Source organism: Aeromicrobium panaciterrae, from assembly GCF_039537165.1.
Classification (GTDB): domain Bacteria; phylum Actinomycetota; class Actinomycetes; order Propionibacteriales; family Nocardioidaceae; genus Aeromicrobium; species Aeromicrobium panaciterrae.
On the sequence record NZ_BAAAZZ010000002.1, the window covers coordinates 1072904 to 1187220 of the forward strand.

The window sequence follows — 114317 nt, forward strand, 5'->3', positions numbered from 1 at the left end:
ACGTTCAACCGCCCCGAGCAGGGCAACTCGATCACACCTGACACGCCGATCGAGCTGGCACACGCCGTCGAGCGCGCCGACCTCGACCCGCGCGTGCACGTCATCGTGCTGAGCGGCCGGGGCAAGGGGTTTTGCGGTGGCTACGACCTCGCAGCCTCGGCCGAGAACCTCATGGACGGCGGTGTCATCTCCAGCGGTTCGGAGGGGACCGTGCTCGACCCAGTGGTCCAGATGACCAACCACGATCCGGCCGGCACGTGGGACCCGATGATCGACTTTGCGATGATGAGCCGCTTCACGCGCGGCTTCGCGAGCCTGCTGCACGCCGACAAGCCGACCGTCGCCAAGATCCACGGGTTCTGCGTCGCGGGCGGCACCGACATCGCACTGCACTGCGACCAGATCGTCATCGCCGCCGATGCCAAGATCGGCTACCCGCCCACCCGGGTGTGGGGCGTGCCGTCGGCCGGCATGTGGGCGCACCGGCTCGGCGACCAGAAGGCGAAGCGACTCCTGCTGACCGGCGACTGCCTCAGCGGTACCGAGGCGGCCGAGTGGGGCCTGGCGATCGAGGCGCCGTCACCGGAGGACCTCGACGAACGTACCGAGATCCTGGTGCAGCGCATCGCCGCGATGCCGCTCAACCAGCTGATGATGGTCAAGCTGGCGCTCAACTCCGCGCTGCTCGCCCAAGGCGTGCAGAACAGCCAGATGATCAGCACCGTGTTCGACGGCATCTCCCGGCACACCCGTGAGGGATATGCATTCCAGCAGCGGGCGGCGGAGGTCGGGTTCCGTGACGCCGTACGCGAGCGCGACGCCGCACCGTACGACGACTCCGGACCGTCCACCAACAAGGGTTAGTGCCGAGCCGTTCCGGCGCTCGCGGGCTGACCCTCACCGTCACATCCGTCACATCCGCCCCAACTTCCACTGCCGTTTGCCCACGCGCGGGCCTCCATACCCCTACCGTGATTTCAGGGAGCACGACCGATCACACGTTTGGGAGGACCTGTGAGCGATCAAATTGAAATTCGGCTGTTTGGCCGACTGTGGATCAGGCAGGGCAACGGGAGCGTTGTCCAGGCCTCACAGTGGGCCACCGGCAAGACCACCGACCTGTTGCGATTGCTCGCGCTCAGGGCTGACCAGATGGTCAGCACCGCGAGCCTGACCGACAAGCTGTGGCCCGAGGTGACACCCGCCAAAGCGGCTGCCAGCCTCCACACGGCGACGGCGCAGATCCGCAAGGTCCTGGGCAAGGACAGCATCACCCGGCATCTCAGCGGACTGCAGCTGCAGGGCTGCTGGGTCGACGCCGTCGCGCACCGGGGACTCAGTCTCGAGATCAGCAACGCCATGCGCTCGCGCGAGTTCGCCAGGGTCATCACGGCCGCCAAGCACGCCGAGGCGCTGTACGTCGACGACTTCCATGCCCACGACGACGAGAGCGACTGGGCCGGCGACATCCGCGACGAGCTGCGCAACCGGCGCAAGCTGATGCTGGTCGACGCCGCCGAGAGCGCGATCAAGCTCGGCTGGATGCGCGACGCGATCGAGATGTCGACCCTCGCCGTCGGCCTCGACTCTTTCTTCGAGCCGGCCCACCGTGCGCTGATGCGCGCGTACGCCGGAATCGGCGAGACCGACTCGGCGGCGCGTTCGTACGAGCGCTGCCGCCGCAACCTGACGAACGAGCTCGGCGCCTCGCCGTCCCCGCAGACCGAGGCGCTGCACCTGCGGCTCACCTCACAGCCCCCAGAGCTGTCGTCCTTCTCGACGTACGTCGGGCGTGAGCGAGCCGTCACCGAGCTCGCGGAGGCGATCCGCGACAGCGCCCGAGGCGACGGTGACACCGTGATCTGCCTGACGGGGATGCCCGGCTCGGGTCGCGAGGCGATGCTGCAGGCCGCCACGGATCGCGTGCCCCGCACTCACCTGCGTCCGGCCGGCAAGGCCACCAACCAGCCATCGGCACTCGCCGCTCGGCCCGCCGGACCCATCGACGTCGTGGTCATCGGCCCGGCCGACCAGTCACCGACGCGGGCGCTCACGAGCATCGCGAAGGCGCAAGCCGTGGTTCACCCCCGACAGGGCCGTGTCCGGGTGGTCATCACGACACCCGAGACCGCGGCGCTGCTGGTCGGCGACGATCGCCTGCCGCACATCTCGCACGTTGTCGAGTCGACTCCCCTCGAGGAGGACGATCTGACCCATCTTGCCCACACGATCCTGGCGGGCCAGCCGTCAACCGACCTGGTTGCGACGCTCAGGACCCGCAGCGAGGGCCTGGCCGGCGCCGCCGTCGGGATCCTCCGTACGTGGGTGTCGACCGGCCAGGTCATCTCGAGCGTGCGCGGTCTCGCCCTGGTGAGCGACTCGCTCACCTCCACCGTGCTGCCGTCCGCGTCAGCGGCGTTCCGCGTGCTCGCGGAGCGGCTCGAGCCGGTGGACATGGAGATCTGCCAGGTCATGGCGGTGCTGGACCGTCCGTCCACGGCAGCCCAGGTCATGGAGGGCCTGGTCGGCGAGCGGCGAACCGAGAGCCGGCGCCTCGAGGTCGAGGCGCGCCTGGATCACCTCTCGACCCGGGGCATCTTCACGCCGTCCGGCGACACGTACGCCTTCCGCGACCGGACGACGCTGGAGCTGTTCGAGCTGTGGCTGCGACCGTCGCTGCAGTCCAGGATCGAGGAGCGGATCGACGGGAAGAGCCAGGCCGTTCCGGTTGCCGTGGGGGGCTCCGAACGGGGCTGACTCCCGCGGTCAATCCTCTAGTGTGTCGCTCGTGAGCGACGCACAGATCGAGGAGCCGCGCGCCAAGCCTCGGTGGAAGTGGACCGACATCGTCATGGCGGTCCTGGTCGTGGTCGGGCTGTTCATCCTCGTGCGCCTTCTCGGAGACGTGGGGTTCACGACGATCTGGGACCAGCTCCGTTCCGCCGAGCCGGTGTGGCTGGTCCTCGGCCTGCTCGCAGCGCAGCTGATGTTCCTCACCCAGGCCGTCGTCCTCCGCGGCGCCTCCGCGGTGCAGATCCCCTGGAAGCCGGCCATCGCCCTGCAAGCAGCGCTCAAGGTCTTCGGCCTCACGCTGCCCGGATCGGCGAGCCGCGTGGCGACCGACGTGCAGTTCCTCGAGAACTACGACGTGAAGGCCCCCGAGGCGATCCTCACGGCGTCGATCGAGGAGGCCGCGCGCGGGATCTCGCGCATCATCCTGCTGCTTGCGGTGCTGCCGTTCGTCGACATCGAGCTCGACGGCGTGAGCGCGCCGTCGCTGCGTACGGTCCTGCTGGTCCTGGGGGGCATCGCCGTCGCCGCCGGTGTCGTGGCGTTCATCCCCCGCGCGCGTACCGTCGTCTCCGGGCTGGCGGCGCGGATCTGGACGAGCATCAAGATCCTCGGCGGCCAGCAGAAGCGCCAGATCGGCATCCTCGGCGGAGCACTCGCCACCGAGCTCGTCTATGCGCTGGCGCTCGGCTGCTTCGCCCAGGCGTACGACATCGGGCTGTCCCCCGTCGAGCTGATCGCGGTCAACACGGCCGGCTCGATGCTGGCAAGTGTCGTACCGTCGCCCGGCGGCATCGGCAGTGCCGAGGCCGCGCTGACCGGCTCGCTGGTGGCCCTCGGCGTACCGGCAGAAACGGCGTTCCCGATCGCGCTGACCCAGCGCCTGGGAACGCAGTACCTGCCTCCGTTGTGGGGTCTTGTGTGCCTGCAGTGGTTGCGCCGCAAGTCGCTGCTGTAGCTCACGACAGCGACGGCGGGACCTCCAGTGGAGGTCCCGCCGTCGCTGGTCCGGTCGGGTCCTGTCACATCGTGTTGACGATGAGGCCGATGTGGGTGAAGAAGTTCATCGCACCGAACAGGATGAAGACGACTCCGGTGACCGCCCACACGACTCCGGTGACCTTGACCGGCAGCGTGACCTTCGCGCTGACTGACTTGAAGCTGTTCACGACGAACGGGAACAGGACAGCACCCAGGCCGACGAGGGCGAACAGTCCGGACATGAAGATCGCCTCGACCAGCGGCCACTCGGCGAACTCACCGGAGATGGGCTCCTGCGGGGGCGCTGCGAACAGCTGGTACTTGACTCCTGCAACGGCAATGCCGAACAGTGCGAGGCCCAGACCACCGATGAACACCGAGATCGGCTGCGCGACCTTGGCAAGCGCGGCCAGCGGCTCCGGGCGGGTCAGCGCATCGGCTCCGCGACGCCACAGGTAGACCGATGCGGCGAGGAGAAGCACGCCGAAGCCCAGGCTGGTCTCGCCGAAGATGATGTTGTCGAACGGGAATCCGCCGGCAGCGAGCGGCCAGGTCAACGTCATGTGCAGACCCGTGGTCGTCAGGATTGCGCCGAGAACGCCGAATGCCAGCGCCCAGCCCTCTGCCGTCACCTCGGTGGGCTTGCTCATGACCTGCTTGACCAGGATGACGATGCCGAGCAGGCCAGCACCTGCGGCAATCGACATGATCGTGTTGTAGGTGGGCATGTTCGCCCAGTCGATCTTCAGCCCTTCCTGGGCCAGCTGCGATGTGTTCATGTCATACCTCATGTCAGGAAGCCGTTGTTGGCTTCACCTGAGTAAACATATACACGTGTATGGATTATTCCTCTGGCCACGAATATGATCGAGCCATGACACAACCTCCGGGCCGGAACACGACCCAGGTGCGCAGCACCGACCGGCAGAAGGCGCTCGCAGAGGCTGCCGCGAGACTCCTGATCCAGCACGGGCCGACCGCTGTCACCCATCGTCGGGTCGCCGCCGAGGCAAGCGTTCCCGCCGGGTCGGCCAACTACTACTTCCCGTCCAAGGCAGGGTTGTACGCGGCAGCCGTCCGCGGCGCCGAGACGATCCGACGTGACAGCGCCCATGCATTCGCGCAATCGATCCCGCAGCGCAACCGTGGCCCCGTCCAGACGGCAAGACTGCTGATCGAGACCTTCTACGCCCCAGGGCTGGATGCCGACCTCGTGACCGTCCGGCTGGAACCCATGCTGGCCGCGACCCGCGATCCACACCTGCGCGCCACCATGGCGGAGTTCCGCCCCAGCCATCTCGACGCCCTGCGCGTCGTAATACGGCGATCAGGCTGGCCTGCGATCGCCGACGGACCGGACATCGACCTTCTTGCCCAGATGATCGACGCGTCCCTGTTGTACGCCGGGCTCGCGGGCGAGAGTGATCCCGTCGACGCTGCAGCGAGGTCGGTGGGGCGACTGCTCGAGCTGGCGGCCGCCTGACCTCACTCCCAGGCGAAGCCGTCGAGGTCGGTGAACGGTCCGGCGTCGCTGCTGATCGCGATGCGGTGCGAGCCGCTTCCCTCGACGGGTACGCCGACGTCCTTCGCGAGCGCCTTGCGGCCGTAGAGTGCGAGCTTGACGTTCGTCGTCTCGAACTCGACGTACTTGCTGCCGAAGCTCTTGCCGACCTTCAGGCCCTGATCGGCGTAGAACTGCTTGGTCGCCTTCACGTCCTCGACGCCGAGCAGGAGCACGACATCGTCGATCTGCCGGGTGGCCGGACCGGTCTCCTTCTTGGACGACGAGGCGATCTTCCAGATCGTGCCGTCGGGTGCCCGGAGTGATCCGCCGTAGCCCCAGAAGCTCTTGGCGACGGGCTTGATCTCGGTGGCGCCGGCTTCGAGAGCGGAGGCGAAGAGGCTGTCGACCGTCGACGGTTGCCCGACGACGAGTGACAGCGTGTAGCCGCGGAACCCATCGCTGGGCTCGTCCGATGCCTGTCGAAGCTCGATCTGCTTGTCGACGTCGAAGGCGGCGGCGTAGAACGCCTTGGCGGCTGTGGTGTCAGGTACTTCGAGGGTGATGTGGTTGATGTTCGTCATGCCATCGACGGTATGCGCGCGTTGCCGTTTGCCGCTTCTCCAAAACTGATTGTTGCTCGGACACCGGCGCACCTTCATACAGCGAGGCGACCTGCGCCAACGTTGGGACTACGTGGTATTCCTGAGCGCCGACCTCGCCATCGCCCGACAGCGAGGAGTCGATCGTGATGCAGGGGTGCTGGGCGGCGAAGGCGCAGCGCGCCGGGCGTACGACGAGCGCTACATGGCAGCCTGCAGCATCTACCTCGACGAAGAGACCCCCGCCGAGCGCGCCGATCTGGTGATCGAGCACGACGATCCGGCCCATCCACGAATCAAGAACTAGGCAACGGGCAGAAGCCCCGCGGTCTCTTCTTCCGTGAAGATGCGGGACCGGATGATGAAGCGGTTGCCCGTGGGTCCCTCGATCGAGAACCCGGCGCCGCGACCGGGCACGACGTCGATCGTGATGTGGGTGTGCGACCAGTAGTTGAACTGTTCGCGGGATATCCAGACCGGAGCCACCTCGGGCCCTCCGTAGTCGAGATCCCCGAGATGTACGTCCTGGTGTCCCGTGAGGAACGTGCCCTGCGTGAAGCACATCGGTGCCGACCCGTCGCAGCAGCCACCCGACTGGTGAAACATCAGCGGCGTGTCGTGCGAGACCCGGAGGCTGCGGAGCAGGTCCGCAGCCTCCGGGGTGATCGCAACCCGTTCGACCATCAGAAGAAGCCGAGCTTGTTCTGGTCGTAGGACACCAGCAGGTTCTTGGTCTGCTGGTAGTGGTCGAGCATCATCTTGTGGTTCTCGCGGCCGATACCGGACGACTTGTAGCCACCGAACGCGGCGTGCGCCGGGTACTGGTGGTAGCAGTTGGTCCACACTCGACCGGCCTGGATGTCACGCCCGGCACGGTAGGCCGTGTTGGTGTCGCGCGACCAGACACCGGCGCCGAGTCCGTACAACGTGTCGTTGGCGATGTTGATCGCGTCGGCGTAGTCGTCGAAGCCCGTGACCGAGACGACCGGTCCGAAGATCTCCTCCTGGAAGATCCGCATCTTGTTGTTGCCCTGGAAGATCGTCGGAGCGACGTAGTAGCCGCCCGACAGGTCGCCGCCGAGGTCGACCCGCTCACCACCGGTGATGATGCGCGCACCTTCCTTCACGCCGATGTCGAAGTACGACAGGATCTTCTCGAGCTGGTCATTGCTGGCCTGCGCGCCGATCATGGTGTCGGTGTCGAGCGGATTGCCCTGCACGATGGCCTTGACCCGGTCCGTCGCGGCGGGCAGGAACTGCTCGAGGATCGAGTTCTGGATCAGTCCGCGGCTGGGGCACGTGCACACCTCACCCTGGTTGAGCGCGAACATCGCGAAGCCCTCCAGCGCCTTGTCGTAGAACGCGTCGTCCTTGGCGGCGACATCCTCGAAGAAGATGTTGGGACTCTTGCCACCGAGCTCCAACGTCGCGGGGATGAGGTTCTGGCTGGCGTACTGCGCGATCAGGCGTCCCGTCGTGGTCTCGCCCGTGAAGGCGATCTTGCGGATCCGGCTGCTCGAGGCGAGCGGAGCGCCGGCCTCCACACCGAACCCGTTGACGATGTTGACGACGCCGGGAGGGAGTAGGTCACCGACGAGCTCGATCAGCAGCATGATCGAGGCCGGCGTCTGCTCGGCCGGCTTGAGCACGACCGCGTTGCCGGCGGCCAGCGCCGGTGCGAGCTTCCACGTCGCCATGAGCAGCGGGAAGTTCCACGGGATGATCTGGCCGACGACGCCGAGCGGCTCCTGGAAGTGGTACGCCACCGTGTTCTCGTCGAGCTGCGACAGCGCACCCTCCTGGGCACGGATCGCACCCGCGAAGTAGCGGAAGTGGTCGACCACGAGGGGCAGGTCGGCGGCCATGCACTCGCGTACGGGCTTGCCGTTGTCCCAGGTCTCGCCGACGGCGAGCATCTCGAGGTTCTGCTCGATGCGGTCGGCGATCTGGTTGAGGATGTTGGCGCGCTCGGTCACCGAGGTCTTGCCCCAGGCGGGAGCGGCGGCGTGAGCCGCATCGAGTGCGGCGTCGATGTCCTCGGCGGTGCCGCGGGCGATCTCGGTGAACACCTTGCCGTTGACCGGCGAGACGTTCTCGAAGTACTGACCCTTGACCGGTGCGACGTACTCGCCGCCGATCCAGTGGTCGTAGCGGGGCTTGTAGGAAACGACGCTTCCCTCGGTTCCCGGCTGGGCGAAGACAGGCATGGGGCCCTCCTTGTGTGTCAGGTCCTGTGACCGTAGTCACAGCGACGTTGCACAAAGGTTGCTCAGCCGAGCTCGCGATCCAGGTGATCGACGTGGGCACTGACCTGGGCGAAGCGGGGTGACGTCGGAGGCAGCACCTCGAGCGTGCGCTGCCAGATCTCGAAGTCGTCGCGCCCGTAGGCGGTGTCGGCGAACGACAGCAACGCATCGGCGTGGTCGCTGGTGAGCAGGCAGGAACGTACGTACATGTGGAGCTCGTCGCGGAGACGCTCGATCCCTGGCGCCGTCGACGCGGGGAGGATCGGGCCGCGATAGGAGGCGACGGCACGACGCAGCTGGCCGCGGTCGAGGTCGTCGCGAACACGCGCGATGTCGGTCTCGATCTGGTTGTCGATCCGGTAGGGCCGTGAGCTCAGCTCGATCGGCCCGAGCGTCGATCGCAGACGGGACATCTCGGCGCGAATCGTGACCTGGGCCTGCTCGTCGTCGCTCAGTGCAACGCCCAGCTCGGCAGTGGTCAGCCCGTCGGGTGACTCGGCGAGGAGCAGGAGCAGCTCGCTGTGCCGGAGGCTGAGGCGCGTCGTGGTCGACCCGTGGCGCAGCACGGCGCCATGCACGCCGAGCACGTCGAGGGCCGGCAGCGACCATCCGCTCGAGATCGCGGTCGCCTGGTGGTTGGGGCTGAGTCGCTCGATGCGGAGCTCTGCCTCGACCGCCGCCACCGTGGCCCGTACGAGGGTGAGGCTCTGCGGCGTCGCGACCTCGGCGCCTCCCGTCAGGTCGAGCACACCGAGCACGGCACCCGTGTCGGGATCGTGGATCGGAGCCGCCGAGCAGCTCCACGGCGTCACCTGCCGTGCAAGGTGCTCGGCGCCGAAGATCTGCACGGGTTGGTCGAGGGCGAGGGCCGTTCCAGGAGCGTTGGTGCCGGCGCTGCCCTCGCTCCAGTCGGCGCCGGGCACGAAGTGCATCGACTCGGCGCGAGTCCGCAACGACGAAGAACCTTCGACCCACAAGAGCTGGCCGACGGCATCGCTGACCGCCACGAGCAGGCCGGCATCTGCGGCGCTCTCCACCAGCAGCCGGCGGATGACCGGCATACCGGCCGCCAGCGGGTGGGTGTCGCGGATCTCGGCCAGCGCTGCGTCGTCGAGCCGAATCGCCGCCATCGCCTGCTCGGGGTCGAGGCCGCCGTCGACGCTGCGTTGCCACGAGTCGAGCACGAGCTGGCGGAGGGCAGGGGCGGCCTGACCCGTGCTCACGAACTGGTCGTGAGCCTCGTTGAGATATCTCGACAACGACGCCGGGTCTGCGCCCGGCGGCATCGCGAGGTCTTTGCTGCCCGCCATTTCGCGAGTGTACGTCGCCTGCGGTGCCAGTGCTTTTTGCAACCCTCACTCCGCGAGGAGCGCAGCCAACCTCGTCGTGGTGTTCCAGTTGCGGATCGTGAGGCCCGGATAGCTCAGCGAGCTGACGATCTTGTTGACCCTGCTGCTGGACGCGCGGGCAGCGATCCGCCGGTGGTAGGACGCCCGCTTGCCGACGGTCACGGTGTCGACCTCCGGGTGGGTGACGATGTGGGGCTCGACCTGCGCGGCCGTCACCCCCATGTAGAAGAACACGTCGTAGCGGTAGGTGTCAGGATCGCTGCCGAAGCCCTCCGGCGCCTGGTCGATCACCTCGCCGTACGCCTCCTTGTCGAGCACCAGCACGCGCACGAGGTCAGAGTCGAGCGTGAACGCCTTGCCCAGACCGGCGTCGATGCGTTCGGCCACCTTGGTCGCCGGGAGACTGCTCTCGAGGATCACATTGCCGGACTGGATGTAGGTGCTGACCTCCTCGAAGTCGGCCGAGAGGTGCTTGCGCAGCTCGGCCATGGGAATCTTGTTGCGCCCGCCGACATTGATGCCGCGGAACAGCACGACGTACTTCATGGCTGCATCGTCGCGCACCCCACCGACACTCGTCGCGTTTGCCGACAGGTTTATGTTCAAGCTGTACGTCCCTTCGTTGCGAGGACTCACCATGAACAAGCGCACTCTCGGCAGCTCCGGACTCGAGGTCTCGGCACTCGGTCTCGGGTGCATGGGCATCAGCCAGGCGTTCGGCGCCTCACCGCCGCGCGACCAGATGATCGCGTTCTTGCGCGACGCGGTCGAGCACGGCGTGACGTTCTTCGACACCGCCGAGGTCTACGGCCCGTTCCACAACGAGGACCTGGTGGGCGAGGCACTCGAGCCCCTGCGCGACCAGGTCGTGCTCGCCACCAAGTTCGGCTTCGACATAGACGCCGACGGCAAGACGGTCGGCGTCAACAGCCAGCCCGACCACATCCGCGAGGTCGTCGACGCGTCGCTGAAGCGGCTGCGTACCGACACGATCGACCTGCTCTACCAGCACCGCGTCGATCCGGACGTGCCGATCGAGGACGTCGCGGGCACCGTCAAGGAGCTCATCGAGTCGGGCAAGGTGCGGCACTTCGGCATGTCCGAGGCCGGCGTCGACAACATTCGGCGAGCCCACGCCGTACAACCGGTCACCGCGTTGCAGAGCGAGTACTCGTTGTTCTGGCGTGAGCCCGAGGACGCGATCCTTCCCGCGATCGAGGAGCTCGGCATCGGCTTCGTCCCGTTCAGCCCGTTGGGACGCGGCTTCCTCACCGGCCAGATCACCTCCGCCGACAGCTTCGGAGAGGGCGACATCCGCGCCACACTCCCCCGCTTCGCACCGGAGGCCCTCCAGGCCAACCTCGCGATGGTCGACGTCATCAAGGCAGTCGCGGAGCGCAAGGGCCTCACCGTCGGGCAGGTCGCTTTGGCGTGGCTGCTCGCCCAGAAGCCATGGATCGTCCCGATCCCCGGCACGCGACGGATCGAGCGTCTCGACGAGAACCTCGGCGCGGCCGACGTACAGCTCAGCCCCGAGGAGCTGGCAGAGCTCGATGAGGGATCACGCAACGTCCAAGTGCAGGGCCATCGCTACAACGAGGCGATGGAGAAGATGGTCGACCGCTGAGAGCCTACGGCGCGGCGAACCCTGCCGCGGCGAGGACGGCCCGGCCCTTGGGACCGGCGACGAAGGCGACGAACGCCTGGGCGATGTCGCGGTTCGTGCTGCCCGCCAGCGTGGCGATCGGGTAGGTGTTGACGGCATGGGCGGATTCCGGGAACGTCACGCCGTGGACCTTGTCGCCGGCGGACTTCACGTCAGTGACGTAGACCAGTCCGGCGTCGGCCTCACCCGTGATGATCTTGCCGAGCACGTCGGTGACCGACTGCTCCTCGCTGACCGGCAAGATGACGATGCCGGCGGCCTTCTCGACCCGGGCAGCGGCCGAGCCGCACGGCACCTCGGCAGCGCACAGCACGACCTTGACGTCGGCGTCCGCGAGGTCGTCGATCGAGTCGACGCCGGCAGGGTTGCCCGCCGGTGTCGCGATCTCGAGCGTGTTCGTGGCGAAGTCGGTCGGCGTACCCGCGACGAGGTTGTCAGCAGTCGCCTTGTCCATGTTCGTGGTGTCGGCCGAGGCGAACACGTCTGCCGGTGCACCCTGCCGGATCTGGGCGACCAGGTCGGACGAGCCGGCAAAGCTGAACCTGATGCTGACCCCGTCGTTCGCGTCCTCGAACTGCTTGCCGATCTCCGTGAACGCGCCCTTGAGCGATGCGGCCGCGAACACCGTGATGGTTGTCGACGCGGCCTCGTCGCCTTTCGGGGCCGAGCTGCACGCCGTGAGCAGCGCTGCCGCCGCGATGGCGATGATGCGTTTCACGAACGCTCCACGAGGTCGGATGGCACCGCTGCGCGTGCGGCTTGTCGACGATGATAGCGCAGCATCTGCGGCGCATTTGGTGGGTTCACCCCGCGTCTGCAGGATCCGACGGGCCACTCACTGCGTGCCGGGGCGACCGAGCGTGATGAGCTCGGGCGCTGCCGGAGCTCCGCAGCATCCGCCCGTCGCGTCAGACGACTCGTCGAACAGGCCGGACCCGCCACATACGCCAGTCTCGGGCAGGGTGAGCTCGACTCGCGCGGCTGCCTCATGGTCGCCGGCGATCGCGGCTGTCACTGATCGAACCTGCTCGAATCCCGTGAGCGTCAGGAACGACGTCGCCCTGCCGTACGACTTCATGCCGACGAGATAGAAGCCGGTCTCGGGCTGGGCGAGCTCCTTCACGCCGTGTGGGTAGACGGTGCCGCACGAGTGCACGTTGGGGTCGATCAGCGGAGCGAGCTGTCGTGGCGCCTGGAGCACAGGATCCAGGTCGAGGCGAATCTCCGACAGGATCGAGAGGTCGGGGCGGAAACCCGTGAGGGCCACGACTTCGTCGACGTCCTCGACGACCTTCCCGTCGAACGACTCGACACGAAGTCGATCCTCGGCAAGGCGATCGATCCTGGCGGTGCGGAAGCCGTTGATCGTGGTGACCGGGCCCTCGGCGACAGCGGCCTGCGCCTGCTGTCCCAGAGCGCCGCGCTGGGGCAGCTCGTCCTGGCCGCTGCCGGCGAACGCCTCGCCCACGGTTGCCCGTCGGACCAGCCAGGTGATGCGCGTGCCCGGCTCCTGCTTGGCCAGCGCGGTGAGACCGATGAGCGCGCCCTTAGCGGATGCGCCGGTACCGGCGACCACGACGTGCTTGCCGGCGTATCGGGCGCGCACCTCGGTGTCACGCAGATCGGGGATGCGATAGCTGATGCGCTCGGATGCTTCGGCCTCTCCGATCGCGGCGAGTCCGTCGCCGCCGAGCGGGTTGGGGCCGGACCACGTACCGGATGCGTCGATGACGGCGCGAGCCTGCACGTGCTCCTCGCCACCGTCCGTGCGCACGTGCACCGTGAACGGTGCGTCGTCGCGGCCGGAGCTGACGAGCCTGTCGCGGCCCTGCTTGGCCACCGCGGTCACGGTCGTGCCGAAGCGGACTGAGTCCCCCAACGCGTCGGCGAGCGGCTGCAGGTAGGTGGACACCCAGTCGGCACCGGTCGGGAAGCGATCACGGTCGGGAGACGTCCAGCCGGTGTCGGTGAGGAGCTTGTCGGCGACCGGGTCGATGAGCTCAGACCACGGAGAGAACAGTCGTACGTGGCCCCACTCGCTCACCGCAGCGCCGGCCGCTTTGCCGGCCTCGAGCACCAGCACGTCCACGTCTCGGCTGCGGAGCTGGGCCGCAGCCGAGAGCCCGGTCGGACCCGCGCCGATCACGACGACGGGCAACGTGGCGTAGTGCGGTTCAGACATGGTGCTTCCCTTGGTGGCGATTGATTCACAAGCTTCGATGAATCCGACTGTACCCATAGATCGACAAATGTCAATGAATGGGTAGACTCGACCCATGGCAACCTCGCTGACCGTGCTCGAGTCTCCCGCCACCACGTGCTGCTCCCCCATCACCGGCGGCGCCATGAGCAGCGAAGATGCCACCGCCCTGGCTGCGAAGTTCAAGGCGATCGGTGACCCCACGCGTCTGCGGCTGCTGTCATTGGTCGCCGCACACGCCGATGGCGAGGCTTGCGTCTGCGACCTGAACGAGCCGCTTGATCTGTCGCAGCCGACGGTGTCGCACCACCTCAAGATCCTCGTCGACGCGGGCCTGCTGACGCGTACGAAGCGTGGGACCTGGTCCTACTACGCGATCGTTCCCGGCGCACTACCTGCCCTGGCAGACACGCTTCAGGTCTAGCGGTTCATCACGCGGAGGTCGGCTCGAGTGACGCGATCAGGGCTTCGACACGTTCCTTGATCTCGTCACGGATCGGGCGAACGGCGTCGATGCCCTGTCCCGCAGGGTCATCGAGGACCCAGTCCTCATACCGCTTGCCGGGGAAGTAGGGGCACTCGTCTCCGCAGCCCATCGTGATGACGACGTCGGAGGCGACGACGGCATCGTCGGTCAGCTTCTTGGGCTGCTCGCCGGCGATGTCGATGCCGACCTCTTTCATCGCTTCGACCGCGACCGGGTTGATCTGGTTGCCGGGCATGGACCCGGCAGATCGCACCTCGATCCGGCCGTGGCCGAGCGCCTCGAGGAATCCGGCTGCCATCTGGGAGCGGCCGGCGTTGTGGACGCACACGAACAGGACACTGGGGCGGTCAGGCATGTGGCTCTCCCTGGTGGGTGTGCGGCGTCGCCGCCTGAGCTGGGTAGAGCGCGACGACCAGCGCTGACCCGATTGCTGCGCCGACGATCTGCGCGACCACGAAGGCCGGGACCGAGCTCGGCGCGATGCCGGCAAAGGTGTCGCTGAACATGCGGCCGATCGACACAGCAGGGTTGGCGAACGACGTGGAGCTGGTGAACCAGTACGCGGCGCCGATGTAGGCAGCGACCGCAGGAGCGACCAGCGCCACGCGGTTGGTACGGACCAGGGCGAAGATCACCATCACCAGCCCGGCGGTGGCCACCACCTCTGCGAGCAGATGGTTCCAGGAGGCGCGCTCGTGCTCGGAGAAGCTGGTGCCGACGTCGAACATCGCGTTGGCGAGCAGGGCGCCCGCGATGCCGCCCGCCGACTGCACCACGACGTACGGTCCGATGTGACGCGCCGAGAAGCCCTCCGGATCGCGGCGGGACAGATACCAGTCTGCGACCGTCACGACGGGATTGAAGTGCGCGCCAGAGACCGGTCCGAGCATGACGATGAGGATCGCCAGTCCGAACACGGTTGCCGTGCTGTTTTGCAGCAGCTGGAGACCGATGTCGTCGGGTGAGAGCTGCGCCGCCGCAATGCCCGAGCCCACCACGACCGTCACCAGCAAGGCCGTTCCGAGGAACTCGGCGAGCAGTCGGCGAGCCAACGGCTGAGGTGCGATCGAGGCTGGGGCCGACTCGGTGGTGCTCACCCGACCATCTTGACTCGCCAACTTCACTCAGTCAAACTCGACTCAATGAATACTGACCGAACTAACCTCGCCGAACGCGCCGCACGTCACGCGGCGCTCGGCGACGTTGCGCGCCTCGCGGTGGTCGACGAGCTGGCGCTGGGGGACCGTTCACCCAGCGAGCTGCAGGCCCTGCTCAAGCTGCCGTCGAATCTGGTCTCGCACCACCTCAAGGTCCTGGAGGGCGCCGGCCTCGTGGCGCGACGCAGGTCGGAGGGGGATCGCCGCAGAACCTATCTGACCTTGGCCGACCCTTCCGTGCTCGACACTCTCCCCCGGACCGACATGTCGGCCAGGCGGGTGGTGTTCGTCTGCTCGGCGAACTCTGCCCGTTCACAGCTTGCGGCAGCCTTGTGGGCCAGGGCGAGCGGCCTTCCCGTCGCATCGGCAGGCACGCACCCCGCGGAGCAGATTGCCGAGGGCGCCCGGGCTGTCGCCGCTCGACGCTCACTCAAGCTCGTGTCGTCGACGCCGCACCAGTTCGACGACGTCACCGCTGACGGTGACTTCGTGGTCGCGGTGTGCGACAACGCCTACGAGGAGCTCGATGCGCCGATCGCCCTGCACTGGTCCATCCCCGACCCTGTGCCCCAAGGGAACGATGCCGCGTTCGACGACGCCTACGCCGAGCTCGACCGGCGTATCACGAACCTCGCTCCACGACTCAAAGCCTCCTGAACGCAGCACCTCGTACGCCAGAATCCGCTCGTGCAGATTCCCTCGGTGCCGCTGATCTCCACTTATGGGACGTCGCGTAACGCGGGATTCACTCTCAACGGTTCGAGTCGCCACACGGAGGATGGACCGACATTCGGGGGGCAGGACACTTCACTACCTCGGAACGTCCGCCGACGAGACTGCGTTGACCCGGTTGAACCAATGGGGGCGCGCGCTCTGCGGGGGAAGACCAATAATTCGTTGAGCCGCTTATCGGAATCGAACCGATGACCTTTTCATTACGAGTGACTGACTAGAGCATTTTTACCTGCGATTCCAGTCCCATTGATACCTCAGATTCCATCGATTCTCATCGCGGGGGTGCGCCGGGGGTGCGCGCCAGGGCGGCCTTCGCGGATCAGTCGCCCTGGTGTGTCAGCTCGGCTGAATCGCGCAATGGCAGTGGGATTTGAACTCGAAAATCGACCTTTCGCGACCTGTGGCGATCCGCGAATTCCCTGTCATTCCAATGAGCTCGCGTCGCATTGATGCGTCTGAATTCCGCTAGATCACGACAAAGTGTGCCAAAAGTGCCCATGGCGGAAGTGACTCGGAGCATCCAGGTGCAGGGCTACCGCTACAACGAATCCCGAAGTTGATCGACCGCTGACCATAGGGGTCAATCTTCGCGCTACCGGTAGCCAACGATTCCGTCGACGATGGAGAGATGGCGTGCAACAAGGGTCTCGGCGTCGAGTGGACCATCAGATCGATACCAGTTCGCGAGACCGACGCACAGCGACTGGATCGCCCGGCTGGCCTCAGCCGGGAATGGCGTCTCAAAGGCGCCGTCCGCGATGCCGCGGAGAATGATCTCGTCAAGCATGCACTGCAAGTCGGCTCGTTGAGCCAGGTACGCGGACCGCATGTCAGGCCCAAGACTGCCCAGCTCGCGTATCGAAACCAACACTCCCTTTTGTCGATGCATGTGGAACAGCAGCATCGACGTCACCATCGCATCCAACTGAGCCTTGGCGGTTTCCGATGCACTCGCTATCGCGGCTTTGGTGCGCCCCAAAAGCTCGTCCATGACAAGCATCATCAGGTCGAACAAGATGTGCTGCTTCGTGACGTAATGGTGGTACATCCCAGGGACAGACAGCATCGAACTTTTCGCCAACACACGAGTCGATGTCCCGTGATAGCCCGTCTCCGCGAACGCATCCAAGGCAGAGCGGAGGATCTTGGGCAACGCCTGCTCGTGATAGATCGTCCAGTCCTCAAAGACGTAGGACGAACTGTGAGCCTTGCTGGCAATCCGGTCCAGACCTTCACTCTGCAAATCGGCAGTAGGAAGCGGCCGGGCTCGTGCGTCAGATCCCATCAGACAGCTTCCAGGCCGAGGTGCCGGATTGCGGCCAGCGTGCACACGGACTCCGCGTGCACCGAAGTCGGAGACTGAGAGTGGAACATGCGCGAAAACTCCTGAGAGTACGGCTCGTACTACTCCCACGAGGGTCGACCAGTCGCTCGACGATGACAACGGTTTGGTCCCACTCAACGAGATTCGAAGAATCTGTGCTCACGACATTTGGCAGGCCGCCGTCGATGACGAGGTCGTGCCCGACGACATACGCCGAACGGTTCGAGCAGAGCCACAGAACCCAATCGACGATTTCCTCGAGTGTGGCAGCGCGGTCTGAAGGTTTGGGTTCGCCGCTATGAGCATGAGACATCAGGCGCGATGATTCACGTCGACGTCAAGAAGCTCGGCAACATTCCCCGTCGGCGGCGGCTGCGGTATGTCGGCCACCAGCAAGGCAAGAAGAACCGGGCAGGAACCCCAGGCACACCCCGCAACGCCCAGCACAATCCCAAGATGGGCACCGCGTTCGTTCACGCCGTCATCGACGACCACTCCAGAGTCGCCTATGCCAGAGATCCACGACGACGAAACAGCCGCCACGGCGATCGGCGTCCTCCGCCGAGCGGAGTCGTGGTTCGCCGCCGACTTCTTAGTCGTCATGGCCGGCCCAGCGCTTCGGACGACCCAGTTTCAAATCACATCTGGGAAGACGCGCCAGGACGTCCGAGGTGTCCATAACGGTGAACACTTCAGCCTAATCGGGATCACCGTGTTCACGAACAGCGTGAACGAGCGTGTGAGTCCCAAAGGTTGACGAAGCAGCGTCGATGAGGCTGCCGTCACACAATTGCTTGAATGCAGTCACGGCCTCTGGATCGCGCCATGCTGCGTGTGTGCCACGGAAGCCAGACTCGATGCGAACCAAGCAAGTTCGGGGTATTCCGATACTCGGCCAATCACACGTGGAGAAATGTCTCGCCGGGATCGCCGAGGAGACGGCCAACCTCGGCCAGCACGTTCGATCCCAGCTCACCATCTACTAGGCGGTGGTCGAATGACATTGCCAGCTGAGTGACCTTCCGCGGGACGATCTCACCCTCCACCACCCACGGCATCGCTCTGACGGCTCCAAAGGCAAGGATCGCGGACTCTCCAGGGTTGAGGATCGGGGTCCCCGCATCCACCCCAAGCGCCCCGATATTGGTGATTGTCAGCGTGCCTCCCGACATGTCCCGTGGCGGTGTCTTGCCGTCACGAGCGGTTTGGACGAGATCACCGAGCGAGTCTGCGAGCGTACGAAGGTCCATCTCGTGCGCATCCTTGATGTTGGGCACCATCAGACCACGAGGGGTTGCCGCTGCGATTCCGAGGTTGACGTAGTGCTTGAGTACGATCTCCTGCGCGTCCTCGTCCCAGGTCGCGTTGATGTCAGGGAAGCGTCGGGCGGCGAGCAGAAACGCTCGCGCGACGAAGACCAGCGGAGTGATACGCACTCCTGCCCACGCCCGGTCCGCCTTCAGCCGGCCGACCATTTCCATCGTGCGGGTGACGTCCACGGTCAACCATTCCGTCACGTGGGGCGCGGTGAAGGCCGAACTCGTGACCGCTGCCGCGGACACTTTGCGGACGCCCTTGATCGGTATCCGTGTCTCGCGTCCCGCGACCTCGCTCAACGGAGCTCCGGTTGCCGCCGCTTCGACGTCTTCCCTAGTGATCCTGGATCCGGGCCTCGTACGCACGCTCGACAGATCCACACCAAGCCGCTTGGCGAGAAGACGGATAGGCGGGGCCGCACTGATGGACGGCTCGTTGCCACCGACGGGCACGGCCCTCCGGTCGCGTGGCTTCAGACGAAGTCGACGATCTGCGGCGCGAGTCGGCCCCGTCCCAACTAGGACCAGCGGCTGTTTCGCGGGTTCGGCCGGCTCCGCCGGTGCTGCCTCGGGTGAGGGGGTATCAGGAACAGGTTCGGCGGCGATTGGCTCAGCATCCGCCTCGAGGATGCTGACGATCACGGTGCCGACATCGACCGTCGAGCCCTCATCTGCGTGTATCGCCGCAATCACTCCGGCTGCCGGCGATGGGAGCTCGACGACAGACTTAGCCGTCTCAATCTCGACCAGGGTGTCGTTGATCGCGACGGTATCTCCCACCTTCACGCTCCACGTGAGGATCTCGGCCTCCGTCAGCCCTTCACCCACATCGGGCAACAAGAACTCCATCACCGCTCCTCCGAAAAGCTGAGGCTGCGCTCAACAGCATGCAGCACGCGGTCGACGTCTGGCAGGAAGGCGTCCTCAACACTCGCCGGAGGGTAAGGCAGGTTGTAGGCCCCGACCCTGAGTACGGGCGCCTCCAGCTCAAAGAAGCACGACTCGGTGATCTCGGCTGCAATCTCAGCACCAATGCCCATGAACGTCGATGCCTCGTGGACCACGACCATGCGCCCCGAACGGGCGGCCACAGCGCGCAACGTCTCGGTGTCGAGGGGCGAGATGGAGCGGAGATCAACGACGCCCACCGAGTAGCCGTCCTCTTCCGCTGCGACGGACGCTGCCAGTGCGGTCGCGACCGTGGGGCCGTGTGCGACCAGGACGCAGTCCGACCCTTCCTTCAGGATCGCTGCCTGATGAAGCTGGCGATCGGCAACCGGCGAGACCTCACCCCTGTCCCAGTAGCGTCGCTTCGGCTCGTAGAAGACAACCGGATCGTCGGAGAGCACGGCCTGTTGGATCATGTGAAATGCGTCGTTCGGGTTGGAGCACGATACGACTCTCAGACCAGCGGTGTGCGCGAAGTATGCCTCGTTTGACTCGCTGTGATGCTCAACCGCCCCGATCCCGCCGCCGACCGGAATGCGGATGACCAAAGGAACGGACAGCGAACCTGCGGAGCGCGATCTGATCTTGGCGAGCTGGCTGACGATCTGATCGAATGCCGGGTAGACGAATCCGTCGAACTGGATCTCGCAGACCGGACGGTACCCGCGAAGGGCGAGCCCGATCGCCGTTCCGATGATGCCGGACTCCGCCAACGGTGTGTCGACCACGCGTGAGTCGCCGAAGTCCTTCTGCAGGCCGTCCGTCACCCGGAAAACCCCACCGAGGGCGCCGACGTCTTCGCCCATGACGATCACGCGATCGTCTGCTTCCATGGCCTTGCGCAGGCCCTCGGTGATTGCGGACCCCAATGTGAACGTCGTCATCAGAGATCTCCTCCGACCAACGCGGTGAACGCGGCATTCGCCGTCCGTTCCCGCTCGATGAGGGGGTGCGGTTCTGCGTACACATTTCCGAAGATCTCGGCGAGGGTCTGACCCGTCAATTGCTTGCAGGCTTCGCGAGTGCTGACAGCGAGCTCATCCGCCTCAAGCTCCAGTCCCGCGAAGAAGCTGTCGTCGACCACAGAGGTTCTGAGGAACACCTCGACCCGGGCCAGTGGGTCGCGAGCTGTCCACAAGTCGAACTCTTCTTCGCTTCGATAGCGCTTCGGATCATCTGAGCTGCTGTGCCCACCGAACCTGTACGTCTGGGCTTCGATCATGGCCGGCCCACCTCCGTCGCGGATGCGGCTGGCGGCAAGCCCGGTGATCGTATGAACGGCAAGAACATCGTTGCCGTCGACGTGATAGGGCTCCAGACCGAATCCGGCCGCTCGTACGTGCAGCGGGGTCTGCATCTGCGTGGACGTGGGGGTTGAGATGGCCCACTGGTTGTTCTGGCAGAAGAAGAGGACCGGCAAACGGCCGGCTGCTGCCCAGTTGAAGGCCTCGTTGACGTCGCCCTGGCTCGCGGCACCATCGCCGAAGTACGTTGCGACAACCTCGTCGCTGCCCTCGAGTACTGCGCCGGTTGCATAGCCCGTCGCATGCAAGGTCTGGGTCCCGAGGACCAGCGAATAGATGTGGAAGCGATGATCCGCAGGATTCCAGCCGGAGTGCGCCAGGCCCCGCCACTGCCTCATCAGATCGGCGGGCCTCACTCCACGGCACAGCGCCGCTGCATGCTCTCGATAGCTCGGAAAGACCATGTCGGAATCTCGGAGCGCTCTGATCGAACCCACCTGCGCCGCTTCTTGACCCCAGCTCATCAGCCACAGGCTCAACTCGCCCTGTCGCTGCAATGACAAGGCTTCACGGTCGAAGCGTCGCGCGAGGACCATGTCACGGTAGAGGCCGCGTACGAGATCAGAGTCCACACCGATCGACTTCCCTGCCGTGGTCAGGGAACCGTCGGGTGCGAGCATCTGAAACATCGGCTGGCCCTCACGATCGGTCTCATTGGGCAGCCACTTTTCGAGGTTGCTGCGATGCGTCTCGCTCATAGGAGCTCCTGGGGCACAGATGGATCTAACGTCGTACCAGGGGTTCGCACAGGCGGGTGGGATTGTGCAGCCGATCCCGCAGTGGGCACCACCGTGGGAGCCGACAGGCTGGGACCGTCCGGTAGGCGGGCATCGAATGCCTCGAAAAGCACCGCATCGAGAACGTCAACAAGGTTCTCAAACGTACGAAGGACCGTGGTGGCGTGTGCAGGCGTTGCCTTGAACGTCGCATGGAATACGCGACGTCCGTTGCTCGGCCTTGTCAGCTCGGCTTCGAGGACGTCGACCCCGCGGCGGTGAAGGACGGATGCGAAGGCAAGAAGGTCCGAACGGGAACCCTCCGGATCCAAGGCCACCGTGATCGCGAACAGGCTCGCCGAGGTCATTGGACTACTGCCTTCAGGCTCTGCCTGCCGGCAGCCAGACGCTTCTGAACGAGTCTCGTGGCTGAAACCCCAGTCGTCTCGTGCGTACGGTCAAACACCCCGCACAACTCGGCTTTTCGACTAATCACCTCGGTAGTCATGAGCCCTCCTTCATCGGTGATCGGATGGCCTTGTGGGCTGTGCCGATCTATCTGTGCCACCGGATTACGGTGGCAAACTGATTACCAAATCCTGATTGACCGACGACTACGGGTCAATAGTTTTGCGATCAATGTGACAAAATATCCTGATGAGACCGAACTTGACAGGCAGGAAGTGTCAGGATGACAAGCATCGATCAGCTTGACTTTGAGTTGCTGGCCAAGCTCACAGTCAATGCGAGGGCAGGCATCGCAGAGCTCGCAACGGATCTTGGCGTCAGCCGCAACACGATCCACATGCGTCTACGCCGCCTGCAGGAGACTGGCGTACTTATGGGCTTCCGTCCCGTCATCAATTTCTCCGCAGTCGGAATGCCCGTGCAAGCATTGGTCAGCCTCGAACTGGACCAACGTCGATTGGCCAACGTCGTCGAGGGACTTCGAGGCCTGCCGGAGGTGCTCGAGGTGAAGATCCAGGCGGGTCGCGAGGACCTCTTGGTCCATGTCGCGATCAGTTCGCTGGAGGCGCTGCAGGTCCTCACAGCAGCGATCGTGGACATCGAGGGAGTTCGAAAGACCACGTCGACGTTCTCCGTCGCGACACCGATCCCGTTTCGCGTTCAGCCGCTGCTTGACCACATCACGACAGGCACGGGCTGGGGGCGTTCCACGCCTGCCCCGACTGATCTGTAGCCGACCACTGACGGATAGCTCGAACTCAGCACTCCACGACATTGAGAGCGAGACCGCCGCGGGAGGTCTCTTTGTACTTGTCCTTCATGTCTGCGCCCGTGTCCCGCATCGTCTTGATCGCCATGTCGAGCGAGACATGGTGAACGCCATCTCCGCGGAGCGCCATGCGGGCGGCGGCAATGGCTTTGACAGCGGCGACGGCATTCCGCTCGATGCAGGGGATCTGAACCAATCCGCCGACGGGATCACAGGTGAGGCCCAAGTTGTGCTCGAGGCCGATTTCTGCGGCATTCTCAACCTGCTCGGGTGTGCCACCAAGAAGTTCGGCCAGTCCGGCAGCGGCCATGGCACACGCGGAGCCGACCTCGCCTTGGCACCCCACCTCCGCGCCACTGATTGACGCATTCCGCTTGAAGAGCATCCCGATTCCGCCCGCGACCAACAGAAACCTTGCCACGCCGTCGTCATCTGCGCCAGGAACGAAGTTTGAGTAGTAGTGAAGGACCGCTGGGATGATTCCCGCGGCACCGTTGGTGGGTGCAGTCACCACCCGCCCACCGGCGGCGTTCTCCTCATTCACCGCAAGCGCGTAGACAGTGACCCAGTCCATGACGTCCAACGGTTCAATAGCCCCAGAGAGCGACACCAAATCGTCATGGACGCGCTTCGCCCGACGACGAACGCGCAGAGCACCTGGCAAATCTCCTTCGTGCTCTAGGCCGTTCTGCACACACGACCGCATCGCCTGCCACACAGTCATGAGGCCGGAAATCAGCTCGGCTTCCGAACGATGCGCCTTTTCGTTCTCGAGAATCACATCGCTGATGCGGATGCCTGCACTGTTCGCTCGCTCGAGCAACTCCCCTGCGGTGGTGAAGGGCATGGGGTCGATTTCGGCGGATGGTTCGGCTAGCGAGGCGGCGTCGTCTTCATCGACCACAAACCCGCCGCCGACCGAGTAGTACCTATTCTCGGCAACGACTGAACGAGAGGCGTCGCGAGCGACAAACGTCATCGCGTTGGAGTGGTAGCCGAGTCGCTTGCGACGATGCAGCACTAGATCATCCTCGACTGAGAACGCAATGTTGTGTTCGCCCAACAGCGCGATCTTCCCGGTCTTTTCAACTTCGCGCATGATTCCAGGCGTCAGCGACGGGTCCAGCGTGCCTGCTTCGCGACCCATCAGGCCCAACACGATTGCCGCAATGCTTCCATGGCCTCGACCGGTTGCGCCGAGCGAGCCAAAGAGTTCGACCGTCACTGACTCGACGCTGGCGAGCTGTGCGGGCGCAAAGCTGCGAATGAATCGGTTGGCAGCGCTCATCGGCCCCACCGTGTGTGAGCTGGAGGGGCCAACGCCAATCTTGAACAGATCGAGAACGGACACAGTCATGTCAGGAACGGATGCGTCCGTTGGTCGGGTCGTACAGAGGCTTAAGTGAAACGGTCACGGAATGCGACGCTCCGCCAACGTTGACTTCGTACGCACCGTCGCGAACCCAATCCGGGGAGATGGGCTCTCCGCCCGATTCCCAGACGTAGGCCAATCCCACGCAGGCGCCCAGCGTTTCCCCCCAGGCTGCAGACGTGACCTGCCCGGCGGGGACCCCGTCACGAAGCACCAGTTCACCTCCCCACAGCATTGGCTCGGGGTCGTCGACCACGAATGAGACCAGTCGACGGCGCGGACCTTCAGCTCGCGTCTTCTCCAACGCCTCACGACCCAGGAAGTCGATGTCGGTCTTGAGCTTGCAGGCGAACAGCAGTCCCGCCTCGACAGGGCTAAAGTCTGGCGTCAACTCTCGACCGAAGGCTCGATAGCCCTTTTCGAGCCTCATTGACTCGATCGCGTAGTAGCCGCCTGTCGCAACTCCGAAATCTTCACCCGCCGTCAGCAGATCCTCATAGACTCCGACGGCAAACTCAGCCGGCACATACAGCTCCCAGCCCAGTTCTCCGACGTACGTGATGCGGGTCGCCCTGACGGTCGAGTATCCAATTGAGATCTCTCGACTGGTCGCAAAGGGGAATGCTTCATTGCTGAGGTCTGCGCGGGTCAGCTTCGCCAAGAGATCACGCGAGCGCGGACCCATCACCCCGAAGACGGCCAAGCTTGACGTCACATCGAACAGCACTGCATCCAGTCCCGGAGGAACGTTCTTGCGGATGTGGTCCTTGTCCCGCTCGGTGGTTGCGGCACTTGAGACGATCAGATATTCGTCGTGCGAAGTTCGGGTCACCGTCACGTCAGATTCGTACGTACCATGACTGTTCAGCATGCCGGTGTAGACCGAGCTGCCGACTTCGACGGCAACATCTGCCGTGCAGATCCACTGGAGCGCCGATTCGGCATCTGCACCCTTGAGCACGTACTTGGAGAACGAAGTCTGGTCGAATACGGTGACTGCGCTCCGCGTGTTTGATTGCTCTATCGCCGACCATTGAAGCCAGTTCTGCTTGCCCCATGAGTACTCGATGTCAGCCGACTGTCCGAGCGGCGCGAAGAAGTTCGCCCGCTCCCAGCCCATTCGGCTGCCAAAGTTGGCGTTTCTCTTCTCAAGAATGTGATGAACCGGTGACCGTCGAAATGGCCGCGCGGTCGACATCTCCCGGTTCGGCCAAGGAATCTCGTAGTGGAGTCCAAGGATTTCACTGACGCGATCGTGGAGCCAGTTGACATTGCCATTGAAACTGGCGAACCGCCGGATGTCCACGCTGGTGAGATCGCTGGAGGGCTCGCCGCCGACAATCCATTCAGCAAGTGCCCGTCCCGCTCCGCCTGCAGACGCAATTCCGACGGAGTTGAAGCCGGCGCCTACGAAGAAGTTCGCCAGCTCTGGCGCTTCCCCGAGGATGAATTGGTTGTCGGGAGTGAAGCTCTCTGGGCCGTTGTAGAACTTCCGCACACCCGTGTCGTTGAGGGCGGGAATGCGCAGGAGTGCGTTGTCCATGAGGATCGAGAAGTGGTCCCAGTCCTCTTCCAGGAGTGCGAACTCGAAGGGGTACGGAATCGAGTCCGGGGAGACCCAGGGCTTCGCGTTGGGCTCAAAGCCACCCACCACAAGCCCGCCAACCTCTTCCTTGAAGTAGGTGTAACCGTCGGGGTCGCGAAGGATCGGCAGATCCGTGTGCACGCCGGCGAACGGCTCTGTGACGATGTAGAAGTGCTCCGCTGAGTGCAGTGGGACGTTGACCCCAGCAAGTGCGCCAACCTGCTTGGCCCACTGGCCTGCGCAATTCACCACTACGTCTGCCTCTATATCGCCCTGGTCGGTCTTCACCCCATTCACACGGCCGCGATCAGATGTCACACCAATCACACGAATGCGCTCAAAGATCCGAGCACCCGCGAGCTTCGCCCCTCTGGCCAACGACGCTGTGAGGTCGGTGGGGTTGGCCTTGCCGTCGCCCGGCAACCAGATCCCGCCCACGATGTCTTCCACCTGCATGATCGGATACTTCTCTTGGGCCTCCTCGGCATTGAGCAGGGTGCATTCCATCCCGAAGGCGACTGCGGTCGCTGCGGTGCGGCGGAGCTGCGTCATCCGATCCTCCGTGCGAGCAACTGTCACTCCCCCGCACTGCTTGTAGCCGGTGGCGAGGCCGGACTCGCTCTCGAGTTGGGAGTAGAGCTCGCCTGAGTACTGCACCAGTCGAGTGCCGCTCTCGGAAGCACGGATCTGCCCCACCAATCCAGCCGCGTGCCACGTTGTGCCAGACGACAATTGGCCCTGCTCCAGCAGAACTACGTCCGTCCAACCCAGCTTGGTCAGGTGGTACGCCACACTGGTTCCGATGATGCCTCCACCGATGATCACCACCTGGGCGCGAGTCGGCAGCGGAGCAGAGCTGGCGGGTCGTTCTGAGTTCATGAGCGTTCCATTCGACGTTCGGGGCGGCCGGTCTAGTCCGAGACCAAGACATCACCGATAAGGCGATCAAGGTCGGGGCCGTTGAGGTGAGAAAGGGCAATGTCCATCCGCTCTTGACTCCACTCCCAGAAGTCGAAAGCGAGCGGGCTCACGGCATGTTGAATTGCGCCCCAGAGGGTCCAGCCGTATTGCCCCACGATTCCTTGGAGTCGGGCGCGAGCGAGCTTGGCGGCTGAAGGGCGCCCGAAGTAGGACGTCACCAAGAGCTCAAGCTGGTCCAAGTCGAGTCGGCACTCGCACCAGAGGTTGCCCAGCTCAAAACAGGGGTCGTTGTTGCCCGAGTACTCGTAGTCGATCAACCACAACTTGTCGCCGTCGTCGACGAAGTTTTCTGCAAGTAGGTCGTTGTTGCATGGCACTGTCGGCCCGGGGGTGGCCGAGAGCGCTACGCGAATCTTCTCTATCTTGGGGGCTTGCTCCAAGTAGCGCGGGGGGATCTTGAATCCGTTGCGCCGAACGGTTTCCCAGTAGCCCTGCTGTCGTTCGAACATATTGAAGTCGTTGACGAACCTCGGGCCCTCGTGCAGTCGCCTGCAGCTCTGCGCTGCTCGCTCGATGACCCCTGGCTTGCCGAAGTCTGAACGGCTCAAGGTCGAGCCTTCGATGAATCCGATTACGAGGATCCCGAGATCAGGTCGATATGCGAGCACAGGCGCACCCACTCCTGCTTCTTCGGCCGCAACGCTGTTGCGAAACTCAATGTCCCTGTCGATCTCCAGCGCTTCGGCATTCGTATCGCTGCAGCGCACCACGAACACTCCGTCCGGCGTCGACACCTTGAGATTTCGGTTCGTCAGCCCACCAGACAGTTCCTCGACGCGCCGAGGCGCGCCAGCCAGCACCGGAATCTCGTCGAACAACATGTTCAGTTGCTCGTCGGTGAGCGAGTGAGTGGTCATGCAACACCTAAGGACTGGATCTTGCCGGAAGGAGCGGGCCTGGCTTGGTCGAACGACTGCGACGACGCTGGCGCTACGTGGATCGACCTGCTCAGTGTCTACGTGGCGAATGATGCGGGTCGTCCAACCGGTCCCGCTGGGCGGTACCGCATCGCCCATCGCACCGGGCCGAGTCGATCTACGATCGAGCCGACCCCAATGCACCTCGCTGTCGCGATCATCAGGAGGATCCCGTGCCCCCCCGAGAAGGCATCCGCCTCGAGCACGTGCTTGATTCAGCTGTGAGCACATCTCTCGACGGGCAGCCAATCGTGCACGCCGTGATGAGCAAGTGGTCACAGCGACCGGCCAGGGGCATCATCTTCGACTTCAATGGCACGCTGTCCAATGACGAACCGATCCTTGAGCAGATCTTCACCGGCTTGTTTCGCGACCACCTCGGTTGGGCGATGTCGGCGCACGAGTACACCACTCGCCTTCTCGGCCGAAGCGACAGGGAAATCGTCGAGTTCGCAGTACGCGAACACGGCTCTGGGGAGGTCAGCTTGGTCGAGCGCCTCCTCACGCTCCGCAGCGAGAAATACCGGGAGATCGTGGCCACTGAGTCCCCCATCACGTCGGGAGTCCTCGACCTCGTGCGGCTCCTGCACAACGCTGCCGTCCCCATGGCGATCGTGACAGGCGCTCAGCGCGCAGACGTACGAGCTGTACTCGACAACTCCGAGGTCGGGGCGATGATCCCGGTTCTGGTTGCGGAGGAGGATGTCACCCGCGGGAAGCCCGATCCTGAAGGGTTCCTAATAGCTGCGGACCTCCTTGGGCTACAGCCGGCAGACCTTCTCGTCTTCGAAGATTCGATCCCAGGCGCCGCTGCTGCCGCCAACGCCAAAATGACTTGCATCGCTGTCTCTGACGGCCCCTCAGACGCCTTGACCTCCACGGTCGCCGCGCACGTCACCACGCTCGACAGTCGCATCCTCACCAATGTCGTCCTCTGAAACCAACCAGGAGCGCCAATGCCTGCCAACCTGCTGAATCAAGACCTCGACGAGCTCGACCCAGATGTGGCGCGGGCAATCCGCGACGAGGAGACTCGGCAGGAGTCAACTTTGGAGATGATCGCGTCCGAGAACTTTGCCCCGGCCGCTGTCATGCAAGCTCAGGGTTCGGTGTTGACCAACAAGTACGCGGAGGGATACCCGGGGCGTCGTTACTACGGCGGTTGCGAGAACGTCGACGTGATCGAGCGGCTTGCCATTGACCGGGCACTCGCTCTCTTTGGCGGTGAGGCCGCCAATGTGCAGCCTCACTCCGGCGCTCAAGCAAATGCTGCCGCCATGGCTGCTGTGCTTGAACCTGGCGACACGATCATGGGCCTTGCGCTGGCTCATGGAGGCCATCTCACCCACGGCATGCGCATCAATTTCTCGGGACGCTTGTACAACGTCGTTCCATACCATGTGGGGCAATCGGACCATCTGATCGACATGGCGGAGGTTGCCCAGCTTGCGGCCGAGCACAAGCCTCGCTTGATCATCGCCGGCTGGTCTGCCTATACACGCCACATCGATCTCGCTGGCTTCCGCAAGATCGCGGATGAGGTGGGTGCCTACCTCATGGTCGACATGGCGCATTTCGCTGGGTTGGTTGCTGCCGGGCTACACCCGAACCCCGTGCCGATCGCAGATGTCACGACTCTGACGACTCACAAGACGCTGGGCGGGCCGCGTGGCGGCGTAATTTTCAGCCGCCAGGAGCTTGCAAAGAAGATCAACAGCGCCGTATTTCCAGGACAACAAGGCGGACCGCTCGAGCATGTGATTGCTGCCAAAGCCGTTGCCTTCAAGGTGGCCGCCTCAGACGAGTTCCACGATCGCCAACGGCGCACTCTCGCTGGCGCGAAGCTCCTCGCTGAGCGGCTTACGGCGCCCGACATGCGAAGCGAGGGCATTGCGCTCGTAAGCGGTGGGACCGATGTACATCTCGTGCTCGTCGACCTCCGCGAATCAGAACTCGACGGACAGCAGGCCGAAGACCGCCTGCACCAGGTGGGCATCACCATCAATCGCAACGCGGTGCCCTTTGACCCGCGACCACCCATGGTTTCGTCTGGCCTCAGAATCGGTACACCGGCCCTGGCCACGCGCGGCTTTGGCAACGAAGAGTTCACCGAGGTCGCCGACATCATCGCCCAAGCGCTCAAGACCGATTTCGACACCGCACTTGCCGCTGCTCTCCGTGAGCGAGTGACGCAACTGTCGCTCCGCGTTCCACTTTACGGATAGACAACGTTACGGATAAAGAGGCGCGGGAACGCCAGCCCACCGACCACGGGCGTGCTGCAACCTGACGTCAACCGGAGTTCTGCATGGCCCCCGCACGGTCGCGTGCCAGGTCGAGTGCGATGTCGACGATCATATCCTCTTGACCGCCAACAAGCCGCCGGTTACCCACCTCAACCAAGATCGAGCGAACGTCAAGGTCGTAGCGATCAGCTGCGGCCTCGGCATGGCGCAGGAAACTGGAGTACACGCCAGAATATCCAAGAGTCAGAGTTTCCCTGTCGACTCGAACCGGGCGATCCTGCAACGGTCGGACCAGGTCGTCGGCGGCGTCCTGAAGCGCAAATAGGTCACATCTGTGCTCCCACCCTTGGAGCGTGGCGACCGCAATGAATGCTTCAATCGGGCAGTTGCCGGCTCCCGCGCCGTGGCCCGCGAGGGACGCATCGACACGAGTGACGCCCTCCTCGACTGCCACCACAGAGTTGGCCACGGACAGAGACAGGTTTTCGTGCGCGTGGATGCCCAGCTCGGTGGAAGGTTCGAGGACGTCTCGGTATGCGCGGACACGATCTCGGACTCCAGACATCGTGAGACGTCCGCCCGAGTCGGTGACATAGACGCAATGCGCACCATAGCTCTCCATCAGTTTTGCCTGTCCGGCAAGCGTTGCCGGCTCTGCCATATGACTCATCATCAGGAACCCCGAGACATCCATCCCGAGTTCGCGCGCAGTCTCAATGTGCTGAGCCGACACGTCTGCTTCGGTGCAGTGCGTCGCTACGCGGACAGAGCGAACACCCAGGGAGTAGGCATGTTTGAGTTCCGCGACCGTCCCAATCCCCGGAAGCAACAGCGTGGTGAGCCGGGCATGGGTGAGGTTCGCTGCGGCCGCCTCAATCCACTCCCAATCAGTGTGCGACCCCGGGCCGTAGTTCAGCGAACCGCCCGCTAGACCGTCGCCGTGCGCGACTTCGATCCCATCGACACCGGCAGCGTCGAGCGCAGCAACGATTCTTCCCACATCCATCGGCGAAATGCGGTGCCGAATTGCGTGCATACCGTCCCGAAGAGTGACGTCCTGGACAAAGAGCCGCTCGTTCATGCGCCTACCCCGATCCGGGAGTTACGGTCCGCGAGACGCTCGGCCACCCGAAGTGCCGCTGAGGTCATGATGTCGAGGTTTCCGGCATACGCGGGCAGGTAGTGCGAAGCGCCCTCAACCTCCAGAAACACCGAGACCTGATGCGTCACGCGAGTGCCGCCAGCCAGCGTATGGACAGGTTGATCCGGCGGAATCGGCACGATCTGAATCTCCTGCTTCAGGCGATAGCCCGGCACGTACTCGCCAACACTCCTCACCATGTCCTTGACGGATGTGCGGATCGCCTGTTCATCTGGATCGGCTACCAGCGCAAGCACGGTGTCGCGCATGATCATCGGCGGTTCAGCCGGGTTCAGGATGATGATCGCCTTGCCCTTGGCTGCTCCGCCTACAACTTCGATCGCATGTGACGTCGTCTCGGTGAACTCGTCGATGTTTGCCCGAGTGCCTGGTCCTGCCGACCTCGATGAGATTGACGCGACTATCTCGGCGTACACGACAGGCGTCACCTGGTTGATCGCGGCGACAATGGGAATCGTGGCCTGCCCGCCGCAGGTCACCATATTGAGGTTGTCGAGGGCGAGATGCTCCTCAAGATTCACAGCCGGGACCACGTACGGCCCAAGGGCTGCGGGGGTCAGGTCGACGAGGAGCTTCCCGTACGGCTCCAATGCGGCGGCGTTCAGTCGGTGCGCTCCCGCGGACGTGGCGTCCAGCACGATCTCGATCCTGTCGAAGTCGGGAAGTCGCTTCAGACCTTCAACGCCCTCCGCGGTCGTCGCCACGCTCAGACTCGCGGCGCGGGCCAGACCATCCGACTCAGGATCAATGCCGACCATCGCTGCGAGCTCCAGGGTCTGCGACAAACGGAGGATCTTGATCATCAGATCCGTGCCGATGTTGCCCGACCCAATGATCGCGACCTTCGTACGAGTCATGCTCGCCCCCCAGTGAAATGAGCCGACACCTGGCCGAGACCGGTGATTGAGGCAACGACGATCGCGGAGGGTCGGAGAGGCACCATCGGCCCAAGGGCCCCTGACAGAATGATCTGCCCAGCCTGCAGAGGATCCCCAACCTCACGCGCTGTGCGCGCCAGCCAGGCCAGCGCCGTCAGTGGGCTGCCGAGCGAGGCGGCGCCGTGTCCCGCGGACACGATTTCACCGTCGATCGACATCGTCATCTCTGCTGCAGCCGGGTCGAACCCGTCCAGCGGGACACGTTCCTCTCCCAGGACAAAAAGCCCACTCGACGCATTGTCGGCGACGGTGTCCGCGTAGCTGATGTTCCAGCTGTCGACCCGGCTGTCAACAATCTCGATCGCGGGCGACGCATACGCCACAGCGTCACGGACTTGATCCTCATCCAAGACCCCCGAGTCGAGGTCAGCTCCAAGAGTGAAGGCGATCTCTGCCTCGGCTTGCGGCTGCAGAAGAAGCCCGAACGGGATGAGGTCGAGGGCGCTGACGTTCATGTCGTCGAAGAGCACTCCGAAGTCTGGCTGGTCGACGCCGAGCTGTTGCTGGACCGCCGACGAAGTGAGGCCAATCTTGCGCCCGATCACCGTTGAGCCCGCGCGAAGACGTTCATCGGTCAACGCCTGCTGCACCCGGTACGCCATCGTTGCGTCAATCAGGTCCCGCACGGGAGCGCACGGCTGGCCGGTCTGGGCGGCAACGAGCAGGCGATGCGCGGCCAGCTCCACCGGGTCGGAAGTCAATGTTCTACTCATGAGACAAGCCTGTTGCGACGCAGCCGCCTGATCCAGCAATCGGTCCCGCCTAGCGGATTCGAGTCGAGTCAAACGTCCCTGAGTCAGCTGTGCCCGCTATCGGGCGCGGTGCGCTCGAACCGCTGGGCGGCGGCGCTGAGACTCGGGGCGGACTCGAGTAGTCGCTTGGTGTAGGGATGCTGAGGAGATGCGAGCACGTCGCGCGTCAAACCCTGTTCACAGACAAGACCGTTTTCAAGAACCAAGACGTTGTCGGCAATTGCGGCAACGACGCCCAAATCATGCGTGATGAAGAGCAGTCCGAGGCCCAGTCTGGTACGAAGTTCGTCAAGCAGCTCAAGCACGGCCGCCTGGACCGACACATCCAGAGCTGAGGTGATTTCGTCACAGACTAGGAGTTCTGGCTCGGCAGCAAGCGCTCGTGCGATCGAGACGCGTTGGCGTTCGCCACCTGACAGCTCACGTGGGTAGCGGCTGGCAACCCGAGCCGGCAATCGGACACTTTCAAGGAGGCGATGAATCTCAGAGTCTCGGAATTCACCTTTGACTCCTCGAAGTCGCTCAAGCGGACGTGCAAGAGCGGCCTGGACAGTCTGGCGCGGATTGAGCGCTTCGCTGGGGTTCTGGAAGATCATCTGTACGCGGCGCCGGTGGTCCAAAGAGCGTCGCGCCGCCGAGAAACTCAAAGGCTCACCATGAAGTTCGACGCTGCCGCTTGCCTGCGGATGCAAGCCGGCAATCGCTCGAGCGATAGTCGTCTTGCCCGATCCCGACTCTCCGACCAACGCGACACAGCTCCCGGCCTGGATCTCAAACGAGACGTCGCTGGCCGCCACAACTTCGCCCGCTCGCGAACCGTAGGAAGCCTTCAGGTTGGCGACCTTCAGCACGGGCGTCGCGTCGGTGGAAGCGAATGACTCCAGTGAGGGCGTCGGGCTAATAGGCGCCGATCCACTCGAGCGATCGTGCTCAAAACACCGAACCTCGTGCTTGGGTGCGACCAGAACCAGGTCCGGCAACGCCTCGTCGCAGGCATCCTGGCGAATAGGGCAACGTGGACTAAAAGCGCACCCGTCGTGTTGCTCACCAATCCCTGTGGCGATTCCCGCCATCGCATGCGGCAGCCCTGGGTCGAGGTGGTCAGGAATCGAGGCGATGAGACCCTTCGTGTAGGGGTGCACAGGCTTGTTCAGCACCTGTTCGGCCGTCCCAAGCTCAACGATACGTCCGGCATACATGACCGCGACGCGGTCCGCGAGTTGCGCGACAACGGACAGATCATGACTGACGTAGACCATGGCGATCCCGCGCTCATCGCGGAGCCGGTGGAGCTCCTCAAGCACCTTCGCTTGAGTCACCACATCAAGTCCAGTTGTCGGCTCGTCCAGTACGACGACGGGCGCACCGGACGAGAGCGACACTGCGATACACACTCGCTGCTGTTGCCCCCCGGAAAGCTGGTGCTTGTAACGCTTGCCGAACTCGGGCGTCGGAGGCAAACCAACTGTGCCCAGCATCGTCAGCGGATCAGTGGTTTCCGCCTGGCGAGTTTGATGGGCATCGATCATGTCGCGAATGGCTGAAGCGATCCGCAACGACGGGTTCAACGCCGTGCCCGGATTCTGTGGCACGTAGGTCACGAGTCGTCCACGAACTGAAGCTCCTCCGCCCGGCATATCGACCGACTGACCCTGGATGGAAATGACACCCGAGGACTGACGGAGGCCAGACTCAGTCCAGCCGAGCAGCGCCAATGCAGTGGTCGTCTTTCCCGAGCCTGACTCACCGACCAGACCCAGAATCTCCCCCCTCTGCAGGTCGAGACTCAGATCCAGGAGGACGTCGTGTCCTGAAGTTGTCTCTACGGAGAGATTGCGCACGGAAAGCAAAGTTTGGGTCATGCGGAGTTCCTTGACTGCCCGAGGCGCGCGACGTATCCGTCGCCGACCAGGTTGATCGCAATAGCCAGAACTCCAAGTAGGAGCCCTGGGCCAAACACGGACCAAAGGTTGCTAGACACCACAGCTCTGTTCTCAGAAACCATCAGCGCCCAATTTGCATCAGGAGGGGATGCACCCAGACCGAGGAAGTTCAAGCTCGCAACGAGCATCACGGCGGCACCGAATCTGATGCCGACGTCAGCGATCACGACCGGAAGGATGTTGGGAAAGATGTCTTTGCGAAGGATCTGGGCTGTGGGCTCTCCCCGCGCAACTGAAGCCTCGACAAACCCTCGAGTTGCGACGGTCTGCGTCGCCGTTCTCACAACTCGGATGACACCTGGGACGACGACAATCACAACTCCAATCACGATGACTGCTCGGCCCCGGCCAGCGGCACCCAAGAGCACCAAGAGCAGCAGGATCGGTGGGAACGAGAGAACGACATCTGTGATGCGCATGATCACTGGGTCGGCAACCGACTTGCTGAACCCGGCGTACATCCCGAGCGAAAGGCCGATCGCGTACGTGATTACCGTTGAGATGGCAGTCAGGATGAGCAGTCCTGCGCCTCCGTGGAGCATGCGACTCACTACATCCCGCCCAAGGAAGTCAGTGCCCAGCCAAGCGTCGACGCTGGGACGACTGCCGGGCAGTCCGATCGGTTCGTCGATCGTGTGTGGCGCAACTAGGGGACCGATGAAAGCGATGGCCAGAATCAGGCCTATCAGCACAAGGCCGACGACACCACGGGTACCGATTGCACCGTGAACCATCGAAAATCGCGAGCGTCGCCCCTCGACGTGTGCGCGCCGGCTCATCGTGTGGGCCTTACAGCGGGGACGAGTAGAACCACCAACATGTCAGCCGCAATGTTGATGAGTATGAAAGCTCCAGCCAAGGTGACGGCCACAGTCTGCACGACGGGGATGTCACGACTGCCCACTGCGCTCAGCAGGTACTGACCGACACCCGGGTAGTTGAATACTCCTTCGACGATGATGATCCCGCCGATGAGATATTGAACCGCCTGTGCCGTGATCTGAACGCTCGGCGCAACGGCGTTTCGGAGCACGTAGCGCCGAAGCACCTTGGCCCGCGGCAACCCGTTGAGCTGAGCGAGCGTCACGTAGTCCTCACGCGTGACCTCAATGACACCCGTACGAATCTGCCGGGCGGCGCCCGCCACCGTGACGCTCAGCAGGGTGATTATGGGGAGCGCGAGAATGTCGGGATGGGACAGAGCGCTCTCCCCAGGAGCGAGGAGTGAAACCGGAGGAAGCCAGTCCAACCATTGGAAGAAGACGAGCGTCACGACGGCACCAAACACGAACTCCGGAAGCGATCCGAGGAGAAGCGAGGTCGCAGAGGTGACGTGGTCGGCTGCCTTGCCCGCGTGGGTACCGGCAAGTGCTCCGAGAGCGACTGATAGCGGCACCAGAAGTATGAACGTGAGTCCTGCCAGGGTCAGACTATTTCCCAGAGCTGGCCCGAGCTGATGGCCAATGCTCGGGTCGGATCCTTGCACCACTGCCGCACTCGACTTGCCGAGATCGCCGGTCACAAGGCCGCCCAACCAGTCCATGTATCGAAGCGGTACAGGGCGGTCGAGGTTGAGTTCTTGTCGAATGGTTGCGACGCGTTCGGGAGTCGCATTCTTCCCCAGAGCAGCTGTGGCGACATCGCCGGGAAGTATGTTGCACGCAAGAAAGACGAGGATCGAGCACACGAGCAGTGTCAGTAAGCCTGCAACGATCCGTCGTAAGAACATGTGGAGGATCGGACGGTGCCGTGCCGGACGCCCCGGGATGGGCGTGTGTTCCGGTTTGATCTCAATGAGCGAAACCATGACGTATCACCCCCAGCCTTGACGAAGGCCACTGATGAGGTTGTCTAGATTTGTCTCCGCGCCGTGGGCTGCGTGCTTGTGCAACTCGCCAAATCGTCCTCGGTAGAACAGGAGCGGCGCGCCGCTGCCGACTTGTACCTCCTCGACCCGACCGACGACGAGCAGGTGGTCTCCAGCCTGGTGCACATCTTGGATCGTACAGTCGATCCATGCCAGGGATCCGTCGATCCGGGGTGAGCCCGTATGGCGCCCAACCCATTCGATTTCGGCAAACTTGTCGCCTCCCGATCGACCGAATGTTTGGCACACGTCGAATTGATCCGAGTGCAGAACATTAATCCCGAAGGCCCCTGACGATTGGATGTCGGCCCAGCTAGTAGAGCTGTGAGCAACAGCCACCGCCACCAGGGGTGGATCCAGAGACAGCGAGAAGAAGGACTGACATGCGAGCCCACGGGGCGCACCGTCATGCAGCCCTGTTACCACCACAACGCCACTCGCAAAGTGCCCGAGTGTCGCTCGGAACTTTTCGGCGGGCACCGTCATGAGCGTCATTAGCTCGTGGCCGATGCGCTTGACGCACGTCGTCCAGCCACTCGGCCCATTGCGAGCGCGTCTGCGATGTGAAATCCGCCGTCCTTGCACCAGCTGTAGGTCGAACTGATGTTTCCCGCTGCGTACAGCCCCCCAATGACCTGTCCGAAAGGATCGACGACCTCCGCGTGCTCATTGCGGCGAGGTCCGCCGTTTGTCCAGCCCAGCATCGGCCCCCACGTACACGCGTAGAACGGGCCCTCGCTAATCGGCAGAAGAGTCTCCGGCGATCGTCCGAACTGCTCGTCGCGCCCCTCCGCACAAGACCTGTTATAGCGCTCGATCGTCTCCTCAAGAGCCGTGGGATCGAGGCCGACAATTGTGGCCAGCTCCCGAATTGAGTCGGCCGTCTGAATCCAGCCCTTGTCGATTTCGACGCTATTGTCTTGGCTCCAGACGTAGCCCTCGACAAGCAGGTTGTAGCCGACCGGCCACAGATCTAGGTTGGGGCAGACTGGTCCGTGCTTTCGCGTGGCTTCATCAAAGATGAAGATCGACGGCTTCGTTGGGAACAGTTCGTAACTTCCACTGACTAGCGCTTGACCGTGGCCCATGTGCGGGACTTCATTTGCGAAGCGAGTACCGTCTCGGCCCACAAATACATAGCCAAGCCGCTGTGGGTCGAAGAGGAAGCCGCTGTCGAAATCGGGTACGCGAATACCAACTGCCGACATCATGTTGTCCATGTGCCATAGATCTGCGCCGGCCTTCATGGCCATCTTGATTCCGTCGCCGGTTCCTGCCTGACTCCCCCAGACCACCGGTTCTCCACCGATTCCGAGGTAGTCGCGGACCATCTCAGAGTTGTTCTCGAAACCACCGGTGGCGAGCACAACTCCGTTGCGAGCCCTTATGCGGAGAGTCTTGCCGTCGCGCTCGGCGACCAAACCGACGACGCGGCCACCGGGACTGGCCTGAATCAGCTCCACAGCCCTGGTCTCCATCAACACGTCGATTGGCCGATCATTCACAGCCTGCGCCAGGGAACGCCACAGGACTTCTCGCCCGAATGCACCGCCGATCCCGATGTACCCGACGTACCCGTCACTACCGGGAAGCTCCGGGTATTCCGGGCCAGGCGTTGACTGAACCGCAGTGGGTAGACCAAGGCTCTCGATCCACTCGGTGTTCTTCGAGGTCTCTTCCGCCCACACTTGGACGATCGGCTCGGGGAGGGGAAAGTCACCGCTCAAGGCCCGCAGGTATTCCGCGCTCTTCTCTGGGCTTGTCGAACTGAACCACACGCCGCCCGAGACGCGGAGATTGCCACCTTGACGATGCTCATCCATCTTTTCGAGGACGATCACGCTTGCGCCGAGGTCACTCGCCGTGATGGCAGCGCTGCAGCCTGCTCCGCCAAAGCCAACGACAAGCACATCGGTGACCAGGTCCCATTCCTCGTCAAACGCCTCATCACTGATCATGGGTGCTCCTTGGATTCGCTTCTGTTCGAGTTCGGCAGTCAGAGTGCATGCTGCGCAGACCCAGTCAGCTCGACACCCATGCTGACCCCAGTCCATGCTTGGTAGACCGGTCCTGCGATGTGCACGGCATGGTTCAGACCCGCGTGAATATCCCGCCAAAAGCGCTGGACCGGCTTGTCCAGACGAATGGCGTTTCCACCTGCACTGGCATAGAGCGTGTCGACAGCCCGCGCGGACCTCCACGCAGCTGCCACCTGATCACGCCGGGCATCGGCGCGCATGAGCAGGGAGGCTTCGGCATCTGTCGAGACCGTCTCGTAGATGCGGTGCATGTTGTCCAGCAGCTGGCTACGCGATGCAGAGATCTCAGCGGATGCTTCGCCGATAGCGGCCATCACATGGGGATCTTCCGAGGCCCGGGTCTGGAAGACGGTGACTCGCGAACGTTGGTAGTCCAAGGTTCCTGCCAGTGCGCCTTCTGCCATTCCGAGAACTGATGCGGTGATAGCGCTGGGGAACAATGCCATCCAAGGGAGCCGATACAGAGCGGACTTTCCCGCCCCGAGCTCGCCGGAAAACAGTTGCTCTTCATCAACGGTGCGGTGGGTCGGGATAAACGCATCCTTGACAACGAGATCCTTGCTTCCGGTTCCCTTGAGACCGGCAACCTGCCAAGAATCCTCGACGATTTCGTAGTCGGATCGGGGAAGGACGAAGTGCCCGCCGCGTGCCTCGGTCGTTGGGTTGCCGTCAGCGTCGACAAATATCCCTCCGAGTACGGCCCATTGACAATGATCCGTACCCGACGAGAAGGGCCATCGACCGTTGAAGATGTAACCGCCTTCCACTGGACGGGCTCGGCCCATTGGTGCATAAGGCGACGCGATCCAGGTATCCGGGTCCGTACCCCAGATTTCCTCCTGAACTCGAACGTCGAACAATGCAAGCTCCCACGGATGAACGCCCACGACACCAGACACCCAGCCGCTCGCACCGCACGACGATCCGAGTGCCATGACGGCCTCGAGGAATTCGCACGGATGCGCTTCAAGCCCACCGAACTGCTTGGGCTGGAGCATGCGGATCAGCCCAGAATCCTTGATCGCTTTCGCGGTGTCATCTGGCAGGCGCCCCAGGTCCTCAGCCTGACCGGCTCGCTCCTGGAAAAACCCTGCCGACTTCTCGATCGTCTCGAGCACCTCGTGACCCATGCCATATCCCTTCGCGGACCGCGGCCCGGAGCGGTTGCACCATCATCCGGCTGAGGACGTGACGGTAGGCCGGGATCATAGAATCGAACAGACGCCGGGTCCCGCTGTACGGAACCCACATCTTCTTGGAGCCAAATACAACCAACCGTCTGGTTGCGTTACTCTGCTCGTATGGCAACAGATGGTGAACGCCGCCTACTCGACGCTGCGATGACAGAATTCTCTGAGCGCGGCCTCGCCGGGGCTCGGGTGTCACGCATCTCCGAGCGCGCCGGTGCAAACAAGCAATTGATATATGCCTACTTCGGGGACAAGGATGGCCTGTTCGACGCGGCGTTGGAGAAGAACAATCTCGATCTCAACGCCGCTGCACCCTTGGACCCCCACGATTTGCCAGGATGGGTCGTCACCTTGTTCGACTACATCACTGCTCATCCAGAGGTGATGCGATTGACCCTCTGGCAGTTCCTTGAACGGCCCGAGAGCGTCAACGCAAACATCGAACGAGACTACGGACCATACTTGGAAGGTGTCGCCGAGGCTCAGAAGGCTGGCGAGCTCACCAACAGCATCTCTCCGCTTGATCTGATCGTCATACTCTCTGGGATGGCAACCTCGTGGTACTACGCATTTGCCACCGTGCGCTCTATCCCTGGCGACACGACCTGGAGTGATGAAACCCTCGACAGGCACCGCGCTGCTCTGCACGAAGCCGCTCGACTGTTGGTGACCAGGTCCTCCAACTAGGAGCCACAGCGACATTTCTGCGCCGCACCCGGCTACCTAACCAAACGGTTGACTGATCCTGAAGTGAGAGTTATCGTTCTCCAAACATCTGGTTGGTTACATCTTTGGAGGCGTGATGACAGCCTTACCGCTCGCACTGGACAGCCTGCCCGAACCGGATTTGGTTCGAGACCCCCTCGACCACCGCGATTCGGTTATCGTGCGAATCTCAGCGATCGTCGACGCCTTCGACCCGGCTACACCTGTCCTCTCTCTAGGCCGTCTGATGGAGCGAACCGCACTGCCCAAGTCCACCGTCTACCGCCTTACCGAGCAGTTGGTTGAACTCAGGTGGTTGGAGCGTTCGGCCTCTGGATACCGGCTTGGACTGAAGTTCTTCGAGATTGGCGGATTGGTCGGTGCGCGCAGCCGCCTCCGGACCAACGCGATGCCCCATCTGCAGACTCTGCGCGATCAGGTCGGCCAATCTGTGCACATGGGCGTTCTCGACAATCTGGATGTCGTCATCCTCGCGAAGATTTGGGGACTCGAGTCGACGATGCCCACATGGGACGGCGGTCGTATGCCGGCATATTGCACAGCCACGGGAAAGGTCCTGCTGGCTCACTCTTCCACCGCTGTCGTGGAAGCCGCGATTGCGCGTGGCCTCCCCCGTCGAACACAGGCCACGGTCGTACACCCTCTGGTGTTCAGAAACGGGCTCGAAAAGATTCGCAACGACGGCTTCGCCGTTGAATACGAGGAGAACGTTGCTGGGTTGTGCTGTGTAGCTGCGCCCATCCTCGATCATGCTGGCAACGTCGTGGCCGCTGTGTCGGTGAGCGGCTCCCTCTACTCGTTCGACCTGGTTCGAGCCACACCATTCGTTGTCCGCTGCGCGGCCGCCATCTCGGGTCACCCCTCACCGAAGAGACGATAGGGCCACGCCTTCTCTCACCGCCAAGGCCGCAAATGTCCGGTAGCGGTGCAAGGAATGGGCGCGCACGCCGAGCCGGGTCAGAATCGCGAACCCTGCGCCTCCGTTCGGAAACTGTGTACCGGCAAAGCGCAAAGCGACAACGGCGGTACCCCTAGAGACACGCGACGCTAGAGCACAACGGGAGCGCCATACTCGGTTGGCGCGCCCAGCCACTCGCGATTCGACAACGGCGTGGAGCCATCGATGTCGACCAGACCGAACTCAGCCCCGAGCTCAGCGCCCCAGAACGCAAGGCCAGATCGCTCCATCAGATGTGGATCTCTAGCAAGCGCGTCAATGACTCGGCCTGTGTACTCGGGGCTCTCGGAGTTCTCGTACATTGGTCCCATCGTCTCTGGATTCTCTTCCAGTTCGCGGAGCGCTCGCTCCGTTCTCAGAAGGCCCATCCAAATGACGACAGAGGCGATGTTGTGCGGCCGAAGCTCGACTGAGAAGTCGTGCGCCATCTTGTCCCCGCCCGCATGTGCCGCCCCATACGCGGGTCCGATCATGTACATCCGCCCTCCAGGGGCGGATGTCGTCACAATCAAGCCTGATCGTTGAGGAAGCATCAGTGGGACGGCATGATAGGCGGTCACGTAGTGCGATCGGAGTCCGACGTCTAGAACGTCAACCTGGTTAAGATCTTGGTTCCAGAAGCCTTCGACATCCGGCTTCTGATCCCTTAGAGCGAAGGCATTGTTGACGAGGATGTCAACATGCCCATGGTCACGCCGAACCCTTTCGAAGAGTTCGCGTACCTGTTCGTCATCGCGATGGTCACATACGACGGCAATTCCCTTACCGCCACGCTCCGTGATTTCGTCAGCCGTTGCCGTGACAGTTCCCGGCATGCCATCTTCACTCGAGCCTTCAGTGGCAGTGCGCCCAGTGACGTAGACGGTGGAACCCGGAGCGAGTGCGAGTGCGATGCCCTTGCCAGCTCCGCGACTGGCACCGGTGACGACGACTACTCGATCAGTGCTTGTGCTCATGAGTCCCCGCTACGCCGTCATTACTGGAGGAGCGTCGGGATACTCCACCGGTGAGCGATGCCCCCAGAAGCTTGGAGCTGTGATCTCGTACGTCGTCTCTTTCGACGGATCTTCGATGCGGATGCCCGAGTACCCAAATTCTGCGGCTGCCCCATCCGGTGTGCAGCAGTAGAAGGAGATCATGTGGTCGTTGGTGTGTCGACCGAGGCCCCACTGCATCTCGACGTTGTTGTCGACGCAGCGATCAAGGGCCCGACCCACATCATCGATCGTGGCCCCTTCGACCATGAAGTGCGCCATGTGTCCCGGGATCTCGTCTCCCCAGAGCCCGAGGGTGTGGTGGCGAGGATTGCAGCCGAAGAAGTACATCGGGACTATGCCGTCGTCGCCCAGGTCGACCTGCATGGTGTTGCGGCGGTGAAATCCCAAGAGCTCGCGGAAAAGGTGCTGAGACTTGGCGATGTCCTTGGACCCGATCACGATGTGTCCCATACCCATGTCACCCGTCACGAACCCACTCACCAGCGGGGTGACGACCGGAACGTGGTCCAGGATCGGTCCGTAGAAGAGTTCGATCGGTACGCCTGAGGGGTCGGTGAACCGGGCGAACCCGCTGACCTTCTTCTCGAGCGCCTCCTCGGGCGATCCTTGAGTTACCGGATAGCCGTTGCCATCGAGCTTCGCGCTCAACTCGGCAAGCTCCAGGTCGTCACCGACCTCAAAACCGATCGCGGTCAGAGTCGGCTCAGCGGCAGGACTGATCACCAAACGGTAGGGCCGATCGTCGGTACGGTAGTACATCGATTCCGGATCAGCGCCATCGACTGGCATGAAGCCGAAGACGTCGGTCGCAAACGTGCGCCACTCCTCGAACTTGTTGGTCGACCAGTGGATGTAGCCGAGTTGTCGAACGGGCATGCGAACTCCTTAGTTGATGTCAGCTGACTCGAAATGCGGCGATGAGTTGGACGCACTGCGCTGCGCCATATCGAGGACCGCAAGGTAGGCGAAGGCCGCCGATGAACCAATGGGGACCCCAGGGCCGAAGTAGAACTCGCCCGACCATGCGGCCATCGTGTTGCCGGCGGCGTACAGCCCAGGGATGACGTCACCAGAGAGGTCCTGAACACGGGCCTTCTCGTCGCAGACCAATCCACCCTTCGTCCCGAGGTCGCTGAGGACAACCTTTGCTGCGTAGAACGGTCCGGTACGAATCTGCTTGAGAGTTCCGTTGATGCTTTCGACCGGTGCAACGAAGAAGAGGTCGTACGGATCCTCACCGCGTTGGAAGTCCAGGTCGACCCCAACCTTGGCGAAGCCGTTAAACCGATCAACAGTCGCGACGAGCGCGTTGCTCGGCAAACCGATGAGCTGAGCCAACTCTTCAAGCGTGTCGGCCTTCGTGAGGTATCCGCCGTCGAACCAGGGCTCAAGGTCAACTCCCGGGTACAGCGCGTCGGGAGAGCCCGGAATCCCGTATGTGTCCAAGAGTTCCTGGTCGAACACAATATGAGAAGTGAGGTGCTCGACCCCGGTCGCTTGCCCCTTGAGCATTTCCCGTCCGAAGCGGTCATATGGCAGGCACTCGTTGGCGTAACGTTCGCCAGCTCCGTTGACAATCACGCCGCCGTGAAGACCTTGCAAGAAGGATGCACCGCCAGTCGGACCCAGCAAGCCGGGCGTCCACCAGGACTGGTCCATGAGGTCGGTCGCAGCGCCAATCGCAATTCCCGCACGAATACCGTCGCCTGTGTTGCCCGGTGCGCCAAGACTCCACTCGCCAGTCAGCGGCGCCTGGTATCGCTGCCGCATTTCCCGATCGCGGTCAAAGCCGCCACAGGCAAGCAGCACGCCATGCTCGGCGCGAATGAACACAGACTCACCGCCAGACTCGGCGCGGATCCCAACAACGCGCCCTTCTGCCAGCACCAGCTCCTCAAAGGCGAATCCACGACGCACGACAGCGTCGGTCTTCGTCAGCGCCTTGAGGAACCGCGCCACCATTGAGTGTCCCCAGATGAGAGGATCTGTAGGTGGCCACAACGGCTCTCGAACAGTGTCAACCAGGTCCGCCACCTCGACGGCAGCTTGTTCCTCTGGAAAAATCCCACGCCCGCGCGGCAGGCTTCCGGGAGTGTTGTAGTAGTCGGGGAATGGCATCCACCAGAAGTCGAGATCGGGATTCTGCATGAGCTCGGCGACCAGTTGCGGCCCGGCTTCGAGGTAGGCGTCCATCAGTGGCGAGGCGACGTCTCCCATCAGGCCGGCAAGATATTCACGTGCCAGATCAGGAGTGTCCGCGACGCCTGCGTTGATCTCAACCTCGTTGTTGGGGAACCACATACCTCCACCGGAGTACGCCGTGGTGCCGCCGTAGAGATCCGTCTTCTCGATGAGCGCTACGGAGAGTCCTCGCTTTGTCGCAGCAAGTGCGGCGACCAAGGCGCCCGCCCCTGATCCGACGACGACCACGTCGTACTCTTCGTCCCATTTCACGGTGTTGGGCGGCATGTGTCGTTCTCCTCGGTAGGCATATGCAGTCTCAGATGCGGTTCGACTCGAGGGCCACCATTGGGTGCCATTCGATGGAACCTGCGCAATTTCGCAGTCTTGGCCGAGGGCTATCCCAGGCCGCTGACGCGTCTCGCCAGACGCCATCCCTCAGGCGTGCGGCGGAACTCGTCGTCGTACGTACCCATTCCACCGGCTTCTTGGATGCCATCGGTCTTCTCATAGAAGTGCCAGTAGGAATGACTGCTCACCGTGTCCGGACCAGTGCGGACCAATGCAATGTTGGTGACGACGTGCCGTGAAAATGTCCCAGGTCCCGAAAGCCCAGCATTGCGCCGTTCGTGTGCGCCAGCGAGTAGGTCGGCGCGACCGCGTAAAGCGCGCACAGGAGGCTCGGTGTCCGCCGGCGGCTCCCATGATCCGTCCTCGGTGAACAGGTCCACGTACTCGTCCAGGTCGCCGGCGTCTGCGAGATGGGACAGTCGCGCCAGCAGGTTTCTGATCTCGAGCTGGTCTGCAACCCACCGCAAGTCAGTATCCATGCTTAGCTCCTCGGCCCGGGACGCTCTGAGCGCCAGACTGGCTCGGTGAATATGGAGCGGCTTCGTATCTGATGATGTATCCGCCGGGCATGAGCGCAAACCAAGGGAATGGCCTACTCCGACCAACGAAGGCGGCGGATCGGCTTATCGCGGCCGGCACGATGCCAGCCTTGGTCCTATGTTGTGCGTTGGCAAACATCGTTGGCTGCTCCCGGCAATCGTTGTGGTTGAGAGGCATTGATGATCTCCGCTCGCTGCGCTCTTCACTAAGGACTAGGTGCCGGTCAATGAAACTGACGTGGTCGCGGCGGAGGTGCGAGCCGTCCGCAGCAACACCACGAGGCCGACGAGAGCACACACGCCTGCAAGGGCGAAGCTCGTACGAAAACCAAGCGCCTGTGCCACTCCTCCCAGGAGCACCGCCCCAAGCAGGGCTCCGACATCGAAGGACATCGTGAACGTCCCGACGATCGACGATCGTTCAGCCTGGGCACTTGTTCCCAGAGCCAACGACATGAGCGCTGGGTACAGGAGTGCCGTGCCGGCCGAGAACACGACTACGCCCACGAGGAGTCCGACGTGGTTGCCTGAGATCCCGATGACGAGGAGGCCAATGGCGTCAAGGATGCTGGCAACCACTCCGCATCTCACGGGCCCCAACCGATCGGGAATTGACGAGCCTCCCAGACGGATCCCCAGAATCACCACGGAATACACGATGAACACCGTCTGGACCGGCGTCCCCACCTCGAGGGCGTACAGCGGAACAAGCGCAAAGAATCCTGCGATACCCATGTCGCACAGAGCCATCGCAGTACCAGGACCGACGGCCTTGCGATTCAACCTCGCGTGCTGCGTGCGAGCAACTGGCGCCCCGCTGGGATTGCGCGCCAACAAGCACACCGCGGCTGCCACGATCGCCACAAGTCCAGCAATGACGAAGGCGCGCCCGCGCCCCAGTTCGTCGGCAAGCGGAACGGCGAGGATCGGTCCCAATCCGGCACCCGCGAATACGGTGACCGAAAGAAGCGTGATTGCCGTCCCCCGGCGCTCAAGTGGTGCGAGATCGGTCACGAGAGTTGCTGCGCCGGTGAAGAACGCACCTTCTCCAGCACCCGTCATCAACCTCAGAGCAATCAGCACTGCTAGGTGATCAGCCGCTCCATACGCCAGAGTTGCGAGGCCGGCCAGCGCGGCCCCGCAAACCATCAGCCGACGACGTCCAATGATGTTGCCGAATCCTCCTGCCAGCGGACGAACGACCAAGGCAGCCAACGCTGGTGCACCGACAACAACGCCGACAAGGAGGGTGTTGGCGCCGAGGTCTGCGGCGGCAAAGACCGGCAACAGGGGAACAACAACTCCAACGTTGAAGAAGTACAGCGCGGCCCCCGTCAGCACCGCCACGAAAGGTACGGTCAGCAGCCTTCGGTCAGGCGCCACGCTGGGCCGACTCACCTCACAACTTCGCCTTCTCCGTCCGGTCCAGCGACGCCAGATGCCGGGCAGCAACGAACCCGAACGTCATGGCGGGGCCGATCGTGGCTCCGGGGCCCGCGTAGCTCCTGCCCATGACGGCCGACGTGCAGTTGCCCGTGGCATAGAGCCCGTCGATGGCAGTGCCGTCGGCTCGAAGGACACGCGCATGTTCGTCGCAGTCGAGGCCACCGTTGGTGCCCAGGTCGCCGGGGACAACCCTGAACGCATAGAACGGCGGCTTGCCAAGCGTTCCGAGGTTCGGATTCGGACTGTTGGTTGGGTCGCCGTAGTAGCGGTCGTACGCACTCTCACCACGCCCGAAGTCCACATCGTTCCCTGATCGAGCGAAGCCGTTGAATCTCTCAACCGTCGCATCCAAGGCGTCGGGGTCAAGATCCAGCTTCTTCGCCAGCTCCCGAAGGGTGGGGGCCATCACAACTGTCCCGTCGTCAATCCACTCTCTGGGGAGCCGACGCCTAGGAGGAGTCGCAATCATGGCGTATCGGTTGCGGAAGGTCTGGTCGAAGATGAGGTAGGCCGGAATATGACCGACTCCCGACCTGTGACCGTCGTACATCGCATCGACTGCCGTGACATACGGCGCCGACTCGTTGACGAAACGGGACGCTGCTGCGTTGACCATGATTGAGCCCGGAAGACCGCGCTCCGACAGGATGAAGAATGCCCCGTCGTTAGTGAGCACCGACGGGCCCCACCATGCACGATCCATGTGCGACGTCGTGGCGCCATGCTCGACTGCCACCCGGATGCCATCGCCGGTGTTGCCAGATGCGCCGGAAGTCCAGGCGGTGGTGATCGGCGCCTCTTGGTACTCGTCGCGCATGGATGCGTTGTGCTCGAAGCCTCCCGACGCGAGGATCACCCCGGACCGGGCGCGAATCTGCGAGATCTCTCCCTCGCGCTCGCACACCACACCGACTACCTTGCCGTTGTCGACGAGGAGGTCCTTGAGCGCGGTCCCCAGAAGCAGTGGGATGTCGGCGTCCATCATGGCTAGGCGCAAACGCGCGGTGCCCGCAGCGCCGAGAGCAAGCATGCGACGACCCCTCAGACGCCCGAACCAGCTTCGGATCGCGATCCGAACAGCCTGCCGCTTGCCACGCCAGGTACGTGCGATCAGCATCAAGTCCCTGTATTCCGCTGTCGTGATCCAAAGACCTCCGGGAGGTGTCAGGACATCCTCGCGATTGAGATGCGCCCCTTCAGCCTTGAGCGCACGAGCGTCGACTGGAACCGGCTCGATCGAGCGACCCTCAGGTCGTCCCCCGGGCTGCTCAGGCTGGTAGTCCGAGTAGCCCGGCACGCGTTGGAAGCGGACCCAGTGTGTGTGCTGCTCGAGAAATCCAATGACTTCAGGTCCGGCCCGCAGGAATGCCTCCCGACGCACCGAGGACGACGAGTCGCCCACGATTGCGTTCAGATATGAACGCGCGTCGTCTAGCGAGTCCTCGACACCTGCCCGCACATTCACCGGGTTATTGGGGATCCAGACGTTCCCGCCGGACAGCGCACTCGAGCCACCGAAATGATCTGCCTTCTCGATGACCAGCACACGCATCCCATGATGGCGAGCCACAAGCGCAGCAACCATGCCGCCAGCGCCCGACCCGACCACGACGACGTCGTAGAGATCGTCAGCAGGGATATCTCGGTCGTTGGCTTCTCTTGCCATTGGGATCAGAAGACGACGTACGACTTGAGAATGGTCTCGTGGATGAGCCACGTGCCTTGCCAACCCTTTTCGAAGAAGGCGCAGTCGCCGGCACCGACCTCGACCGACTCTCCACCGTCCCGGGTCACGGTCATACGTCCCGATGCCACGTAGATGAACTCGTGGGTCTCTAGGCTCCAGCGGGAGTCTCCTGGCGTGCAGGACCATACTCCGGACTCGATGTCATCAGCCGCCCACAGCACCTTCGAGTGTGTGGCCATGCCCTGAGAAAGTGCCTCGGGCAGTGGACCGGAGTCTTCAAGAACGACGTTCGATACATCAATGACCGGAGTGATCGGAACCGTAGTCATGGGTTTACCTTTCGGGTTGCAAGACGACGCTCGCGGGCTCGCGCGAACGACTCGTACGCTAGGTCTGGATGGACGGTCGAAGCCACGCATCGGGCCCATCCAGCGGCACACGTCTTAGCCCGCTGCGATCCCAACCCCGCACGCAGCCAGAAGTCGGGCTATGACCGATCTCCGGAAACACACCCTCAGGCTGCTCTGACGTCCTGAGCAGATGCCGGGCTTCCTCCAGCCAGGGAAATGGCCTCGACCGCCTCCGTCACCAGGTCGGCATTACTCTTCTGGCACCCAAATACTGCATCCTCAAGGCCCACTCTGACGTGACCTCCCAAAGAGACCACGTCAGGAATGAGCGGAGTGATGTCCCCACCGAGTGTCGCAACCATCCAGGGTGCGCCCGGGGCGAAGCGTGCAAGTTGAGCGAGGTATGCGTCAAGCCCGTAGCGAGCTACCGGAAACCCGAAGGTGAACTGTTCCGAGAACATGAACCTGTAGATCGGCTGGCGCAATGCCGGATAGCGCGCAGACACAGCCGCTGCCAGGCGGATGAATCCAGGCTCGTACAGCGCCATCGTGGGGTGTGCGCCGAACTTCTCGGCGATCGCAAACCCAGTGCGGATGTCACTCTCAACGTTCATGTAGACCATCCCGAGCTGATCGGCCCTGATGTCGTCCAACGTCGAGAAGTTGACCGATCCCGGATCGACAATCGCCCATTCGAGGTGACCCAGCTGCCCGAGGTGCGTCGCCGGTTCGTAGCGATAGGCACCGACGACTCCGACCTCCGATCCGGCTTGCGCCGCACTCGAAATGGTCGGGTAGATGATGACGTCCACCTCGGCTTTAATGCCCTCGATGATCTTCGCGTAAGTCGCCGGGTCGTCGTTCTGTACACCGGACTTCTCGTCGTACGCATGGATGTGGAGGATCGCCGCACCCGCCTGCGCTGCAGCGATGCCGTCCTCGATCGTCTCGTTGACACTCACCGGAATGCGGGGCTGAACTCGCTTCGTCCAAGCTCCGTTGAGTGCCGCTTCGATCCAGACCTTCGGATTCATCGGCGCCGAATCAGGCACCTTCGGCCGCGCGCCTGATGATCGGCAGAGTAAGCCTGCTCGCGTGGACGCCACCGCGATGGACCCGGTTGACGGCCACCACCATCTCCTCTTCGGACTCAGAGCTGATGACGCCGCCAGTGTTTGAATTCCGGTCATAGCGGGGGAAGTTGCTCGATGAGACCTCGAGGCGAATTTGGTGACCCGGCAGGAACACATTGGAGGTTGCGTTCAGATCTAGGACAACTTCGTATATCTCACCCGGCTCCATCATCTCGGGATCGGAAGCGCTATTGCGATAGCGCATCCGTTGAATTCCTTCGCACAAGATAATGGCCCGCCCATCAGGAAACACGTCCACGAGCTTGCCGGTGAAATCTGTGTCTGGCGCCGAGGAAGACACGTGCAACGTCAGCGAGATAGGACCGGTCGCTTCGACCGGCTCGGTCAGGACGGGAGTAGAAAACACGAGAACGTCGTCACGTGACTCGATCTCGGACTGATCGGCCGGACCGTTGATGCCGTCGTGCCCGATTTGAGCTGAGAACGGCATGATTGTGCCGCCGATAGTTTTCACAGGGCGGCGCGGGTCGTACAGATACGTGTCGACCGTCCCGTCGCCCAACGGCTCGACGGTGAGTCGACCATCGCCATCGGCGGTGTTGGCCGGACCCGTCCCGGTGAGGTAGTAGTCGGTGTACTGGGTGTCGGGCAGCGGCCAGTCCTGCTCCTCGCGCCATTGATCCAGACCCATCACGAAGATGCGAACGGGTGCCAACCCTTCGAGAGCATCTTCCTGTCCACGTAGCCAGCGGTTGAGGAACTTAAGCCTCGTTTCGTTCACTTCGGCGCTGGCGAAGGCGCCTGCCACGCCGAATTGCCTGTCTGCATGCATCCCGTCGTAGGAGCTGTGCGTCCATGGCCCAACGATCAGGCGCTGTCCGGAACGCGCGTCCGCCGAGCCACCGCGTTTGCGCATTTCCACGTACGAGTGCAGAACCTCGCCGATGAAGAAGTCGTACCACCCGCCGACATTGAGCGCTGGAATCGAGATAGCGTCGAACTTGTCGACCGCCTGCTCCTCCCAGAACGAGTCGTAGTCAGGACGCCCAACAACTTCAGCCGCCCACGGCAGGTACTTCTGAATCAGCGGCTGGTCTGCCACCGGTGAGACCCGAACCAGAGCCGCCGAGTCTGAGAGAAGAGCCCCCAACCCCGCCATGTCGTCCATGACGTCTTTAGGGGGATCCCCACCATCCTCACCGGGCTGAGCGGACTTGCGAACACATTCACCCATCGCCATGAGCGCTGACCAGTGCGCGACGGAATCGAGCGACATTGCGCCTCCTGGCGAATACCAAGGTGCACGGTGGAAGTCGCCACCCCCCATGAGCGGTGTGATCGCGCGCAGTCCCTCGACTCCGGTCGACGCAGCCGCCCATTGCGCGTAGGCACCATAGGAGCCCACGACCATGGCGACCGAGCCGTCACACCACTCCTGTTCAATCAGCCACCGGATGGTGTCCGCGCCATCACGGGCCTCGTCGACGAACGGCGTGAACTGCCCTTCAGACATGCCCGTACCCCTGCTGTCCTGAAGCACGTAGGCGTAGCCGGCGGCAAGGAGAGCCAGGTGGTCTGCTTCGGGTTCGGCGTAGTTGCCTTGGTGGGACTTCCCGTAGGGGCCACGACCAAGGAGAACGGGGAATGGCCCTGAGCCATCCGGCATCCAGACATCCATGGCGAGTGTCGTTCCATCGCTCATGGGGACCAAGACGTCCTGCTCGAACGTGAACTTCATGCAATCCTCCTGCGGTCAAACTCTCGCCAGCGTTGGCGGAGAGGCGGCGCCTTCAATTCTCTGTGGTAACGAAACCGGTGAACCCGATTCTCCAAATGCCGTCCACCTTCACGTAGCGGTCTGAATAGACTCCTTGTCCACGCATCGAGGTGTTGTCCCAGGGGTCATCCCAGTAGAAGTGGAGGTCCCAAGTCCCATGTGCGTGACCCGGGTCATCGATGGTGATAACACCATTGGTCGCGGCGTGGACTGCTCTGAGAGTCTCCAGCCCGCTGCGCAGATAGCCGATGATCGCGTCGCGACCGCGGTAATTGGTCGTGCCATCTTCATAAGAGACCACGGCGTCCTCAGCGAACACGTCTACGAGACCGAGCCAATCCTTGTCGTTCAGGCAGTCGATGTACCGCATCTTGAGCAGTCGGATCTTGTGGACCTCGATGTCAACGACGGTCGCCTCGTACTTCTGTGCATCCACATCATTGCGCTGATGTGCGCGCACAAAGTCGCCCGTACTCTCACCCATGGCCGATCAGCTCGGCAGATTGGCGGGTCAGGAACTCAACCACGAGACGTTCGAACTCCTGTTTGCGCTCGACCTGCGCCCAGTGGCCACACCGCGAGAATATGTGCAGCTCGGCATTTGCCATCTGTGCAAATGAGACGAAGGCGCCTTCCAGCCGCAGCATGTTGTCGTCGCGGCCCCACGTGATCAACGTTTCATTCTCAATTCGGTGCGCGCGCGTCCAAGGTGCAGTCTCGGTTGGATACTTCGAGAACGTCTCGAAGATCGCGAACGTGTTGGCCAGCACTCCGTCCGCGAGGGCACTCTCCAATCGTTCATCAACAAGGTCTTTGTCGATCACGTTGATGTCCGACACCATGGTCTCGACCCACGCGACCATGTTCTCGCGAGTCGGTTCGGCCATGAAGTCGCCAAGCCGGTGGCTACCCTCGGTGTCGGTCGGGTTAAACGTGTTGACCGCCAGACCGGCTGGCCCCATAAGGACCAGCCGATCCAGGCGTTCCGGGTATGCCAACGCGAACTCTGCGGCTGCATACCCGCCCATGGAGTTGCCGAGCAGGTTTGCACGTTCTATGCCCAGCTTGTCCATCAGCTCGACTGTCGCGTCAGCCGCAATTCTCGGATAGATCCTGTCGAGGTTTGGCATCGCGCTGCGGCCAAATCCCGGCATGTCCAGCAGTATCGTCCGAAAGTTCTCGGCAAATACTGGCAGGTTGCCCCGGAAGTTGGACCAGGCACTTACTCCTGGTCCAGACCCGTGCAGCAGGATGAACGGATCCCCCTGCCCAGCTTCGTGGTAGTGCAGCTGAAAGGCGGGGGTGTCCACCACTCGGCTTGTTGCTTCAAAGCTGGTACCAATCATTGCTGCGAGTCCTCTTCCTTGACGTTGCGAGATCTACTTGACAACCCAGCCGTCTTGGAACCGGAAGTTGTTCAGGCTGCCTGCCTTCGAAACCTTCAGACCGCGCACCTTGGAACTGACGGCGTCGAGGTTGTCGGCGTAGCCCCACACGATGTACGGCCCGCCGTCTGCCCAGGTTGTCTGGACGTCGTGCCACAACGTCGCAGCCTTGGATTCGTCTGTCTCAGCGATTGCTGCGGAGACGGCAGCGTCGCGTTCCGGAGTGCCCCATCCCGTTTCTGGATAGACCGCGTCCGTCGACAGCAAGCCACGGTAGCTCGCCTCAAGTGAGGGATAGGGCGTACTGTACGCGTTGCCAAACGGAGCATCGAAGTACTGCTCGGCGATGGCGGCCGTGCTGAGGTTGTCGACCGTGACCTTGACTCCAGCCGCTTTGGCTTGCTGGGCGAAGAGGGTGGCCGACTCAAGCGAGCCTGCGAACGCGTTGCTCGTGGTGAGCTTGATGGACAGGTCAGGAACGCCAGCGTCCTTCAACAGCGACTTCGCCTTGGCAACGTCGAGACCCTTCTTCAGGTCGCTTGCGTAGTACTTGGCGCCCGGTGCGAGCAGGTCGTTCGCAACAGTTCCATAGCCATTCAAGACTCCATCGATCATGCCCTTACGGTCGACCAGCAACTGGAGTGCCTGACGCACACGCTTGTCATCGAAGGGCTTCTTGTCTACACGCATCTTCAGGTACTGCGCCGCCACACCCGGTGATTGGATGACCTTGACCCCATTGGCTGCCTTGACGCTGTCTGCCTGGCTATAAGGGAGTTGCGGAAGGACATTGATCTGGCCGCTGCGCAGTGCGTTAACCTGCGCAACCACATCCGTGAAGCTCGAATCGATCACAAGCTTGTCGACATATGGCTTGCCCTTGTCCCAGTAGCTCTTGTTCGCCTCGAAGACGCTTCGACGTCCGGGAGTGAACGACTCGAATTTGAACGGGCCAGTCCCGATTGGGTGTTTTGTGAGTTGAGCATCCGTCGCACCGTTTGGGATCACGGCAGCGTTGTAGCTCGTGAGCAAGGCCGGGAAGAGTGCGTCAGGGTGCAGAAGCGGGACCTCGACCGAAAGATCGCCTAGTTTGCGGATGTTCTTGAAGTCGATGACCTTCGCCACGAGTCCACTGCCGTAGTTTTCGGGAGACCCAAGTTCCTTGAGCGTGTAGACCGCGTCGTCGGCAGTGAACGGCTTGCCGTCGTGCCAGACAACTCCCGCACGCAGCTTGAGGGTCCACACGCTCGCATCAGCGTTCGGCGTGGCCTCCGTTGCCAGGCCTGGAACCAACGTCTTAACGTCTGGGCCGATCTCGAAGAACCTGTCGTAGAGAGCCACCGTCCGCGCAATATCCGCAATGGCGGCAGTCGTCTTCGGGTTGACGGTGTCGAACGTCCCGACGCCAACCATTCCCACTGTGAGGGTGCCACCTCGAACCGGGGTCCCTCCGCCAGACGACGCTAGGTTCTCTTCCTTGCTGCCACCGCTGTCACTACTGCAGGCTGTAAGGAGCGTCGACACTACCGCTGCGACAACAACGAGCCGGCCTCGTCGAAGGAACCGTCGACGCTTCGACAATCCCTCGGCCCGAGAGTCAGGGGAGCTCAAGAGTGGGCTGTCATTCATGGCTGTTCTCCTAGTTCGGTAATGAACGGCGCGAACGGACTGTCGGATCCAGCGCCACGAACTGGCTCACTCGAGGCGGGAGGATCACAACGCGTCCCAACACAAACGCAAGAGCGGCCCACTGCCATCGAAGGGAAACGGTGATTCTGCGATTCACTCCGACTCCTTAGACGTGGACCGATGTCTGGCTGGGCTCGCAACTGGCGTGCGAACGCGGGACCTTTGATTGCTCGGAGAGTAGTGGTGTGTGTCACACGGGTGACAGACATGCGGTGCCGGTGGGCGGAACCGGCTCTGAAGGAAGGAGATGAGCCGCGCGCACTCCCGAGTTGCACTCACGTTCGTCTCATTGGTCGGCACCCGAAAGTTGAATACGAATGACGAGTGGCCGAAGACTTGCGTACCCGCCATCACGTCAGGAAGTACCCACGGAGTTCGGCATCCACGTCGAGCATGTGCAGGCGCGAAATGCCTCAGCCCTGGATCGCATCAAGATGACTAGCGATCTCTACAAGTTGAGGTAGCAGACATCACCTCGGAGGATTCATGACCGGCCAAATTCTCAACGGCAACAGCATGGACGACTACCCACTGACGTTGACCAGCATTGTCGACCGGGCCGAACGATTCCACGCGAATCGGGGAGTCATATCCCGTCGCCCTTCGGGCGACGTCAACAGGACGACATACGGCGAGGTCGCGGGACGCGCGCGCCGACTCGCACACGGTCTGGCCGCGCTCGGGGTGCGGGACGGTGACCCTGTCGCGACGATGCTGTGGAATCAGAGTGAGCATCTTGAGCTCTACTTCGCAGTCCCAGCGATGGGTGCGGTGCTGCATACCCTGAACCCCCGCCTGTTCCCCGAAGAACTGAGCTACATCGTCAATGACGCTCAGGACAACGTGATCATCGTTGATGAGTCGCTGTTGCCAGTCTTCGAGACCATTCGAGACAGTCGCGAGTTCGCACACGTTGTAGTCGTCAGTCATACCGGCGATATCCCGGCCGGAATGCTCGACTACGAGTCACTTGTCGCGAACAACGAGCCAATCGAGTGGCCAGTCCTTGGCGAAGGCCGTGCGGCGGCAATGTGCTACACGTCAGGCACGACAGGTCGGCCTAAGGGGGTCGTGTACTCACACCGCGCTCTCGTGCTTCATTCGCTTGTAGTCGCCCTCCCTGACCAATTCGCTGTGTCCGCTCGTGACACGATCCTGCCGGTCGTTCCGATGTTTCACGCCAATGCGTGGGGCCTCCCTTACGCCGCAGCGCTCGCTGGCGCTCAACTGGTGCTGCCAGGCCCGCAACTGGATTCCGAGAGTGTTCTCGACTTGTTAGCCGCTGAGCACGTCACCATGACAGCGGGGGTCCCGACTGTGTGGATGGGAGTCCTCTCGTCGCTCGACGCCGAACCAGACCGATGGGACCTCTCCGCACTGAATCGACTCATCGTAGGTGGGGCCGCTGTGCCGCGGTCCATGCTCGAAGGATTCGACAGGCACGAGCTGAGCATCGTCCAGGCTTGGGGCATGACCGAAACAGCTCCCCTGGGCTCGGTGTGCCGCGTGCCAGAAGATTTGGATCAAGCAAGCAACAGTGACAGGTACAACTATCGGATCAGGCAGGGCGTCGCTAGCCCACTCGTCGACATCCGCGCCCGCGACGACGAAGGCAACCTCATCGCTTGGGATGACACCGCAATGGGAGAGCTCGAGGTTCGCGGCCCCTGGGTCGCGGCAAGTTATCACCACGGACAGGGGGCGGCGAGCTTCACCGCCGACGGCTGGTTCAGCACTGGCGACGTGGTGCGAATCGACCCGCGTGGATGTATCCGGATCTGCGACCGGTCGAAAGACTTGGTGAAGTCTGGCGGCGAGTGGATTTCGTCAGTCGACCTGGAGAACCAGCTGGTGGCCCATCCGGACGTCGCCCAGGCGGCGGTCATCGCCGTGCCAGACGACCGTTGGGGTGAACGCCCGCTCGCAGTCGTGTCGCTGCACCCCGACGTCGATCCTTCTGTCGACAAGCTGCGAGATCACCTGGCCCAGGATTTTGCCAAATGGCAACTGCCGGATCGATTTGAGTTCGTCAGTGAAATTCCTAGCACAGCGACCGGGAAGGTCAAGAAGTCCGAACTGCGCAAGCGGTTCACCACCGAACCGTAAATATCCCGACCCCGCCCTATGCAACGAGCGGATCCCCGTCATCAGACAGGTCTGCCCACATTGCTCGAACGCAGGAGAAGTGCTGAATGACCGTGCTTACGGACAAGCTGTTGCCCACATTGGACTATCTGCTTGAAGAGTGGCTCGATCTCGGTTCATTGCTCACCCGGCACCGCTTTGCGGACCACGATCGGCAAGGAATCAACGCCCTGCTCCGAGCCTCGGCTGATATCGGAGCCAGACGGTTTGAGCCTGCGAACCGAGTCATCGACGACTACGAGCCTCAAATCGTGGACGGCAAGGTGGTTCTACCGCCCGAGACGCAGGCGGCATGGGACAGCGTCGTCGAGTTCGGCTTCCTGCTCGCCTCCCACGACGCCGAGCAAGGTGGGATGCAACTTCCGCGAATCGTCGACTTCGCCACCAAGGTGATCCTGGGTTCAGCGTCCATCGGCATAAGTCCGTCGATGCTCACCGAGGCCAACGCATCGCTTCTGCTCACCTACGGAAACGCGGCACAGCGGGACGTGTTCGCCCAGCGAGAACTACAAGGTCAGTGGTCCGGGACCATGTGCTTGTCTGAATCGCAGGCAGGCTCGTCGCTCTCCGACATCACGACCAAGGCAGTTCCCGACGGCCCGGATTCAGCCCAAGACCCTCTCGGCCCACGATACCGAGTCACCGGAAACAAGATGTGGATCAGCGCCGGGGACCATGAAATGACAGAGAACATCGTGCACCTCGTCCTCGCCAAGATCCCTGGGGAGGACGGGAATGTCGATCCAGGCACACGGAACATCTCACTCTTCGTCGTGCCGAAGTACCTTGTTGAGGTCGACGGAGCGTTGGGCGAGCGCAACGACATCGTCCTCGTTGGCCTCAATCACAAGCTCGGTTACCGAGGCATCCCGAACACCGCTCTGGCATTCGGTGACGGAACGTGGACACCGCGCGGGACAAAGGGCGCAGTCGGTTACTTGGTGGGCGAACCGGGCAACGGTTTGAAGCAGATGTTCCACATGATGAACGCTGCCCGCATCGAAATTGGCCTGAGCGCCGCCGCATTGGGATTTGCCGGTTTCGCTACTTCGCTTGACTACGCTAAGACGCGCCACCAAGGTCGGCACATCGGTCTGACCGGAAAGGACGCTCGCACGCCTCAAGTGGCGCTGTCAGAGCATGCTGACGTGAAAAGGATGCTTCTCGCGCAGAAGGCTTACGCCGAGGGCGGCATCGCACTCGGTCTCTATGCGGCTCGATTGCTCGACGACCAGGCCACCGGATCCCATGAGGAGGCTGCCGAGGCTGGCCACCTGCTCGCAATCCTCACCCCAGTAGTCAAGAGCTGGCCGAGCGAATGGTGCCTTGAGGCGAACAGCCTGGCGATCCAAGTCTTGGGCGGCGCCGGCTACACACGCGACTTCCCGGTTGAGCAGTATTGGCGTGACAACCGGTTGAACATGATTCACGAGGGTTCCCACGGCATTCAAGCGCTAGACCTTCTGGGGCGCAAAGTCCTTGAGAACGAAGGCGGCAGTCTCCGCCTGCTGGGAACACGAGTTGCGTCGACGGTCGAGAAGGCCCGTCTAGCCGGCTTCGCCGACCAAGCCGAGGCATTGAGCAGGGCATGGAGCATGGCCACAGAATCAGCCGCGGCTGCATGGAAGACCGGTGATCCTCAAGACGCGCTGCCAAACGCCACTCTCTACTTGCAAGGTTTCGGTCACGTGATTGTGGCTTGGGTGTGGCTCGACATAGCGATCGGAGCAATAGCCAGTTCGCATCCGGAGGCGCACGGGAAAGTCGCCGCAATGCGCTACTTCTTCAGGTTCGAAGTCCCGAAAGTGGGCGCGTGGTTTGATGTCGTGGCTGAGCAGGAGATCTTGTGCAGAGACCTTGACGCCAGCGTGCTCTGACCTAGCCACGCATCCGCTCATCAATCGCCAAACGGGATCCCCCGATGCCGTTGAATACGAACCCATTTCGGCGATCTGGCGGGTGGTCCCGCTGTCTGGCACTCAACGCTGTTGTGCGATGCACCGCCGTCCCTAGGTTTCATAGATCGAACACTGCAGCCGTCAAGTTCCAGATGTAACAGGAGATGCCGTCTCATGGATCTGAAAAATTGTGTGGCGCTAGTGACAGGTGCGAACCGAGGCTTGGGCAAGGCACTATGCGAAGCGCTCGCTGACGCTGGCGCGCGCACCGTCTACGCCGGTACTCGAGACCTCACGAATATTCGTGATCCCCGACTGGTGCCCACCTTGATCGACGTTACTGATCAACGACAGCTCACGGCCGCGAGAGACGCCTGCCCAGACGTGAACCTGGTCGTCAACAACGCCGGCATTTTCGGTGCGGGCTCCCTGCTCGAGGAAGATGCAGAGGAGTCACTACGCCGCCAAATCGAGGTCAACGTATTCGGTTCGCTTCGAGTCGCCCAGACCTTTGCACCGGTGATCGAACGCAATGGCGACGGCATGATCGTCAACATCTTGTCGACTGTGAGCTGGTACACCCCACCTGGGAGCCCCGCGTACGCGGCGAGCAAGCATGCAGCGCTGGCGGTAAGCGATGGTTTGCGCTCGGCATTGGCACCTCTCGGTGTTCGCGTAATGGGAGTACACGCCGGCCTCATCGATACCGAAATGGTCGCGGCGATGGATTTCCCTAAGGTGAGTGCGCGGAGCGTCGCCGATGCAGTGTTGCGGGGGATCGAGGCCGGACAAGACCTTGTCCTTGCCGACGACAAGGCGCGCGAAGTCTGGGACGCGATGCGCGTCGATCCCGAAGGTTTCAAGGCGGCGCTAGTGCCCACGATTCCGGCTTAGCGACAGCTCGAGCGTCCGCTAACAGACAGCCCGCCGGCCCAGCTAATCGGGGCGGCGGGCGGCGTGCAACTGGGTCAGGCCAACTCAAGTCAGGCTGTCGACGATTTCGCCAATTGCCCGTACGTGGTCCAGATCGGCGGCATCCCTGACCTGGAAATGGAGCCGATTGATGCCTAGATCGAGGAAAGGCTTGAGCCCTTCTCGAACCTGAGTGGGCGTGCCAACAAAGTGGGCCGTCTCGACATGCGCCGAGCCAGTCCCGAGAACGCCCGAGCGGCGCTGAATGTCAGCGTCGTTCGATCCCGTGCAAACGAGCACGGCAACGCTGCGCTCTAGGTCGGAGGCGGCGCGCCCCTGCGCAGCACACTCTTCCTCGACACGCTTGAACTGTGCTGCCGTCTCATCGACTGTCGAGAACGGCACGTTGCATTCGTCTGCGTAGCGCACGGCGTCCACAAATGTTTCCTGCGCGTCTGTTAGAGGCAGGATCAGGCGAGGGAATGGAAGGGTTGCATGGTCTCCCAAGCCGGCGTTTGCATCCAGCTTGTAGAAGTCCCCGTCGAAACTGAACGGATTTGCCGCTGAAGCATTCCAAATGCCCCTGAGGACGGCAATCTGCTCCACACGTCGCGCATAACGCTCCTCCGGAACGTCGGGCATCGTGAAACCAAACGCCTCAACCTCACGTTGGAACCATCCCGCGCCCAAGCCCAGCTCGAATCGGCCGCCACTCATCTGGTTGACCTGGGCCATGCTGACTGCGAGTAGAGACGGATGGCGAAAGGAAGGGTTGCTCATGATGACTGAGAGTCTGACCCGGTTGGTCTCCCTTGCAAGGGCGGCCATGGTGATCCACGCGTCGGTCGGACCAAGCGGAGCGACGGGACGTTCGTGCGGGAGGTAATGATCGGAGCGAGAGAAGATGGCGAAGTTTGAGTCCTCTACGGTCGCTGCAAGCGCCGCTATCTCGTCATACTGTGCACCTTCCGGCTCGATGTGAATTCCGAACTCCATTGGGACCTTCTCCTCGTTGGTGGTGGAAGCACAAGTCTTCGGGCTGAAGCCAGGTGAGGCCTACCACGTGGTGCCGAAGAGTGAGACTTGATGGCAGCGAGTCACTGCGACGTTCGTCGGCTAGCCCCACCAACTCTCAACGCGCTCCGGCACACTCGGCCGCCGCGACGCGACCATCAGGCAAGGCCCAAGTGCGACGCGCCATCTCGGTGCCACCTGCTGGCACGCGGACGCTGCGCTGCCGAGAATCACAGACTTACAGTGCGATTCAACCAACGGCGGGTATGAGCACCTCGGGTTCGCTGAGCGAGAGCATCGTTTAGCAGCGGGAGAGCCGCCGACAGTCGACCGAGTGGAGTGAACCGTGAGCGTCTTGACGAAACCTCAGCCTGGCCAGGCTGGTCCGAAAATTGACCGGCACGCCGATGCGTACCAGCACTGCATGGTCGGTATCCGCAAGTACTGGTCATCCGATCTGTACAAGCAGGTTCTGAAGGAGATTCGCGCTGACCGAACGGAATCCGAGATTGAGGCTTCGACTCCTGAACAGCTCGAGCGCGACTCGCAGAAGTACACGACGTATCAATACTTCTCATGGCTTGAGCACCAGCTTCAGCAGTACAAGTACCTCGGGCGGTACGGGGTCGTCACCGAGCTCTCAAAGCAAGCCCCTCAATTGGCCGAGCTGCTCGATTCTGCTGCATCTCGCTCGCCAGAGCGACTGAAGTTGAACCCCGACATCGTCCCGCCTACCTACTACACACGGGCGGACTTCCACCAGCATCCTGGTGGAATCTGGAGCGATGACTACGACGCGTTCGCATATGAGTTGGCGGCTGGTATCAGCGGTCAGGTCTACCCAACGCAGGACAGCGCAGGGACCAGCTACCGCAACTTGGCCAAGCTCTGCGAGGAGCGATACCACCCGAAAGACGTCTTGGACGTCGGGTGTGGATTCGGCCTGTCGGCCCTACCGTTCAAGAGCGAGACCGCCGCAACACGAGTGGTCGGATGCGACCTGAGCGCGCCGGCTCTGAAGCTGTCTCACATGCGCGCCCTCGAGGCCGAACTTGAGATCGAGTTCCGCCAGGACAGCGCTGAAGAACTCGCGACATTCCAGGACGCCGAGTTTGACCTCGTCAACTCTGTCGCCCTGTTCCACGAGATCCCGCAGAAAGCCGCCCGCAAATTCCTGCGCTCCGCCCATCGCGTTCTGAAGCCGGGCGGAAAGTTCGTCGTCGCCGATCTTTACCGGCAGCCGGGCGGATCGCTGACGCACATGTTCTATCTGGGTAGCTGCTCTCGCAACCGAGAGCCGTTCATGCGCTCATTCATCGCGCTGGACATGGTGGCCGAGCTGGAGGACGCAGGCTTCAAGGACGTCGAGATCGAGTGGTTCGACAGTGCAACCGCCGGCGCCCCTGTCCCCACAGGGATCAACGAGGGATCGCACCTCAACGGATGGTCGCTCATCACCGCAACGAAATGATCGACCGCGATCCCCAATTCAACCCGTATCACTTTCAGCTAGAGGAGGCGTAGATGTCGAACCGCCATCAGTACTTTTCGGACCCTGCTGTGGGCCGCATGATGGGAACCGTCATGGCTCTCAGCGGCGAGTTGTTCGTCGCTAAGGCGGAAATTGAGGTCTTGAAGCGTGCCCTCATAGCCCGCGGGGCCATCACAGATGGTGACCTCGACCAGGCAAGCGAGACTGAGGAAATCCACGACTTCCTCGTTGACGAGCGCAATCAGTACGCAGAGCATCTCTTCGAACCGATCCGTGTGCCAGACCTGTCAATGGAGCAGCACTGGGAGTTGTTCGGCGAGGGACATGACCCAGACGCCGCATCAGACTCCACTGATGGTTCGACACCAACGCTGGTCGAGAGCTAGGGTCCGTCTCCAACCACGTGCGCCCGTTTACTGGGACAGCAACGCGTCTCTGACCCGCGAATCGAAGGCACGAACGCGGGCAAGCCCCGCCTGTTCGCCAGACTTTGTCGGGCGCAGCCAACCGTGCTCAAGATCGACCAGTCCTGTGTATCCACGGCGCACTGCCTCGACTGCGACATCGACGAGCGGGAGGATGCCGGCGCCGGGCTCGACCCGACCCGGTTCGTTCGAGAGCTGTAACGACACGATGTGCTCAAAGTGTTCAGCCAACACGGCGAGCAAGTCTCCGTCCATCATCGACACGTGGGTCGTGTCGTAGATCAGCCCAACGTTGGGCTGATCTACGGCCTCGATGACGTCAACAGCAGCGGCGGTCGTGCGCAATAGGGAGCTCTGCATACGCACCATAGGTTCGATGCCGAGGGTGAGACCCTGATCCTGCGCGATGAGCGCGACGTCCCGCAGGTTCGCGACTAGATCGTCGCTCTGTCGCGCAGTGTCCGGGCGTGCAGCGTCCGCCGCGACGACAACCGCAAGGAGGGTCGAGCCCAGCGAAATCGCGATGTTCGAGGAGTCCACGATCGCCGCCGCGAGAGCAGAACGATTCCGTGTGGAGCGATCGGTCCAGATCGGGGACGCAGTCACGTCAAACGGCAGCGACGCGACGCAGCTGAAGCCGATTCCGGTTTCGACGAGAGCCCGTCGGACGGCTTCCCGCTCAAGCGGCGACTTGTCGATGACCCATGGGAAGAGCACGCCAGCCATACCCTCTTGGGCGGCAAAGCGGACGTGAGCTGCTGGTTCAGCCGTACCGAGAGTCTCGAGAAACTGAGGTCGGTCGTCTGGACCCGCGAATCCAATGTGTGTGGCATAGCGCAGGGCGGTCATGTGTGACTCCTCAGCGACACCAAAGTCATCCAAGTGGGCCCTGGAATGTGAGGTTGGGACTCGTGGGCGTCGTCGGGTCGATGTGCTCCGGCCAGCTGGAGGTGACCTGCCTGCGATCGCTGGCGGCCATGGGGATCCCGGACGATCCGACCTGCTCCATCTCGTGATAGATCTGCACGCAGTGCCCTTCGGGGTCGACAACATGCAGTGCGTAGTCAATCCCAGTGTGCACACCAGAAGGTAGCTCGATCACAGTGCAGCCCTCGGCAGTAAGGAAGTCCGCCGCATCGCGCAGCTGGCGGTACGAGCCGACCTGCAGTCCATAACCCATCAACGTCGTACGTGGATCGAGTCCTAGGGGCTCCCGCAATTCGACTGGCAGCAGGGTGATCGTGTGGTGCTCCGTGCCGGTGCGCAGATACACGACACGGTGGCCCAGACAATCGCTCTCCTCTGTCACCGCCATGCCCATCCGGTCACGGTAGAACGCGACGGAAGCATCAAGATCGGTCACGAAGAGGCTGATTGGCCCGGAGTTGACGACCTTGAATGGACGTGGGAGGAGCACCCCTCCGACGTTGTACTCCGCCGCCCGGACGTCGTCCCACACGTGCCCGGAATCCGTGTCGTCGCCCGCCGCAACAACCGAGCGAATCTCGTCCAGCTCAGATGGCTGCGGCAGCGCGGGTGCAGCGATGGATGCGTACTTTGCGAATGCCTTGGACTTGCTACGACGATCCCATCCGACTTGCTCCATCCCGTAGAACAGCTCAACGGTGTGCGCATCCGGATCGGTGAAATAGACCGCCCAGTTGCTGCCGGGTACGTCTCGTCCTACTCGCCATACCGGCGAACCCTCGTCGACGAGCATGGAGTTGGCATTCATGACCTCCTCCAGGCTCGAGACCTGGAAGCTGATCTGATTGACGGTGACTCCACGGTCGTAGTTGTCGCTGCGTCCCCTGGCGATCTCGGCGTCGATCAGGACCATCGCATGATGATCGGCGTTGTAGGTGAGGAATGTGCCGAACACGCTCCCGTCCTCACGGAACAAGTGATCGGTGACTCGGAACCCGAGAAGGTCGCCGTAGAAGCGGGTCATCTCGGCGGCGTCAGCGGCGTAGAGACCAAAATGGCCGAGGCGTCCGACATCGAACGGCCGCTCCCGTAGTACGCCACCAACGTCATAGACGGCCATGTCAGCTCCCCACCAGGAAGTCGATGGCCAGCTTGTTGAAGGCCTCGGGTTTTTCAAACTGCGGCCAATGGCTGACCTCGTGCATTTCGGCGATCACTGCGTTCGGCATCAGCTCTGCGATGGCCTGGCCGGTGCGCAGATAGTCGTCGGGGGCATCCACGTGGGCGATGATCAAGGTCGGTGCTGCAATGGCCGCCCACTCGTCGTTGGTCAGGAGATTGCGCTGCCTCACCTCGGGGTCGAACAGCGTCAGAGTGCGTTCCAACGGCGCGCTCGGCAAGCTGTATACCTGCTGGCGCACCGCGACGATGTCGTCAACGATGGAGTTCTGGTCGTAGAACAGGTGCTCAAGCATCGTTTGAATGTCTGACCACGACGGGGTGCCCTCTTGCGACACTTTGCGGCGCTGGTCAACTACAGAGGCTGCCGACTTCGGAAGCGGCAACAGCCCCGACGGCGAGTTGAGGACGAGCCTCTCGACGCGTTCCGGCGCCGTAAGAGCGAGACGGCAGGCGACCCAGCTGCCGAGAGAGACGCCGATGAAGCTGGCCCGTTCGACTCTGAGTACGTCGAGCACCGCCAGTGCATGCTCGACATAGTCCTTGATCTCGTATGGGCGATCCGGCTTGTCGGTGAATCCGCACCCGAGCATGTCGAAAGCTATGCAACGGAAATGCTCGGCCAACACGGGCAGGTTCGCGCTGAACGCCTCCCAGTGCCCACCCGTGCCGTGCAACATCACGAGCGGCGGGGCGTCCGGCGAGCCGAGTTCGACTACCCGGGTCCGAAGGCCGACTGCGTCGACGTAGTACTGCCGGAACTCAGTGCCCATCAGCTCCCGCCACACACTGCGGTAGGTTGCGCCAGGGTCTGGCACCTCCGTCGGTGTGGGCTCGATCGTCCATCCGGCGGGGAGTTTCATAGCGTCAGTTCCCTTCGAGGCCTGAACTGCACGTTCAGTTCCACCTTTTTGATATGCACCAACCATGCAGAGCACGCCGCGACGCGACAAGGGACGTGTCCCGACCAGCGGCACGCCGCGTCAACCCCCTCGTTTGTTCGGGTCCCGGTCAGCAGCACGTAGTCGTGGAAGGGCCACCCGCAGCGGTGAGATTGTGGCGCTCATACGACTATCGAGGAGTGGTGACATGAGGCTTGCTCGCATCGGAGCGCCGGGCGCTGAGGTACCTGTCGCATTCGGATCCGACGACCAGTGGCACGACGTCTCACGCGTGATCGATGACGTCCGACCGGACACCTTGATGACAGATTGGACGACTCACGACGTCACCGCCATGCCGGTCATCAACCCGGCCCGGTTCGGTCCCCCGGTGGCGTCAATCGGCAAGATCGTGTGCATTGGCCTGAACTACTCTGATCACGCTCGCGAGACCGGTGCAACTCCTCCCGCTGAGCCAATTGTGTTCCTGAAGGCACCGGACACGGTGGTGGGACCCAACGACGACGTGCTTATCCCGAAGACGTCAGTGAAGACTGATTGGGAGATCGAGTTGGCCGTCGTGATGGGCGGGCAGGCGCGCTATCTCGAGTCGCCGGCAGACGCCATGCAGCTCGTTGCGGGCTACACAATCAGCAACGACCTGTCGGAGCGAGCGTTCCAGCTCGAGCGTGGCGGCCAGTGGGACAAGGGCAAGAACTGCGAAACCTTCAACCCTCTCGGGCCCTGGTTTGTCACCGCAGATGAGATCGCCGATCCTCAGGAGCTCACGCTGCGCCTTTACGTGAACGGCACAATCCGACAGGAGGGATCGACGGCCGACATGATCTTCGGCATCGACTACCTGGTGTGGTACCTGAGCCAGTTCATGACGCTCTACCCAGGTGACATCATCAACACAGGGACGCCAGCCGGTGTCGCACTGGGTCAGGACGATGACGTCTTCCTGCGCCCCGGATACGTCATGGAACTTGAGATCGCAGGGTTGGGGACACAACGCCAGTCGTGTATCTCGGCCTGAGGCTTACAGGCCCAACCGACGGGTCGATTCCTCTCGCATTTCGTTAGTGCGGACCTTGCCCGCAACCGTCATAGGAAATCGTCTACCAGGCCGCTGATCCAGTTGGGCTGATCCTGGTCGAGCCTATGAAGCCTTCGGTGGTGTTCGCGGGATGACAGGCAGCGTCAGGTGTGTGGGGCGTTGGCTGTCATGGAATACCACTTGATTCGCGCTGACGGAGTCACCCGTCGTGTCATCGAAGTAGCGCGAGCCGGTATTCGGGTTGACATCGTAGACCGGGAAGCAACTGGAGGAGATCTCGAGACGTACCGAATGCCCAACTTGAAACACGTAGCTTGTCGAGGTGAGTTCGACCTTGAGGTGGTAGGTGGATCCTTCGACGAGTTGGGCGCCTCCAAGGTCGCTGACGCACGGTCGGACTATGCCCTGACATATGAAGACCGCCTCGCCAGTGGGAAACACGTCAACCAACTTGGCCGTGAAGTCGGTGTCAACCGCTGAGGACTGGATCCACAGGTCGACCGTTACTGGCCCAGTGACCTCTACCTCTTCAACCAGTGGCTGGCCGGTGTAGGTCAGCACGTCCGCGCGGTTCTCCACCTCCGTCTGGTCGTACGGTCCCGGACCTGGCAGGACCACGCCGGGAATCACTGCGCCGCCGATGGCCGGAACCGGATCGCTGGGATCGTAGACGTAGGTGTCAGCAGGCTCTACGTTTGGCGCTGTTGAATCCAGGCTGCCGCCAGCTCCTGAGGCATCTCCGGCGCTGTGGACATACAAGCGAGTCCAGTTTGTTCGGGCCAACGGCCACTCCCATTCATCCCTCCACACGTTGTCGCCCATCACGAAGATCCTGATTGGGGCTTCTTGATCGAGCGTCGAGGGAGCCTCGTCCTGTAGCCAGCGACTCTGGAACGACGCGATGTCTGGATGATCGAACATCTCCAGCTCAGGCGAGGCCGCGAGATGGCCATCCCATTGCGCGCTGGATAGTCCGTGTGCCCAAGGCCCCAAGATGAGGCGTTGAGCTTGGCGGTCTGCGGGAGTCGATGCGTGACTACTCCATCGTGAGTAGCGATCGATCGTTCCCTGAAGGAACTGGTCAAACCATCCGCTGATATGCAGGGCAGGGACGATCAGATCGTCGCGCTCAGCGGCGGATACCTCAGACCAGTACGGATGTCTTGCCGCGTGCGATTCCACCCACTTGCGCCACCACGGAGCGAAGGTTCGCATCGGTTCCAAGTCCTTGGCTGGGCCAGATTCCATCAGTGGGAGGAGCGCATCCCGGAACTGGTTCGTGAACTCCAGCAAGCCTTCATGCCACCCAACCTCGGCTGCTTGTCGATACATCTCATAGATGGCGTCAGTCGAATTGGTGTCCTCGCTTTGCTGTTCCTGCAGGTCGGGATCGGGCGCTTCGAGCGCTGCCGATTCGGCCTGGAGATCGACGGCAGCCTGAAACGCCCAGCCGAGACTTGATCCCAAAGAAAAAACTCCGGGCGCGGCGTATGGGAACCCGTCGACGAATGTTGTTCCAAATGCCGCAGGAACGATGCACTTCAGCGCTGGATGTCCTGAGAGCACGGCCGCTGTCTGGACTGACGCCTCGTATGAAATGCCGTACATGCCGACTTTTCCAGTGCACCAGTTCTGCTCTGTCAGCCACTCGATGGAGTCATAGCCATCCTCGACATCGTCTCGGAATGGTTCGAATTCCCCCTGTGAATCGAATCGTCCTCGGACGTACTGCACCGCCAAGGCGTAGCCCCGCTCGGCAATTGCCTTGTTGGGATTATTGAACGCGTCGACACCCATCCATTCCCAGGGATACGGGGTGCGGCGAAGCAACGCGGGATGCGGGCCGCCGTCGGGTAGGTAAAGACGCGTGTGAAGGGTGACGCCGTCGCGCATTGTGACGGTGACATCCTTGATTTCAATTTCGACCATGTGTCCTCATTGGCGTCGCCGTGCGGGGTGGCGAGTCGTCCGGATCCTCTGACCTTCGCCGTTGTGCTGTCCGGATCCTCGCGCTGAAGCGAGGGGGAGGCAACCCGCCATGTTCCACTCAACGAGACCCATGGCTTTCAGATTCTTAGAATCTCCGGCCTGATGAGTTGCGGCGAACTTGTTCGAAGGTCCGGCTCGTATCAGAACGGTGCGGGCGTGGGGCACCTTCGGACCATTTCACTGTCGCATGACAGGTCCTCGAGCTTCCGAACAACAGATGGCAAGGAGTTCTACATGCGTCTCCCCATGGCCCGCTGGCACAATCGCCCGAGCGTCTCGCTGTGGATTCGTGACAGCGTGCTCACGGTGACAAATTCTGGCCCTGCCCCGGTGGAGATAACAGAGCTACGGGTTGTTTCGGCCGAACAGCACGGCACGGAGTCGCAGTTCCCAGCTGGCGCCCTGTATCTCGAGCGCCCCCATTCGACCCTCGCAGCGTCAGGCGAACCGATTGTTCTGAACTGCGGAGACAGCCTCCATGGCGTGATCGGAGCAGAGATGATTCAGCGTCCCTCCAGCAGCGACAAGTCTGTCGATGTTCGAGCCACGGTCCGTTTGAAGAACCGTCCGTCTCCGCAGCTCAGCAATATCGCGTCATACAACGGCTGTGGTGTCATGCTCAAAACCCATGACGCCACGATTGCTGAGCGCGAACTGCGCGCGATTCTTTCCTTGCCAATCTAGAAGCTGGCGCAGGCGGCGCAGGCGGCGCAGGCGGTCAGCATCTCACAGCTATCAATACTGATTCACAGATCGCAACGACAAGACCCGCTGCGTGACGCTGCGCGCCAACGGCCGCCTCCACCACATCGGCGCCGACCGAACCCACGTCATCCTGCTCATCCACGACCTACACGTCCGCATCGTCAACGCCATCACCGGCGAACTCCTCCCGCGAACTCACCATCAACCCACACCGCGACTACCAAGCCCAATAGCAAAACTCCCGAACCTGCATTCAGCAGGTCCGGGAGTTTCCGATGTCCTGAGACATCACGGTCGTAGCGGGGACAGGATTGAACCTGTGACCTCTGGGTTGCGAGCCCGGCTGTCGCGCATCGCAGAACTAGTTCCATCGCATCAAGACGCTGCGTCGCTCGGCCCGTCGGACCTGGCTGGCTCAGCTCGCTGGATCGCTCCAGGCACGACCGTGTTGACGAGTCGCGCGATACCTCCAGCTAGGAAGCGACCGTCCAACGTGTCCGGGATCTTGTCCTCACTAAGCAGGTTCGCCACGGCGTCCAGGACTACACCCATGTAGAACTCATCCGAGCAAACAACAGCCATACATGTCGTCCACTTGTGGTCGGGACGATGCTTGTCCAACGCCGGGATCCCAGTGACATAGCGACGAGCACCACGCTCCGACATCACCTCCACGACATCCGACAGACTGTTGACCCTCGGCTGCTTGTCCTTCCAGCTCTCCAGCCCGTGACGTTCCTCGTATGCCAGTTGCCGGCATTGCTGGGAACACCAGCGCCGCGGCCTGCCTCTCTCCTGCGGCGGCATCCGCTCACCACACCGCTCGCACAACCGAGGTTTGCTCGGCTCATTCGATCCCTTGTCATCACTCATCGGGAGAACCTCCTGAACAACAAAGGTCGAGTACTCCTACCTGAGACGACACCTCATCCAAAGAATTTCGTCACACACCTCATGCATTCCCGGAAAACTGACGAAAAGACGTGCGGGGAACGTGAACCGCATGACAGGAGGTCTCCGAAGGGTCGAGGCATTCCTACGGCCGGCCTGGTCCAACACATGCGGCACCGCGCTAGCGTCATTTCACCCAGATCCGGTTACAGAGGTCCGGTGTTGTCCAGCAGTTCGCCGTACACCGAAACCCAGCCTTTATTGCGTCGCGTTCGGCCGACACCGATCGCCGTCTGCATTCCCGCGACAACGGAGCCGAGCGCCGCGCCTCCAACGAGGGCAGCGGGACCACCTAGCCCGACCGTCGCAACTCCGAGCATGATTCCCGCCCCAAACTCGACGGTGGCCGCCTTCGGAATCGCACCAAGACTCTCGACTTTCCCAGTGGCTTTCACGAGATGCTTTTCCATGGCATGGCGGACTGCAGTCTCGACATCCCCGTCGCGCGACTGCTCGAGAGTCATCTGCTCAATCTCTTGGAGGATCCGCCTGAAGTCCTTCATTGCTCTGTGCGACCGTATGGTCGCTACGGCTTCCCAGTCGAGTTCGCCCACATCGGGTATCAGCAGTGGAAGTGCAAACCCTGTCGCGTGCCAGTCGGAGTCAGCGAACCGTGAGCCAAGAACAGCCCTATGGCGCGAGTCCTGCATGACGGACACTCCGACATGCGCGGCGACTGCTAGATCGCGATCGGCGTGGCCGATGACAGCCCCGCGCACGAAGCTTTCGGGCAGTAGTTCGCGAAGCGCATCGTTTCGCTCATCGCGCCGTCGCCAATCATCAGTCGTCTTCTTGATGGAATTCGTTACTGGAGAGGTCACATACTTCATCCAGTCAACGCTCGGCGGTAATTCCCGCGCGAATGGTTGCAAGGTGGGGACCCAGATGATGGAAGTCTCAGAGTTGATGAACGTGCGCATCTCGTTTGCCGCTACTCCTTGGACGTCCTCTGTGCCGAGGCTCAGGTGAAAACGTTGTCCTCTCGCGACGTGGCGTTGATGAGCGGTCTGGAATGCCAGCGAGCCTTCGTCTGGCAGCGGCATCTCGATTCGTCCGCTCGGGCCAGCGGTGATGCTGAGGCCACCGCTTTCGAGCAGCACTTCGTCGTACGAGATTGCAGCCTGCTTCAGCCGTCGCCGCAATCCCTGGATCGGAGCACCAGCAAGCAGGGAGTGAGCGTTAGAACGCAGAGGAACCCAAAGGGTCTTTACGTCTTCGTCCATGGCGCGAAGCGTAATTGGCTGGGGAGACAAAATGCCCTCCCGACTCAGGATACGTAGTTGCGATCGCGGACGAGTATGCGTTCCGTCACTGGCTAGCGGGCTGACACTTGTTTCGCACCTGACTGGTCGATTTTGTGTTCCAGTAGGCAGGTCTGAAGAACTAAGAACACTCCGAACCACGGGGTGGGACGCCGCCCAGTTCTTCGCGTGCGACCATCAGCAGCTGACTCAGTCCGTCCTTGTGGCCTTCGATTGGTACCGGATACACACCCCTGAGCGCTCCGATGACTTCCCCCATGGCTTGGGTGGATGCTTGTGCGGCCCTGTCGCTTCCGAACATCAATATGTCGCTCTGCGCGCGCACCACCAACGTCTGGAGAGACTGCACGTCTGCTTCGGATAGCGGCTCGGTCTCGGCCCGCTTCTCCGCTTCCAGGCATACGGTGAGGAAGTTGCCGTATGCCTCACGGCGTCTTTCGCGCACGTACAGGTCGTGCGCGTTCCTGCGGTCTGTATCCGCTCGTCGATCGTCTCGTCGCCCAGACATCCAGACCCCGAGTAGCGACATGGTGCCGGCGACAGCAACTCCCGACAGCGCCCACCAAGCCTCATTCACAAGACCACGATAGAGACCGGCGCTGACACTCCGAAGGACACCCGAAGCGCACTGCCGGTGACCGCCGGTTCTCCTACTTGGGCTGAGCGGATGACCGCGAGTCTGGTCAAAGACCGTAGGGCAACTCAGCTCCGCGCAGCCCGTCAGGATGAGGCTGCTGGGGACGACGAGGCGATAGGTTGCTGAGGTGAACGATCCTCAGTGGTGGACGATCGTACCGATCAGCGCAATTGTGTCCGCGATTGTGACGATCGCGATCCGATACCTGGACAAGCCGCGACCTCATCTGTCGCTCGTCGGCCACATGATCTCAATCCCTTCCGACTACAAGGGCGACCGCAAAGAGTTCGGCTACCCCCTGACGCTCACGAATGTCGGCAACGGACCAGCCTGGCGAGTATCCATTGCGGGGTCGGGCTGCACGGCGGGCATACGCCAGGATCGAGCTCCTGCGACTTCTCCCGCATCAAACTGGGTCGATTTCATCCCGGTCATCACGGCGGGTGAGTCGGTCTTCATCCAAGCTGCGAATGCTGACGACCTGAGCAAAGCGGCACTGGTGGTCGTCCATGACAGGTTTCCGTCCCTGCCGAGATTGAGTTGGATCAAGCGCGCCAGAACTTGGCGGCTTGAGAAGCTGCCGGTCTCAAACCCATTCCCACCTGCGATGTATCCCGGAGAAAACATTCCATGGTGGAGGCGTCGCTTCGGCGTCATTCGGCGATACGGCGTGCAGTGGCGCTCCAACCACATGGATGACCAATAGGCATCACGAACCACACGCATTCACATCATGTGTTCGAGTTGGGCACTTGCCCGCCGGAGAGCAGCACAACATCCCCGGTGCTGAAACATGACCCCGTCTCGGCGGCGAGCGGTCCCCGATCTCGGCCACACTGGATTCTGACGGCCGGCACCGCTATAGGCGTGCACAGATGAGAAACAGGAGCCGATGCGGTGACCAAGAAGAAGAAGCCGAACAGGAATGCGCAGCGACGCCAAAAGCCCACGCGCGGAAACAGCTCGCTGAAAGACCACCGTCAGAAGGGTCGGACGCTAACGCCGCCGATCATGAACATCATGGGCGACACCTTGCGCACAGTCGCGTGGGAGCGAGACAGCCTTCCGGACTACCTCCTCATCTGCCACCACGTGCGGTCTCAGACAACCGAGGCGTTCGCGAACCTCGATGCTCTCATCAACCTCGTCGATGATGCCGCCGGCATCACGTACACCCCAGACCGCACTGCCCCGGGTGCCTCCGACGAGGGCGCGGCGCCCACTGACGCGCCAAAGGCTGCAGGCACCAATCCCGAGGAGGAGACCCGGACGGCGTACACGCTCATCGGCCAACTCACTCAGTTCGAGAAGTTCACGCCCAACGAGCGAACCGCCGCCCTGACCGCGCTAGAGGAGAACGACGCGTACGAAGCACTCGTGTCCGAAGACTTCGCTCACGTTCTCGGCATGTACCCCGACGCCCCCGGATCCTGGCTGCTGGACCCTTGGCGCCGCCGCGGCCTGTCCGTGGACCCCGAACGCGCACAAAGAGTTCTGAGCGACCTCCTCGCCGCAGCAGGCCCACGCCGCAGTCCCACGGCAATCTGGGCGAAGGCCTTCATGTGCAACCGCATGGCCGTTTCTGGACAGGCGACGTTCGGCGAAGGAGCCCGAAGCTCGATGCGCCTGTTGGATGGCTGGCCCCACTACGACAACGAGCAGGACAGGGGCGCCGCCGAAGCGACCATCAGTTCGATGTTCAGTGCGCTTCAGATGTTCGGCAGCAGCGACGAGACGCCGGAGTGGGCCGAGAAATTCTGGCGGTCCAACTGGCGCCTGTTCGCGTGCACTCATCCGGAGGCTCGCCTGCAACCGGCGGCGGCCACTGATACAGACGACGGCGACGGCGACGGCGACGGCGACGGCGACGGCGACGGCGACGGCAGAACCTACTGGCGCCGGGTCACGAAGGCCGCAAACGACGCAGTCGCCGAACTCCGCACCGAGTTCCAGCAGCTCGCAAGCACCACCGACCCGGACCTGTACAACCCCGACAGATACGAAGTTCTCACAGGCCTCGTCGGCCGGACCCTCCGCTACCTGGACGTGTTCGCCGCGTACCCAGCCATGTGGACCATGGAACACGGAGCACCACTCCTCAGGACGTTCGTCGAGACCCGAATCGTCTTCAGGTTCCTCGCCACCCGCGACGACCCTGACCTCTACGCCAAGTTCAAGGCCTACGGCATGGGCAAGCTCAAACTCCTAAAACTTCAAATCGAGGAACTCATCGATGAGTCCGATGAGCCGCCGGCGGCCATGGTCGAATACGCCCAACATCTTGACGCCCTCGTCAACCAGGACATCATGGAAGAGTTCCAACCAATCGAGGTCGGCGGAAGCTTCGCCGGCATTGACACACGCAAGATGGCGGCCGAAGTTGGCATGGAAACCGAGTACCGAATCCTCTTCCAACCCGCCTCTTCCAACGTGCACGGAGAATGGTCCATCATCGACGAGAACGTGTTCGTGCGGTGCGCCAACCCCACCCACCGACGCCACCGCATCCTCAGCAACGACCTCGACTCCTACGCCGGACCCGCCTTCCTTGAGTCCATCCTCGGACACGCCAGCGCACTCATCACCGACTACGAAGGCTCCACCGCGCCCCAACGACGAGCCATCATCTGAACCACTCGGGCTCCCAGCTAAACCGGGCGCTGCCAAAGGTCGAGCCCGTGCAATCGACGCCACTACGCTCGGACGAACTTGCCACCTACTGGCCAACATCTGACAGAACAGCAGGCACAGGAGCTTGACGACACATTCCTTGCCTCAGACCCCTTCCAGTATTTCCGCTCCCGCATCGCGTCACTCCTAACCTGGTGCGAAAACGCACCTGTGGAGGAAACGTCGCTGCCCGAAGCTCAACCTGGCAGCATCCGAGCCGAGTTCAACCACTACCTTCAACGACCCGCAACTGACAGACCGTTCAACATCCTCGACGTCCACGCTCAAGTTGCCGCCGATGCCCTCGCACTTCGCCACCACGCCGCAGAGGCCGTCGTACGACTCGCGTGCGCCGTCCTCGCACCGTCACCATCCGCCGACGCTCCCTGCCTGTGGGCAGAGATCGCAACCGGCCCCACACAGATTCAAGGCGCCATCGACCGACTCAACGAGGTTTCACACGCACCCGAGGCGAGCGAACGGATGCTTCGTTCGCTCGTCGAACCCGCAAACCTCGCCGCTGCACGCAGCAACCCAGACATTGTCGGCGCGTGCAACGTACTAGTCGAATGGCTCGGCTACGCCATCCGTCTGCTCACACCTGCAGACATAGACCTGCAAGCGGGTCACAACAAGGTGAAGCACGGTTTGGCCGTCCGCGCTCGGTCAGACCTGCGAGTCACCTTCATGACCACCGGACCTACCGCCGAAGACACCATCCCGGTGAGCGCCCTTAATGGGCCCGACGCTGTCGACATCTTCGACCAACCCGTGGTCGAACTCCTCGCCCGCGGTCCAAAGGTAGATGGGCACCGCCAAGGTTTGGAGGTCACCCAACTTCGGCTCAAGTCGTCAGCGCTGCTCGCAGACGCCTACATGCTCGCGGTGTCCCATGGCACGATGTTCCGCGTGGCAGCGGTTCAACATTTCGCCGATCGCGACGATCTCCCCGACCATCAGGTAGCGCCAGCTGCTCCCGGGTACCCGGTCGGGGGCCCCAGACCCGAACACATCGACGCCAAGTCGCCGCTGGGAATGCGGTTCATTATCACCGTGCCGCCCGGAGGTGGTCCCGCGAAGCGCGAGACCGGCATCGGATTCCGCGACTACTTCCAAACCCTGCACTTCGACTACGACGGCCACCGTACCGTTCGCGCCACCGACGACTAGGGGTCAGCAGCGAGGTTGCGAGAATATGCCTGAGTTGGATTGCAACCTTCGGCACTACGCTCATTGTCAACCGGCACGGCGAATGCTGATGACCTTCCTGGAGTGCGTCATTTCGCCGCGTACGGGTCAAGCAACACGGGATCGAGGAATCAGTCGCCTGTATTCCTCATCGCATCTACCCAGCCGATCATGCGGTCAATGACCGACTGGTGGACACCGGCTGGCATCGCGTAAATCCTGTCGAGCAAGACATCCAAGTCCACCAACCCGACCTCGACGAGTGCGAGAGCGAAAGCAAGGTCCTTGGTACGTCCAGCTGCCAGCTTGGATACCACGAGGTCATGCGGGTCGAGGAATGCCGCTTCGGCAGGCTCGGCGTCGGCCAGTTTCGGTCGAATGAGACGTTCCTTCCATCCGTCCGGGAGAACGATCGTGTCGATGTGGATGCCTTCGGCGTAGTAGCCGAATTCCTCGTGGAACGGAGAGAACTCACCGATGCCGCCTTCGACCTCGTCAGCCTTCGAGCGATCGGCATCCTCCAGGAATGCGATGTCGGCTTCCATCGATGCGGTTGCTTCAGCTGGCAGTTCGTCCTCGTCGCGGACTCCTAGGATCGCCTGCGATCCCACGACGAGGACATTGTTGTCGCCGGCGATGCGCGAAGCACTTCGCAACACATGAGCCAGCTGCGTACGGTTCACGCGACCAGAACAGCCTGGCGTTCGCGAATGGTCCTGAGAACCTTTGCTCGGCGCTCTTGTGACAGGACGCCGGCGAACGGTGAGTTTTCGCGAAGTTCATACGACTTCTCATCGGTCGACGTGAGCGCGTCGAGGATCCGGTCGATGCCGGAGTCCAGGATGCGCTCCCACTCCCGCAGGTAAGAAGCGCTCATCCCGTCAGAGCGCTGCTGCGGCAGCCAGCGCGCGATATTCTCGCGAGCTTTGCCAATGACCGCATCCGGATCCTCCAACAGATCTCCGATGAGCGCCTGATGCAGCCACAAGGACTTCTCGCGTTCGGGCGTCAGGCCAGTGCCCTGCAGCCTCTCGACCTCCGACACCGGGATGCGGCGGTGCGCTCCAACCTTGGTCGACGTGATCGCACCCCTGTTGGACAGGTTGACGACGTGCTGGCGTGAGACGCCGAGCATCTCAGCAGCCTCTCCAGTCGTGAGCATCGTCTTCTCCATACCTCCATTAAACACAATAAACGCAACGCTCACAAGATGGGGGAACGTTCCCCATCTCGCGTTCCTCCCAACGTTCCCCCGAAACTCGAACGTTCTCTGACGCCTCAACCCGCAGGGCCCGACCTTTATTGAGTGACGCCCTATCCACAGGACGTAGGCATGCGCAGTTCTCCACAGAGCCTCATCGAGTCGGTCCGTCCCCGCCCGGACCGAGCGAAACTGGAGGGTCACGCAAGTCGCACCGCATCACACAAGGTGGGAGGAAGGAACGATCGCCATGACAGCACTCAAGCTCCTGTCGCCGGCCGAGGTCTCAAAGATCCTCGGCGTCGCGCCGTCGACGTTGTGCCGCATGCGGCAGACCGGCACGGGGCCACGCTGCATCTGGGTCACAGACCACGCTCCGCGGTATCGCGAGGATGACCTTCTAGCCTACGTCGAATCACGAGCTTCCTGATGCCCGTGCGGCAGGACCGATCTGGTCGGTGGCGTGCTGAGCTCAAATCAGGGCGAGAGTACGTCGCCGGCCGGACCTTCGATACCAGGCGCGAGGCCGAGGCGTGGCTGTCGCGCGAACGCGCCTCTCTGGCCGGTGGTGTCGATCCTCGGGCCGGCAAGATCCTGGTGAGGAACGCGTTTGCAGTGTGGCTGGTCGACCGGGAAGGCATGGTCGCGATCAAGACGACCAAGTCTGACCGATCGGTCCTCAAGGCGCTTCCACCTGGAGTGGCGAACCTTCACGTGAACCGGGTGACCGACCGCGAGATCCAGCGCTGCATCAATGACTGGTCGCGGCGCTATGCCGAGTCCACCGTGAAGCGCTACCGGGCAACGCTTATGGCATTCTTCGCAGCGTGCATCCACGATCGAATCATCACGATCAATCCGGTATCACGCACGAAAGTACCGGCGCAGGCGACGCCAGCCGCCGAGATGATGCCGTTCTCACGCGAGGAGCTGCAGGAGGTTCGAGACGAGATCGCCGTACGCCACCCAGCCCTGGCCGACGCGGTGTGGCTCGCCGGGTGGACTGGGCTTCGGTGGTCTGAACTGCGCGAGGTGCAGGTAGCTGACTTCGTCGAGATGCCCGTCCCCAGGCTGGTGATCCGACGAGCCCAGCCTGAAGGCATTGGCACCAAGCGCCCGAAGTCAGGGCGAAGTCGCCACGTCCCGCTGGTCGATGCCATCCTGCCACTCGTCAGGTCCATGGCCGCGGGAAAGGATCCGGACGATCTGTTGGTCACGACTCAGAGCGGAGCGCGGCTCTATGCCACCGCGTTCAAGCTCTCAACGCGTTGGACGGAGACCGGACGGGGTCGACGCCTGCACGACCTTCGACACACCGCAGCATGCCTCTGGCTTGAGGGCGGCGTCTCCCCGACGACGGTCCAGGCGTGGATGGGGCACGCCGACCTCAGCACGACTCAGCGCTACCTTCACTACCTCGGGACGTCCGCCGACGAGACTGCTTTGACCCGGTTGAACCAGTGGGGGCGCGCCGGGGGTGCGCGCTCTGTGGGGGAAGATCAACAATTCGTTGAGCCGCTTATCGGAATCGAACCGATGACCTTTTCATTACGAGTGAAACGCTCTACCGACTGAGCTAAAGCGGCCGAGGTTCAGCGAGGATCGCCCGCCGAACCGAAGCAAGAGTCTACCGGTTGGTCGTCTCACGATCGAACCGACCTCGGCACCGTAGAATCGCATCCGTGACCGACGCGACACAGGCAGAGCTCGAAGAGATCCGGGCAAGCATCGACAACATCGATGCGGCGCTGATCCACGTCCTCGCCGAGCGCTTCAAGTACACCAAGCGCGTCGGCAAGCTGAAGGCCGAGCACAGCATGCCGCCGGCCGATCCCGAGCGTGAGGCACGCCAGATCACCCGGCTCCGGGCCCTCGCCGCCGAGGCCGACCTCGACCCGGCGTTCGCCGAGAAGTTCATCAACTTCATCATCGAAGAAGTCATCCGGCACCACGAGGCCATCCGCAGCTGAGACCGCTCTGGTCGGGTTCACCCCACGGGTCTACGCTGCCTGCATGGCACTCGCAGACGACATCCTGTCCGGCATCGACGCCGACACCCTCGACAACATCGCCCAGCAGCTCGGCCTCGAGCCCGGCAAGGTGCAAGAAGTCCTCAAGGACAGCCTCCCGGCCCTGCTCGGCGGACTCGACAAGAACGTCCAGGACGACGACGGCGCAGCATCGCTCGCCAACGCGCTGGGCGATCACGCCGAAGCCAACCCACTCGGTGACCTCGGCTCGCTCATCAGCGGAGTCGCCGGCAGCGGCATCCTGGAGAAGGTGCTCGGCGGCAAGACGCCTGACGTGTCCCAGGCCGTGTCGAACAAGTCCGGCGTCTCGGGCATCGACGTCGAGAAGATCCTCAAGATCGCCGCGCCGATCGTGATGGCATTCCTCGCCTCGCGCGTCGCCAAGGGTGGCAAGGCCGACCCCGGGGCAGTCAAGGAAGAAGTGCAGAAGGCCAACTCGGCAGCCAAGTCAGACGCGCCCGACCTGGGCTCGATCCTCGGCGGACTGCTCGGCGGAGCGAAGTAGGGCCTACTCGGCCTTGCACATCAGACCGTCCTTGGGGACGGTGCCCGACACGAGATAGGCGTCGACCGCCTTCTTGATGCACTGGTTGCCCGACGAGTAGGCCGTGTGGCCGTCGCCATCGCGGGAGATCAGCACGCCCGAGGCGAGCTGCTTGGCCAGTGACTGCGCACCTTCGTAGGGCGTCGCCGGGTCACGAGTCGTGCCGACGACGACGATCGGCGGAGCACCCTCGCCCGAGATCTTGACCTGCGGGTGCGTCGCCTTGATCGGCCAGTCGCCGGGTGCCAGGGCACCCCAGCCCAGGGAACGACCGAACACGGGCGAGATCTTCTCGAAGCGGGGCAGCGCCGCCTCCACCTCTTCCAGCGTCGGCGGGTCGGCGACGTCAAGACTGTTGACGGCGTAGATGACCTCGCCGATGTTGTCGGCGTACTTGCCGTTCTGGTCGCGCGTGAAGTAGGCGTCGGACAGCAGCAGCAGGAGTGTGCCGTCGCCCTTGAACGCGTCGGTGAGGCCCTTGCGGAGGTAGTCCCACGTCTCCTTGTCGTAGAGCGTGACCGCGATGCCGTAGAACGCCAGGGCCTCGGTCAGCTCGCGCGTGCGGTCGTCGGTCTCCATCGGCGTCTGGTCGAGCTGGTCCATCAGGTCGGAGATCTTGGCCAGGCCGGTGTCGACGTCATCGCCGAGGGGACAGCCGGCCTTGGTGACGCAGTCCTTGGCGAAGGCCTCGAGTGCGCGCTGGAACCCGGTCGTCTGGCCGATGGCCGACTCGATCACGCTGAGGGCAGGATCGACGGCGCCGTCGAGCACCATGCGGCCGACCGTCTTGGGGAACAACGTTGCGTAGGTCGCGCCGAGCTGGGTGCCGTATGACGCGCCGAACCAGTCCATCTTGGTGCGGCCGAGCAGACCCCGGACGATGTCCATGTCACGGGCGGCCTCCTCGGTCGAGACGTGGGCGGCGAGCTTGCCGCCTCGCTTCTCGCAGGCCTCGCCGAGGTCGGTGACGCTCTTGCGGAGGGCGTCGATCTCGGCCGGGTCGTCGGGGTCGGGATCGACGTTGGTGAAGGCGGAGAAGTCGTCGTCGGACAGGCACTGCAGCGGCGTGCTGTCGCCGACGCCACGCGGGTCGACGCCGACGATGTCGTAGGTCTTGAGCACGCCGGAGCCGAACTCACCCGCCATGGTGTCGGCGAAGTCGGTCGCGTCGCCTCCTGGGCCACCCGGGTTGACGAAGATGCTGCGCTTGGCCTTGCCACCCTCGGCCGGGATGACCTTGACCGCGAGCTCGGTCGTCTCCCCGGCCGGGTCGGCGTAGTCGATCGGGACCTTGACGGTGGCGCACTTGCCCTCGCCGCACGCATTCCACGAGACGTCCTGCGTGTAGAACGTCGAGAGGGCGGACGGAGCACCTGACGCCACCGGGTCGGGCTTGGACCAGCCGTCCCGACTGGTGACGACGTAGGCCGCGCCCGCACCGATGGCCGAGATGATGAGGACCAGTGCGAGCCCGAGAGCCCAGGCGCGTGTGTTCATGAGTGGCGGAGTCCCATCATCATTCGTTCGAGGGCCAGGAGCGGGGCGGCATTCGCGGTCAGCGACTCGCGACACTCGACGATGGCATCGATCATGCCGATGGTCGACTCGGGCGTCCACACACTCGCCGTCGCGTGGATGTCGTCGGCGACGTCGGCGTTGATCAGCGCGGTGCCGGTCGCACACTGCACCGCGAGGACGTCGCGGCAGAACGACAGCAGGTCGAGGAGCACGCCGTCGATCGAGTCGCGGGCGAGGCGCGTACGTCGGCGCTTCTGGTCCTTCTCGAGCGTCGACAGCGCTCCGGAGTAGCCCGCCGGCCGGCGCCCGCGCTCCTCGACACCCCAACCCTGGCGCAGGTCGGCCAGCTCGCGCTCGTCGGCCGCATCGCCCACCTCGGCGGCCCGGGCGGCTGCGGCGTCGTTGATCGTCTGGGCGGCGGCGAGGCAGTCGCCCAGATCACGCAGCGACACCGGCAGCGACAAGATGGCACGCCGGCGTTCGCGGGCAGCAGGGTCGCGGGCGAGGCCACGGGCACGGCCGATGTGACCCTGCGAGGCGGCCGCAGCTGCCGATGCCAGCTCGGGCTCGATGCCGTCACGGTCGACGAGGAGCCCGGCGATCGCGGTCGCGGACGGCGTACGCAGCAGCACCGGGCGGCAGCGTGAGCGGATCGTGATGATGACGTCCTCGACCGCCGGGGCGCACAGCATCCAGATCGTGTGGGGCGACGGCTCCTCGATCGCCTTGAGCAGCGCATTGGCTGCCTGGTCGGTGAGCCGGTCGGCGTCCTCGACGATCAGCACCTGCCACCGGCCGAGGGCCGGACGCAGGGCGGACTTGCGTACGTATTCGCGCGCCACGTCGGTACCGATCGAGAGCCCGTCGGTACGGATGATCGTGATGTCGGGGTGGCTGCCCGCCTTGGCGGTGGTGCAGGAGTGACACTCACCGCAACCGCCCTGCTCGCACTGCAGCGCGGCGGCGAATGCGCTCGCGGCGTTGGAGCGGCCGGACCCGGGAGGGCCGGTGAACAGCCAGGCGTGGGTCATCGAGCGGCCGACGCCGTCGGCCGACGCGACGGCAGCCTGCAGCGTCGCGACCACCGGTTCCTGACCGACCAGGTCAGCCCACACCGTCATGGGTGGGCCTGGCCCAGCCACGGCTCGACGGCCGTACGGATCTCGGCGTGGATCTCCTCGGGCGTGCCGTCGCCTGCGATGACGACGTAGTGGCCGGGATCGGCGGCGGCGAGCTCGAGGAAGTGCTCGCGTACGCGCTCGTGGAACTCCAGGGGCTCCGACTCGATCCGATCGGCACCCTCGAACCGTACGTGGCCGATCGCCGGATCGATGTCGAGGACGATCGTCAGGTTGGGGCGCAGCGACGACGTGGCCCAGCGGGCCACGTGCTCGAGTTCGGCCATGTCGAGGCTGCGGCCGGCGCCCTGGTAGGCCAGCGCCGAGTCGACGTAGCGATCGGTGATCACGATCGCGCCTTCGGCGAGCGCCGGCAGCACGACCTTGTCGACGTGCTCGGCCTTGTCGGCGGCGTAGACGAGCGCCTCGGTGCGCGGTGACAGCTCACCCGTGCCGTTGTCGAGCACGATGTGGCGCAGGATCTTGCCGACCTCGGTGCCGCCCGGCTCGCGAGTCAGCAGCACCCGGTGCCCCAGCGACTCGAGCCACTCGACCAGCAGCGGCGCCTGGGTGGACTTGCCGGACCCCTCGCCACCTTCGAGGGCGACGAACACCCCGGTTTCGGTGTAGAGCGGATCCATGGAGTGGAGCCTAGTCGGACCAACCCCGTCGGACGCGAACAGGGAGCGGAGTCTCGCGCCCGAATGACAAGGCCTGGGGGTCCCCCCACGAGCGCAGCGAGTAGGGGGCGGAGCGAGGCGCACCGGTGTTGTGCTGCGAGCGACGAGAACGCCGTCATTCGGGATGCGGGGCTTCGCGAGCCGCGTCCGGTGGGGTTGGTCCGGCAAGGTCGGCGGGGCCCACGTCGCGGACGAGGACCGCCAGCTTGCGCGGAGCCATCATGCAGAAGCTGTCGGTGAGCAGCTCGGCGACCTCGTCCCAGTCGGTGTCGTCATCGAGCAGCATGCCCATCGCGTCACGGCCCCAGCCGGCGTAGTAGAACGGCTTGCCCTGGCTGGTCAGCGCCTCACGCTCCTCGTGCGGTGCGCGGAAGGTCACGACCGTGGCCTCGCCGTCGACGTCGAACGCCTGGCGAAACGACGCCGGGCTGCCCTCCTCGATCGTCACGACGTGCGCGAAGGTCCGCTTGCGGACTCGCCAGCGCACTCCGATCCAGGCCGGCTCCTCGTATGCGTCGGGCAGCGCCATGCAGATCGCCTGCACGCGATCGATGAGCTCGGGCACGACATCAGCCATGCCGCCAACCTACGAGTCGGCACCGACAGCTGCGAGGCGCAGCTCGGCGACCAGCAGCAGGACCATGATGATGCCGGCCCACAGCTCGGAGTAGGGCACGAACGTGACCGCGACCAGCGCCACGATGGCCGATGCGAAGACGGCGGCCGTACGCACCGACGAGTCGTGCAGCCGCAGGCAGACGAGCCACAGCACCGCGAGGAACACCGCGACCGGACCCGTGACGAACGCGCTGCTGACGTCGTCGCTGACCTCGGCGTGGTGACCGTAGTAGGCGATGCGCGCCGCGAGACCCGCACCGATCGCAGCCGCCGACGCGAAGATGAAGTAGTGGCCGAAGCCCCACCGGTAGCCGATGTCGTTGCCCGTGAGGATGTTGGCGTTGTCGCGGGAGAAGTAGAGCCACCAGGCGCAGAACGTCACCAGGACGCCTCCAGCAACGACGCACCACAGCTCGCCCGGCGGATGCTCCTCGTCGAAGGCGACCCGCAGCGCCAGCGTGACCGACAGGATCGTCTCGCCCAGCACGATGATGAAGAACAGGCCGTAGCGCTCTGCGATGTGGTGCGGGTGCCACGGCGTCGTGCCCGCGAGCTCGGCGACGAACGGCACAGCGAAGTCGAGGGCGATGCCGACGATGAACAGCCACAGCGGCAAGTGCCCGCCGGTGGCCAGCAGCGCGACGACCCAGCCGGTCTGCACCCCGATGAGCCCGTACGCGTACCGCAGCGCCGTCTGGCGCCGCTCGGGATGACCTGCCGCGACGCGCAGCCACATCAGCACCAGCCCGACCCGCATGATGACGTAGCCGACGATGCCGAGAGTGAAGTCCTCCTTGAAGATGTCGGGCACCCCGGCGGCCAGCACCAGCGAGCCGAAGATCTGCAGCAGGGTCAGCAGCCGGTTGAGCGTGTCGTCGGCGTCATAGGCGGAGTTGAACCACACGAAGTTGAGCCATGCCCAGAAGATCGCGAAGAACGACACTGCGAACCACACCAGCCCGTGACCCGGATGGCCCGCGGCGATCTCGTGCTCGAGCGTCAGCGCCGCCTGCGCGATCGCCACGACGTAGCAGAGGTCCGTGAACAGCTCGAGCGGTGAGGCGGTGCGGTGCTCCTCGTGCGGATCGCGAGGACGCAACGGGCTGACGAGGCGGCTGGTCATCGTCAGGCCTTCTCGGCCGCACGGGGGGCACCACCCACGCACGAGGCGCGCAACAAAGTTTCCGACACGTCAGCTCCCGACTCGACTCAGGGCGTGGGGGACTTCTTGGCGGTCTTCTTGGCCGTCTTCTTGGCGGGACGCTTGGCCGCCTTCTTGGCCGGGCCCTTGGCACGGCGCTCGGCGAGCAGCTCGTATGCGCGCTCGGGCGTCAGGTCCTCGAGCGAGTCGTCCTTGCGCAACGTCGCGTTGTATTCGCCGTCGGTGACGTACATGCCGAAGCGGCCGTCCTTGGCCACGACGGGCCGCTCACTGACCGGGTCGGTGCCGAGCTCCTTGAGCGGAGCGGCGGCCGCGCGACGCCCGTACGTCTTGGGCTGCGCGTAGATCGCCCGCACCTCGTCCTCGGTGATCGTGAGGAGCTGGTCCTCGCGCTCCAGTGACCGCGAGTCGGTGCCCTTCTTGAGGTAGGGCCCGTAGCGGCCGTTCTGCGCCGTGACCTCGGTGCCGTCTTCTTCGACATAGACGACGCGCGGGAGCCGGAGCAGCTGCACGGCCTCGTCGAGGGTGATCGTGTCGAGGGTCATCGAGGCGAACAGGCTCGCTGTGCGCGGCTTGTCGGCCTTCTTGGCGTCCTCGGGCAGCGCCTCGGTGACGTACGGTCCGAATCTGCCGTTCTTGGCGGTGATCATGAGCCCGGTGTCAGGGTGGACGCCGAGCTCCTTCTCCAGGCCGGCCGGGGTCGCGAGAAGCTCCTTGGCCTTGTCGAGCGTCAGCTCGTCGGGCGGCAGGTCCTCGGGCACGTTGGCACGGGTCGGGACCCGCTTGCCCTCGTCGTCCTCGGTGAACGGCGGGCCCTCGACGTACGGACCGTAGCGGCCGACGCGCAGGTCGATCTCGTCGCCGAGCGGGAACGTCGCAAGACCGCGGGCGTCGATGTCGGGGAGGTTCTCGACCAGGCGCTTGAGGCCGGTGTTGCCCTCGCCCTCGCCGACCCAGAACCCGGTGAGCACGGCGACGCGGTCCTCGCGTCCACCGGCGACCTCGTCGAGGACGCTTTCGAGCTCAGCGGTGAAGTCGTACTGGATGAGCCGGCCGAAGTGCTGCTCCATCAGCCGGATCACCGAGAACGCGATCCACGCGGGCACCAGCGCCGTGCCCTTCTTGTAGACGTAGCCACGGTTCTGGATCGTGCCGACGATCGACGCGTAGGTCGACGGGCGGCCGATCTCGCGGGTCTCGAGCTCACTGATCAGGCTCGCCTCGGTGAATCTGGCCGGCGGCTTGGTCTCGTGGCCGGCCTTGCCGAGCTCGGCGGCGGTGACGGTCTGGCCCTCGGTGACGTTGGGCAGCTTGGTCTGCTGGTCGTCGCCCTCCGCCTCGGTGTCGTCGCTGGACTCGACGTACGCCTTGAGGAAGCCGTAGAACGTGATCGTCCGGCCGGATGCGGAGAAGACGGCGTCCTCGCCGGTCGTCGCGGTGGCGCCGATGCGGATCGACACCGAGTTGCCCTTGGCGTCCATCATCTGCGAGGCGATCGTGCGCTTCCAGATGAGCTCGTAGAGGCGCAGCTCGTCGCCACGGAGCCCGGTCTGGTCGGGGGTCTTGAAGCGTTCGCCGGCGGGACGGATCGCCTCGTGCGCCTCCTGGGCGTTCTTGACCTTGCTGGCGTAGACGCGCGGCTCGGCCGGGAGGTAGTCGCCGCCGTAGAGCTCGGTGACCTGGGCGCGAGCCGCGGTGAGTGCGGTCTGCGACAGCGTCGTCGAGTCGGTACGCATATAGGTGATGTGTCCGCCCTCGTACAGGCGCTGGGCGACCTGCATCGTACGAGCGGCGCCGAAGCCGAACTTGCGGGACGCCTCCTGCTGCATCGTCGTGGTGCGGAACGGTGCGTAGGGCTTGCGCGTGTAGGGCTTGGACTCGACCGAGCGGATCGTGAACGGCTGGTCACGCAGACCTTCGGCGAGCGCACCGGCGCCAGCCTCGTCGAGATGGACGACCTTGTCGGACGTCAGCGCGCCGGTGTTGTCAAAGTGCGTGCCGGACGCGACGCGGAGACCATTGACGCTGCTGAGCTTGGCCGGGAACTGGCGCGGATCGAAGCCCTCGCCGGCGTCGAACGTCGCCTCGAGGTCCCAGTAGGACGCGACCTTGAACGCCATGCGCTCGCGCTCACGCTCGACGACCAGACGGGTCGCCACCGACTGCACGCGGCCGGCGGACAAGCCGCTCATGACCTTCTTCCACAGCACGGGGCTGACCTCGTAGCCGTAGAGGCGGTCGAGGATGCGGCGCGTCTCCTGCGCGTCGACGAGGTCCATGTCGACGTCGCGGGGGTGCTCGATGGCGTACTGGATCGCATCGCGGGTGATCTCGTTGAAGACGATGCGCTTGACCGGCACCTTGGGCTTGAGCTCGTCGAGCAGGTGCCACGCGATGGCCTCGCCCTCGCGGTCCTCATCCGTCGCGAGCACGAGCTCGTCGGCATCCTTGAGGAGGCTCTTGAGCTTGGTCATCTGCTGCTTCTTCTCGGGCGAGACGACGTAGATCGGCTCGAAGTCGTGGTCGACATCGACACCTAGACGCGCCCAGGGCTCGCCCTTGTACTTCGCCGGCACCTGGTCGGCGCCCTTGGGAAGATCGCGGATGTGTCCGACCGAGGAGTCAACGACATAGCCGTCGCCGAGGTAGCCAGCGATGCTGGCGACCTTGTTGGGTGACTCGACGATGACGAGGGTGGTCAAGATTCTCTCCTGCTAGATCAGACGAGGCACACCGTAGCGCGTGCCGTCAACGATCTGTGCGACGGTCCTGTCCGGGGCGTGGTGCAGGATGGGTCGGTGGGATTCTCCGGGTACGCCGAGCTGTGGGCTGACAAGAGGGTTCGCACCCTCTTCGTCGCCGCGTTCTTCGCGCGCATCCCGGCCATGGCGGCACCCCTCGTGTTCACGCTTTTCGTCGTCGGGCCGCTCGACGGAACGTACGCGCAGGCCGGTGTCGTGGCGGCCGCGTCGACGATCGGTGCCGGCGTCGGTTCGCCGTGGCGCGGACGGCTGATCGACAAGCTGGGCATGCGTCGCGCCATCATCCCGTCGATCGTCGCGGTCGCGGTGCTCTATCCGATTGCGGCGCTCTCCTCTTCCTATGCGCACCTGGTCCCGCTGGCGTTCCTCATGGGGCTCTTCCTGATCCCGATCTTCTCGATCGTGCGACTGTCCCTGAGCGTGATGGTCGAGGAGCGTCTGCGACGTACGGCATTCTCGGCTGACAGCGTCATCGCCGAAGCCAGCTTCATCATCGGTCCCGCCCTCGCGGTCGTTCTCGTCACCCAGGCCAGCGCCTCATGGGCGTTGTTCGTCATCGGCATGACCGAGGTCGTCGCCGGCCTGATGTTCCTGCGACTCAACCCGCCGACACGCTCTGCGGTCGACCCCGACGAGCCGGTCGTCGACAAACCTGCCAAGGGTCCGTGGATGTCGGTGCCGCTGGCATTCCTCTTCCTCATCTCCGGCGGCACCCTGGCCGCGCTGATCGGCGCCGACCTGGGCATCGTGGCGCAGCTGCGCGAGATCGACCACGTCGGCTCGATCGGGTTCACATACGGGCTGTGGGGGCTGTCGTCGCTGGTGGGCGGCTTGATCTATGGGGCGCTCAACACGTCGATCCGCCCCACCTACCTGCTGCTGGCCCTGGGCCTGACGACCATCCCGGTCGGCCTCGGGACCGAGGTCTGGTCACTGTCGCTGTGGGTCATCCCGACGGGCTTCCTGTGCGCGCCGACCATGACGGCAGCCACCGAGTGGATCGCGAAGCTCACGTCGGAGGAGCGGCGCGGCGAGGCGATGGGCTGGCAAGGAACGGCGTTCATGATCGGCGGAGCCGCGAGCTCCCCGGCCATCGGCGTGGCCATCGACCAGGTCGGCGCCTGGGGCGGATTCGTGGCCGGCGGTCTCATCGCCACCGCCATCGCACTCGTGGCGCTGGGCGGTCAGCTGATCCCGGCGTTCCGTCCCGACTCCCACGCCATCGAGGACCTGAAGCCGGGCTAGGCGCGCATCTTGGCGGGCTGGTGCGGCAGCAGGAAGCCGTCGTCGACGAGCTCTCGTACGGAGGATGCGTACGTCGTGCGGAGCTCACCCGCATCGCGGTCGAGCAACGTGGCCAGCGCGTCGAGGATCTGGCCCGCGGTCAGGTCACCATCGCTGGCGCTGACGAGGCCGGCCTCGATCGTGTCGACCTGGCGTGCACGGCGTACTCCTTGCTGCAGTCGCAGCACGATCGACTCGGGATGCTCGGCGCCGACCGGGCCCCGGGTCTCCTCGACCAGGTCCGGCGCCTGCTTCCAGGTGCGATCGAGCAGGGATGCGTCGTCGAGGTTGCGGAGCACGTCGACCCGGTGGCCCCACGCCGTCACGCTGGGCCCGATCGGCGGTGCGATCTCTCCGGCCCACTCCTCGAAACGGGTGACTGGGGAGTCGTCCGTACGGCGCATGTTGAGCCAGCCGAACCCGATGGCGTCGATGTTTTCGGCGGCGAACCAGGCGAGCCAGGCGTCGTAGCGTTGGAGGTAGTCGGGGGCACCCGCCAGGCCGGCGTCGGCGAGCCACATCTCCACGTACGACGGCGGGTCGATCAGCTCGCGCTGCAGCACCCACGCGTCGAGCGGGCTGCCGGCAAACCACTCCGTGAGGTCGGCCTGCCAGTCACGTCCGTCGTGGTGCGCCCAGTTGGCGAGGATCTGGCACCAGCCGCCGACGTTGAGGTGCGTCGCGGCGTTCTCGACCAGATGGCGTACGACGCTGTCACCGGGCAAGCCGGAGTCGCGGTAGACGAGCACGTCGGCGCCCGGCGGCGAGATGACGAATGGCGGGTTGGTGGCGATCAGGTCGAAGGTCTCACCCGCCACGGGGTCGAACAGGCTGCCGTCGCGTACGTCGATGTCGAGCTGGTTGAGCGATGCCGTCAGCCGGGCCATCGCCAGGGCACGCGGGTTGACGTCGGTGGCCACGACGGTGTCGGCGTGCTGGGCGAGGTGGAGCGCCTGCACACCGCACCCCGTGCCGAGGTCGAGCGCGCGCCCGACAGGCTGGCGCGCGGTCAGCTGAGCCAGCGACGAGGAAGCCTCGCTGATGCCGAGCACGTGCTCGGGGTTCATCGCGGCAGCCGGCCCGGTGAGTCCCGGCGTCGGATCGCACAGGATCCACCAGTCGTGGGTCTCGTCGCCGTACGGGCGGATGTCGACGAGAGCGCGCACCTCGTCGCCCGAGAGCTCGAGCAGGTCGGCAGCGACGAGCGGCTCGACGAGTCCGGGCAGTGCCTCGTCGGCCCGTCGGCGGTCGACCGGCACCTGGAGGGCGAACAGCCGTACGAGCGTCGCCAGGTCGCCGGCGCCCGCGGTGGCACGCAGCGCCGGGACGATCTGGTTGCGGGACAACGCGTGGTGCGCCTCCTCGCCGATCAGCGCGAACACCGCGTCGACCGTGAAGCCCGCGCGGGCCAGCGCCCCACGCAGCTGCGGGACGTACGACTCGTCGATCACCGACCCACCTTCTCACCACACACGACGAACGGCGCAGACCCCGTGGGATCTGCGCCGTTCGGCTGGTGTCGTGATCAGGCCTTGGCGGGAACCGAGTCCACCAGGTCGGTCTCGAGAGCAATCGGACGGGACCGGGCAATGCCGACCGCGACCACGATGATCAGCACGGCAACACCGGCGATCACGTAGCGAACCGTGTCGTTGGCGTCGGTGCCGTACGAGTACTTGATGATCAACGGCGTGGCGAGCAGGGCGACGAGGTTCATCACCTTGAGCAGCGGGTTGATCGCCGGACCAGCAGTGTCCTTGAACGGGTCACCGACGGTGTCACCGATGATCGTCGCCTCGTGGGCGGGCGATCCCTTGCCACCGTGGTTGCCGTCCTCGACGAGCTTCTTGGCGTTGTCCCACGCACCACCGGAGTTGGCGAGGAAGACGGCCATGAGGACACCGGTACCGATCGCGCCGGCGAGGTACGCGCCGAGCGGGCCGATGCCGAGACCGAAGCCGACCGCGATCGGGGCGAAGATCGCCAGGATGCCCGGCGTGGCCAGCTCACGAAGCGAGTCACGCGTGCAGATGTCGACGACCTTGCCGTACTCGGGACGACCGGTGCCCTCCATGATTCCCGGGATCTCCTTGAACTGGCGACGCACTTCGTAGACGACAGCGCCAGCTGCGCGTCCCACGGCGTTGATCGCCAGGCCGGAGAAGAGGAACACCACGGATGCGCCGAGGATCAGGCCGAACAGGTTGCTCGGATCGGCGACGTTGAACACGCCCTCGAACGCGTAGGTCTCGATTACCTTGAGGCCGGCAGCGTTCTCTTGGTCGAGACCCGCTGCTGAGATCGCTTCCTTGATCGAACTGCTCAGCGAGCCGAACAGCGCTGTCGCGGCCAGGACCGCCGTGGCGATCGCGATGCCCTTGGTGATGGCCTTGGTCGTGTTGCCCACTGCGTCGAGCTCGGTGAGGATCTTGGCTCCCTCTTCGTCGACGTCGCCCGACATCTCCGCGATGCCCTGGGCGTTGTCGCTGACCGGACCGAACGTGTCCATCGCGACGATGACGCCGACCGTGGTCAGGAGACCACAACCCGCGAGAGCGACCGCGAACAGCGCGACGACCAGCGAACCGGAGCCGAGCAGGAACGCACCGAACACGGCGGCTCCGATCACGATGGCCGTGTAGACCGCCGACTCGAAGCCCACCGACAGACCGGACAGGATGACGGTTGCAGCGCCCGTCAGCGACGTCTTGCCGACGTCCTTGACCGGGCGGGTCTCGGTGCCGGTGAAGTAACCCGTGAGGGCGAGGATCACGGCGGCGAGGACGATACCGATCAGCACCGCGATGATCGCGATGAGGCGCGGATTGCTGTCAAGGCCGGGAGCCTCACCGAACTGCGCCTGTCCGACGGTGGTGATGAGCGTGCTGGTGTCGATACCGGGCAGCTTGGCGTCGCTGAACTTCGTCGGCAGCAGCAGGAATGCTGCGCCGGTGCTGGCAGCGGCCGAGATCAGGGCCGACAGGTAGAACGAGCGGTTGATCGTGGTGAGTCCACCTTCGCCGGCGCGCGGCTTGGTGATGAAGACACCGAGGATCGCGGTCAGTGCGCCGATCGCGGGGATCACGAGCGGGAACACGAGGCCCACCTCGCCGAACGCGACGGATCCGAGGATCAGCGCGGCGACCAGGGTGACGGCGTACGACTCGAAGAGGTCGGCAGCCATACCGGCGCAGTCACCGACGTTGTCACCGACGTTGTCGGCGATCGTCGCGGCGTTGCGCGGATCGTCCTCGGGGATGTTCTGCTCGACCTTGCCGACGAGGTCGGCTCCGACGTCGGCGGCCTTGGTGAAGATGCCGCCGCCGACTCGCATGAACATGGCGAGCAGCGCCGCGCCGAAGCCGAAGCCCTCGAGCACGACAGGCGCGTCGCCCGTGAAGATCAGCACGATGATGCCGGCGCCCAGCAGGCCGAGGCCCACCGTGAGCATGCCGACGGTGCCGCCGGTGCGGAACGCAATGCGCATCGCGACCTCGCGGCCCTCATTCTGGGCGGCGGCGGCGACGCGGATGTTGGCGCGCGTCGCAAGCCACATACCGAGGTAGCCGATCAGTGCCGAGAACCCAGCGCCGGCCAGAAGGGCGACATAGCGACCGATCTTGATCTTCCAGTCGTTGTCCCATCCGAGGACGGCCGCATCGAGGGCGACCAGCATCAGGAGCGCGACGACGGCGAAGACGGCGAGGGTCCGGAACTGACGGCTCAGGTAGGCGGCCGCGCCTTCCTGGACTGCCTGACCGATCTCCTGCATCTTCTCGGTGCCTTCAGATGCCTTGAGCACCTGGGAGCGGAACACAAGGGCCATTACTAGTGCGAGGGCCCCGACTGCGACGACCGCGTACAGGTAGTACGAGTTCTTGTCGGAAAAGTCGAGGTCTCCGCCTACTGCCGCAACCAAAGTCGCGTTCGCCATGAAAATCCTCCATGAGTAAGCAAAAGAAACCGCCGGGCCAGGAGTCCGGACCGACGTGACGGAGGTTACATTGCGGCTAGCCGCAAGACATCAATGGGTCTCACCATGTGTCGCGCCGCGCGCCTCGTCGATCGAGGCGTGCAGGCCGAAGACCTTGTCGAGTCCGGTGATGCCGAAGATCTTGAGGATGCGCTCGTGGGTGCACACGATGTCGAGCGATCCGCCGTCGGCTCGTACGCGCTTGAGCGCCCCCACCAGCACTCCCAGTCCCGTCGAGTCGAGGAAGTCGACCTTCTCGACGTCGATGATCAGCCGGGTGTGCCCGGCCTCGATGGCGGTCACGATCGCCTCGCGGAGCTTGGGCGCGGTGTAGACGTCGACCTCACCGCCGACTTCGATGATCTCGAAGCCGTCGACCGAACGGGTGGTGAGTGCGAGCTCCATGGTCCGTATCTAATCACGGTCTCCGTGCACCCGCCGGTCGCCGGATCGGCGCAGGATGGTCTGGAAGACTTCCCTCGTGGAACCCGCCGACATCGTCCTTCGCCACAGCGAACGGGTCACGCATGTCGAGCACGTCCCGGCGCGCGAGGCCGTCGTGGAGCCCTGGCCCGAGTGGGTCGACCCGGACGTACGCGCGATGTACGAAGCCGAGGGCATCACCGAGCTCTGGGGCCACCAGGCTGAGGCGCTGCACCACATCCACCAAGGCCGCCACACCGTCGTCTCCACCGGTACGGCGTCGGGCAAGTCGTTGGCGTTCCAGGCGCCGGCGCTCACGACGTTGGCGGCCGGCCGTACAGGCAGCGGGTTGCAGGGCAACCGGATGCCGAGCGTCCTCTATCTCGCGCCCACCAAGGCGCTCGCTGCTGACCAGCTCCGCCGGCTCGGCACCGCCACCGACTTCGCCCGTCCCGCGACGGTCGACGGCGACAACTCTCGCGAGGAGCGAGCCTGGGCGCGCGACCACGCCAACTACCTGCTCACCAACCCCGACACGCTGCACCACACGATCCTTCCGGGGCACGCACGCTGGAGCCGGGTGCTCGGCGGCGTCAGCCATGTCGTGATCGATGAGTGCCACCACTATCGCGGCGTCTTCGGCGCACACGTGGCGCACGTGCTGCGTCGGCTGCGGCGCATCTGTGCCCATTACGGGGCCGACCCGGTGTTCGTCCTGTCGTCGGCCACGGTGGCCGAACCCGACGTCTTCGCCCAGAGGCTCACTGGCCTCGACGTCGTCGCGGTCACGGATGACGCTTCGCCGCACGCCGCCCAGACCATCGCCCTGTGGGAGCCACCTCTTCTTCCCGGCTTCGACGCCGACTCGCAGACGCCGGTGCGCCGGGCCGCGAACACCGAGGCCGGCGAGCTGCTCACGGATCTGGTGCTCGGCCGGGTGCGCACGCTGGCGTTCGTACGGTCGCGTCGTGGCGCCGAGACGGTGGCGGCAACGGCGCAACGAAGCCTCGCCGAGGTGGACCCGGAGCTGGCCGCTCGGGTCGCGACGTATCGCGGCGGCTACCTCCCCGAGGAGCGGCGCGAGCTGGAGCGCCGGCTCCGTGACGGTGACCTGCTGGGCCTCGCCAGCACCAACGCCCTCGAGCTCGGCATCGACATCGCGGGGCTCGACGCGATCATCAGCGTGGGGTTCCCCGGGACACGGGCGGCACTGCGCCAGCAGTTCGGCCGAGCCGGCCGAGCCGGCCGCGACTCCTTGGGCATCCTGGTCGCCCGCGACGAGCCGCTCGACACCTACCTCGTGCACCACCCCGAGGCCCTGCTCGGTGCCCAGGTCGAGGCGTCGGTGTTCGATCCCGACAATCCTTATGTGCTGGGTCCTCACCTCGCCGCCGCTGCCCACGAGCTGCCGCTGACGGAGGCGGACTTCGAGCTGTTCGGACCGCGTACGGCCGAGGGCATCAGCGCGCTCGAGGACGCCGAGCTGCTGCGCAAGCGGCCGGCCGGGTGGTTCTGGACCAAGCGCGAACGGGCAACCGATCTGGCCGACATCCGGTCGAGTGGCGGCTCGCCGGTGCAGATCGTCGACGCCGGCACGGGTCGGCTGATCGGCACGGTCGACGCCGGCTCGGCGGACGCCGCGGTCCATGAGGGCGCTGTGTACGTGCACCAGGGCGAGGTGCACGTCGTCAACGAGTACGACGTCGACGACGGCGTCGCCATCGTGCACCGGGAGGACCCGGAGTACTCGACGATGGCCCGCTCGGTCACCGAGGTGACGATCACCGACACCGAGCGGAACAAGCAGTGGGGCGATGCCGCGATGTCGTTCGGTTCGGTCGACGTCGTCACCCAGGTCATCTCTTATACGAAGCGCAGCACGACCGGCGCAGGGATGCTCGGCGAGGAGCTGCTCGACCTGCCCCAGCGCACGCTGCCGACCAAGGCGGTGTGGTGGACCCTGAGCGACGACGCCGTGAAGAAGGCGCTCTCGACCGCGGACATTCCCGGTGCCGCGCACGCCGCCGAGCACGCGGCCATCGGGCTCCTCCCCCTGCTCGCGACCTGCGACCGCTGGGACATCGGCGGCGTCTCGACGGCATTGCACTCAGACACCGGCACGCTGACGGTGTTCGTGTATGACGGCTACCCGGGTGGTGCCGGTTTTGCGGAGCGCGGATATGAGCTCGCCCAACGATGGCTGACGGTCACGCGCGATGCGATCAACGCCTGCGAGTGTCGTAGCGGCTGCCCGTCGTGCGTGTATTCGCCGAAGTGCGGCAACGGCAACGAACCTCTCGACAAATTCGGCGCCGTCGTCCTGCTCGACACGTTGCTGGCTCAGTCGAGGTAGAAGTCGGGCGCGGCCCGGGCCTTCTGCTCGACCCGCCAGGTGTGACCCCACCACTGCGTGCTGACCCCGCCGGCGACCACGGTCGCGACGTCATAGTCCATCCGGCAGGAGACCAGCCGCGCGCCATTGCGACGCATGAGGTCCTTCGCGGCGTCGCAACCGTCGTCGCCCGCGACGCTCGCGCGACTGGCGGCCAGTGCCGCGAGGTCGGCGGCCGACGCGACGGAGTGCTTGAGCCGCACGAGCCCCGCGACCTGGGTCATGACCAGCGCCATCAGGGTCAGCATCACGGCGGCGCTCACGGCGTAGACCGTGACAGCACCTCGCTCCCGCGTCATCGCGACTCGTCTGCCGCCACCGACGACGACTCCATCTCCCGGGCACCGATCCCGGAGAACAACGGGATGGGCATGGTCGACTTCGCACGAACCGCGACCGTGACCAAGCCGTCGTCGGTCGACACCGTCACCGTGGCTCCCTCGGGAGCGAGCCGCTGGGCGGTTCGCTCCGCCACATCGATCGCTTCTCCTCGCGCCACCAACCGTGCCGCCTCGCGGGACGCGTCGGCCAGCCTGACCTGGGTCAGGCCGAGCGACACGATCCACAACAGCAGGAACGCGAACGCGACACCGAAGGGCGCGATCGTCGCCAGCTCGGCCGTGACCATGCCCGAGTCGTCGCTGCGACGCACGCTCACCAGAACCTCGGAATGCGACCGGGGTCGATACCGAAGAGGTGGCGCCACGACAGCGCCCGGGTCAGCACGTCGCGGAACGTGTCGAACCACGGATTGTCGTGGTCGAGGACTCCGAGCTTGTAGAGGATCAGACCGATGCCGACGGCACCCAAGGTGCCGACGGTGTATTCGGCGGTGGCCATGCCGCGCTCGTCCCTGGTCATGGTGGTGCTCCTTTCGAGGGTGCCGGGGCGAGCATCGGCTCGCCCCGGCGAGGGTCAGAACGGCAGGAGGTCGGGGATCTTGTTGATGAGGTCCTTGACCAGGTCGCCGAACCACTCGGACTGGCCGATCTTGACGAGCACTCCGCCGATCGTGCAGGCGCCGAGTGTGCCTACCGTGTATTCGGCGGTGGTCATGCCGCGCTCGGCACGGCGTCGCAGTACCGGGTTGAGAAGCAGTGTCTTCATGGGTGTCCCTTCGCTAGGTGTTTGTCTCACCGGGAATATGTGGTCGACGCCGACGTGGCTGCGCTCGTCGTCGGGGCGCTGGGGACAGCCGTGCCGAGGCGGGTTGGTGTGGACATCGTCAGAACGTCAGGGAGCGAAAGGCTCCCAGGATCGTCGGCACGATGCCGATCAGGAAGAACGCGGGAAGGAAGCACACCCCCAGCGGAGCGGCCGTGCGTACGGCAACCTTGCGGCTGTCATCTCGACGGCGTCCGCGACGCTCACGTCGGAGCTCGTCGGCGACGCCGGCGATGATCTCCGCGACCGGCATCCCCGAGGTCTCGGCGCGACGGAACGCCCGTGCGACCGGCGCCAGCCCGGGGTCGTCGAGCACCCCGGTCCACACCGCGATCGGATCACCCGCGATCGCCAAGCGGCTGGCCAGCTGCGTGAGCTCCGACCCCAGCGGATCAGGGGTCGCCTGCGCAGCCAGCGCGAGTGCCTCGGCGGGCGGGCGACCGACCTCGAGCGTCGCGACGGCGAGGTCGAGCGCCACCGGGAGCTGGGCCGAGATCTTCGCGCTGCGCTCACGTGCCGCTGCGGACTCGAGCCGGGCGACTGCTGCGTGGGCGACCGGCGCCAGAGCCAGTCCGACCAGGAGCCCAGCAGGCCAGCCGAGAAGGACGAGCGTGGCCAGCGGCACCGCAACAGCGGCCAACGTCGCCGGAGCCGGCCGCCGGGCGTCTCGGGCTGCGACGTAGAGGGCGCGAACCCGCCGCGTCGTGGGCGGCAGCATCTGGCACCACACCGCCAGGGCGGCCAGCAGCGCCGCCGTCACGTGGACCGTTCTCCGGCAGCCGCGATGCGATTGACCCAGCCCACGCCCGCGCAGGCGCAGGCCGAGCCGGCGGCGAGGCAGAGCGCGCCCGGCACCGTGGAGGTGAGGAGGTGGACCGGATCCGCCCCCATGCCGCTGCCGAGCAGGAGACCGACCAGGGGAAGCACCGCCATGAGCCGTCCGGTCGCCCGCGCCGGCGCAACGCCCGCCTGCACCTCCCGCTCGATCTCCCGGTCGTCGCGGGCGGCGAGCTCGAGCCGGTCGAGGACCCGTACGAGTGGTGCTCCGGATCGCTCGGCCACGAACCACGCGCTCGCCAGGTCGGCCAGCTGCTCGGCCCCGGACAGCGCCGACTCGCTGCGCAGGGCTGCTGGGACGTCACCGCCCAGGCCGGCCGCCCGCGACGCCGGCGCCAGAAAGGGGAAGTCGGGCGCAAGACCCGCCAGCGCCCGTTGCGGGAGCACTCCCGCGCGAAGCTCGGCCGCCATCAGACCCACGGCCTCGGCGACCGCGGTGCGCCGCGCCTGCGCGTGGCGGCGTACGTGCTCGGCCCGTGCCTGACGCAGGGCGAACAGGCCGACGGCCCCGACGGTGAGCACGACGATCAACCGGGCGGGTGGCAGTCCGGCCACGACGACGCCGAGCACGGCCACCCCCACGCCCGGGATCACGAGCGCACGCGGCCGCAGGCTCCGCTGCCGCGGCAGGTCGAAGCGCTCTCGTACGAGCCAGCCGCCGTGAGGCCTCGCCAGGAGCGCCGCCAGCACGGTGAAGAGGGCCGCCGCGATCGTCATGCGAGCAGGGCGACGAGCCGCTCGTGGCCCGGACCGCGAGCCGCACGGTCGGCGTCGAACGTGAGCGCCGGCTCGCAGCCGACAAGGCCGCGACGGTCCTCGCCCAGCACGGCGACCTGCTCGACGCGACGCACGCCCTCGGCGGTGCGGGACAGGTGGACGACGACGTCGACGCTTGCACGCAGCTGTGAGTGGACTGCCTCGCGCGGCATGCCGGCGGCGACGCCCAGCGCCTCGAACCGGGCCGGTACGTCGGCCGCGGAGTTGGCGTGGATCGTCCCGCACCCGCCCTCGTGTCCCGTGTTGAGCGCTGCCAGCAGGTCGACCACCTCGGCACCGCGAACCTCCCCGACGACGAGCCGGTCGGGACGCATCCTCAACGCCTGACGCACGAGGTCGCGTAGGGTGACCAGCCCCGCGCCCTCGATGTTGGCCGGGCGGGCCTCGAGGCCGACGACGTGCGGGTGGTCGGGCCGCAGCTCGGTGGCGTCCTCGACGATCACGATGCGCTCGTGCGGATCGACGAGTGCCAACAACGCCGCGAGCAGCGTGGTCTTGCCCGATCCCGTGCCTCCGCTGATGACGAAGGCAACCCGTGACGAGATGATCGAGCGGATCGTCTCGACCGCCTCGGCGTGGAGCGATCCTGCGGCGGCCAGCTCGTCGAGCGTGAAGGTACGGCGAGCCGGCACCCGCAACGAGATCAACGTGCCGGGACGAGCGAGCGGAGCCAGCACGGCGTGCAGCCGCGTGCCGTCGCCGAGTCGCGCATCGACCCACGGACTGGCGTCATCGAGCCGGCGACCGGCCTGGCCGGCGAGGCGCTGGGCGAGACGGCGCACCGACTCCTCGTCGGCGAACCCGACCGACGACTTCTCCAGCCCACGGCCGCGATCGACGTAGACCTCATCGGGACCGTTGACCAGCACGTCGGTGACACCCGTCAGGGCCAGGAGCGGCTCCAACGGACCGGCGCCGCGGGTCTCACGACGCAGCTGGTCGACGAGGGCGAGCACCGTGGCACTCCCCGCGAGCTGGTGCTCGGCACGCAGCGCCGCCGCGACGCTGTGCGCCGTCGGCTCAGCCGGGTCTGACGCCAGCCGCTGCCGGATGCGTTCCACCAGCTCCGAATTGGTCATGATGCCGCCGCCGCTCGAGCAACGACACGGCGCATCTCACGTGCGGTCGGCGCCGTCATGATGTCGCGCTCATGCGAGCCCCAGCGTGTCGAGCAGGGCCGATGCCGTACGGCGAGCAGATCGTGACGAGCCAGGACCGTGACCGCGGTCGACGGCCGTACGGATGCGACGGTCGAACCGGTGCCGGGTGTGCACCGGCCTACCCAGCGCGTCGCCCACCGCCGCCGCACCGATGCCACCGGAACGGCTGACACTGACGACCACGATCGCCGACGAGCACGCCTCGATCCGCGACAGCACGTGGCGTGCCGCTCCGACGGCGCAGATCTCCTCCGCAACCACCAGCACCGTGAGGACGGAACGGCCGAGCACGTCGATTCCGTGGGCATCGAGGTGACGCGGCACGTCGGCGACCACGACGTCGAACCCGCGCACCGCCGCCGTGACGACCGACGGCACGGACTCTGGCAGTGCCGCGCCGGGCGACCGGTCCCACGACAAGGTGGCGACGCCCGAGTGCACTGGAAGCACGTCGGCAAGCGACCCTGCGCTCAGGCGGCCTCGGGTCGCGTCGAGATCGCGCCACCGCAGACCGTCGACGTGCTCCGAGCCGAGGACGAGATCGAGGCCGCCCCCCAGTGGATCGACGTCGACCAGCATGGTCCGCAGGCCCCGTCGGCCCGCGCCGAGCGCCAGGGCCGCCGCCAACGTCGAGGCGCCGACTCCACCTGATCCCCCGACGACGCTGATCAGACATGCCTCGCCGTGCCCGTCGAGGGCGGATGCCAGCGCCTCCAGGATGTGGTCCTGGTCGGCCGGGTCGAACACGTCCTCGGCTCCGAGTCGTACGGCGGTCGACCACCAGTCGCCGGGATCGCCCGACACCAGCATCACGTGATCGCGACGCGGCAGCTCGATCCGGGCGAGCGCCGGTGCAAGGTCCTCGCCGACGACCACGGCCTGCGCGCGACGCCACGATCTGCGCGCCGCGGTGACGTCCGTGGCGACCTCGGGAGTGACGCCGACGGCGGCACACCAGCGGAGCGCGTCGTCGAGAAGGTGCTCGTCTGCCGTGACGATGAGTGGCGGCTCGGGTTCGTACATACGCCCACCGTGACGCCGAACGCCGCCCGAACGGTCGGTGAACGATCACGCTGTGGAAGGTGGTCCTGGCACGCCGGGGGTGTGGACGCCCCTATCCTGAAGTGGTGAGCACCCGATCTGCGGCGTTCTTCGACCTGGACAAGACGATCATCGCCAAGTCGAGCACGCTCGCCTTCAGCAAGCCGTTCTTCGAGGGCGGCCTGCTCAGCCGACGTGCGGTGCTCCGCAGCGCCTATGCGCAGTTCATGTTCTCGGTGAGCGGCGCCGACCACGATCAGCTCGAGAAGATGCGGGCCTACCTCACCCAGATGGTGGCGGGCTGGGACGTCGACGTCGTACGCCAGTCCGTCGGCGAGACGTTGCACTCGATCATCGACCCCATCGTGTTCGACGAGGCGGTCGAGCTCATCGAGGACCACAAGGCGGCGGGCCGCGACGTCGTGATCGTGTCGGCGTCAGGCTCGGAGGTCGTGGAGCCGATCGGCGAGATGCTCGGCGTCGACCATGTCATCGCGACGACCCTGGTGGTCAAGGACGGGCGCTACACCGGTGACGTCGACTTCTACGCGTACGGCCCCAACAAGGCCAAGGCGATGGAGGCGCTGGCCGCCGAGCGCGGCTACGACCTCTCGGCCAGCTTCGCCTACTCCGACTCCGAGACCGATGCGCCGATGCTCGCGGTCGTCGGTCATCCCTTCGCGGTCAACCCCGACAAGGCGCTGCGCCGGATCGCCGAGGACAAGGGGTGGCCGATCCTGACGTTCGCCCGGCCCGTCGCCCTGCGTCGCCGCCTCGGCCTCGACACCCGGGTCGGCAAGGCCGCGGCAGTCGCTGTCGTGGCCGGTGCGGTCAGCGCGATCACGGTCGCGCTGGTGACCCGCCGCAAGCACCGCGTCGCGGTCTGACCTCAGCTGACCGCCCGTACGATCTCCGACGCGACGGCCTTCATTCCCGCCGATGTCGGGTGGAGCAGGTCACCGTCTCCGGAACCGACCCCATTGACCCACGGGTCGACGGCGCAGATGTCGTGGCCCTCCGCCGCGCTCCACATGTCTACGAACCCGACCGACGCCTCCTGGGCGGCACCTCGCAGCATCGCGGCCAGGTCGCGCTCGAAGGCCTCCGATGCGGCGCGATTGGCTTCCGAGATCGGCAGGACGGCACACGTTCCTTCGCTCGGCGCGAACCGCATGTAGCCGACCAGGAGCACCGTCGCGTCCGGCGACCGGGTCTTGACCTCGTCGAGGATGCCCGTCACCCGGGTGCGTGTCTGCGACAGGAGGTCCGGCGCGAAACCCGCCATGAACCCCGCACACGCAGCGTCGTTCTGGCCGGGCAGGAAGCACGCCTTGAACCAGCCCGACGCCATCCCCGCGTCGTTGGCGCCGATGCCCACCGTGACGAGCTGGGTGTCGGGCTTGAGTGCGTCGAGCTGTGTCCGCCCCTTCTTGACGGCATCGCGCACCGTGTCGGTCGTCGCACCGCCACAGCTGACGTCATCGACCTTCGCACCCAGCTTCTTCGCCACCACGTGCGGGTAGTTGCGCAAGGAGCGGAAGCACTCGGCCGGTGCCTTGCGGTCCATCGGGTCGAGCCCGGGCCCGGAGACGGCCGAGTCGCCCAGCGCGACGTACCGGGAAATCTTCGGCGCCCCATCCGACTCGTCAGGAGCATCGGAGCCACCGCCGGACGAGCAGCCGGCAACGGCGACCAACACACCGACGATCACCGCCACAGCTCGCACGACACCAATCTAGGCACTCACACCTTGTGAACGAAAGCGCACAACGTTACGCACGAGTAAGACTGTTGTCAGCGCGGCCACCGGCGTACAAAGAGGGCATAACTCCTCCCCTTGCTCGCGGGAGTCAAACTGAATCGGAAGTCCTCTCGCGAATGCTCGTGGAGGACCCCAGAACGGCACAGCAGCTCAGTACCCACGCGGCGATCACCCGTCTCAATGGGACAGTTGCTCGCAGATCTCCGTTCCACTCAGGGATTCAAGCGGAGACACGACAACTCAGATCCAGCACGCCTGGTAGCTGAGTGAGCTGGCCAGGCGGCGTCCATTCCCTTGCGGAGTCGGCGCCGCCGCTCTGCGATCAGTCGACCGGGCGCCAGCAGACGGTCGGGAGGTAGGCCACCTCGGGCCACTCCAGCAGCGGTCCCTCGTGCTGCCGCACCATCTCCTGGAGCAGCTCGTCGACGCTGCCGAAGTCCTCCGGGAGCATCGGCTCGCCAAGCCTGATGATCGGGCCATCCGGTCCGCGATGGCTCGTCAGCATCACGACAGGCGCCCCGGCCAGGGTCGCGGAGCGCGCCGGGCCCGACGAGCACTTGACGTTGCGGCCGGCACATGTGGTGACGCTCGAACCGGGTACGTCGATCGCCGACGCGACCACGGCGCCACCCTCGAGCTCCTCGACCAGGCCGGCAATGCCGACGGCCGCAGAGATCAGCCCACCACCGGAGCCGACGACGCGGTAGTGCTGGAAGAGGTTGGGGCCCGGTGCTGCCCGGTCCGCCGCGACCACCTTGACCGGTAGGCCCGTGGCACGGGCCACCGATGCGAAGATGCCGTCGTACTGGGCGTGGTGGACGAAGCTCAGCAGCACGCCACGACCCAGCGCGTGCGCCGCGCGCAGGTGCTCCGCACCCTCGACCGCCTGGCGGGTGACGAGCCGCGGGCGCCACTTGAGCTCCTCGAACCGGGTCCAGTGCTCGATGTAGCCGCGGCTCGCGTCCTCGATCTCCGACGAGCGGCCGATGGCACCCAGCAGGTGCTCCATGTGCATCCGTGCGTCGTCGACGACGCCGTCGTCGGCCAGCGCCGCCGCGACCTTGCGGTCGACGTATGGGCGAAGCAGGAAACCGGGCAGTCGCGGACGTGCAATCCACAGCGCCCGGACGACGGCTCGGCGCGTGAACAGGAGCCCCGAGCCGATGAGCCGCTGCGCCAGCGGCGCCTTCGTGACCTCGACCATTTCCATCGCCGGAAACGCTATCGCACCCCCAGGATCGGGAAACGTACGAGCACCCCGTCGGCGGCTGATAATCTCGCCGCGTGCCTGAGAACAAGCCACTCCCAGATGACCTCCGTGACCGCTACCTCGACCTCGTCAAGCGAAGCTTGACGGGCGCCCTCAGCGAGGACAACGACTCGATCCTCGGTGGCGTCCGCATGCTCGGTGCCAAGGGCATCAAGAAGCGCACCGCCAACGCGGTCGCCAAGGTCGCCGGCAAGCTCGACCTCGAGATCGCCTACAAGAAGCCGTACGACCCCGTGGCACGCGAATCGGGGCTCGACTGGCCGGCCCGCGCCGAGTCGATGATCGGCCTCAAGCGCATGACCAACATCCAGGACTGCATCGCCGCCGTCATCGCCGACGGTGTGCCGGGCGACCTGATCGAGACCGGCGTGTGGCGCGGTGGCGCCGTGATCTTCATGAAGGCCAACCTCGTCGCATGGGGCGACACGACCCGCAAGGTGTGGGTCGCCGACTCGTTCGAGGGACTGCCCCCGCCGGACGCCTCCCGCTTTCCCGCCGACAAGGGCGACGAGCTGCACACGCAGACCGGACTTGCGGTCGGCCTCGAGACGGTCAAGAACAACTTCCGTCGCTATGACCTGCTGGACGATGACGTCGAGTTCCTCGTCGGCTGGTTCAAGGACACGCTCCCCGTCGCGCCCCTCGGTGACATCGCCGTGATGCGGCTCGACGGCGACATGTACGAGTCGACGATCCAGGCGATCGAGGTGCTCTACCCCAAGCTCTCGCCGGGTGGGTTCTGCATCATCGACGACTTCGGCAGCCACGCGACGCAGGCGGGCCAGGCGGTGCACGACTACCGCGACAAGAACGGCATCACCGAACCGATCATCCAGATCGACGAGTTCGGTGCGTTCTGGCGCAAGTCGCTCTGACGCTGGTTGCTCAATTCAACCAAACCGCCACGGAGAACCGTCAGGAGTGGATAGCCTGACGGCGCTTCGGTAGGGGATTACCGGGGCAACTCCCCCTGGAGGTCCTATGCGTTGGCTGTGGGCTGCACTGCTCGCACCGCTTCCGTGGTCGGTCAAACGCCGCCTCGGTACGTGGTTGTACGGCTGGGACGTGCACCCGACCGCGTACGTCGGCCGGAGCATCGTCATGGTCGGCAAGCTCACGATGGGCCCGAAGGCCAGCATCGCGGGCTTCAACATCATCCGCGACCTCGCCGAGCTCCGGCTCGACGAGGGCGCGTCCATCGCGTCCCGCAACCGCATCACGGGCTGGCCGCTGAAGCTGCCGCCGTTCGACTCCGAGAACCGCAACCCGTCGCTGATCATGGGCAAGCGGTCTGCGATCACGATGGCGCACGAGATCGACTGCTCCGACCTGGTCGAGATGGGTGAGTTCTCGTCGTTGGCCGGGTTCAGCTCGACGATCCTGACCCACAGTCTCGACCTGGTGCGCGATCGCTGGCGCACGGCGCCGGTGACCATCGGCGCACACTCGGCCGTGATGACGGGAAGCATCCTGCTGAGCGGTACGAGCGTGCCGGCGCGCTCGATCATCTCGGCCGGCTCGGTCGTCAACACCCAGCTGACCAAGGAGCTCATGTTCTATCGCGGCAATCCGGCCGAGCCCGTGCGGGAGCTGAAGGACGACATGAAGTTCTTCCACCGCACCGGCCCGATGGGCCTGCAGTAGGCGTCAGACCTTGCGGGCGCCCTTCTTGGCGCGGGCGTACTCGATGAACGCGTCGATGTCGTCGCCGGCGATCAGCGGGACCGCCTCGCGTACCTCCTCGACCGGCCAGTCCCACCACTTGATCTCGAGCAGCGCCTCGATCTGCTCGGGGGTGAACCGGTAGCGGATCAGCTTGGCGGGATTGCCCCCGACGATCGCGTACGGCGGCACGTCCTTGGTGACCACGGCACCGCCGGCGACGACGGCGCCGTCGCCGATCGTGATGCCGCTCATCATCAGTGAGCCCTGGCACGTCCAGACGTCCGAGCCGACGTGGGTGTCACCCTGGAACGTCGGGTAGCCGTCCTCGCCGGCTCCCGGCATCCCGAAGTTGATGCGGTGCGGGTAGGTCGTGACGCGGTCGATCGCGTGTGCTCCGCCGAGAAGGTAGGTGCCGCCGAGCGACGAGTAGTTGCCGACGAGCAGCCGTTCGGTGCCGAGCATGTAGTGGTCGATCGCGGGGATCCCGTAGGTCTGTGGCCCCACCACGACGCGGCCCGACTTGAGCATGCGTTTCCACGTGTATTCGTTGGGGCCGACGATCGTCATGTGCACGCGCCGGTAGGCGTAGTAGATCCGGCGGAGCAGGTTCTTCATGACAGTCCTCTCGACGGGTCGATGACGGGCTCGTTCTCGAGCTCAGTGGCGGGCTCGGGGGGCACGCCCGTACGCAGGTGGAACAGCAGTGCGGCCCACCAGATTATGGCACCGATCCCGTGGCCGATCGCGACAGCCCACATGCCGCCGAGAGCGCCGTTGATGAGCACCCCGACCACCGTGAGCACGATGATCAGCACGGTCTTGGTGATGTCGATGCGCAGGGCGAGCTTGACCGCCCGCAGGCCGAGCAGGCCGGAGCGGGCGCCGCTCATCATGCCCATCATCGCGATCTGGGCGGCCGAGGCCAGGAGCAGCGGATGGGCCTCGCTCCAGGTGTCGCCGAGCAACCCTTCACCGAGCGCGTCGGGCAGCATCAGCAGGATCACCCCGTTGACCACGGCGACGGCCGTGGTCAGGGCGCTGATGCGCGTACCCATCCGGATGACGTCGGCCGACTGCTTGGACGACCGCGACACCTCAACGACGCCGCTGGCCATCGACGCGATCTGGAACACGACGAACGGGCGCTGCAGCAGCAGGGCGCCCTGGATGCCGCCCATCGCCTTGGCACCGGCGATCGCGGTCGTCAGCACCGCCGTGAGCAGCGCGCTGCCGCCGGCTGCGGTGTAGGCGGCGAGGTAGCGCCACGAGTCGGACCACGTCTCGCGCAGCCAGTCGAGCGAGAGCCGGATCCTGGACGTACGAAGCTGCCACAGCATGATCAGCCCCGCGGCTGCACCGGAGCCGGCCCAGACCGCGATGAAGACCCACAGCCTGTCGCTGTCGGTCAGGATGAGGACGCCGGTGCCGGCCAGCACGAGCACGAGCCACACCACGTCGAGCACCAGCGCGCGAGCCGGGCGCTGCATCGCGAAGCCGAGGTAGCGGCCGAGGTCCTGCAGGATCAGCAGGGGGATGCAGACCGCGAGCACCAGGAAGGCATCGCCGAGCCGGCTGTCCCAGATGTGGGCGACCACGCCGCCGACGAGCACGAACACCGCGAGGCCGAAGCCCAAGATCGTCGAGGCGCCGATGGCATCGCCTGCCCGCTCCTCGGCCTCCGCGGAGTGCATCAGCATCGGGTCGCCGACCAGGGCCCGCGCGACGCCCTGGATCAGCCCGTAGGTCAGGAACACGATCGAGAACAGGCCGAACGACGCGACGGGCAGCACCCGCGCCGCCAGGACCAGCATCAGGACGTTGGACGCTCCGGCTATCGCCTGGTCGATCGTGAGCACACCGAGCCTGCGGCCGGACGACTGCTCGGTGGATTTCACGGATTTCCTTGCACGGATACGGCGGCTGACGACCTCTGAAGCGTAATCGCTCGGATCGGGATCAATGGGTCAATCGCCGCCGTAGCCCCACGCGCCGTCACCGCCGGCGTACTTCGAGCTGACCTTCCCGGTGAGCTTCGGGAACCGCTTCTTGGTTCGGTCGTACTCCTCGGGCAGGACCCAGCGGACCGACTTCGCAGAGTCGCCGACGAACGAGCGGAGCTTGGACTTCCACGTACGGCGGCGCCACCTCTTCCATGCACCCGCCTCCTCGGCGAGGAACGGCACCGGCAGGCTGGCGGCCCGGGTGGCCAGCTCCATCCGGTAGGCCCGTCGTACACGGCGGCTGATGCGCTTGCCCCTGGTGTCCTCGAAGTACGGGTAGGGCGGTGGCGGCGGGAGCGCGCGCTCGAAGCCCGAGAGGATCTCGGCGTATTCGTGGCACAGCGCGTAGATCGCGGAGTCCTCGTCGAGCACCTCTTCGCTCGAGTGGTCGAAACGCATCGACAGCCGCTCGGGGCGACGCGAGTCGAAGGCGTGGAAGTGGAACAGGCGGAGCCGCTCACCGTTGGTGGAGTTGACGTAGCCCTTGTCGTCCTTGACCAGCGGGCGCTCGCGGAGGTTGCCGACGCCGACGTTGTAGCCCGTGTGGCGCAGGCTCCTGGCGTTGAACAGCGTGCTGCCGAGGTCGATCCACTTCTGGTCGACGAACAGGCCCGAGAGCGGCTCGACCAGGCACTCGGTGCGCAGGTGGCCCCACCACCAGTCGAGGAACGGGACGGCCCGGCGGTCGACGGCGCAGAAGCCGAGGTTGAAGACGCCGACCGCCAGCATGTGCGCCTCGCCGATCGCCGCGTCGGCCGGCACCGGTTCGAGGAAGTGCGGGGTCAGGGCGATACCACCCTCACTCGCCGCGAGCTCGGGAAGCAGCTCGTCCATGGGCGCGGTGAGGAACGTGTCGGGGTCGAGATAGATCGCGGCCTCGGCGTCATCCAACAGCGCCTTGAGGAACAACGGCTTGACCGCGGTCGCCATCTCCACGAGGTCATAGATCGTGGCGAGCTGAAGGACCTCTCGCTCGCTGATCTCGAGCACCGACGTGCTGAGGCAGTCGACACCGTCGAGCGTCGGCAGGTCGGCGTCGTGGCGGATGTCGGAGAGCAGGATCTGCAGGCGCGCACCGTTCTCGTGGCGGCGCAGGCTCTCGGCCAACGTCAACGCCTTGGGGAGGTAGTTGCTGGTCAGGATCGTGCAGTAGCTGACAGCGGTGGTCATCGGCGGGCGCCCTCTCGACAAGCACTGGTGGCGGCTGGCCTGTCTGCCCAGACATGCCGCGGTCACTATATACAGGTGAGCCGGTGCGACCTGAGGCGAACGGCGGGAGCGGAGCAGTCGAATCCGCTGGTGTAGATTCTGGCCCATGGTTGCGCCGGTCGTCCTGATCGCCTTCAACCGACCCGAACAGACGCGTCGCACCCTCGATGCCATCCGGCAGGCAGCCCCTGAGGACCTCTATCTGGTTGTTGACGCACCTCGCGCGCACCGCCCTGACGACGTCGAGCCCTGCGCTGCCGTGCGGGCCGAGCTGGAGAAGATCGACTGGGAGTGCCGCGTGCACCGACGCTATGCCGAGACCAACCTCGGATCGGCCGCCAACATCGAGCTGGGCCTCGACTGGGTCTTCAGCCAGGCGTCCAACGCGATCATCCTCGAGGACGACTGCCTCGCGGACCCGACGTTCTTCCGCTTCTGCACCGAGCTGCTCGAGCGCTACGCCGACGACGACCGCATCTCCTACATCGGCGGTGCAGCGCCCGAGGTCCCCGCCGAGGTGTTCGAGGGTGCAAGCTACGCGTTCACGGCGTTCGCCTCGATCTGGGGCTGGGCCACCTGGCAACGTGCGTGGCAGGCACATCGCGAGGTCTACCCGCGCACGCACGCCGGTGGCGACCACACATCGGTCCGCACCGAGCCGATCGACTGGTCCGACACCTTGCTGCAGTCACCGGCAGGTGTGAGGTTCTTCCGGTCGGCGGGCGAGACGATGGACAAGAAGACGGCAACCTGGGCCATCCACTGGTGCATCTCCGTGATCGCCAATCGGTCGCTGGCCATCACGGCAGCCTCGGTGCTGGTCAAGAACATCGGCTTCGGCGATGCCGGCACCAACACCAAGACGACCCGCGAGATGGCCGAGGCACAGCCCCTGACGTTCCCGCTGGTCCACCCCGAGCAGATCGTGCTCAACGAGCACATCGAGCTGGCGTACGAGAAGGTCGTGACGCAGGAGCTCGGCGTGATCTCGCGCATAGCCCGCAAGGTCCTGCCGGCGGGTCCGCTGCGTGCCCTGGCCCGCAGCCTGCACTACCGCCGCACGGCGCCGAAGTCCTAGGAAGCGACCCAGGAGCGCGGGACCAGCTTGTCGAGCGCTGCGAGTCCTGCCGTGTCGTCCCCATGGGCGACGGCGACGTCCCAGTAGCGGCTGGTGACGTCATTGCCCGGGTTGTCGAGCACGGCGGCCCGCTCGGGGACCTCGTCGATCGACCAGTGCCCCACCGGCTTGCCCCAGTTGTCCCATGCCGCGACGCGGGTGTAGCCGAGCTCGGTCAGCGTCGGCCAGATCGCGTACGGGTCGTTGCCCGCGAGCCGCGAGAGCGTGTGGTCGTACTCGAGGAACAGCACGGGATGCGAGTGCGCCCAGGCCCGGGCGATCACCGGGATGAGCTCGACGTCGTAGCCGTCGGTGTCGGACTTCGCGAGGCGGAGGTCGGCGAACTGCGGGTGGCGCTCCTGCAGCTCGGCGGGGGTGACCGTGGGCGCGGTGAAATCGGAGGTGCCGGGCTCGAAGCGCGTCGTGCCGCCGACACGTACGGGCGCCATCGCCACATAGTCGTTGGCGGCAGACAGCAGCTTGGCCTCGATCGAGACCCGGGCGTCGTCACCGACGTTGCGCTCGAGGTAGCCGACGAAGTATTGGTCGGCCTCGACGCACAGCACCCGCGCGTCGGTGGCCTGCAGGATCTGCATCGTCGAGTCGCCGACGTTGGCACCGACATCGAGCACCGTCAGGGGTGCGTCGTCCTCGGCGATCAGCTCCGCGAGCCGGACGAGGTTCTGGCCGTAGTCAGGTGCGACCTTGGCGTAGTCGGGCAGCCGGTGCGACCACGGGAGGTGCATCGACACGCCCTGGACGTCACGTACGACCTCACGATCGGGCCACCGGTCCCGTACGAACCATCGTGCCCGCTGCCAAACCTTGCGCGCGACATCCGCACCCGATCGATCCATGCTGATCCCCTCGCCGCAAAGAACTGAACGTCTTCACAACGAGGTCGACGGCCTCCGGGTTACGGGCCGCCGGGGATGGCGGGAGTCGCGTCAGGGCGACCTTGATGCCATGTACAACGGCGGCGCGGACGTCTCGACGCCCAGCTCCTCGTCGTCCTTGTCCTCGGCCTCGTCCAACATCCGGGTCGCGAGAATCAGTGCGATGAGGATCCAGACGAAGCGGTCCCACAGGTTGGTCGCCAGGGCACCGAAGCCCATGTAGGAGATCGCGGGGTAGGCGATGAGTCCGTACGGGCGCGAGCCGAAGATCAGCGGGTGCACGGCAGGCCACAGCATGACGAGGAACGCGATGAGGCCGAGCACGCCGACCGCCACGGCGACCGCGAGGTAGATGTTGTGGAACTCGATCACGTCGACGAAGCCGCGCCCGCTGATCGGGTGCTCCTTGAACTGCGACCACCCCAGCCTGAGCTGGTCACGCCGCTGGTTGTCGGAGTTGACCGAGGCGTCGCCGCCGAGCAGCCGTCCCAACGCACTCGCGTCGTCGGCGCCGCGGATACGCGACAGGAACAGCACCAAGATCGTCGCCCCGAAGGCGCCGGCCCAGGCGACTCGGCCCGAACGCTCGAGGATCGGGTAGAGCATGATGATCACCGCGAGCACCAGCAGGGCGGCGCGACTGCCGCTGGACCAGATGCCCCAGAAGCAGGCGATCGCGGCGATGCCCTGGAAGGCCCAGGTCCAGCGCGGCAGCAGCCGGAAGACGAACGGCATCAACGCCATCGACAGCAGCGAGGCGTGGCCGAAGTTGTTGACGTGCGTCGTGAGTCCGTAGGAGCGGAACACCTGCACCGGGTCGACGAACGAGTAGGCGACGCTGACGACGTTGCCGCAGATGTAGGCGGCCGCCATCACCGAGATGAGCTTGAGGTTGGGCCCCCACCACATGAAGACGATCGGCATCACCAGGCCGGCGATGACGATCTTGGAGATGAGCAGCAGGCTCAACAGCGGGGAGGTGCTGGCGACCGACGCGACGATGCCCATCGTGAGCAGTCCGATCGCGCCGGCGGCATACAGCGCTGGCACCTTGAGCCGCCGCGACATCAGCGTCGGTAGCAGCAGGATCGTGGCGCCGACGAACAATCCGTCCGAGGCCGTCACGGAGGCACCACCCGCGACGACGCGGATGATGTTCATCGGCGAGAAGAACAGCGCGAGGATCATGAACAGCGTGCCGGCGCGCTCGAAGCCGAGCGCGAGCACGATCGTCAACGCCGCGGCTGCGCCGATCGCCAGCATCGGGATGCCCGCCGAGGAGATCGCGACGAGCATGAACAGCAGGACGCCACAGCCCAGGTAGAGGGCTGTGGACGTCAGACGGCTGGACGGCCTGCTCGGCGCGTCTAGCCCGCCGAACATCCGCGTGCCTTCGGCTCGACTGGAGTCGTCACGGGTCAGATGTTCGAGTTCTCGCGACGCCGTCCGCGCGCCTTCTTGTCCCGGCCCTTGCCGGCGTTGGCGATGCTCGGCGTCGTCGGCAGCTCGCCGTATCCGTAGCCATAGCCGTAGCCATAGCCGTAGGCGCCGAACCGGCGCTTGGGAACCAGGTTGAGGATGACACCGGCGACGTGTCCGCCGGCGAGCTCGACACGCTCCGAAGCCAGCCGCAGCTGCTCGCGGCGGGTCCGGCCGTGCGCGGCGACCATCACGACGCAGTCGGCCTGGCTCGCCAGGATCGCGGCATCGGCCACCGGCAGCAACGGCGGGGCGTCGATCAGGACGACGTCGTAGGCCTGCGACGCCGACGTCAGCAGGTCACGCATCGCCTGCGTCTGCAGGACCTCGGCCGGGTTGGGGGGTACGCGACCCGTGGCAAGGAACGAGATGCCGCTGGTGTGCGTCTGCACCGCCTCGCTGAGCGTGGCACGGCCGAGGAGGACGGTCGACAGCCCGACGGACTGCTCCAGGCCGAGGAGCGCCGGCATCTGCGGGTTGCGGAAGTCGCAGTCGACCAGGAGAACGGAGACGCCGTTCTGGGCCAGCGACACCGACAGGTTGGCGGCCGTCATCGTCTTGCCCTCGTTGGCGAGCGCACTCGACACGACGATGCAACGCATCTCGGCGTCGACGTTGACGAACTGGAGGTTGGTGCGCAGGACACGGAACGCCTCGGCGATCTCGCGGCTGCCCTGCGGATCGCTGATCAGCGGGTGCTTCTGGAGCGTCGAGTCCTTGGGGACCGTGACGAGGACCGTGGAGCTCGCCGACTCGGCAGCCTCTTCGGCGGAGTTGACCGAGGTGTCGAGCAGCTCACGCGTCACGGCACCCGCGAGGCCGATGAGGAGTCCGAGGATTCCGCCGACGACGACGTTGAGCGGGATGTTGGGGCTGATGGGCGAGGAGCTGAACGACGCCTTGCCGACGACGCGCGCCAGGACGGGCGGCTGGGCGGCCGGATCCTGCGGACGCTCGAGGCGGGCGACGAGGTTGGTCATCTCGTCGGCCACGGTCTCGGCGATGAGGCGTGCCTGGTCAGGAGTGCCGGCCTTGGCGGTGATGCCGATGACGACCGTGCTGGTGTTGACCGTGGCCGAGACGTTCTTGGACAGCTCGTCGGGCGTCTCGGACAGGCCGAGGCGGCTGATGACCTTGGTCAGCACCGAGTCGTCGTTGGCCAGGCCTGCGTAGGACGTCACACGCAGCGCGGAGAACGTACCGGCCTGATAGGCCTCGGCAGAGTTGCTGGCCTGCGTCGAGATGAAGACGCGCGAGCTCGCGGAATAGACCGGGGTCGCGCCGGCGGAAAGCCAGGCGGCCAGGAAGATCCCCACCACGAAGAAGGCGACGACGAACTTCCATCGGCGCGCAATCGTGGTGAAAAATTGGCGAATTTCCACTGGGACGGTCCTCGATCTCGGGTTGCATCACACGTGTCGGCGAACAGACGAAGGCAACCCCCAAAGGCACCCTCGGCCATGTCGATTCTACGCATACCAACGCGAGCGCACTCGATCAGTGACGGTCCGCGAGGATGCAATTCGCCACATGCGCGCAACTGCCCCGATGTTCCGTCGTACGATGACTGCCGTGCCGTTGCCAGCACCTACCAGGAGAATCCATGTCGTCAGAGGTTTCGACCAAGCCCGCTGCCCCTGCTCGCGCCGCTGAATTCAGCGGGATCCGGATCAACCTGGGGTGCGGGATCGTGGCTCTCGAGGGCTGGGAGAACTACGACAAGTCGCCCGTCATGCTGCTCCGCAAGGTGCCGTTCCTGCTGTCGACCCTGGTCAAGCTCAAGATCCTGACGCCGAGCCACGTCCAGACCTGGCCCAAGAACGTCAAGCGCCGTGACCTCACCAAGCCGCTGCCGCAGAAGGACAAGACGGTCGAGGCGATCTATTCGTCCCACATGTTCGAGCACGTCTACCTCACCGAGGCGCAGGCTCTCGCCAAGGAGGCGTTCCGCGTCATGAAGCCGGGCGGCATCCTCCGCCTCGCCCTTCCCGACGGGGAGCTGTGGGCCCGCCAGCTGATCGAGAGCAACGGTGACGCCGAGGCCGGAGCGCACTACAACGAGCGGCTCGGCTCCTACCCCGTCGTACGCCCCAAGGGCCGCCGCCTCTTCACGTTCATGCTGGGCGGCAGCGCTCACAAGTGGCAGCCCACCCGCGGACTGGTGAAGT

Annotated in this window: 107 protein-coding genes, 1 tRNA gene and 2 pseudogenes (2 of these 110 running past the window's edge); 35 read left to right on the top strand and 75 right to left on the bottom strand. The window is 64.4% G+C overall.

Annotated elements, in window-relative coordinates; all coding sequences use genetic code 11:
- The 3 genes from ABD683_RS06025 to ABD683_RS06035 form a co-directional block, all read left to right on the top strand.
- Nucleotides 1-864 carry the 3' portion of a crotonase/enoyl-CoA hydratase family protein gene (locus ABD683_RS06025; protein WP_344768213.1) on the top strand. It extends 138 nt beyond the left edge of the window, so the window shows 864 of its 1002 coding nt (coding positions 139-1002); its start codon lies off the left edge, out of view; its stop codon occupies nt 862-864.
- 150 nt (nt 865-1014) lie between these two features.
- Complete coding sequence (locus ABD683_RS06030; protein ID WP_344768215.1) at nt 1015-2757, top strand: BTAD domain-containing putative transcriptional regulator; 1743 nt, start codon at nt 1015-1017, stop codon at nt 2755-2757.
- Nucleotides 2758-2788: 31 nt separating this feature from the next.
- Nucleotides 2789-3748 (top strand): lysylphosphatidylglycerol synthase transmembrane domain-containing protein, encoded by a 960-nt coding sequence (locus ABD683_RS06035; protein WP_344768216.1) that lies wholly within the window; start codon nt 2789-2791, stop codon nt 3746-3748.
- A gap of 64 nt (nt 3749-3812) precedes the next feature.
- Here the strand turns inward: ABD683_RS06035 and ABD683_RS06040 are convergent, their stop codons facing one another.
- On the bottom strand, nt 3813-4550 hold the full coding sequence (locus ABD683_RS06040; protein WP_344768218.1) for a DUF981 domain-containing protein: 738 nt from the start codon (nt 4548-4550) through the stop codon (nt 3813-3815).
- 95 nt (nt 4551-4645) lie between these two features.
- On the opposite strand from ABD683_RS06040, the gene ABD683_RS06045 reads away from it, so the two are divergent.
- Nucleotides 4646-5254 carry a TetR/AcrR family transcriptional regulator gene (locus ABD683_RS06045; protein ID WP_344768220.1) on the top strand — a complete coding sequence of 203 codons (609 nt, stop codon included), beginning with the start codon at nt 4646-4648 and terminating at the stop codon, nt 5252-5254.
- Nucleotides 5255-5256: 2 nt separating this feature from the next.
- Here ABD683_RS06045 and ABD683_RS06050 read toward each other — a convergent pair whose 3' ends face one another.
- Nucleotides 5257-5856 (bottom strand): glyoxalase, encoded by a 600-nt coding sequence (locus tag ABD683_RS06050; RefSeq protein ID WP_344768222.1) that lies wholly within the window; start codon nt 5854-5856, stop codon nt 5257-5259.
- A 112-nt stretch (nt 5857-5968) separates the two neighbouring features.
- Here ABD683_RS06050 and ABD683_RS06055 point away from each other — a divergent pair, with 112 nt between their 5' ends.
- Nucleotides 5969-6181 (top strand): nucleoside/nucleotide kinase family protein, encoded by a 213-nt coding sequence (locus ABD683_RS06055; RefSeq protein WP_344768224.1) that lies wholly within the window; start codon nt 5969-5971, stop codon nt 6179-6181.
- On the opposite strand, the gene ABD683_RS06060 is transcribed toward ABD683_RS06055, so the two are convergent.
- The 4 genes from ABD683_RS06060 to ABD683_RS06075 all read right to left on the bottom strand — a co-directional run bounded on the left by ABD683_RS06060 (nt 6178) and on the right by ABD683_RS06075 (nt 10033).
- A complete protein-coding gene (locus ABD683_RS06060) occupies nt 6178-6558 on the bottom strand; it encodes a DUF779 domain-containing protein (RefSeq protein ID WP_344768226.1) in 381 nt (126 codons plus the stop codon). The two genes, ABD683_RS06055 and ABD683_RS06060, sit on opposite strands and share 4 nt — an antisense overlap.
- The gene (gene exaC, locus ABD683_RS06065; RefSeq protein ID WP_344768228.1) at nt 6558-8081 is read right to left on the bottom strand and encodes an acetaldehyde dehydrogenase ExaC; all 1524 of its coding nucleotides are present in this window, start codon (nt 8079-8081) and stop codon (nt 6558-6560) included. The genes ABD683_RS06060 and exaC overlap by 1 nt, the downstream gene beginning before the upstream one ends.
- Before the next feature lie 62 nt (nt 8082-8143).
- Entirely contained in the window at nt 8144-9430 is a 1287-nt protein-coding gene (locus ABD683_RS06070; protein ID WP_344768230.1) for a GAF domain-containing protein, read from the bottom strand.
- Between the two features lie 45 nt (nt 9431-9475).
- Nucleotides 9476-10033, bottom strand: coding sequence for a DUF1697 domain-containing protein (locus tag ABD683_RS06075; RefSeq protein ID WP_344768232.1), 558 nt, complete (start codon nt 10031-10033; stop codon nt 9476-9478).
- Between the two features lie 73 nt (nt 10034-10106).
- Between ABD683_RS06075 and ABD683_RS06080 the strand changes: the two genes are divergently transcribed.
- Complete coding sequence (locus tag ABD683_RS06080) at nt 10107-11096, top strand: aldo/keto reductase (RefSeq protein WP_344768234.1); 990 nt, start codon at nt 10107-10109, stop codon at nt 11094-11096.
- A 4-nt stretch (nt 11097-11100) separates the two neighbouring features.
- Here the strand turns inward: ABD683_RS06080 and modA are convergent, their stop codons facing one another.
- Entirely contained in the window at nt 11101-11853 is a 753-nt protein-coding gene (modA, locus tag ABD683_RS06085; protein WP_344768236.1) for a molybdate ABC transporter substrate-binding protein, read from the bottom strand.
- Between the two features lie 117 nt (nt 11854-11970).
- On the bottom strand, nt 11971-13317 hold the full coding sequence (locus ABD683_RS06090) for an FAD-dependent oxidoreductase (protein ID WP_344768237.1): 1347 nt from the start codon (nt 13315-13317) through the stop codon (nt 11971-11973).
- A gap of 94 nt (nt 13318-13411) precedes the next feature.
- Here ABD683_RS06090 and ABD683_RS06095 point away from each other — a divergent pair, with 94 nt between their 5' ends.
- A complete protein-coding gene (locus tag ABD683_RS06095; protein WP_344768238.1) occupies nt 13412-13759 on the top strand; it encodes an ArsR/SmtB family transcription factor in 348 nt (115 codons plus the stop codon).
- A 7-nt stretch (nt 13760-13766) separates the two neighbouring features.
- Here the strand turns inward: ABD683_RS06095 and ABD683_RS06100 are convergent, their stop codons facing one another.
- Both ABD683_RS06100 and ABD683_RS06105 read right to left on the bottom strand, forming a co-directional pair.
- Nucleotides 13767-14177, bottom strand: coding sequence for an arsenate reductase ArsC (locus ABD683_RS06100; protein ID WP_344768239.1), 411 nt, complete (start codon nt 14175-14177; stop codon nt 13767-13769).
- Nucleotides 14170-14919 carry an MIP/aquaporin family protein gene (locus ABD683_RS06105; protein ID WP_344768240.1) on the bottom strand — a complete coding sequence of 250 codons (750 nt, stop codon included), beginning with the start codon at nt 14917-14919 and terminating at the stop codon, nt 14170-14172. Before ABD683_RS06105 ends, ABD683_RS06100 begins: the two co-directional genes overlap by 8 nt.
- A gap of 45 nt (nt 14920-14964) precedes the next feature.
- Here ABD683_RS06105 and ABD683_RS06110 point away from each other — a divergent pair, with 45 nt between their 5' ends.
- The gene (locus tag ABD683_RS06110) at nt 14965-15636 is read left to right on the top strand and encodes an arsenate reductase/protein-tyrosine-phosphatase family protein (RefSeq protein ID WP_344768242.1); all 672 of its coding nucleotides are present in this window, start codon (nt 14965-14967) and stop codon (nt 15634-15636) included.
- A gap of 670 nt (nt 15637-16306) precedes the next feature.
- Here ABD683_RS06110 and ABD683_RS06115 read toward each other — a convergent pair.
- On the bottom strand, nt 16307-16999 hold the full coding sequence (locus tag ABD683_RS06115) for a TetR/AcrR family transcriptional regulator (RefSeq protein WP_344768243.1): 693 nt from the start codon (nt 16997-16999) through the stop codon (nt 16307-16309).
- Nucleotides 16989-17351 carry an SDR family oxidoreductase gene (locus ABD683_RS18535; protein ID WP_425548482.1) on the bottom strand — a complete coding sequence of 121 codons (363 nt, stop codon included), beginning with the start codon at nt 17349-17351 and terminating at the stop codon, nt 16989-16991. Before ABD683_RS18535 ends, ABD683_RS06115 begins: the two co-directional genes overlap by 11 nt.
- Between ABD683_RS18535 and ABD683_RS06120 the strand changes: the two are divergent.
- Nucleotides 17327-17621: pseudogene (locus ABD683_RS06120) on the top strand (IS481 family transposase); the annotation flags it as partial. The gene ABD683_RS18535 and the pseudogene ABD683_RS06120 overlap by 25 nt on opposite strands.
- Nucleotides 17622-17937: 316 nt before the next feature.
- On the opposite strand, the gene ABD683_RS06125 reads toward ABD683_RS06120, so the two are convergent.
- Genes ABD683_RS06125 through ABD683_RS06135 form a run of 3 tightly spaced genes read right to left on the bottom strand, consistent with a single transcriptional unit; the run spans nt 17938 to nt 21304 of the window.
- Nucleotides 17938-19203: a dihydrolipoamide acetyltransferase family protein gene (locus ABD683_RS06125; RefSeq protein ID WP_344768245.1), complete on the bottom strand. Its 1266-nt coding sequence runs from the start codon at nt 19201-19203 to the stop codon at nt 17938-17940.
- Nucleotides 19203-20186 (bottom strand): alpha-ketoacid dehydrogenase subunit beta, encoded by a 984-nt coding sequence (locus tag ABD683_RS06130; protein ID WP_344768247.1) that lies wholly within the window; start codon nt 20184-20186, stop codon nt 19203-19205. Before ABD683_RS06130 ends, ABD683_RS06125 begins: the two co-directional genes overlap by 1 nt.
- Entirely contained in the window at nt 20186-21304 is a 1119-nt protein-coding gene (locus ABD683_RS06135) for a thiamine pyrophosphate-dependent enzyme (protein ID WP_344768248.1), read from the bottom strand. Before ABD683_RS06135 ends, ABD683_RS06130 begins: the two co-directional genes overlap by 1 nt.
- Nucleotides 21305-22013: 709 nt before the next feature.
- On the opposite strand from ABD683_RS06135, the gene ABD683_RS06140 reads away from it, so the two are divergent.
- The gene (locus ABD683_RS06140) at nt 22014-22523 is read left to right on the top strand and encodes an Lrp/AsnC family transcriptional regulator (protein WP_344768249.1); all 510 of its coding nucleotides are present in this window, start codon (nt 22014-22016) and stop codon (nt 22521-22523) included.
- A gap of 25 nt (nt 22524-22548) precedes the next feature.
- Here ABD683_RS06140 and ABD683_RS06145 read toward each other — a convergent pair whose 3' ends face one another.
- Genes ABD683_RS06145 through ABD683_RS06155 form a run of 3 tightly spaced genes read right to left on the bottom strand, consistent with a single transcriptional unit; the run spans nt 22549 to nt 27354 of the window.
- Nucleotides 22549-23916 (bottom strand): L-serine ammonia-lyase, encoded by a 1368-nt coding sequence (locus tag ABD683_RS06145; protein WP_344768250.1) that lies wholly within the window; start codon nt 23914-23916, stop codon nt 22549-22551.
- Between the two features lies 1 nt (nt 23917).
- Nucleotides 23918-26395 carry a GcvT family protein gene (locus ABD683_RS06150; RefSeq protein ID WP_344768253.1) on the bottom strand — a complete coding sequence of 826 codons (2478 nt, stop codon included), beginning with the start codon at nt 26393-26395 and terminating at the stop codon, nt 23918-23920.
- A 32-nt stretch (nt 26396-26427) separates the two neighbouring features.
- Nucleotides 26428-27354: a phosphotransferase gene (locus tag ABD683_RS06155; protein ID WP_344768255.1), complete on the bottom strand. Its 927-nt coding sequence runs from the start codon at nt 27352-27354 to the stop codon at nt 26428-26430.
- A 323-nt stretch (nt 27355-27677) separates the two neighbouring features.
- On the opposite strand from ABD683_RS06155, the gene ABD683_RS06160 reads away from it, so the two are divergent.
- Nucleotides 27678-28352: an HAD family hydrolase gene (locus ABD683_RS06160; RefSeq protein ID WP_344771568.1), complete on the top strand. Its 675-nt coding sequence runs from the start codon at nt 27678-27680 to the stop codon at nt 28350-28352.
- Between the two features lie 18 nt (nt 28353-28370).
- The gene (glyA, locus tag ABD683_RS06165) at nt 28371-29639 is read left to right on the top strand and encodes a serine hydroxymethyltransferase (RefSeq protein ID WP_344768256.1); all 1269 of its coding nucleotides are present in this window, start codon (nt 28371-28373) and stop codon (nt 29637-29639) included.
- Between the two features lie 67 nt (nt 29640-29706).
- Here glyA and dmpG read toward each other — a convergent pair whose 3' ends face one another.
- The 9 genes from dmpG to ABD683_RS06205 form a co-directional block, all read right to left on the bottom strand.
- Nucleotides 29707-30741, bottom strand: coding sequence for a 4-hydroxy-2-oxovalerate aldolase (gene dmpG / locus ABD683_RS06170; RefSeq protein WP_344768257.1), 1035 nt, complete (start codon nt 30739-30741; stop codon nt 29707-29709).
- Nucleotides 30738-31679: an acetaldehyde dehydrogenase (acetylating) gene (locus ABD683_RS06175; protein ID WP_344768258.1), complete on the bottom strand. Its 942-nt coding sequence runs from the start codon at nt 31677-31679 to the stop codon at nt 30738-30740. Before ABD683_RS06175 ends, dmpG begins: the two co-directional genes overlap by 4 nt.
- Nucleotides 31676-32473, bottom strand: a complete 798-nt coding sequence (locus tag ABD683_RS06180) for a 2-keto-4-pentenoate hydratase (protein WP_344768260.1) — start codon at nt 32471-32473, stop codon at nt 31676-31678. Before ABD683_RS06180 ends, ABD683_RS06175 begins: the two co-directional genes overlap by 4 nt.
- Before the next feature lie 83 nt (nt 32474-32556).
- Entirely contained in the window at nt 32557-34374 is a 1818-nt protein-coding gene (locus ABD683_RS06185) for an ABC transporter ATP-binding protein (protein ID WP_344768261.1), read from the bottom strand.
- Complete coding sequence (locus ABD683_RS06190) at nt 34371-35234, bottom strand: ABC transporter permease (RefSeq protein ID WP_344768262.1); 864 nt, start codon at nt 35232-35234, stop codon at nt 34371-34373. The genes ABD683_RS06185 and ABD683_RS06190 overlap by 4 nt, the downstream gene beginning before the upstream one ends.
- On the bottom strand, nt 35231-36262 hold the full coding sequence (locus ABD683_RS06195; RefSeq protein ID WP_344768264.1) for an ABC transporter permease: 1032 nt from the start codon (nt 36260-36262) through the stop codon (nt 35231-35233). The genes ABD683_RS06190 and ABD683_RS06195 overlap by 4 nt, the downstream gene beginning before the upstream one ends.
- A gap of 6 nt (nt 36263-36268) precedes the next feature.
- Nucleotides 36269-36817, bottom strand: a complete 549-nt coding sequence (locus ABD683_RS18540) for a flavin reductase family protein (RefSeq protein WP_425548484.1) — start codon at nt 36815-36817, stop codon at nt 36269-36271.
- Nucleotides 36817-38280, bottom strand: coding sequence for an FAD-dependent oxidoreductase (locus tag ABD683_RS06200; protein WP_344768265.1), 1464 nt, complete (start codon nt 38278-38280; stop codon nt 36817-36819). Before ABD683_RS06200 ends, ABD683_RS18540 begins: the two co-directional genes overlap by 1 nt.
- Nucleotides 38281-38318: 38 nt before the next feature.
- The gene (locus tag ABD683_RS06205; RefSeq protein ID WP_344768267.1) at nt 38319-39491 is read right to left on the bottom strand and encodes an acyl-CoA dehydrogenase family protein; all 1173 of its coding nucleotides are present in this window, start codon (nt 39489-39491) and stop codon (nt 38319-38321) included.
- A 171-nt stretch (nt 39492-39662) separates the two neighbouring features.
- Here ABD683_RS06205 and ABD683_RS06210 point away from each other — a divergent pair, with 171 nt between their 5' ends.
- Nucleotides 39663-40238 carry a TetR/AcrR family transcriptional regulator gene (locus ABD683_RS06210; RefSeq protein WP_344768268.1) on the top strand — a complete coding sequence of 192 codons (576 nt, stop codon included), beginning with the start codon at nt 39663-39665 and terminating at the stop codon, nt 40236-40238.
- A gap of 115 nt (nt 40239-40353) precedes the next feature.
- On the top strand, nt 40354-41157 hold the full coding sequence (locus tag ABD683_RS06215) for an IclR family transcriptional regulator (RefSeq protein WP_344768270.1): 804 nt from the start codon (nt 40354-40356) through the stop codon (nt 41155-41157).
- A gap of 167 nt (nt 41158-41324) precedes the next feature.
- Here ABD683_RS06215 and ABD683_RS06220 read toward each other — a convergent pair whose 3' ends face one another.
- The 12 genes from ABD683_RS06220 to ABD683_RS06275 form a co-directional block, all read right to left on the bottom strand.
- Complete coding sequence (locus ABD683_RS06220; RefSeq protein WP_344768272.1) at nt 41325-42191, bottom strand: SDR family NAD(P)-dependent oxidoreductase; 867 nt, start codon at nt 42189-42191, stop codon at nt 41325-41327.
- Nucleotides 42192-42200: 9 nt separating this feature from the next.
- Entirely contained in the window at nt 42201-43109 is a 909-nt protein-coding gene (locus ABD683_RS06225; RefSeq protein WP_344768274.1) for a VOC family protein, read from the bottom strand.
- 9 nt (nt 43110-43118) lie between these two features.
- A complete protein-coding gene (locus ABD683_RS06230; protein WP_344768276.1) occupies nt 43119-44702 on the bottom strand; it encodes an FAD-dependent oxidoreductase in 1584 nt (527 codons plus the stop codon).
- A 110-nt stretch (nt 44703-44812) separates the two neighbouring features.
- Nucleotides 44813-45244 carry a nuclear transport factor 2 family protein gene (locus ABD683_RS06235; protein WP_344768278.1) on the bottom strand — a complete coding sequence of 144 codons (432 nt, stop codon included), beginning with the start codon at nt 45242-45244 and terminating at the stop codon, nt 44813-44815.
- 273 nt (nt 45245-45517) lie between these two features.
- A complete protein-coding gene (locus ABD683_RS06240; protein ID WP_344768279.1) occupies nt 45518-46651 on the bottom strand; it encodes an MFS transporter in 1134 nt (377 codons plus the stop codon).
- Nucleotides 46652-46703: 52 nt separating this feature from the next.
- Nucleotides 46704-48416, bottom strand: a complete 1713-nt coding sequence (locus tag ABD683_RS06245) for an FAD-binding protein (protein ID WP_344768281.1) — start codon at nt 48414-48416, stop codon at nt 46704-46706.
- Nucleotides 48417-48421: 5 nt separating this feature from the next.
- Complete coding sequence (locus tag ABD683_RS06250) at nt 48422-48676, bottom strand: cupin domain-containing protein (protein WP_344768283.1); 255 nt, start codon at nt 48674-48676, stop codon at nt 48422-48424.
- Between the two features lie 275 nt (nt 48677-48951).
- Nucleotides 48952-49821, bottom strand: a complete 870-nt coding sequence (locus ABD683_RS06255; protein ID WP_344768285.1) for a beta-keto acid cleavage family enzyme — start codon at nt 49819-49821, stop codon at nt 48952-48954.
- A gap of 10 nt (nt 49822-49831) precedes the next feature.
- Nucleotides 49832-51619 (bottom strand): CocE/NonD family hydrolase, encoded by a 1788-nt coding sequence (locus tag ABD683_RS06260; RefSeq protein ID WP_344768287.1) that lies wholly within the window; start codon nt 51617-51619, stop codon nt 49832-49834.
- A 52-nt stretch (nt 51620-51671) separates the two neighbouring features.
- The gene (locus ABD683_RS06265) at nt 51672-52142 is read right to left on the bottom strand and encodes a nuclear transport factor 2 family protein (protein ID WP_344768289.1); all 471 of its coding nucleotides are present in this window, start codon (nt 52140-52142) and stop codon (nt 51672-51674) included.
- Nucleotides 52135-53004, bottom strand: a complete 870-nt coding sequence (locus ABD683_RS06270; protein ID WP_344768291.1) for an alpha/beta fold hydrolase — start codon at nt 53002-53004, stop codon at nt 52135-52137. Before ABD683_RS06270 ends, ABD683_RS06265 begins: the two co-directional genes overlap by 8 nt.
- Nucleotides 53005-53037: 33 nt before the next feature.
- Entirely contained in the window at nt 53038-54456 is a 1419-nt protein-coding gene (locus tag ABD683_RS06275; RefSeq protein WP_344771569.1) for an ABC transporter substrate-binding protein, read from the bottom strand.
- Nucleotides 54457-55218: 762 nt separating this feature from the next.
- On the opposite strand from ABD683_RS06275, the gene ABD683_RS06280 reads away from it, so the two are divergent.
- The 3 genes from ABD683_RS06280 (at nt 55219) to ABD683_RS06290 (ending at nt 59669) form a co-directional block, all read left to right on the top strand.
- Nucleotides 55219-56838 (top strand): long-chain fatty acid--CoA ligase, encoded by a 1620-nt coding sequence (locus ABD683_RS06280; protein WP_344768292.1) that lies wholly within the window; start codon nt 55219-55221, stop codon nt 56836-56838.
- Between the two features lie 86 nt (nt 56839-56924).
- Nucleotides 56925-58754, top strand: a complete 1830-nt coding sequence (locus ABD683_RS06285) for an acyl-CoA dehydrogenase family protein (protein WP_344768294.1) — start codon at nt 56925-56927, stop codon at nt 58752-58754.
- Nucleotides 58755-58949: 195 nt separating this feature from the next.
- Nucleotides 58950-59669: an SDR family oxidoreductase gene (locus tag ABD683_RS06290; RefSeq protein ID WP_344768296.1), complete on the top strand. Its 720-nt coding sequence runs from the start codon at nt 58950-58952 to the stop codon at nt 59667-59669.
- 84 nt (nt 59670-59753) lie between these two features.
- Here the strand turns inward: ABD683_RS06290 and ABD683_RS06295 are convergent, their stop codons facing one another.
- Nucleotides 59754-60683, bottom strand: coding sequence for an LLM class flavin-dependent oxidoreductase (locus tag ABD683_RS06295; protein WP_344768297.1), 930 nt, complete (start codon nt 60681-60683; stop codon nt 59754-59756).
- 364 nt (nt 60684-61047) lie between these two features.
- On the opposite strand from ABD683_RS06295, the gene ABD683_RS06300 reads away from it, so the two are divergent.
- Complete coding sequence (locus ABD683_RS06300; protein ID WP_344768298.1) at nt 61048-62172, top strand: class I SAM-dependent methyltransferase; 1125 nt, start codon at nt 61048-61050, stop codon at nt 62170-62172.
- Nucleotides 62173-62225: 53 nt separating this feature from the next.
- A complete protein-coding gene (locus ABD683_RS06305) occupies nt 62226-62579 on the top strand; it encodes a hypothetical protein (RefSeq protein WP_344768300.1) in 354 nt (117 codons plus the stop codon).
- Nucleotides 62580-62606: 27 nt separating this feature from the next.
- Here the strand turns inward: ABD683_RS06305 and ABD683_RS06310 are convergent, their stop codons facing one another.
- Genes ABD683_RS06310 through ABD683_RS06320 form a run of 3 tightly spaced genes read right to left on the bottom strand, consistent with a single transcriptional unit; the run spans nt 62607 to nt 65497 of the window.
- The gene (locus ABD683_RS06310) at nt 62607-63467 is read right to left on the bottom strand and encodes a sugar phosphate isomerase/epimerase family protein (RefSeq protein ID WP_344768301.1); all 861 of its coding nucleotides are present in this window, start codon (nt 63465-63467) and stop codon (nt 62607-62609) included.
- A gap of 25 nt (nt 63468-63492) precedes the next feature.
- The gene (locus ABD683_RS06315) at nt 63493-64665 is read right to left on the bottom strand and encodes a VOC family protein (RefSeq protein WP_344768303.1); all 1173 of its coding nucleotides are present in this window, start codon (nt 64663-64665) and stop codon (nt 63493-63495) included.
- 1 nt (nt 64666) lies between these two features.
- Nucleotides 64667-65497, bottom strand: coding sequence for an alpha/beta fold hydrolase (locus ABD683_RS06320; protein WP_344768305.1), 831 nt, complete (start codon nt 65495-65497; stop codon nt 64667-64669).
- Between the two features lie 316 nt (nt 65498-65813).
- On the opposite strand from ABD683_RS06320, the gene ABD683_RS06325 reads away from it, so the two are divergent.
- Complete coding sequence (locus ABD683_RS06325; RefSeq protein WP_344768307.1) at nt 65814-66644, top strand: fumarylacetoacetate hydrolase family protein; 831 nt, start codon at nt 65814-65816, stop codon at nt 66642-66644.
- 123 nt (nt 66645-66767) lie between these two features.
- On the opposite strand, the gene ABD683_RS06330 is transcribed toward ABD683_RS06325, so the two are convergent.
- On the bottom strand, nt 66768-68594 hold the full coding sequence (locus ABD683_RS06330) for a CocE/NonD family hydrolase (protein ID WP_344768309.1): 1827 nt from the start codon (nt 68592-68594) through the stop codon (nt 66768-66770).
- A gap of 294 nt (nt 68595-68888) precedes the next feature.
- Between ABD683_RS06330 and ABD683_RS06335 the strand changes: the two genes are divergently transcribed.
- Entirely contained in the window at nt 68889-69338 is a 450-nt protein-coding gene (locus ABD683_RS06335; protein WP_344768311.1) for a hypothetical protein, read from the top strand.
- Between the two features lie 396 nt (nt 69339-69734).
- On the opposite strand, the gene ABD683_RS06340 is transcribed toward ABD683_RS06335, so the two are convergent.
- The 3 genes from ABD683_RS06340 to ABD683_RS06350 form a co-directional block, all read right to left on the bottom strand.
- Nucleotides 69735-70232 carry a hypothetical protein gene (locus ABD683_RS06340; protein WP_344768313.1) on the bottom strand — a complete coding sequence of 166 codons (498 nt, stop codon included), beginning with the start codon at nt 70230-70232 and terminating at the stop codon, nt 69735-69737.
- 224 nt (nt 70233-70456) lie between these two features.
- Nucleotides 70457-71533 (bottom strand): hypothetical protein, encoded by a 1077-nt coding sequence (locus ABD683_RS06345; protein ID WP_344768314.1) that lies wholly within the window; start codon nt 71531-71533, stop codon nt 70457-70459.
- Nucleotides 71534-71693: 160 nt separating this feature from the next.
- Nucleotides 71694-72149 (bottom strand): hypothetical protein, encoded by a 456-nt coding sequence (locus tag ABD683_RS06350; protein ID WP_344768315.1) that lies wholly within the window; start codon nt 72147-72149, stop codon nt 71694-71696.
- A gap of 187 nt (nt 72150-72336) precedes the next feature.
- Between ABD683_RS06350 and ABD683_RS06355 the strand changes: the two genes are divergently transcribed.
- The 3 genes from ABD683_RS06355 (at nt 72337) to ABD683_RS06365 (ending at nt 76049) form a co-directional block, all read left to right on the top strand.
- Nucleotides 72337-72915, top strand: coding sequence for a hypothetical protein (locus ABD683_RS06355; RefSeq protein ID WP_344768316.1), 579 nt, complete (start codon nt 72337-72339; stop codon nt 72913-72915).
- 191 nt (nt 72916-73106) lie between these two features.
- Nucleotides 73107-74840 (top strand): DUF5677 domain-containing protein, encoded by a 1734-nt coding sequence (locus ABD683_RS06360; RefSeq protein ID WP_344768318.1) that lies wholly within the window; start codon nt 73107-73109, stop codon nt 74838-74840.
- A 726-nt stretch (nt 74841-75566) separates the two neighbouring features.
- Complete coding sequence (locus ABD683_RS06365) at nt 75567-76049, top strand: hypothetical protein (RefSeq protein ID WP_344768319.1); 483 nt, start codon at nt 75567-75569, stop codon at nt 76047-76049.
- 149 nt (nt 76050-76198) lie between these two features.
- On the opposite strand, the gene ABD683_RS06370 is transcribed toward ABD683_RS06365, so the two are convergent.
- Both ABD683_RS06370 and ABD683_RS06375 read right to left on the bottom strand, forming a co-directional pair.
- Nucleotides 76199-76750 carry a DUF6036 family nucleotidyltransferase gene (locus ABD683_RS06370; protein WP_344768321.1) on the bottom strand — a complete coding sequence of 184 codons (552 nt, stop codon included), beginning with the start codon at nt 76748-76750 and terminating at the stop codon, nt 76199-76201.
- Nucleotides 76747-77241 (bottom strand): helix-turn-helix domain-containing protein, encoded by a 495-nt coding sequence (locus ABD683_RS06375; protein ID WP_344771570.1) that lies wholly within the window; start codon nt 77239-77241, stop codon nt 76747-76749. Before ABD683_RS06375 ends, ABD683_RS06370 begins: the two co-directional genes overlap by 4 nt.
- Nucleotides 77242-77518: 277 nt before the next feature.
- On the opposite strand from ABD683_RS06375, the gene ABD683_RS18545 reads away from it, so the two are divergent.
- Together ABD683_RS18545 and ABD683_RS18585 are read left to right on the top strand one after the other, a co-directional pair.
- The gene (locus ABD683_RS18545; protein WP_425548487.1) at nt 77519-77698 is read left to right on the top strand and encodes a helix-turn-helix transcriptional regulator; all 180 of its coding nucleotides are present in this window, start codon (nt 77519-77521) and stop codon (nt 77696-77698) included.
- Nucleotides 77698-78669: pseudogene (locus tag ABD683_RS18585) on the top strand (tyrosine-type recombinase/integrase); the annotation flags it as partial. The gene ABD683_RS18545 and the pseudogene ABD683_RS18585, both read left to right, overlap by 1 nt.
- A gap of 112 nt (nt 78670-78781) precedes the next feature.
- On the opposite strand, the gene ABD683_RS06385 reads toward ABD683_RS18585, so the two are convergent.
- Nucleotides 78782-78854 (bottom strand) — tRNA-Thr (locus ABD683_RS06385).
- 96 nt (nt 78855-78950) lie between these two features.
- Between ABD683_RS06385 and ABD683_RS06390 the strand changes: the two genes are divergently transcribed.
- Nucleotides 78951-79238, top strand: a complete 288-nt coding sequence (locus ABD683_RS06390; protein WP_344768323.1) for a chorismate mutase — start codon at nt 78951-78953, stop codon at nt 79236-79238.
- A gap of 43 nt (nt 79239-79281) precedes the next feature.
- Nucleotides 79282-79803 (top strand): DUF937 domain-containing protein, encoded by a 522-nt coding sequence (locus ABD683_RS06395; protein WP_344768325.1) that lies wholly within the window; start codon nt 79282-79284, stop codon nt 79801-79803.
- Nucleotides 79804-79806: 3 nt separating this feature from the next.
- Here ABD683_RS06395 and ABD683_RS06400 read toward each other — a convergent pair whose 3' ends face one another.
- The 6 genes from ABD683_RS06400 to topA all read right to left on the bottom strand — a co-directional run bounded on the left by ABD683_RS06400 (nt 79807) and on the right by topA (nt 87643).
- Nucleotides 79807-81339 carry an alpha/beta hydrolase gene (locus tag ABD683_RS06400; protein WP_344768327.1) on the bottom strand — a complete coding sequence of 511 codons (1533 nt, stop codon included), beginning with the start codon at nt 81337-81339 and terminating at the stop codon, nt 79807-79809.
- Nucleotides 81336-82481 carry a DNA polymerase III subunit delta' gene (locus ABD683_RS06405; protein WP_344768329.1) on the bottom strand — a complete coding sequence of 382 codons (1146 nt, stop codon included), beginning with the start codon at nt 82479-82481 and terminating at the stop codon, nt 81336-81338. Before ABD683_RS06405 ends, ABD683_RS06400 begins: the two co-directional genes overlap by 4 nt.
- Nucleotides 82478-83119 (bottom strand): dTMP kinase, encoded by a 642-nt coding sequence (tmk, locus tag ABD683_RS06410; protein ID WP_344768331.1) that lies wholly within the window; start codon nt 83117-83119, stop codon nt 82478-82480. The genes ABD683_RS06405 and tmk overlap by 4 nt, the downstream gene beginning before the upstream one ends.
- A gap of 154 nt (nt 83120-83273) precedes the next feature.
- On the bottom strand, nt 83274-83735 hold the full coding sequence (locus tag ABD683_RS06415) for an MmcQ/YjbR family DNA-binding protein (RefSeq protein ID WP_344768333.1): 462 nt from the start codon (nt 83733-83735) through the stop codon (nt 83274-83276).
- A 9-nt stretch (nt 83736-83744) separates the two neighbouring features.
- Nucleotides 83745-84899, bottom strand: a complete 1155-nt coding sequence (locus ABD683_RS06420) for a low temperature requirement protein A (RefSeq protein WP_344768335.1) — start codon at nt 84897-84899, stop codon at nt 83745-83747.
- An 86-nt stretch (nt 84900-84985) separates the two neighbouring features.
- Complete coding sequence (gene topA / locus ABD683_RS06425) at nt 84986-87643, bottom strand: type I DNA topoisomerase (protein ID WP_344771571.1); 2658 nt, start codon at nt 87641-87643, stop codon at nt 84986-84988.
- Between the two features lie 93 nt (nt 87644-87736).
- Between topA and ABD683_RS06430 the strand changes: the two genes are divergently transcribed.
- A complete protein-coding gene (locus ABD683_RS06430; RefSeq protein WP_344768337.1) occupies nt 87737-88945 on the top strand; it encodes an MFS transporter in 1209 nt (402 codons plus the stop codon).
- Here ABD683_RS06430 and ABD683_RS06435 read toward each other — a convergent pair.
- The 3 genes from ABD683_RS06435 to ABD683_RS06445 form a co-directional block, all read right to left on the bottom strand.
- Entirely contained in the window at nt 88942-90435 is a 1494-nt protein-coding gene (locus ABD683_RS06435) for a DUF7059 domain-containing protein (protein ID WP_344768339.1), read from the bottom strand. The two genes, ABD683_RS06430 and ABD683_RS06435, sit on opposite strands and share 4 nt — an antisense overlap.
- Before the next feature lie 74 nt (nt 90436-90509).
- The gene (locus tag ABD683_RS06440; protein WP_344768341.1) at nt 90510-92918 is read right to left on the bottom strand and encodes a sodium-translocating pyrophosphatase; all 2409 of its coding nucleotides are present in this window, start codon (nt 92916-92918) and stop codon (nt 90510-90512) included.
- Between the two features lie 90 nt (nt 92919-93008).
- Nucleotides 93009-93362, bottom strand: a complete 354-nt coding sequence (locus ABD683_RS06445) for an anti-sigma factor antagonist (RefSeq protein ID WP_344768342.1) — start codon at nt 93360-93362, stop codon at nt 93009-93011.
- Nucleotides 93363-93438: 76 nt separating this feature from the next.
- Here ABD683_RS06445 and ABD683_RS06450 point away from each other — a divergent pair, with 76 nt between their 5' ends.
- Entirely contained in the window at nt 93439-95733 is a 2295-nt protein-coding gene (locus ABD683_RS06450; protein ID WP_344768343.1) for a DEAD/DEAH box helicase, read from the top strand.
- Here the strand turns inward: ABD683_RS06450 and ABD683_RS06455 are convergent.
- The 8 genes from ABD683_RS06455 to ssd all read right to left on the bottom strand — a co-directional run bounded on the left by ABD683_RS06455 (nt 95721) and on the right by ssd (nt 100733).
- A complete protein-coding gene (locus ABD683_RS06455) occupies nt 95721-96071 on the bottom strand; it encodes an Rv3654c family TadE-like protein (RefSeq protein WP_344768345.1) in 351 nt (116 codons plus the stop codon). The genes ABD683_RS06450 and ABD683_RS06455 overlap by 13 nt on opposite strands.
- On the bottom strand, nt 96068-96424 hold the full coding sequence (locus ABD683_RS06460; RefSeq protein WP_344768347.1) for a TadE family type IV pilus minor pilin: 357 nt from the start codon (nt 96422-96424) through the stop codon (nt 96068-96070). Before ABD683_RS06460 ends, ABD683_RS06455 begins: the two co-directional genes overlap by 4 nt.
- Nucleotides 96425-96426: 2 nt before the next feature.
- On the bottom strand, nt 96427-96633 hold the full coding sequence (locus tag ABD683_RS06465; protein WP_344768349.1) for a DUF4244 domain-containing protein: 207 nt from the start codon (nt 96631-96633) through the stop codon (nt 96427-96429).
- A 54-nt stretch (nt 96634-96687) separates the two neighbouring features.
- The gene (locus tag ABD683_RS06470) at nt 96688-96879 is read right to left on the bottom strand and encodes a DUF4244 domain-containing protein (protein ID WP_344768351.1); all 192 of its coding nucleotides are present in this window, start codon (nt 96877-96879) and stop codon (nt 96688-96690) included.
- A gap of 118 nt (nt 96880-96997) precedes the next feature.
- Nucleotides 96998-97696, bottom strand: a complete 699-nt coding sequence (locus ABD683_RS06475) for a type II secretion system F family protein (protein ID WP_344768354.1) — start codon at nt 97694-97696, stop codon at nt 96998-97000.
- Entirely contained in the window at nt 97693-98490 is a 798-nt protein-coding gene (locus ABD683_RS06480; RefSeq protein ID WP_344768355.1) for a type II secretion system F family protein, read from the bottom strand. The genes ABD683_RS06475 and ABD683_RS06480 overlap by 4 nt, the downstream gene beginning before the upstream one ends.
- Nucleotides 98487-99629: a TadA family conjugal transfer-associated ATPase gene (locus ABD683_RS06485; RefSeq protein WP_344768356.1), complete on the bottom strand. Its 1143-nt coding sequence runs from the start codon at nt 99627-99629 to the stop codon at nt 98487-98489. Before ABD683_RS06485 ends, ABD683_RS06480 begins: the two co-directional genes overlap by 4 nt.
- Nucleotides 99630-99698: 69 nt before the next feature.
- Nucleotides 99699-100733, bottom strand: coding sequence for a septum site-determining protein Ssd (gene ssd, locus ABD683_RS06490; RefSeq protein ID WP_344768358.1), 1035 nt, complete (start codon nt 100731-100733; stop codon nt 99699-99701).
- A gap of 104 nt (nt 100734-100837) precedes the next feature.
- Here ssd and ABD683_RS06495 point away from each other — a divergent pair, with 104 nt between their 5' ends.
- Complete coding sequence (locus ABD683_RS06495; protein ID WP_344768360.1) at nt 100838-101638, top strand: HAD family hydrolase; 801 nt, start codon at nt 100838-100840, stop codon at nt 101636-101638.
- Between the two features lie 2 nt (nt 101639-101640).
- On the opposite strand, the gene ABD683_RS06500 is transcribed toward ABD683_RS06495, so the two are convergent.
- Both ABD683_RS06500 and ABD683_RS06505 read right to left on the bottom strand, forming a co-directional pair.
- Nucleotides 101641-102477, bottom strand: coding sequence for an SGNH/GDSL hydrolase family protein (locus ABD683_RS06500; RefSeq protein ID WP_344768362.1), 837 nt, complete (start codon nt 102475-102477; stop codon nt 101641-101643).
- 358 nt (nt 102478-102835) lie between these two features.
- A complete protein-coding gene (locus ABD683_RS06505) occupies nt 102836-103723 on the bottom strand; it encodes a lysophospholipid acyltransferase family protein (RefSeq protein WP_344768364.1) in 888 nt (295 codons plus the stop codon).
- A 74-nt stretch (nt 103724-103797) separates the two neighbouring features.
- Here ABD683_RS06505 and ABD683_RS06510 point away from each other — a divergent pair, with 74 nt between their 5' ends.
- Together ABD683_RS06510 and ABD683_RS06515 are read left to right on the top strand one after the other, a co-directional pair.
- The gene (locus tag ABD683_RS06510) at nt 103798-104658 is read left to right on the top strand and encodes a TylF/MycF/NovP-related O-methyltransferase (RefSeq protein ID WP_344768366.1); all 861 of its coding nucleotides are present in this window, start codon (nt 103798-103800) and stop codon (nt 104656-104658) included.
- A 106-nt stretch (nt 104659-104764) separates the two neighbouring features.
- Nucleotides 104765-105427: an acyltransferase gene (locus ABD683_RS06515; RefSeq protein WP_344768368.1), complete on the top strand. Its 663-nt coding sequence runs from the start codon at nt 104765-104767 to the stop codon at nt 105425-105427.
- 3 nt (nt 105428-105430) lie between these two features.
- Here ABD683_RS06515 and ABD683_RS06520 read toward each other — a convergent pair whose 3' ends face one another.
- The 3 genes from ABD683_RS06520 to ABD683_RS06530 all read right to left on the bottom strand — a co-directional run bounded on the left by ABD683_RS06520 (nt 105431) and on the right by ABD683_RS06530 (nt 108618).
- Nucleotides 105431-106063 (bottom strand): CatB-related O-acetyltransferase, encoded by a 633-nt coding sequence (locus tag ABD683_RS06520; protein WP_344768370.1) that lies wholly within the window; start codon nt 106061-106063, stop codon nt 105431-105433.
- A complete protein-coding gene (locus ABD683_RS06525) occupies nt 106060-107343 on the bottom strand; it encodes an MATE family efflux transporter (RefSeq protein WP_344768371.1) in 1284 nt (427 codons plus the stop codon). Before ABD683_RS06525 ends, ABD683_RS06520 begins: the two co-directional genes overlap by 4 nt.
- A 69-nt stretch (nt 107344-107412) precedes the next feature.
- Complete coding sequence (locus ABD683_RS06530) at nt 107413-108618, bottom strand: glycosyltransferase family protein (RefSeq protein ID WP_344768372.1); 1206 nt, start codon at nt 108616-108618, stop codon at nt 107413-107415.
- Between the two features lie 145 nt (nt 108619-108763).
- Between ABD683_RS06530 and ABD683_RS06535 the strand changes: the two genes are divergently transcribed.
- Nucleotides 108764-109735, top strand: a complete 972-nt coding sequence (locus ABD683_RS06535; protein WP_344768374.1) for a glycosyltransferase family protein — start codon at nt 108764-108766, stop codon at nt 109733-109735.
- Here ABD683_RS06535 and ABD683_RS06540 read toward each other — a convergent pair.
- From ABD683_RS06540 to ABD683_RS06550, 3 genes are all read right to left on the bottom strand, one after another.
- A complete protein-coding gene (locus tag ABD683_RS06540; protein ID WP_344768377.1) occupies nt 109732-110631 on the bottom strand; it encodes an FkbM family methyltransferase in 900 nt (299 codons plus the stop codon). The genes ABD683_RS06535 and ABD683_RS06540 overlap by 4 nt on opposite strands.
- Before the next feature lie 90 nt (nt 110632-110721).
- Nucleotides 110722-112053 (bottom strand): O-antigen ligase family protein, encoded by a 1332-nt coding sequence (locus ABD683_RS06545; protein WP_344768379.1) that lies wholly within the window; start codon nt 112051-112053, stop codon nt 110722-110724.
- A 35-nt stretch (nt 112054-112088) separates the two neighbouring features.
- Nucleotides 112089-113531, bottom strand: coding sequence for a tyrosine-protein kinase domain-containing protein (locus ABD683_RS06550; protein ID WP_344768380.1), 1443 nt, complete (start codon nt 113529-113531; stop codon nt 112089-112091).
- Nucleotides 113532-113752: 221 nt separating this feature from the next.
- Here ABD683_RS06550 and ABD683_RS06555 point away from each other — a divergent pair, with 221 nt between their 5' ends.
- A protein-coding gene (locus tag ABD683_RS06555; protein WP_344768382.1) for a class I SAM-dependent methyltransferase crosses the window boundary here: on the top strand, nt 113753-114317 show its 5' portion. The gene runs 131 nt beyond the window's last position; the window shows 565 of its 696 coding nt (coding positions 1-565); its start codon is at nt 113753-113755; the stop codon falls past the right edge of the window.

Coding starts and splice junctions, on each gene's coding strand:
- ABD683_RS06040 (WP_344768218.1), bottom strand. CDS start 4,550: ATGAACACATCGCAGCTGGCCCAGGAAGGGCTGAAGATCGACTGGGCG.
- ABD683_RS06045 (WP_344768220.1), top strand. CDS start 4,646: ATGACACAACCTCCGGGCCGGAACACGACCCAGGTGCGCAGCACCGAC.
- ABD683_RS06050 (WP_344768222.1), bottom strand. CDS start 5,856: ATGACGAACATCAACCACATCACCCTCGAAGTACCTGACACCACAGCC.
- ABD683_RS06060 (WP_344768226.1), bottom strand. CDS start 6,558: ATGGTCGAACGGGTTGCGATCACCCCGGAGGCTGCGGACCTGCTCCGC.
- exaC (WP_344768228.1), bottom strand. CDS start 8,081: ATGCCTGTCTTCGCCCAGCCGGGAACCGAGGGAAGCGTCGTTTCCTAC.
- ABD683_RS06070 (WP_344768230.1), bottom strand. CDS start 9,430: ATGGCGGGCAGCAAAGACCTCGCGATGCCGCCGGGCGCAGACCCGGCG.
- ABD683_RS06080 (WP_344768234.1), top strand. CDS start 10,107: ATGAACAAGCGCACTCTCGGCAGCTCCGGACTCGAGGTCTCGGCACTC.
- ABD683_RS06090 (WP_344768237.1), bottom strand. CDS start 13,317: ATGTCTGAACCGCACTACGCCACGTTGCCCGTCGTCGTGATCGGCGCG.
- ABD683_RS06095 (WP_344768238.1), top strand. CDS start 13,412: ATGGCAACCTCGCTGACCGTGCTCGAGTCTCCCGCCACCACGTGCTGC.
- ABD683_RS06100 (WP_344768239.1), bottom strand. CDS start 14,177: ATGCCTGACCGCCCCAGTGTCCTGTTCGTGTGCGTCCACAACGCCGGC.
- ABD683_RS06110 (WP_344768242.1), top strand. CDS start 14,965: ATGAATACTGACCGAACTAACCTCGCCGAACGCGCCGCACGTCACGCG.
- ABD683_RS06115 (WP_344768243.1), bottom strand. CDS start 16,999: ATGGGATCTGACGCACGAGCCCGGCCGCTTCCTACTGCCGATTTGCAG.
- ABD683_RS18535 (WP_425548482.1), bottom strand. CDS start 17,351: ATGTCTCATGCTCATAGCGGCGAACCCAAACCTTCAGACCGCGCTGCC.
- ABD683_RS06125 (WP_344768245.1), bottom strand. CDS start 19,203: ATGGAGTTCTTGTTGCCCGATGTGGGTGAAGGGCTGACGGAGGCCGAG.
- ABD683_RS06130 (WP_344768247.1), bottom strand. CDS start 20,186: ATGACGACGTTCACATTGGGGTCCGCAATCACCGAGGGCCTGCGCAAG.
- ABD683_RS06135 (WP_344768248.1), bottom strand. CDS start 21,304: ATGAGCGAGACGCATCGCAGCAACCTCGAAAAGTGGCTGCCCAATGAG.
- ABD683_RS06140 (WP_344768249.1), top strand. CDS start 22,014: ATGACAAGCATCGATCAGCTTGACTTTGAGTTGCTGGCCAAGCTCACA.
- ABD683_RS06145 (WP_344768250.1), bottom strand. CDS start 23,916: ATGACTGTGTCCGTTCTCGATCTGTTCAAGATTGGCGTTGGCCCCTCC.
- ABD683_RS06150 (WP_344768253.1), bottom strand. CDS start 26,395: ATGAACTCAGAACGACCCGCCAGCTCTGCTCCGCTGCCGACTCGCGCC.
- ABD683_RS06155 (WP_344768255.1), bottom strand. CDS start 27,354: ATGACCACTCACTCGCTCACCGACGAGCAACTGAACATGTTGTTCGAC.
- ABD683_RS06160 (WP_344771568.1), top strand. CDS start 27,678: ATGAGCAAGTGGTCACAGCGACCGGCCAGGGGCATCATCTTCGACTTC.
- glyA (WP_344768256.1), top strand. CDS start 28,371: ATGCCTGCCAACCTGCTGAATCAAGACCTCGACGAGCTCGACCCAGAT.
- dmpG (WP_344768257.1), bottom strand. CDS start 30,741: ATGAACGAGCGGCTCTTTGTCCAGGACGTCACTCTTCGGGACGGTATG.
- ABD683_RS06175 (WP_344768258.1), bottom strand. CDS start 31,679: ATGACTCGTACGAAGGTCGCGATCATTGGGTCGGGCAACATCGGCACG.
- ABD683_RS06180 (WP_344768260.1), bottom strand. CDS start 32,473: ATGAGTAGAACATTGACTTCCGACCCGGTGGAGCTGGCCGCGCATCGC.
- ABD683_RS06185 (WP_344768261.1), bottom strand. CDS start 34,374: ATGACCCAAACTTTGCTTTCCGTGCGCAATCTCTCCGTAGAGACAACT.
- ABD683_RS06190 (WP_344768262.1), bottom strand. CDS start 35,234: ATGAGCCGGCGCGCACACGTCGAGGGGCGACGCTCGCGATTTTCGATG.
- ABD683_RS06195 (WP_344768264.1), bottom strand. CDS start 36,262: ATGGTTTCGCTCATTGAGATCAAACCGGAACACACGCCCATCCCGGGG.
- ABD683_RS18540 (WP_425548484.1), bottom strand. CDS start 36,817: ATGACGCTCATGACGGTGCCCGCCGAAAAGTTCCGAGCGACACTCGGG.
- ABD683_RS06200 (WP_344768265.1), bottom strand. CDS start 38,280: ATGATCAGTGATGAGGCGTTTGACGAGGAATGGGACCTGGTCACCGAT.
- ABD683_RS06205 (WP_344768267.1), bottom strand. CDS start 39,491: ATGGGTCACGAGGTGCTCGAGACGATCGAGAAGTCGGCAGGGTTTTTC.
- ABD683_RS06210 (WP_344768268.1), top strand. CDS start 39,663: ATGGCAACAGATGGTGAACGCCGCCTACTCGACGCTGCGATGACAGAA.
- ABD683_RS06215 (WP_344768270.1), top strand. CDS start 40,354: ATGACAGCCTTACCGCTCGCACTGGACAGCCTGCCCGAACCGGATTTG.
- ABD683_RS06220 (WP_344768272.1), bottom strand. CDS start 42,191: ATGAGCACAAGCACTGATCGAGTAGTCGTCGTCACCGGTGCCAGTCGC.
- ABD683_RS06225 (WP_344768274.1), bottom strand. CDS start 43,109: ATGCCCGTTCGACAACTCGGCTACATCCACTGGTCGACCAACAAGTTC.
- ABD683_RS06230 (WP_344768276.1), bottom strand. CDS start 44,702: ATGCCGCCCAACACCGTGAAATGGGACGAAGAGTACGACGTGGTCGTC.
- ABD683_RS06235 (WP_344768278.1), bottom strand. CDS start 45,244: ATGGATACTGACTTGCGGTGGGTTGCAGACCAGCTCGAGATCAGAAAC.
- ABD683_RS06245 (WP_344768281.1), bottom strand. CDS start 48,416: ATGGCAAGAGAAGCCAACGACCGAGATATCCCTGCTGACGATCTCTAC.
- ABD683_RS06250 (WP_344768283.1), bottom strand. CDS start 48,676: ATGGCCACACACTCGAAGGTGCTGTGGGCGGCTGATGACATCGAGTCC.
- ABD683_RS06255 (WP_344768285.1), bottom strand. CDS start 49,821: ATGAATCCGAAGGTCTGGATCGAAGCGGCACTCAACGGAGCTTGGACG.
- ABD683_RS06260 (WP_344768287.1), bottom strand. CDS start 51,619: ATGAAGTTCACGTTCGAGCAGGACGTCTTGGTCCCCATGAGCGATGGA.
- ABD683_RS06265 (WP_344768289.1), bottom strand. CDS start 52,142: ATGGGTGAGAGTACGGGCGACTTTGTGCGCGCACATCAGCGCAATGAT.
- ABD683_RS06270 (WP_344768291.1), bottom strand. CDS start 53,004: ATGATTGGTACCAGCTTTGAAGCAACAAGCCGAGTGGTGGACACCCCC.
- ABD683_RS06275 (WP_344771569.1), bottom strand. CDS start 54,456: ATGGTTGGCGTCGGGACGTTCGACACCGTCAACCCGAAGACGACTGCC.
- ABD683_RS06280 (WP_344768292.1), top strand. CDS start 55,219: ATGACCGGCCAAATTCTCAACGGCAACAGCATGGACGACTACCCACTG.
- ABD683_RS06285 (WP_344768294.1), top strand. CDS start 56,925: ATGACCGTGCTTACGGACAAGCTGTTGCCCACATTGGACTATCTGCTT.
- ABD683_RS06290 (WP_344768296.1), top strand. CDS start 58,950: ATGGATCTGAAAAATTGTGTGGCGCTAGTGACAGGTGCGAACCGAGGC.
- ABD683_RS06295 (WP_344768297.1), bottom strand. CDS start 60,683: ATGGAGTTCGGAATTCACATCGAGCCGGAAGGTGCACAGTATGACGAG.
- ABD683_RS06305 (WP_344768300.1), top strand. CDS start 62,226: ATGTCGAACCGCCATCAGTACTTTTCGGACCCTGCTGTGGGCCGCATG.
- ABD683_RS06310 (WP_344768301.1), bottom strand. CDS start 63,467: ATGACCGCCCTGCGCTATGCCACACACATTGGATTCGCGGGTCCAGAC.
- ABD683_RS06315 (WP_344768303.1), bottom strand. CDS start 64,665: ATGGCCGTCTATGACGTTGGTGGCGTACTACGGGAGCGGCCGTTCGAT.
- ABD683_RS06320 (WP_344768305.1), bottom strand. CDS start 65,497: ATGGGCACTGAGTTCCGGCAGTACTACGTCGACGCAGTCGGCCTTCGG.
- ABD683_RS06325 (WP_344768307.1), top strand. CDS start 65,814: ATGAGGCTTGCTCGCATCGGAGCGCCGGGCGCTGAGGTACCTGTCGCA.
- ABD683_RS06330 (WP_344768309.1), bottom strand. CDS start 68,594: ATGGTCGAAATTGAAATCAAGGATGTCACCGTCACAATGCGCGACGGC.
- ABD683_RS06335 (WP_344768311.1), top strand. CDS start 68,889: ATGCGTCTCCCCATGGCCCGCTGGCACAATCGCCCGAGCGTCTCGCTG.
- ABD683_RS06340 (WP_344768313.1), bottom strand. CDS start 70,232: ATGAGTGATGACAAGGGATCGAATGAGCCGAGCAAACCTCGGTTGTGC.
- ABD683_RS06345 (WP_344768314.1), bottom strand. CDS start 71,533: ATGGACGAAGACGTAAAGACCCTTTGGGTTCCTCTGCGTTCTAACGCT.
- ABD683_RS06365 (WP_344768319.1), top strand. CDS start 75,567: ATGACCACCGGACCTACCGCCGAAGACACCATCCCGGTGAGCGCCCTT.
- ABD683_RS06375 (WP_344771570.1), bottom strand. CDS start 77,241: ATGGAGAAGACGATGCTCACGACTGGAGAGGCTGCTGAGATGCTCGGC.
- ABD683_RS18545 (WP_425548487.1), top strand. CDS start 77,519: ATGACAGCACTCAAGCTCCTGTCGCCGGCCGAGGTCTCAAAGATCCTC.
- ABD683_RS06395 (WP_344768325.1), top strand. CDS start 79,282: ATGGCACTCGCAGACGACATCCTGTCCGGCATCGACGCCGACACCCTC.
- ABD683_RS06400 (WP_344768327.1), bottom strand. CDS start 81,339: ATGAACACACGCGCCTGGGCTCTCGGGCTCGCACTGGTCCTCATCATC.
- ABD683_RS06405 (WP_344768329.1), bottom strand. CDS start 82,481: ATGACGGTGTGGGCTGACCTGGTCGGTCAGGAACCGGTGGTCGCGACG.
- tmk (WP_344768331.1), bottom strand. CDS start 83,119: ATGGATCCGCTCTACACCGAAACCGGGGTGTTCGTCGCCCTCGAAGGT.
- ABD683_RS06415 (WP_344768333.1), bottom strand. CDS start 83,735: ATGGCTGATGTCGTGCCCGAGCTCATCGATCGCGTGCAGGCGATCTGC.
- ABD683_RS06420 (WP_344768335.1), bottom strand. CDS start 84,899: ATGACCAGCCGCCTCGTCAGCCCGTTGCGTCCTCGCGATCCGCACGAG.
- ABD683_RS06440 (WP_344768341.1), bottom strand. CDS start 92,918: ATGGCGAACGCGACTTTGGTTGCGGCAGTAGGCGGAGACCTCGACTTT.
- ABD683_RS06445 (WP_344768342.1), bottom strand. CDS start 93,362: ATGGAGCTCGCACTCACCACCCGTTCGGTCGACGGCTTCGAGATCATC.
- ABD683_RS06455 (WP_344768345.1), bottom strand. CDS start 96,071: ATGACGCGGGAGCGAGGTGCTGTCACGGTCTACGCCGTGAGCGCCGCC.
- ABD683_RS06465 (WP_344768349.1), bottom strand. CDS start 96,633: ATGACCAGGGACGAGCGCGGCATGGCCACCGCCGAATACACCGTCGGC.
- ABD683_RS06470 (WP_344768351.1), bottom strand. CDS start 96,879: ATGAAGACACTGCTTCTCAACCCGGTACTGCGACGCCGTGCCGAGCGC.
- ABD683_RS06480 (WP_344768355.1), bottom strand. CDS start 98,490: ATGACGATCGCGGCGGCCCTCTTCACCGTGCTGGCGGCGCTCCTGGCG.
- ABD683_RS06485 (WP_344768356.1), bottom strand. CDS start 99,629: ATGACCAATTCGGAGCTGGTGGAACGCATCCGGCAGCGGCTGGCGTCA.
- ssd (WP_344768358.1), bottom strand. CDS start 100,733: ATGTACGAACCCGAGCCGCCACTCATCGTCACGGCAGACGAGCACCTT.
- ABD683_RS06505 (WP_344768364.1), bottom strand. CDS start 103,723: ATGGAAATGGTCGAGGTCACGAAGGCGCCGCTGGCGCAGCGGCTCATC.
- ABD683_RS06515 (WP_344768368.1), top strand. CDS start 104,765: ATGCGTTGGCTGTGGGCTGCACTGCTCGCACCGCTTCCGTGGTCGGTC.
- ABD683_RS06520 (WP_344768370.1), bottom strand. CDS start 106,063: ATGAAGAACCTGCTCCGCCGGATCTACTACGCCTACCGGCGCGTGCAC.
- ABD683_RS06530 (WP_344768372.1), bottom strand. CDS start 108,618: ATGACCACCGCTGTCAGCTACTGCACGATCCTGACCAGCAACTACCTC.
- ABD683_RS06535 (WP_344768374.1), top strand. CDS start 108,764: ATGGTTGCGCCGGTCGTCCTGATCGCCTTCAACCGACCCGAACAGACG.
- ABD683_RS06540 (WP_344768377.1), bottom strand. CDS start 110,631: ATGGATCGATCGGGTGCGGATGTCGCGCGCAAGGTTTGGCAGCGGGCA.
- ABD683_RS06545 (WP_344768379.1), bottom strand. CDS start 112,053: ATGTTCGGCGGGCTAGACGCGCCGAGCAGGCCGTCCAGCCGTCTGACG.